General features: G+C 61.1%; 112 protein-coding genes, 2 tRNA genes, 2 pseudogenes and 1 riboswitch (1 of these 117 only partly in view). Of the genes and pseudogenes, 34 read left to right on the plus strand and 82 right to left on the minus strand.

Annotated features, from left to right (window positions below; genetic code table 11):
• Window positions 1-44 precede the first annotated feature (44 nt).
• The 8 genes from OSW16_RS23935 to OSW16_RS23970 all read left to right on the plus strand — a co-directional run bounded on the left by OSW16_RS23935 (window position 45) and on the right by OSW16_RS23970 (window position 9,313).
• Window positions 45-1,409 carry a PepSY-associated TM helix domain-containing protein gene (locus OSW16_RS23935; protein ID WP_267819042.1) on the plus strand — a complete coding sequence of 455 codons (1,365 nt, stop codon included), beginning with the start codon at window positions 45-47 and terminating at the stop codon, window positions 1,407-1,409.
• A gap of 129 nt (window positions 1,410-1,538) precedes the next feature.
• On the plus strand, window positions 1,539-2,945 hold the full coding sequence (gene cycA, locus OSW16_RS23940; protein ID WP_267819044.1) for a D-serine/D-alanine/glycine transporter: 1,407 nt from the start codon (window positions 1,539-1,541) through the stop codon (window positions 2,943-2,945).
• 188 nt (window positions 2,946-3,133) lie between these two features.
• Window positions 3,134-4,399 (plus strand): urea ABC transporter substrate-binding protein, encoded by a 1,266-nt coding sequence (gene urtA, locus OSW16_RS23945; protein ID WP_241806205.1) that lies wholly within the window; start codon window positions 3,134-3,136, stop codon window positions 4,397-4,399.
• Between the two features lie 127 nt (window positions 4,400-4,526).
• Window positions 4,527-6,014, plus strand: coding sequence for an urea ABC transporter permease subunit UrtB (urtB, locus tag OSW16_RS23950; protein WP_241806206.1), 1,488 nt, complete (start codon window positions 4,527-4,529; stop codon window positions 6,012-6,014).
• Window positions 6,014-7,093: an urea ABC transporter permease subunit UrtC gene (gene urtC / locus OSW16_RS23955; RefSeq protein WP_241806207.1), complete on the plus strand. Its 1,080-nt coding sequence runs from the start codon at window positions 6,014-6,016 to the stop codon at window positions 7,091-7,093. Before urtB ends, urtC begins: the two co-directional genes overlap by 1 nt.
• A complete protein-coding gene (urtD, locus tag OSW16_RS23960; RefSeq protein ID WP_241806208.1) occupies window positions 7,090-7,947 on the plus strand; it encodes an urea ABC transporter ATP-binding protein UrtD in 858 nt (285 codons plus the stop codon). Before urtC ends, urtD begins: the two co-directional genes overlap by 4 nt.
• Window positions 7,948-8,067: 120 nt before the next feature.
• Window positions 8,068-8,766: an urea ABC transporter ATP-binding subunit UrtE gene (gene urtE, locus OSW16_RS23965; RefSeq protein WP_267819047.1), complete on the plus strand. Its 699-nt coding sequence runs from the start codon at window positions 8,068-8,070 to the stop codon at window positions 8,764-8,766.
• 31 nt (window positions 8,767-8,797) lie between these two features.
• The gene (locus OSW16_RS23970; protein ID WP_267819049.1) at window positions 8,798-9,313 is read left to right on the plus strand and encodes a GNAT family N-acetyltransferase; all 516 of its coding nucleotides are present in this window, start codon (window positions 8,798-8,800) and stop codon (window positions 9,311-9,313) included.
• A gap of 174 nt (window positions 9,314-9,487) precedes the next feature.
• Here OSW16_RS23970 and OSW16_RS23975 read toward each other — a convergent pair whose 3' ends face one another.
• The gene (locus OSW16_RS23975; protein WP_012316438.1) at window positions 9,488-9,793 is read right to left on the minus strand and encodes a chaperone modulator CbpM; all 306 of its coding nucleotides are present in this window, start codon (window positions 9,791-9,793) and stop codon (window positions 9,488-9,490) included.
• A gap of 2 nt (window positions 9,794-9,795) precedes the next feature.
• Window positions 9,796-10,749 carry a curved DNA-binding protein gene (gene cbpA, locus OSW16_RS23980; protein ID WP_241806211.1) on the minus strand — a complete coding sequence of 318 codons (954 nt, stop codon included), beginning with the start codon at window positions 10,747-10,749 and terminating at the stop codon, window positions 9,796-9,798.
• Window positions 10,750-10,913: 164 nt separating this feature from the next.
• Here cbpA and OSW16_RS23985 point away from each other — a divergent pair, with 164 nt between their 5' ends.
• Window positions 10,914-12,179: an Hsp70 family protein gene (locus tag OSW16_RS23985; RefSeq protein ID WP_267819052.1), complete on the plus strand. Its 1,266-nt coding sequence runs from the start codon at window positions 10,914-10,916 to the stop codon at window positions 12,177-12,179.
• 146 nt (window positions 12,180-12,325) lie between these two features.
• On the opposite strand, the gene OSW16_RS23990 is transcribed toward OSW16_RS23985, so the two are convergent.
• The 3 genes from OSW16_RS23990 to OSW16_RS24000 all read right to left on the minus strand — a co-directional run bounded on the left by OSW16_RS23990 (window position 12,326) and on the right by OSW16_RS24000 (window position 14,542).
• Complete coding sequence (locus OSW16_RS23990) at window positions 12,326-13,333, minus strand: AI-2E family transporter (protein WP_241806213.1); 1,008 nt, start codon at window positions 13,331-13,333, stop codon at window positions 12,326-12,328.
• Between the two features lie 71 nt (window positions 13,334-13,404).
• On the minus strand, window positions 13,405-13,689 hold the full coding sequence (locus OSW16_RS23995) for a PsiF family protein (RefSeq protein WP_267819054.1): 285 nt from the start codon (window positions 13,687-13,689) through the stop codon (window positions 13,405-13,407).
• A gap of 64 nt (window positions 13,690-13,753) precedes the next feature.
• Window positions 13,754-14,542 carry an AraC family transcriptional regulator gene (locus OSW16_RS24000; protein ID WP_267819056.1) on the minus strand — a complete coding sequence of 263 codons (789 nt, stop codon included), beginning with the start codon at window positions 14,540-14,542 and terminating at the stop codon, window positions 13,754-13,756.
• A 143-nt stretch (window positions 14,543-14,685) separates the two neighbouring features.
• On the opposite strand from OSW16_RS24000, the gene OSW16_RS24005 reads away from it, so the two are divergent.
• Complete coding sequence (locus OSW16_RS24005; RefSeq protein ID WP_267819058.1) at window positions 14,686-15,579, plus strand: DMT family transporter; 894 nt, start codon at window positions 14,686-14,688, stop codon at window positions 15,577-15,579.
• On the opposite strand, the gene OSW16_RS24010 is transcribed toward OSW16_RS24005, so the two are convergent.
• A complete protein-coding gene (locus OSW16_RS24010) occupies window positions 15,560-16,450 on the minus strand; it encodes an esterase/lipase family protein (protein WP_267819060.1) in 891 nt (296 codons plus the stop codon). The two genes, OSW16_RS24005 and OSW16_RS24010, sit on opposite strands and share 20 nt — an antisense overlap.
• Before the next feature lie 125 nt (window positions 16,451-16,575).
• On the opposite strand from OSW16_RS24010, the gene osmE reads away from it, so the two are divergent.
• Entirely contained in the window at window positions 16,576-16,917 is a 342-nt protein-coding gene (gene osmE, locus OSW16_RS24015) for an osmotically-inducible lipoprotein OsmE (RefSeq protein ID WP_267819062.1), read from the plus strand.
• Window positions 16,918-16,965: 48 nt separating this feature from the next.
• Window positions 16,966-17,496 carry a ferritin-like domain-containing protein gene (locus OSW16_RS24020; protein ID WP_241806219.1) on the plus strand — a complete coding sequence of 177 codons (531 nt, stop codon included), beginning with the start codon at window positions 16,966-16,968 and terminating at the stop codon, window positions 17,494-17,496.
• Window positions 17,497-17,528: 32 nt separating this feature from the next.
• Here the strand turns inward: OSW16_RS24020 and OSW16_RS24025 are convergent, their stop codons facing one another.
• On the minus strand, window positions 17,529-19,595 hold the full coding sequence (locus OSW16_RS24025; RefSeq protein WP_267819065.1) for an AsmA family protein: 2,067 nt from the start codon (window positions 19,593-19,595) through the stop codon (window positions 17,529-17,531).
• A 342-nt stretch (window positions 19,596-19,937) separates the two neighbouring features.
• Here OSW16_RS24025 and OSW16_RS24030 point away from each other — a divergent pair, with 342 nt between their 5' ends.
• The 4 genes from OSW16_RS24030 (at window position 19,938) to OSW16_RS24045 (ending at window position 24,169) form a co-directional block, all read left to right on the plus strand.
• The gene (locus OSW16_RS24030; RefSeq protein ID WP_267819067.1) at window positions 19,938-20,435 is read left to right on the plus strand and encodes a phage infection protein; all 498 of its coding nucleotides are present in this window, start codon (window positions 19,938-19,940) and stop codon (window positions 20,433-20,435) included.
• A 188-nt stretch (window positions 20,436-20,623) separates the two neighbouring features.
• Entirely contained in the window at window positions 20,624-22,318 is a 1,695-nt protein-coding gene (locus OSW16_RS24035) for a hypothetical protein (RefSeq protein ID WP_267819069.1), read from the plus strand.
• A gap of 70 nt (window positions 22,319-22,388) precedes the next feature.
• A complete protein-coding gene (locus OSW16_RS24040; protein WP_241806223.1) occupies window positions 22,389-23,021 on the plus strand; it encodes a TetR family transcriptional regulator in 633 nt (210 codons plus the stop codon).
• Between the two features lie 50 nt (window positions 23,022-23,071).
• The gene (locus OSW16_RS24045) at window positions 23,072-24,169 is read left to right on the plus strand and encodes an AGE family epimerase/isomerase (RefSeq protein ID WP_267819072.1); all 1,098 of its coding nucleotides are present in this window, start codon (window positions 23,072-23,074) and stop codon (window positions 24,167-24,169) included.
• A gap of 100 nt (window positions 24,170-24,269) precedes the next feature.
• Here the strand turns inward: OSW16_RS24045 and OSW16_RS24050 are convergent, their stop codons facing one another.
• The 6 genes from OSW16_RS24050 to OSW16_RS24075 all read right to left on the minus strand — a co-directional run bounded on the left by OSW16_RS24050 (window position 24,270) and on the right by OSW16_RS24075 (window position 30,740).
• The gene (locus tag OSW16_RS24050) at window positions 24,270-25,037 is read right to left on the minus strand and encodes an SDR family oxidoreductase (RefSeq protein WP_267819074.1); all 768 of its coding nucleotides are present in this window, start codon (window positions 25,035-25,037) and stop codon (window positions 24,270-24,272) included.
• Between the two features lie 608 nt (window positions 25,038-25,645).
• Window positions 25,646-26,362, minus strand: a complete 717-nt coding sequence (locus tag OSW16_RS24055; RefSeq protein ID WP_012316454.1) for an ABC transporter ATP-binding protein — start codon at window positions 26,360-26,362, stop codon at window positions 25,646-25,648.
• Entirely contained in the window at window positions 26,359-27,234 is an 876-nt protein-coding gene (locus OSW16_RS24060; protein WP_241806227.1) for an ABC transporter ATP-binding protein, read from the minus strand. The genes OSW16_RS24055 and OSW16_RS24060 overlap by 4 nt, the downstream gene beginning before the upstream one ends.
• Window positions 27,231-28,532, minus strand: a complete 1,302-nt coding sequence (livM, locus tag OSW16_RS24065; protein ID WP_267819077.1) for a high-affinity branched-chain amino acid ABC transporter permease LivM — start codon at window positions 28,530-28,532, stop codon at window positions 27,231-27,233. The genes OSW16_RS24060 and livM overlap by 4 nt, the downstream gene beginning before the upstream one ends.
• Before the next feature lie 2 nt (window positions 28,533-28,534).
• Window positions 28,535-29,449: an ABC transporter permease subunit gene (locus OSW16_RS24070; protein WP_012316457.1), complete on the minus strand. Its 915-nt coding sequence runs from the start codon at window positions 29,447-29,449 to the stop codon at window positions 28,535-28,537.
• A gap of 154 nt (window positions 29,450-29,603) precedes the next feature.
• A complete protein-coding gene (locus OSW16_RS24075) occupies window positions 29,604-30,740 on the minus strand; it encodes a branched-chain amino acid ABC transporter substrate-binding protein (RefSeq protein WP_241806229.1) in 1,137 nt (378 codons plus the stop codon).
• 492 nt (window positions 30,741-31,232) lie between these two features.
• Here OSW16_RS24075 and pncB point away from each other — a divergent pair, with 492 nt between their 5' ends.
• Together pncB and nadE are read left to right on the plus strand one after the other, a co-directional pair.
• Window positions 31,233-32,438: a nicotinate phosphoribosyltransferase gene (gene pncB / locus OSW16_RS24080; RefSeq protein WP_241806230.1), complete on the plus strand. Its 1,206-nt coding sequence runs from the start codon at window positions 31,233-31,235 to the stop codon at window positions 32,436-32,438.
• A gap of 3 nt (window positions 32,439-32,441) precedes the next feature.
• Window positions 32,442-33,269: an ammonia-dependent NAD(+) synthetase gene (gene nadE, locus OSW16_RS24085; protein WP_267819080.1), complete on the plus strand. Its 828-nt coding sequence runs from the start codon at window positions 32,442-32,444 to the stop codon at window positions 33,267-33,269.
• A gap of 108 nt (window positions 33,270-33,377) precedes the next feature.
• On the opposite strand, the gene azu is transcribed toward nadE, so the two are convergent.
• Window positions 33,378-33,827 carry an azurin gene (gene azu / locus OSW16_RS24090; protein WP_267824107.1) on the minus strand — a complete coding sequence of 150 codons (450 nt, stop codon included), beginning with the start codon at window positions 33,825-33,827 and terminating at the stop codon, window positions 33,378-33,380.
• A gap of 348 nt (window positions 33,828-34,175) precedes the next feature.
• On the opposite strand from azu, the gene OSW16_RS24095 reads away from it, so the two are divergent.
• Window positions 34,176-34,763, plus strand: a complete 588-nt coding sequence (locus OSW16_RS24095) for a TIGR00730 family Rossman fold protein (protein WP_267819082.1) — start codon at window positions 34,176-34,178, stop codon at window positions 34,761-34,763.
• A gap of 131 nt (window positions 34,764-34,894) precedes the next feature.
• On the opposite strand, the gene OSW16_RS24100 is transcribed toward OSW16_RS24095, so the two are convergent.
• From OSW16_RS24100 to rnr, 8 genes are all read right to left on the minus strand, one after another.
• Complete coding sequence (locus OSW16_RS24100; RefSeq protein WP_267819084.1) at window positions 34,895-37,198, minus strand: YgiQ family radical SAM protein; 2,304 nt, start codon at window positions 37,196-37,198, stop codon at window positions 34,895-34,897.
• 122 nt (window positions 37,199-37,320) lie between these two features.
• Window positions 37,321-38,718 (minus strand): replicative DNA helicase, encoded by a 1,398-nt coding sequence (gene dnaB, locus OSW16_RS24105; RefSeq protein WP_241806235.1) that lies wholly within the window; start codon window positions 38,716-38,718, stop codon window positions 37,321-37,323.
• A 113-nt stretch (window positions 38,719-38,831) separates the two neighbouring features.
• Window positions 38,832-39,278: a 50S ribosomal protein L9 gene (gene rplI / locus OSW16_RS24110; protein WP_012316464.1), complete on the minus strand. Its 447-nt coding sequence runs from the start codon at window positions 39,276-39,278 to the stop codon at window positions 38,832-38,834.
• A gap of 20 nt (window positions 39,279-39,298) precedes the next feature.
• A complete protein-coding gene (locus OSW16_RS24115; protein WP_241806236.1) occupies window positions 39,299-40,162 on the minus strand; it encodes a hypothetical protein in 864 nt (287 codons plus the stop codon).
• 33 nt (window positions 40,163-40,195) lie between these two features.
• On the minus strand, window positions 40,196-40,426 hold the full coding sequence (gene rpsR, locus OSW16_RS24120; RefSeq protein ID WP_003249563.1) for a 30S ribosomal protein S18: 231 nt from the start codon (window positions 40,424-40,426) through the stop codon (window positions 40,196-40,198).
• Between the two features lie 28 nt (window positions 40,427-40,454).
• Window positions 40,455-40,880: a 30S ribosomal protein S6 gene (gene rpsF, locus OSW16_RS24125; protein WP_003249557.1), complete on the minus strand. Its 426-nt coding sequence runs from the start codon at window positions 40,878-40,880 to the stop codon at window positions 40,455-40,457.
• 354 nt (window positions 40,881-41,234) lie between these two features.
• On the minus strand, window positions 41,235-41,981 hold the full coding sequence (rlmB, locus tag OSW16_RS24130; protein ID WP_012316466.1) for a 23S rRNA (guanosine(2251)-2'-O)-methyltransferase RlmB: 747 nt from the start codon (window positions 41,979-41,981) through the stop codon (window positions 41,235-41,237).
• Window positions 41,978-44,566 (minus strand): ribonuclease R, encoded by a 2,589-nt coding sequence (gene rnr / locus OSW16_RS24135; RefSeq protein ID WP_267819088.1) that lies wholly within the window; start codon window positions 44,564-44,566, stop codon window positions 41,978-41,980. Before rnr ends, rlmB begins: the two co-directional genes overlap by 4 nt.
• A 271-nt stretch (window positions 44,567-44,837) precedes the next feature.
• Between rnr and OSW16_RS24140 the strand changes: the two genes are divergently transcribed.
• From OSW16_RS24140 to OSW16_RS24155, 4 genes are all read left to right on the plus strand, one after another.
• Window positions 44,838-44,924: transfer RNA gene (locus OSW16_RS24140), tRNA-Leu, on the plus strand.
• An 86-nt stretch (window positions 44,925-45,010) separates the two neighbouring features.
• Window positions 45,011-45,097: transfer RNA gene (locus tag OSW16_RS24145), tRNA-Leu, on the plus strand.
• Window positions 45,098-45,280: 183 nt separating this feature from the next.
• Window positions 45,281-46,294, plus strand: a complete 1,014-nt coding sequence (locus tag OSW16_RS24150; RefSeq protein WP_241806238.1) for an extracellular solute-binding protein — start codon at window positions 45,281-45,283, stop codon at window positions 46,292-46,294.
• Window positions 46,294-47,859 (plus strand): ABC transporter permease, encoded by a 1,566-nt coding sequence (locus tag OSW16_RS24155; RefSeq protein ID WP_267819091.1) that lies wholly within the window; start codon window positions 46,294-46,296, stop codon window positions 47,857-47,859. Before OSW16_RS24150 ends, OSW16_RS24155 begins: the two co-directional genes overlap by 1 nt.
• A gap of 699 nt (window positions 47,860-48,558) precedes the next feature.
• On the opposite strand, the gene OSW16_RS24160 is transcribed toward OSW16_RS24155, so the two are convergent.
• Entirely contained in the window at window positions 48,559-48,735 is a 177-nt protein-coding gene (locus OSW16_RS24160) for a hypothetical protein (protein ID WP_267824173.1), read from the minus strand.
• Between OSW16_RS24160 and OSW16_RS24165 the strand changes: the two are divergent.
• Window positions 48,715-49,138: pseudogene (locus OSW16_RS24165) on the plus strand (ABC transporter permease subunit); the annotation flags it as partial. The gene OSW16_RS24160 and the pseudogene OSW16_RS24165 sit on opposite strands and share 21 nt — an antisense overlap.
• Window positions 49,139-49,201: 63 nt before the next feature.
• Here OSW16_RS24165 and OSW16_RS24170 read toward each other — a convergent pair.
• From OSW16_RS24170 to OSW16_RS24230, 14 genes and pseudogenes are all read right to left on the minus strand, one after another.
• On the minus strand, window positions 49,202-49,576 hold the full coding sequence (locus tag OSW16_RS24170) for a hypothetical protein (protein WP_267819094.1): 375 nt from the start codon (window positions 49,574-49,576) through the stop codon (window positions 49,202-49,204).
• Between the two features lie 1,214 nt (window positions 49,577-50,790).
• Complete coding sequence (locus tag OSW16_RS27245) at window positions 50,791-51,675, minus strand: methyl-accepting chemotaxis protein (protein WP_372490513.1); 885 nt, start codon at window positions 51,673-51,675, stop codon at window positions 50,791-50,793.
• A 21-nt stretch (window positions 51,676-51,696) separates the two neighbouring features.
• Window positions 51,697-52,389 (minus strand): annotated as a pseudogene (locus OSW16_RS27250) (methyl-accepting chemotaxis protein); the annotation flags it as partial.
• Between the two features lie 524 nt (window positions 52,390-52,913).
• Window positions 52,914-54,206: an adenylosuccinate synthase gene (locus OSW16_RS24180; RefSeq protein ID WP_241806242.1), complete on the minus strand. Its 1,293-nt coding sequence runs from the start codon at window positions 54,204-54,206 to the stop codon at window positions 52,914-52,916.
• A gap of 56 nt (window positions 54,207-54,262) precedes the next feature.
• The gene (locus tag OSW16_RS24185; protein ID WP_241806243.1) at window positions 54,263-55,450 is read right to left on the minus strand and encodes an ATP phosphoribosyltransferase regulatory subunit; all 1,188 of its coding nucleotides are present in this window, start codon (window positions 55,448-55,450) and stop codon (window positions 54,263-54,265) included.
• A 290-nt stretch (window positions 55,451-55,740) separates the two neighbouring features.
• On the minus strand, window positions 55,741-56,610 hold the full coding sequence (gene hflC, locus OSW16_RS24190; protein WP_267819099.1) for a protease modulator HflC: 870 nt from the start codon (window positions 56,608-56,610) through the stop codon (window positions 55,741-55,743).
• Window positions 56,610-57,791, minus strand: coding sequence for an FtsH protease activity modulator HflK (hflK, locus tag OSW16_RS24195; RefSeq protein WP_267819101.1), 1,182 nt, complete (start codon window positions 57,789-57,791; stop codon window positions 56,610-56,612). The genes hflC and hflK overlap by 1 nt, the downstream gene beginning before the upstream one ends.
• Window positions 57,792-57,887: 96 nt before the next feature.
• Complete coding sequence (hflX, locus tag OSW16_RS24200) at window positions 57,888-59,189, minus strand: ribosome rescue GTPase HflX (protein ID WP_267819103.1); 1,302 nt, start codon at window positions 59,187-59,189, stop codon at window positions 57,888-57,890.
• 12 nt (window positions 59,190-59,201) lie between these two features.
• Window positions 59,202-59,462, minus strand: a complete 261-nt coding sequence (hfq, locus tag OSW16_RS24205; RefSeq protein WP_003258160.1) for an RNA chaperone Hfq — start codon at window positions 59,460-59,462, stop codon at window positions 59,202-59,204.
• A gap of 94 nt (window positions 59,463-59,556) precedes the next feature.
• Complete coding sequence (gene miaA / locus OSW16_RS24210) at window positions 59,557-60,528, minus strand: tRNA (adenosine(37)-N6)-dimethylallyltransferase MiaA (RefSeq protein ID WP_241806247.1); 972 nt, start codon at window positions 60,526-60,528, stop codon at window positions 59,557-59,559.
• Window position 60,529: 1 nt separating this feature from the next.
• On the minus strand, window positions 60,530-62,431 hold the full coding sequence (gene mutL, locus OSW16_RS24215) for a DNA mismatch repair endonuclease MutL (RefSeq protein WP_267819109.1): 1,902 nt from the start codon (window positions 62,429-62,431) through the stop codon (window positions 60,530-60,532).
• Window positions 62,428-63,861 (minus strand): N-acetylmuramoyl-L-alanine amidase, encoded by a 1,434-nt coding sequence (locus tag OSW16_RS24220; protein WP_267819111.1) that lies wholly within the window; start codon window positions 63,859-63,861, stop codon window positions 62,428-62,430. Before OSW16_RS24220 ends, mutL begins: the two co-directional genes overlap by 4 nt.
• Before the next feature lie 11 nt (window positions 63,862-63,872).
• A complete protein-coding gene (gene tsaE / locus OSW16_RS24225) occupies window positions 63,873-64,346 on the minus strand; it encodes a tRNA (adenosine(37)-N6)-threonylcarbamoyltransferase complex ATPase subunit type 1 TsaE (protein WP_267819113.1) in 474 nt (157 codons plus the stop codon).
• Window positions 64,334-65,194, minus strand: coding sequence for an NAD(P)H-hydrate dehydratase (locus OSW16_RS24230; protein WP_267819115.1), 861 nt, complete (start codon window positions 65,192-65,194; stop codon window positions 64,334-64,336). Before OSW16_RS24230 ends, tsaE begins: the two co-directional genes overlap by 13 nt.
• Window positions 65,195-65,259: 65 nt before the next feature.
• Here OSW16_RS24230 and queG point away from each other — a divergent pair, with 65 nt between their 5' ends.
• Window positions 65,260-66,324 carry a tRNA epoxyqueuosine(34) reductase QueG gene (queG, locus tag OSW16_RS24235; protein ID WP_241806252.1) on the plus strand — a complete coding sequence of 355 codons (1,065 nt, stop codon included), beginning with the start codon at window positions 65,260-65,262 and terminating at the stop codon, window positions 66,322-66,324.
• Between the two features lie 27 nt (window positions 66,325-66,351).
• Here queG and OSW16_RS24240 read toward each other — a convergent pair whose 3' ends face one another.
• Together OSW16_RS24240 and orn are read right to left on the minus strand one after the other, a co-directional pair.
• On the minus strand, window positions 66,352-66,963 hold the full coding sequence (locus OSW16_RS24240) for a trimeric intracellular cation channel family protein (RefSeq protein WP_003249516.1): 612 nt from the start codon (window positions 66,961-66,963) through the stop codon (window positions 66,352-66,354).
• Window positions 66,964-67,056: 93 nt separating this feature from the next.
• Window positions 67,057-67,599 carry an oligoribonuclease gene (orn, locus tag OSW16_RS24245; RefSeq protein ID WP_241806253.1) on the minus strand — a complete coding sequence of 181 codons (543 nt, stop codon included), beginning with the start codon at window positions 67,597-67,599 and terminating at the stop codon, window positions 67,057-67,059.
• 160 nt (window positions 67,600-67,759) lie between these two features.
• Here orn and rsgA point away from each other — a divergent pair, with 160 nt between their 5' ends.
• Both rsgA and OSW16_RS24255 read left to right on the plus strand, forming a co-directional pair.
• Window positions 67,760-68,791: a small ribosomal subunit biogenesis GTPase RsgA gene (gene rsgA, locus OSW16_RS24250; RefSeq protein ID WP_241806254.1), complete on the plus strand. Its 1,032-nt coding sequence runs from the start codon at window positions 67,760-67,762 to the stop codon at window positions 68,789-68,791.
• Between the two features lie 114 nt (window positions 68,792-68,905).
• Complete coding sequence (locus tag OSW16_RS24255; protein WP_267819118.1) at window positions 68,906-69,385, plus strand: molecular chaperone Tir; 480 nt, start codon at window positions 68,906-68,908, stop codon at window positions 69,383-69,385.
• A 29-nt stretch (window positions 69,386-69,414) separates the two neighbouring features.
• Here the strand turns inward: OSW16_RS24255 and motB are convergent, their stop codons facing one another.
• Both motB and motA read right to left on the minus strand, forming a co-directional pair.
• The gene (gene motB / locus OSW16_RS24260; protein ID WP_267819120.1) at window positions 69,415-70,434 is read right to left on the minus strand and encodes a flagellar motor protein MotB; all 1,020 of its coding nucleotides are present in this window, start codon (window positions 70,432-70,434) and stop codon (window positions 69,415-69,417) included.
• A gap of 3 nt (window positions 70,435-70,437) precedes the next feature.
• A complete protein-coding gene (gene motA / locus OSW16_RS24265; RefSeq protein WP_267819122.1) occupies window positions 70,438-71,289 on the minus strand; it encodes a flagellar motor stator protein MotA in 852 nt (283 codons plus the stop codon).
• A 130-nt stretch (window positions 71,290-71,419) separates the two neighbouring features.
• On the opposite strand from motA, the gene OSW16_RS24270 reads away from it, so the two are divergent.
• From OSW16_RS24270 to asd, 3 genes are read left to right on the plus strand one after another with little or no spacing between them, the layout of a single operon-like run.
• On the plus strand, window positions 71,420-72,955 hold the full coding sequence (locus OSW16_RS24270; protein ID WP_267819124.1) for an HDOD domain-containing protein: 1,536 nt from the start codon (window positions 71,420-71,422) through the stop codon (window positions 72,953-72,955).
• Window positions 72,956-72,999: 44 nt separating this feature from the next.
• Entirely contained in the window at window positions 73,000-73,809 is an 810-nt protein-coding gene (locus OSW16_RS24275) for a rhodanese-like domain-containing protein (RefSeq protein WP_267819126.1), read from the plus strand.
• A gap of 9 nt (window positions 73,810-73,818) precedes the next feature.
• On the plus strand, window positions 73,819-74,682 hold the full coding sequence (gene asd / locus OSW16_RS24280; RefSeq protein ID WP_267819128.1) for an archaetidylserine decarboxylase: 864 nt from the start codon (window positions 73,819-73,821) through the stop codon (window positions 74,680-74,682).
• A gap of 69 nt (window positions 74,683-74,751) precedes the next feature.
• Here asd and serB read toward each other — a convergent pair whose 3' ends face one another.
• On the minus strand, window positions 74,752-75,966 hold the full coding sequence (gene serB / locus OSW16_RS24285) for a phosphoserine phosphatase SerB (protein ID WP_241806261.1): 1,215 nt from the start codon (window positions 75,964-75,966) through the stop codon (window positions 74,752-74,754).
• Window positions 75,967-76,101: 135 nt separating this feature from the next.
• Between serB and OSW16_RS24290 the strand changes: the two genes are divergently transcribed.
• On the plus strand, window positions 76,102-77,568 hold the full coding sequence (locus OSW16_RS24290) for an AhpA/YtjB family protein (RefSeq protein WP_267819130.1): 1,467 nt from the start codon (window positions 76,102-76,104) through the stop codon (window positions 77,566-77,568).
• 73 nt (window positions 77,569-77,641) lie between these two features.
• Here the strand turns inward: OSW16_RS24290 and OSW16_RS24295 are convergent, their stop codons facing one another.
• The 9 genes from OSW16_RS24295 to OSW16_RS24335 all read right to left on the minus strand — a co-directional run bounded on the left by OSW16_RS24295 (window position 77,642) and on the right by OSW16_RS24335 (window position 86,922).
• Window positions 77,642-78,352 carry a PqiC family protein gene (locus OSW16_RS24295; RefSeq protein WP_241806263.1) on the minus strand — a complete coding sequence of 237 codons (711 nt, stop codon included), beginning with the start codon at window positions 78,350-78,352 and terminating at the stop codon, window positions 77,642-77,644.
• Between the two features lie 174 nt (window positions 78,353-78,526).
• The gene (parC, locus tag OSW16_RS24300) at window positions 78,527-80,785 is read right to left on the minus strand and encodes a DNA topoisomerase IV subunit A (protein WP_267819132.1); all 2,259 of its coding nucleotides are present in this window, start codon (window positions 80,783-80,785) and stop codon (window positions 78,527-78,529) included.
• 10 nt (window positions 80,786-80,795) lie between these two features.
• The gene (locus OSW16_RS24305) at window positions 80,796-81,314 is read right to left on the minus strand and encodes a retropepsin-like aspartic protease family protein (protein ID WP_046788114.1); all 519 of its coding nucleotides are present in this window, start codon (window positions 81,312-81,314) and stop codon (window positions 80,796-80,798) included.
• Window positions 81,311-82,297 (minus strand): esterase-like activity of phytase family protein, encoded by a 987-nt coding sequence (locus tag OSW16_RS24310; RefSeq protein WP_267819135.1) that lies wholly within the window; start codon window positions 82,295-82,297, stop codon window positions 81,311-81,313. Before OSW16_RS24310 ends, OSW16_RS24305 begins: the two co-directional genes overlap by 4 nt.
• The gene (parE, locus tag OSW16_RS24315) at window positions 82,294-84,198 is read right to left on the minus strand and encodes a DNA topoisomerase IV subunit B (RefSeq protein ID WP_012316499.1); all 1,905 of its coding nucleotides are present in this window, start codon (window positions 84,196-84,198) and stop codon (window positions 82,294-82,296) included. The genes OSW16_RS24310 and parE overlap by 4 nt, the downstream gene beginning before the upstream one ends.
• A 35-nt stretch (window positions 84,199-84,233) precedes the next feature.
• A complete protein-coding gene (locus tag OSW16_RS24320) occupies window positions 84,234-84,842 on the minus strand; it encodes a YqiA/YcfP family alpha/beta fold hydrolase (RefSeq protein ID WP_267819137.1) in 609 nt (202 codons plus the stop codon).
• Window positions 84,843-84,972: 130 nt separating this feature from the next.
• Window positions 84,973-85,776, minus strand: coding sequence for a 3',5'-cyclic-AMP phosphodiesterase (gene cpdA, locus OSW16_RS24325; RefSeq protein ID WP_267819139.1), 804 nt, complete (start codon window positions 85,774-85,776; stop codon window positions 84,973-84,975).
• 85 nt (window positions 85,777-85,861) lie between these two features.
• Window positions 85,862-86,314 carry a DUF1249 domain-containing protein gene (locus OSW16_RS24330; RefSeq protein ID WP_042111790.1) on the minus strand — a complete coding sequence of 151 codons (453 nt, stop codon included), beginning with the start codon at window positions 86,312-86,314 and terminating at the stop codon, window positions 85,862-85,864.
• Complete coding sequence (locus OSW16_RS24335; RefSeq protein WP_241806268.1) at window positions 86,305-86,922, minus strand: NUDIX domain-containing protein; 618 nt, start codon at window positions 86,920-86,922, stop codon at window positions 86,305-86,307. Before OSW16_RS24335 ends, OSW16_RS24330 begins: the two co-directional genes overlap by 10 nt.
• A gap of 185 nt (window positions 86,923-87,107) precedes the next feature.
• Between OSW16_RS24335 and OSW16_RS24340 the strand changes: the two genes are divergently transcribed.
• The gene (locus OSW16_RS24340; protein ID WP_241806269.1) at window positions 87,108-87,854 is read left to right on the plus strand and encodes an RsiV family protein; all 747 of its coding nucleotides are present in this window, start codon (window positions 87,108-87,110) and stop codon (window positions 87,852-87,854) included.
• On the opposite strand, the gene cytX is transcribed toward OSW16_RS24340, so the two are convergent.
• Together cytX and thiC are read right to left on the minus strand one after the other, a co-directional pair.
• The gene (gene cytX / locus OSW16_RS24345) at window positions 87,823-89,106 is read right to left on the minus strand and encodes a putative hydroxymethylpyrimidine transporter CytX (protein WP_267819144.1); all 1,284 of its coding nucleotides are present in this window, start codon (window positions 89,104-89,106) and stop codon (window positions 87,823-87,825) included. The two genes, OSW16_RS24340 and cytX, sit on opposite strands and share 32 nt — an antisense overlap.
• Window positions 89,107-89,192: 86 nt before the next feature.
• Complete coding sequence (gene thiC / locus OSW16_RS24350; RefSeq protein WP_267819146.1) at window positions 89,193-91,079, minus strand: phosphomethylpyrimidine synthase ThiC; 1,887 nt, start codon at window positions 91,077-91,079, stop codon at window positions 89,193-89,195.
• A 156-nt stretch (window positions 91,080-91,235) separates the two neighbouring features.
• A riboswitch (TPP riboswitch) is annotated at window positions 91,236-91,342 on the minus strand.
• 161 nt (window positions 91,343-91,503) lie between these two features.
• Here thiC and OSW16_RS24355 point away from each other — a divergent pair.
• Window positions 91,504-92,937 (plus strand): TolC family outer membrane protein, encoded by a 1,434-nt coding sequence (locus OSW16_RS24355; protein ID WP_241806272.1) that lies wholly within the window; start codon window positions 91,504-91,506, stop codon window positions 92,935-92,937.
• A gap of 142 nt (window positions 92,938-93,079) precedes the next feature.
• On the opposite strand, the gene OSW16_RS24360 is transcribed toward OSW16_RS24355, so the two are convergent.
• Both OSW16_RS24360 and OSW16_RS24365 read right to left on the minus strand, forming a co-directional pair.
• Complete coding sequence (locus tag OSW16_RS24360; RefSeq protein WP_012316509.1) at window positions 93,080-93,631, minus strand: single-stranded DNA-binding protein; 552 nt, start codon at window positions 93,629-93,631, stop codon at window positions 93,080-93,082.
• Window positions 93,632-93,640: 9 nt separating this feature from the next.
• A complete protein-coding gene (locus OSW16_RS24365) occupies window positions 93,641-95,035 on the minus strand; it encodes an MFS transporter (protein ID WP_241806273.1) in 1,395 nt (464 codons plus the stop codon).
• 129 nt (window positions 95,036-95,164) lie between these two features.
• Here OSW16_RS24365 and uvrA point away from each other — a divergent pair, with 129 nt between their 5' ends.
• Entirely contained in the window at window positions 95,165-97,999 is a 2,835-nt protein-coding gene (gene uvrA, locus OSW16_RS24370) for an excinuclease ABC subunit UvrA (protein ID WP_241806274.1), read from the plus strand.
• Between the two features lie 67 nt (window positions 98,000-98,066).
• On the opposite strand, the gene bfr is transcribed toward uvrA, so the two are convergent.
• The 27 genes from bfr to rplW form a co-directional block, all read right to left on the minus strand.
• Window positions 98,067-98,531: a bacterioferritin gene (gene bfr, locus OSW16_RS24375; protein WP_012316512.1), complete on the minus strand. Its 465-nt coding sequence runs from the start codon at window positions 98,529-98,531 to the stop codon at window positions 98,067-98,069.
• A gap of 164 nt (window positions 98,532-98,695) precedes the next feature.
• The gene (locus tag OSW16_RS24380; protein ID WP_267819150.1) at window positions 98,696-100,135 is read right to left on the minus strand and encodes a catalase; all 1,440 of its coding nucleotides are present in this window, start codon (window positions 100,133-100,135) and stop codon (window positions 98,696-98,698) included.
• 171 nt (window positions 100,136-100,306) lie between these two features.
• Window positions 100,307-100,693: a 50S ribosomal protein L17 gene (gene rplQ, locus OSW16_RS24385; protein ID WP_003255451.1), complete on the minus strand. Its 387-nt coding sequence runs from the start codon at window positions 100,691-100,693 to the stop codon at window positions 100,307-100,309.
• A gap of 42 nt (window positions 100,694-100,735) precedes the next feature.
• Window positions 100,736-101,737, minus strand: coding sequence for a DNA-directed RNA polymerase subunit alpha (locus OSW16_RS24390; protein ID WP_003255452.1), 1,002 nt, complete (start codon window positions 101,735-101,737; stop codon window positions 100,736-100,738).
• 22 nt (window positions 101,738-101,759) lie between these two features.
• Window positions 101,760-102,380 (minus strand): 30S ribosomal protein S4, encoded by a 621-nt coding sequence (gene rpsD / locus OSW16_RS24395; RefSeq protein ID WP_012316514.1) that lies wholly within the window; start codon window positions 102,378-102,380, stop codon window positions 101,760-101,762.
• Between the two features lie 15 nt (window positions 102,381-102,395).
• Window positions 102,396-102,785, minus strand: coding sequence for a 30S ribosomal protein S11 (gene rpsK, locus OSW16_RS24400; RefSeq protein ID WP_003255454.1), 390 nt, complete (start codon window positions 102,783-102,785; stop codon window positions 102,396-102,398).
• A gap of 18 nt (window positions 102,786-102,803) precedes the next feature.
• Window positions 102,804-103,160, minus strand: coding sequence for a 30S ribosomal protein S13 (rpsM, locus tag OSW16_RS24405; protein ID WP_012316515.1), 357 nt, complete (start codon window positions 103,158-103,160; stop codon window positions 102,804-102,806).
• Between the two features lie 131 nt (window positions 103,161-103,291).
• A complete protein-coding gene (rpmJ, locus tag OSW16_RS24410) occupies window positions 103,292-103,408 on the minus strand; it encodes a 50S ribosomal protein L36 (RefSeq protein ID WP_002555468.1) in 117 nt (38 codons plus the stop codon).
• A gap of 28 nt (window positions 103,409-103,436) precedes the next feature.
• Window positions 103,437-104,768: a preprotein translocase subunit SecY gene (secY, locus tag OSW16_RS24415; RefSeq protein WP_003255459.1), complete on the minus strand. Its 1,332-nt coding sequence runs from the start codon at window positions 104,766-104,768 to the stop codon at window positions 103,437-103,439.
• Entirely contained in the window at window positions 104,769-105,203 is a 435-nt protein-coding gene (gene rplO / locus OSW16_RS24420) for a 50S ribosomal protein L15 (protein WP_003255461.1), read from the minus strand.
• A 3-nt stretch (window positions 105,204-105,206) separates the two neighbouring features.
• Window positions 105,207-105,383, minus strand: coding sequence for a 50S ribosomal protein L30 (gene rpmD / locus OSW16_RS24425; RefSeq protein WP_008089798.1), 177 nt, complete (start codon window positions 105,381-105,383; stop codon window positions 105,207-105,209).
• Between the two features lie 2 nt (window positions 105,384-105,385).
• Window positions 105,386-105,886 carry a 30S ribosomal protein S5 gene (gene rpsE / locus OSW16_RS24430; RefSeq protein ID WP_003255465.1) on the minus strand — a complete coding sequence of 167 codons (501 nt, stop codon included), beginning with the start codon at window positions 105,884-105,886 and terminating at the stop codon, window positions 105,386-105,388.
• Between the two features lie 3 nt (window positions 105,887-105,889).
• Window positions 105,890-106,240, minus strand: a complete 351-nt coding sequence (rplR, locus tag OSW16_RS24435; RefSeq protein ID WP_008089801.1) for a 50S ribosomal protein L18 — start codon at window positions 106,238-106,240, stop codon at window positions 105,890-105,892.
• 10 nt (window positions 106,241-106,250) lie between these two features.
• Window positions 106,251-106,784 carry a 50S ribosomal protein L6 gene (gene rplF / locus OSW16_RS24440; RefSeq protein WP_009681972.1) on the minus strand — a complete coding sequence of 178 codons (534 nt, stop codon included), beginning with the start codon at window positions 106,782-106,784 and terminating at the stop codon, window positions 106,251-106,253.
• Between the two features lie 12 nt (window positions 106,785-106,796).
• Window positions 106,797-107,189 carry a 30S ribosomal protein S8 gene (rpsH, locus tag OSW16_RS24445; protein WP_008089805.1) on the minus strand — a complete coding sequence of 131 codons (393 nt, stop codon included), beginning with the start codon at window positions 107,187-107,189 and terminating at the stop codon, window positions 106,797-106,799.
• Between the two features lie 208 nt (window positions 107,190-107,397).
• Window positions 107,398-107,703 (minus strand): 30S ribosomal protein S14, encoded by a 306-nt coding sequence (gene rpsN / locus OSW16_RS24450; protein WP_012316516.1) that lies wholly within the window; start codon window positions 107,701-107,703, stop codon window positions 107,398-107,400.
• A 13-nt stretch (window positions 107,704-107,716) separates the two neighbouring features.
• Window positions 107,717-108,256: a 50S ribosomal protein L5 gene (rplE, locus tag OSW16_RS24455; protein ID WP_012316517.1), complete on the minus strand. Its 540-nt coding sequence runs from the start codon at window positions 108,254-108,256 to the stop codon at window positions 107,717-107,719.
• A gap of 20 nt (window positions 108,257-108,276) precedes the next feature.
• Entirely contained in the window at window positions 108,277-108,591 is a 315-nt protein-coding gene (gene rplX, locus OSW16_RS24460) for a 50S ribosomal protein L24 (protein ID WP_003255476.1), read from the minus strand.
• Between the two features lie 11 nt (window positions 108,592-108,602).
• Window positions 108,603-108,971, minus strand: a complete 369-nt coding sequence (gene rplN / locus OSW16_RS24465; RefSeq protein WP_008089810.1) for a 50S ribosomal protein L14 — start codon at window positions 108,969-108,971, stop codon at window positions 108,603-108,605.
• Between the two features lie 23 nt (window positions 108,972-108,994).
• Window positions 108,995-109,261, minus strand: a complete 267-nt coding sequence (gene rpsQ, locus OSW16_RS24470; protein ID WP_008089812.1) for a 30S ribosomal protein S17 — start codon at window positions 109,259-109,261, stop codon at window positions 108,995-108,997.
• 2 nt (window positions 109,262-109,263) lie between these two features.
• Window positions 109,264-109,455 (minus strand): 50S ribosomal protein L29, encoded by a 192-nt coding sequence (gene rpmC / locus OSW16_RS24475; RefSeq protein WP_002555481.1) that lies wholly within the window; start codon window positions 109,453-109,455, stop codon window positions 109,264-109,266.
• A complete protein-coding gene (rplP, locus tag OSW16_RS24480; protein WP_003255479.1) occupies window positions 109,455-109,868 on the minus strand; it encodes a 50S ribosomal protein L16 in 414 nt (137 codons plus the stop codon). The genes rpmC and rplP overlap by 1 nt, the downstream gene beginning before the upstream one ends.
• 12 nt (window positions 109,869-109,880) lie before the next feature.
• Window positions 109,881-110,567, minus strand: coding sequence for a 30S ribosomal protein S3 (gene rpsC / locus OSW16_RS24485; protein ID WP_003255481.1), 687 nt, complete (start codon window positions 110,565-110,567; stop codon window positions 109,881-109,883).
• A 13-nt stretch (window positions 110,568-110,580) separates the two neighbouring features.
• Window positions 110,581-110,913 (minus strand): 50S ribosomal protein L22, encoded by a 333-nt coding sequence (gene rplV / locus OSW16_RS24490; protein ID WP_003103908.1) that lies wholly within the window; start codon window positions 110,911-110,913, stop codon window positions 110,581-110,583.
• An 11-nt stretch (window positions 110,914-110,924) separates the two neighbouring features.
• Complete coding sequence (gene rpsS, locus OSW16_RS24495) at window positions 110,925-111,200, minus strand: 30S ribosomal protein S19 (protein ID WP_010486981.1); 276 nt, start codon at window positions 111,198-111,200, stop codon at window positions 110,925-110,927.
• Between the two features lie 16 nt (window positions 111,201-111,216).
• Complete coding sequence (gene rplB, locus OSW16_RS24500; RefSeq protein WP_012316518.1) at window positions 111,217-112,041, minus strand: 50S ribosomal protein L2; 825 nt, start codon at window positions 112,039-112,041, stop codon at window positions 111,217-111,219.
• Window positions 112,042-112,055: 14 nt separating this feature from the next.
• Window positions 112,056-112,287: the 3' portion of a 50S ribosomal protein L23 gene (rplW, locus tag OSW16_RS24505; RefSeq protein WP_003255484.1), read on the minus strand. The gene runs 68 nt beyond the window's last position; the window shows 232 of its 300 coding nt (coding positions 69-300); its start codon lies beyond the right edge, outside the window — the gene reads right to left on this strand; the stop codon is at window positions 112,056-112,058.

A 112,287-nucleotide genomic window follows, 5' to 3' on the forward strand; every position in this document is an offset into this window, starting at 1 on the left:
CGGCTGCTGGCTGCGCCCCTCAGCTGGTCAAACAGGAGGTTCCCATGAGCGGAACACGCGTTTCCTTCTACAACCTGGCCTGGCGTTGGCACTTCTACGCGGGGCTGTTCGTCGCCCCGTTCATGATCCTGCTGGCTATTACCGGGATCATCTACCTGTTCAAACCGCAACTGGACCCACTGCTGTACCGTGACCTGATGGTGGTCGAGGCCGGCCATCACCGCCAGGGCGCCGACCTGATGCTGGCCGAAGTGCGCCAGGCTTACCCCAAAGGCCATGTGGCCCAGTATCTGCCACCCATCGATGCCGAGCGCAGCGCGCAATTCGTGGTACATGACGGCGGGCGCGAACTGAATGTGTTCGTCAACCCGTATAGCGGCAAGATCCTCGGCGAGCAGGATGCCAAGCAGAACCTGCAGGCAGTCGCCCGAGCCCTGCATGGCGAGCTGATGGTCGGCACGCTCGGTGACCGCCTGGTGGAACTGGCAGCCGGCTGGGGCATTGTGCTGGTGGTGTCCGGCCTGTACCTGTGGTGGCCGCGCGGGCGCAGCGGCGGTGGCGTGCTGTGGCCACGGTTGTCAGCACGGGGGCGGCTGCTCTGGCGCGACCTGCACGCGGTCAGCGGCTTCTGGGGTTCGGCCCTGTTGCTGCTGATGCTGCTCAGCGGCATGACCTGGACCGGCCTGTGGGGCAAACAGTACGCCGACCTGTGGAACCGCTTCCCGGCAGCGATGTGGAATGACGTGCCCAAGTCCGATCAACAGGCCGGTGAACTGAACAGCGCCCACCGCCAGACGGTACCCTGGGCCATGGAAAACACGCCGATGCCGCAGTCTGGCGCACACGCCGAACATGCCGGGCACCACATGATGTCGAACAGGCCAGCGGCACCTCTGGTGAGCCTGCAGCAGGTTCAGGACCTCGCCACCGCGCGCCAGGTGGAACCCGGCTACAGCATCACCGTGCCGACCACTGCCGACGGCGTATTCACCATCGCCGTGTTCGCCGACGACCCGCGCAACGATGCCACCCTGCATGTTGACCAGTACACCGGCAAGGTACTGGCCGACGTGCGCTGGCAGGACTACAGCCCGGTGGCCCGCGCGACCGAGGTGGGCGTGATGCTGCACGAGGGCAAGATGTTCGGCCCGCTGAACCAGATCATCATTCTGCTGGTGTGCCTGATGATCCTGCTCGGTTCGGTGAGCGGGCTGGTGATGTGGTGGAAGCGCCGGCCGAGCGGCGGCCTGGGGGTGCCGGCGCTACGCCATGACCTGCCGCGCTGGAAGGCGGCGGTAGGGGTGATGGTGGTGCTAGGCGTGATCTTCCCGCTGGTTGGGGTGTCGATGGTGGTGATGTGGGTGGTGGACAGCCTGGTGGTACGGCGCAAGGTGCTGGCCAGCACCTGAGGCCATTGGGGCTGCACAGCAGCCCCTGCTACCGAAAAGTCGAGTCGATCTGTCGCGCCCCGTTTTGGGACGCGCGTGTTAGCCTACGCGGCTTTCACAAAAAGACTGACCCTCAATGGAATGCAGCCGATGACCCGGACCTCTTCCCCCCCTGCTCAAGCGCAGCACCTGCAGCGTAACCTGACCAACCGCCACATCCAGCTGATCGCCATCGGTGGCGCCATCGGCACCGGCCTGTTCATGGGCTCGGGCAAGACCATCAGCCTGGCGGGGCCGTCGATCATCTTCGTCTACATGATCATCGGCTTCATGCTGTTCTTCGTCATGCGCGCCATGGGCGAACTGCTGCTGTCGAACCTCAACTACAAGTCGTTCATCGATTTCTCGGCCGACCTGCTCGGCCCCTGGGCCGGCTACTTCACCGGCTGGACCTACTGGTTCTGCTGGGTGGTCACCGGTATTGCCGATGTGGTCGCGATTGCCGCCTACACACAGTTCTGGTTCCCGGACCTGCCGCAGTGGATACCCGCGCTGACCTGCGTTGCAGTGCTGCTGTCGCTTAACCTGGTTACCGTGAAGATGTTCGGTGAGATGGAGTTCTGGTTCGCCCTGATCAAGATCCTGGCCATCCTGGGCCTGGTCGCAACCGGGCTGTACATGGTCATCACCGGCTTCGAATCGCCGAGCGGGCGCACCGCGCAGCTGGCCAACCTGTGGAATGACGGCGGCATGTTCCCCAATGGCCTGATGGGCTTTTTCGCCGGCTTCCAGATCGCCGTATTCGCCTTCGTCGGCATCGAGCTGGTCGGCACCACCGCCGCCGAAGCGAAGAACCCTGAGCGCACCCTGCCAAGGGCGATCAACTCGATACCGATCCGCATCATCGTGTTCTACGTGCTGGCACTGATCGCGATCATGGCGGTAACCCCCTGGCGCGACGTGGTGCCGGGCAAGAGCCCGTTCGTCGAACTGTTCGTGCTGGCCGGCCTGCCGGCGGCGGCAAGCATCATCAACTTCGTGGTGCTGACCTCGGCGGCCTCGTCGGCCAACAGCGGCGTGTTTTCCACCAGCCGCATGCTCTTCGGCCTGGCCCAGGAAGGCGATGCACCGCGCGCATTCGAAAAGTTGTCGAGCCGCGCCGTCCCGGCCAACGGGCTGTACTTCTCGTGCACCTGCCTGCTGCTTGGCGCGGTGCTGATCTACATGGTGCCGAATGTGATCGAGGCATTCACCCTGGTGACCACGGTCTCCGCGGTGCTGTTCATGTTTGTCTGGACGCTGATCCTGCTGTCGTACCTGAAGTACCGCAAAACCCGGGCGGCGCTGCACCAGGCGTCGACCTACAAGATGCCGGGCGGGCGCTTCATGTGCTACGTGTGCCTGGCCTTCTTCGCCTTCATCCTGGTGCTGCTGAGCCTGGAAGCGGACACCCGCTCTGCGCTGATCGTTACGCCTATCTGGTTCATGTTGCTGGCAGTCACCTACCAAGGTGTGCGCAGCAAGCGCCATCCGCGAACGGCGGTGCGCGACAGCTGATGCACCAAGGGGCTGCTTTGCAGCCCCAATGCTGTGCAGGCAAAACATCCAGGCACCATCCTGGACCGGCCCCGCGCCCCAACACCTCGCACAGCCCTTCTATTACGCACTTTTTGCCGTTCGGCACACCCCTTGCAACGCCCCTCCCCGCTTGGCCAACACCAAAAAAAACTCAGCGGAGAGAGCACATGAAGCGTCGCAGTCTGATCAAGGCCTTTACCCTCAGCGCATCGATTGCGGCGATGGGTCTTAGCTGGAGCATCCAGGCCGCCGAGACCATCAAGGTCGGCATCCTGCATTCGCTGTCCGGGACCATGGCGATTTCCGAAACATCGCTCAAGGACATGGCCCTGATGACCATCGACGAGATCAACGCCAAGGGCGGGGTCAACGGCAAGATGCTCGAACCGGTGGTGGTCGACCCTGCATCCAACTGGCCGCTGTTCGCCGAAAAGAGCCGTCAGCTGCTGACCCAGGACAAGGTCGCGGTGGTGTTCGGCTGCTGGACCTCGGTGTCACGCAAGTCGGTGCTGCCAGTGTTTGAAGAGCTCAACGGCTTGCTGTTCTACCCGGTGCAGTACGAAGGCGAAGAGATGTCGCCGAACGTCTTCTACACCGGCGCCGCGCCCAACCAGCAAGCGATTCCCGCCGTGGAATACCTGATGAGCGAAGACGGCGGCAGCGCCAAGCGTTTCTTCCTGCTCGGCACCGACTACGTTTATCCGCGCACCACCAACAAGATCCTGCGCGCCTTCCTGCACAGCAAAGGCGTGGCCGACAAGGATATCGAAGAGGTCTACACCCCGTTCGGCCACGCCGATTACCAGACCATCGTCGCCAACATCAAGAAGTTCTCCGCGGGCGGTAAAACCGCGGTCATCTCCACCGTCAACGGCGACTCCAACGTACCGTTCTACAAGGAGCTGGCCAACCAGGGCCTGAAAGCCACCGACGTACCGGTGGTGGCGTTCTCGGTGGGTGAAGAGGAACTGCGCGGCATCGATACCAAGCCGCTGGTAGGCCACCTCGCCGCCTGGAACTACTTCGAATCGGTGGATAACCCGGTCAACCAGAAGTTCGTCGCTGACTGGAAGGCCTACGCCAAAGCCAAGAACTTGCCGGGTGCCGACAAGGCCGTGACCAACGACCCGATGGAAGCCACCTACGTGGGCATCCACATGTGGGCGCAAGCGGCGGAAAAAGCCAAGTCCACCGATGTAGACAAAGTCCGCGAAGCCCTCGGTGGGCAAACCTTCAAGGCGCCGTCCGGCTTCACCCTGACCATGGACAAGACCAACCACCACCTGCACAAGCCGGTGATGATCGGCGAAATCCAGGATGACGGGCAGTTCAGCGTGGTCTGGGAAACCGAGCAACCGCTGCGCGCGCAGCCGTGGAGCCCGTTCATTCCTGGCAACGAAAAGCGCCCTGACTATGCAGTGAAAGGCAACTGAGTGCACTGGGGCTGCGCTGCAGCCCATTCGCTGGCAAGCCAGCCCCAACAGGGTCATGAGAACAGCACCAACCTGTGGGGGGCGGCTTGCCGGCGATGAATCCACCGCCGATTTCAGGATTGCCCGCATGTTCAGAATCCTCCTTACCCTGCTGCTCCTGCTGCCCCTGGCAACCCAGGCCAGCGAGGGCGAATTCTTCCTCACCGCCAAGCCCGCCGAGCAGGCTCGCCTGCTCGAAGGCTGGGCGGCGCAACCCGAAGCCGCGCGCCTGCCGCTGCTGGAAAACCTGCGCCAGGGCCGCATCGCCGCTGATGACACCCGCAAGGTGCGTCTTAACAACCGCCTGCGCGGCCTGATCGATAACGCCCTGGCCAGCCATCAGTTGCTCAGCGACAACAGCGACACGCGCCTGGCCGCCGCCCAGCAACTGCAAAAAAGTGCGCGCCCGGCGCAAATGGCGTTCCTCGACCGGCGCTTTGCCAGCGAACCCGACACTGCGGTGCACGCTGCGCTTGGCCTGGCACTGGCCAACCTGCAACTGGGCGCCAGCGAGCCAGCCGTACGCCTGGCGGCGGTACGACTGCTTGGCCAAACTGGCGACCCCCTGGCCCGCACGCGCCTGGAGGCTTTGCTGCAGCCCGATGTGGAAACCGACGCAGCCGTGCGTACTGCCGCTGAAACAAGTCTGGCCCAAGTCAAACGCAAGCTGCTGTTCGGTGAACTGCTCGGTCAGGCGTTCAGCGGCCTGTCGCTGGGTTCGATCCTGCTGCTGGCGGCGCTCGGCCTGGCGATCACCTTCGGCCTGCTGGGCGTGATCAACATGGCCCACGGCGAGATGCTCATGCTCGGTGCCTACAGCACCTACATGGTCCAGGTGCTGCTGCAGCGCTACGCCCCCGGCGCCATCGAGTTCTACCCGTTGATTGCCCTGCCTGTGGCCTTCGCCGTCAGCGCCGGGGTGGGCATGGCGCTGGAGCGCACGGTGATCCGCCACCTCTACGGCCGCCCGCTGGAAACCCTGCTGGCGACCTGGGGCATCAGCCTGATACTGATCCAGGCCATCCGCCTGCTGTTCGGTGCGCAGAACGTCGAGGTCAGCAACCCGGCCTGGCTGTCGGGAGGCATCCAGCTGCTGCCCAACCTGGTGCTGCCCTACAACCGTCTGGTGATCATTGCGTTCGCGCTGGCCGTGGTGCTGCTGACATGGCTGCTGCTCAACCGCACGCGGCTGGGCCTGAACGTGCGTGCGGTGACCCAGAACCGCAACATGGCTGCCTGCTGTGGCGTGTCCACCGGGCGCGTGGACATGCTCGCCTTCGGCCTGGGCTCGGGCATTGCTGGGCTTGGTGGTGTAGCGCTGAGCCAGGTCGGCAACGTCGGCCCGGACCTTGGCCAGAGCTACATCATCGACTCGTTCCTGGTGGTGGTGCTCGGCGGTGTCGGGCAACTGGCCGGTAGCCTCTGGGCCGCCTTCGGCCTAGGGATAGCCAACAAGCTGCTGGAGCCGCAAATAGGCGCGGTGCTTGGCAAGATCCTCATCCTTGCGTTGATCATTCTGTTCATCCAGAAGCGCCCGCAAGGCCTGTTCGCCCTCAAGGGACGGGTTATCGACTGATGAACCAGCCACTGCTTGTCACCGCTTCGCAAAAAGCCGGGCCGCGCCTGTCGCTCGCCATTGGCACGGTCGTCGTCCTGCTGTTGCTGGCCATGCCGCTGCTGTCGTTGCTACCGCCCGACCACGCATTGCAGGTATCGGCCTACACACTCACGCTGGTCGGCAAGATTCTCTGCTACGCCATCGTCGCCCTGGCCCTGGACCTGGTCTGGGGCTACGCCGGGCTGCTGTCGCTCGGGCACGGGCTGTTCTTCGCCCTCGGCGGCTACGCCATGGGCATGTACCTGATGCGCCAGGCCGCCGGTGACGGCCTGCCAGGGTTCATGACGTTCCTGTCGTGGAACGAGCTGCCCTGGTACTGGGCCGGTACCCAGCACTTTGCCTGGGCCCTGTGCCTGGTGGTGCTGGCGCCGGGCCTGCTGGCGCTGGTGTTCGGCTTCTTCGCATTCCGCTCGCGGATCAAGGGCGTATATTTCTCGATCATGACCCAGGCCCTGACCTTCGCCGGCATGCTGCTGTTCTTCCGCAATGAGACAGGGTTTGGCGGCAACAATGGTTTCACCAGCTTCCGCACGATTCTGGGCTTCGACATTGCCGCGCAGGGCACCCGCGCGGTGCTGTTCCTGCTCACCGTCGGTTTGCTGCTGGCAAGCCTGTACCTGTGCTGGCGCCTGACCCAGAGCAAGTTCGGCCGCCTGCTCACCGCGGTACGCGATGCAGAAAACCGCATGATGTTCTGTGGCTATGACCCGCGGGGTTTCAAGCTGCTGGTGTGGGTGCTGAGCGCCGTGCTCTGCGGCCTGGCAGGCGCACTTTATGTGCCACAGGTGGGCATCATCAACCCCAGCGAAATGTCGCCGACCAACTCCATCGAGGCTGCTGTCTGGGTAGCCCTGGGCGGGCGCGGCACGCTGATCGGCCCGCTACTGGGCGCAGGCCTGGTCAACGGCATGAAGAGCTGGTTCACCGTTGCCTTCCCTGAATTCTGGCTGTTCTTCCTCGGCGCATTGTTCATCCTCGTCACCCTGTACCTGCCCAAGGGTGTGGTCGGCCTGCTGAAGAAAAGGAGCCAGCCATGAAAGGCGTGCCACCTGTGCATCCGGAATTCATGCTCGAACCGGTATTCGACAACCTTGGCAGTGGCCGTGATGCCATTGGCCTGGGCAGCCGCCGGGAGGCGGGGCTCGATACCCGTCACGGCACGGTGCTGAGCCTGGAAGGCATCAGCGTCAGCTTCGATGGTTTCAAGGCCCTCAATGACTTGAACCTGTACATCGGTGTGGGTGAATTACGCTGCATCATCGGCCCCAACGGTGCTGGCAAGACCACCATGATGGACGTGATTACCGGCAAGACGCGCCCCGACACCGGCAGTGCGTTCTTCGGCGATACCCTGGACCTGACCCGCATGAGCGAATACCAGATCGCCCAGGCCGGCATTGGCCGCAAGTTCCAGAAGCCCACGGTGTTCGAAGCGCTGACCGTGTTCGAAAACCTGGAACTGGCACTGAAAACCGAAAAATCGGTCTGGGCCTGCCTGGCAGCACGCTTGAACGGTGAGCAACAGCAACGCATCGAGGAGGTACTGACCACCCTGCGCCTGCTCCCCCTGGCCCAGCGCCAGGCAGGCCTGCTGTCGCATGGGCAGAAACAATTCCTCGAGATCGGCATGTTGCTGGTGCAGGAGCCACAACTGTTGCTGCTCGACGAGCCGGTGGCTGGCATGACCGATGCCGAGACCGAGTTCACCGCTGAGCTGTTCAAGGGCCTTGCCGGCAAGCATTCGCTGATGGTGGTGGAGCACGACATGGGGTTTGTCGGCAGCATTGCCGACCATGTGACCGTGCTGCACCAGGGCAGCGTACTGGCAGAAGGGTCGCTGGAGCAGGTGCAGGCGGATGAGCGGGTGGTCGAGGTTTATCTAGGGCGCTAGCGCGCCTCAAGTGGCAAGCCGCAAGCCGCAAGCCGCAAGCCGCAAGCCGCAAGCAGTAGCGGTGCTTTATCTTGCCCTTGCGGCTCGAGGCTTGTAGCTGACAAGAACGAGGAATTGAAAGTGCTTGAAGTCAGTGAATTGCACCAGTACTACGGCGGCAGCCACATCCTGCGCGGCCTGTCCTTCGAGGCCAAGGTCGGTGAAGTCACCTGCCTGCTGGGACGCAACGGCGTGGGCAAGACCACCCTCCTGCGCTGCCTGATGGGCCTGGTGCCGCCACGCGAAGGCAGCGTGGCGTGGGAAGGCAAGCCAATCACCGCGCTCAAGCCGCAGCAACGGGTGCATGCCGGTATTGCCTACGTGCCCCAGGGCCGCGAGATCTTCGCGCGGCTCAGCGTCGAGGAAAACCTGCTGATGGGCCTGTCGCGCTTCCCGGCACGCGAGGCGCGTGAGGTGCCTGCGTTCATCTACGAACTGTTCCCGGTGTTGGAGCAGATGAAGCAACGGCGCGGTGGTGACCTGTCTGGCGGCCAGCAGCAGCAGCTGGCTATCGGCCGCGCCCTGGCCAGCCGACCACGCCTGCTGATTCTCGACGAACCCACAGAAGGTATACAGCCATCAGTCATCAAGGAAATCGGTGCCGTCATCCGCCGCCTGGCTGAGCGTGGCGACATGGCCATCCTGCTGGTGGAGCAGTTCTATGACTTTGCCGAGGAGCTTGCCGACCAGTATCTGGTCATGGCCCGTGGCGAAATCATCCAGCGCGGGCGTGGCGAAAACATGCAGGCAGAGGGTGTGCGTGGGCTGGTAACCATTTAATCTGCAGCCCTGGACCTAGTGAGATGTAGCAATGAGCCACGAAATTCGCGATGCCCTGCCCGCTGACGTGCCGGGCATCCTGGACATCTATAACGACGCGGTGCGCAACACCACGGCGATCTGGAACGAAACGCCGGTGGACCTCGGCAACCGCCAGGCCTGGTTCGAGGCCCGGGCACAGCAGGGTTATCCGATTCTGGTGGCAGTGGATCACAGCGGTGTGCTGGGCTATGCGTCGTTTGGCGATTGGCGGCCGTTCGAGGGCTTTCGCCATACCGTGGAGCATTCGGTGTATATCCGGGGCGATCAGCGCGGCAAGGGCCTGGGGCCGCAGTTGATGGCAGCACTGATCGAGCGCGCGCGGGGGTGTGGCAAGCATGTGATGGTCGCAGCCATCGAGAGTGGCAATGCGGCGTCGGTGCGCCTGCATGAGCGCCTGGGCTTCGTGGTGACCGGGCAGATGCCCCAGGTGGGGGTGAAGTTCGGGCGCTGGCTGGATTTGACTTTCATGCAGCTGGTGCTCGACCCGGAGGCAGAGCCAGCCTGATTTTTGCTGATTGCACGGGCCCCATCGCCGGCAAGCCGGCTCCCACGCCGATCGCGCCGGCTTTAGAAATTGAGCAAGGCAGTTCTTCCCCCAGCTGGGGCCTCAGTTGTTGAGCAGGCCTGCACCGTCCCTGTGGGAGCCGGCTTGCCGGCGATGGGGCCGGTGCAGTCGACATCACATTTGGGTAAACCTGCCCAGACGCTGTTTGAGCATGCTGTTCTCACTGCGCAACTGCTGCACCTCTTGCAACAGTTCCAGCGCCAGTGCCACCCCTTCCCACTCCAGCTCCAGCTCCTGGTGCAGCTTCGCCGCACGCCTGGCCAGCAGCGGCGCCTGATCATCGAACAACCACTCCTCCGGCGTTCGCCCCGAAGGTTCAACGATGCCGTGCTCGACGATCTCGACCACGTAGTCGGCCGTGATATCGGCCTCCTGGCAAAGCGTGCGCATGTCCAGTTGAACGATCAGGGTGCTGCTCATGATCACTTACTCCACTGTGTCCTCGGGTTGAACGCCGCTTTCTCGGAAAGCTGGGTCCATAATTGGCGGGCAGAGGCGTCGGATGCCGGCGGCATGACCACCTTGAGCTGGGCGTAGAGGTTGCCGCGCTCGCCCTGCTTGTTCGCCAGGCCTTTGCCAGGCACACGCAGGCGCTGGCCGCTCTGGCTGTCGGGGCGGATGGTCAGGTTGATCTTGCCGTCCAGGGTCGGCACCGCCACCTTGGTGCCCAAAGCAGCCTCCCACGGTGCCAATGGCACGGTGATGATCAGGTCCTGGCCTTCGACATCGAACAGGGGGTGCGGTGCCATGCGGATGGTCAGGAACAGGTCGCCGTTGGCGCCGCCACCGCTGCCAGGTGCCCCCTGGCCTTTGAGGCGGATGCGCTCGCCGTCGCTCACGCCAGCCGGGATCTTCACGTTCAAGGTCTTGGTGGTGAACCCGGTTCGCTGGCCGGCAGCGTTGGTCTGCGGCACCTGGAAGCTGATCTGCTTGGATTCCTTGCTCAGGGTTTCCTCAAGGAAGATCGCCAGTTCCAGTTCCACGTCCTGCCCTCGCCTGCCGGCACTGCGTTGTTGCCGAGCGCCGCCAAACGGGTTGCCGCCCCGCGCACCGAAGATCGAGCTGAAGAAATCGGAGAAATCACCGCCCTCGAAACCACCGCCCGCACCGCCACGGTTCTCCCAGCCCGGCGGGGCCTGGAATGGCCGGCCGTGCTGGCCGCCGTACTTGCGGATCTCGTCGAACTCGGCGCGTTTCTGGGCGTCGCCAAGCACCTCGTAGGCCTCGTTGGCCTCTTTGAATTTCTCCTCGGCGTCGCGCTCCTTGCTGACGTCAGGGTGATACTTGCGCGCCAGCTTGCGGTACGCGGCCTTGATCGCCTTCTCGTCCGCCGTGGGCTCTACGCCGAGTATCTTGTAGTAGTCTTTGAAGTCCATCTATGGATCACCAATGTGAATTTTCATGTTGCATCTGAAGATAAGGGTCAAGCATAGCCTTTCAAGGTTCGCTTGGCTTTGCTTCAAGGCAGACGACCGGTCTTGATTCTCTGGCCAAGTGGCATAAACTGCGCGGCCGTTTTGCCTCCGGAAGCCCTTTTCCCATGTCTGACGTATCCCCGGCCCGTGCCCTGGGCATCGACTTCGGCACCTCCAACTCTACCGTCGGCTGGCACCGCCCCGGGGTCGAATCGCTGATAGCCCTGGAAGACGGCAAGATCACCCTGCCCTCGGTGGTTTTCTTCAATATCGAAGAGCGCCGCCCGGTGTATGGCCGGCTGGCACTGCACGAATACCTCGAAGGCTACGAAGGCCGCCTGATGCGCTCGCTCAAGAGCCTGCTGGGCTCCAAGCTGATCAAGCACGACACCAGCGTGCTGGGCAGCGCCTTGCCGTTCAAGGACCTGCTGGGCATGTTCATCGGCGAGCTGAAAACCCGCGCCGAAACCGCTGCCGGCCGCAGCTTCGATCAGGTGGTACTGGGCCGTCCGGTGTTCTTCGTAGACGAAGACCAGGCCGCCGATCAGGAGGCCGAGGACACCCTGGCCGACGTGGCCCGCAAGATTGGCTTCAAGGACGTGTCGTTCCAGTACGAACCGATCGCCGCCGCGTTCGACTACGAGTCAGGTATCAGCCGTGAAGAGCTGGTATTGATCGTGGATATCGGCGGGGGCACCTCGGACTTTACCCTGATCCGCCTGTCACCTGAACGTCACCAGGTAGCCGAGCGTCAGAGCGACATCCTCGCCACCGGCGGCGTGCACATCGGGGGTACCGACTTCGACAAGCAGTTGAGCCTGCAGGGCGTGATGCCGCTGTTCGGTTACGGCAGCCGGATGAAGAGCGGTGCGCTGATGCCGACCAGCTATCACCTCAACCTGGCCACCTGGCACACCATCAACGCCCTGTACTCGCAGAAGTCGCAACTGGCACTGGGCAGCATGCGCTATGACATCGAGGACACGCTGGGCATTGACCGTCTGTTCAAGCTGATCGAGCAGCGGGCCGGGCACTGGCTGGCGATGGAGGTGGAGGCCAGCAAGATCGAGCTGACCGACCACGAAAGCCGCCGTATCGACCTCGGCCGCGTCGAGCGCGAATTGGGCGTGGACCTGACCCGTACGGTGTTCGAAGGCGCGATCGAAGGGTTGTTGGAGCGGGTGCGTGGCAGCGTCACTGAGTTGCTGACCAAAGCCGGTGTAAGCGAAGGCCAGGTGGACACGGTGTTCTTCACCGGTGGTTCCAGCGGCATTCCGGCGCTGCGCAACAGCGTGGCGGCAATGCTGCCCAATGCGCGGCATGTGGAGGGCAACATCTTCGGCAGCATCGGCAGCGGCCTGGCGATCGAAGCACGCAAACGTTACGGCTGAGCCGCAAGCTACAAGCTACAAGCTACAAGCTACAAGCTACAAGCTACAAGCCGATTGGCGATAGACGGCCCACCGCGGTCGGCTTTAGCTTGCAGCTTGCAGCTTGCAGCTTGCAGCTTGAAGCTTGAAGCTTGCAGCTTGCCGCTTCAAACCAGCTCCGCCCGCTTCAGCTCACTCTTGAGGTACGCATAGTACACCGGCCCCGCTACCACGCCCGGCAGGCCGAACGCCGCCTCGAACACCAGCATCGCCAGCAACAGCTCCCAGGCCTTGGCACTGATCTGCCCGCCCACGATCCGCGCGTTGAGGAAGTACTCGACCTTGTGGATAACGATCAGATACCCCAGCGCGGCCGCCGCCACCCAGATCGACAGCGACATGCCAACGATGGTGATCAGCGTGTTGGACATCAGGTTGCCGATTACCGGCAACAGCCCAAGCAGGAAGGTCAGCACGATCAGCGTCTTGGTCAGCGGCAGGTGCACACCGAACAGCGGCAGCACCACAGCGAGGAAAATGCCGGTGAACACGGTATTGAGCAGCGAGATCTTGATCTGCGCGAAGACGATGTTGCGAAACGCCTGCACCAACAGGCTCAGGCGCTCGAACAAGGCGGCAGCCAGCGGCTTGCGCCGGGAAATGTCGGGGATGCGCTGCAAGGCAATGATCGCGCCGAGAATCATGCCGATCAGCAGCGTCACGAACATGTGCGCCATGCCCTTGCCTACCAGCTGCAGGTCGCTGAGGTGGCTCTTGATCCAGTCACCGATGGCCACCTTGAATTCCGCGGCGCTGGCCGGCAGGTAGCTCTCGATGAACGGTGGCAACTGGCCACGGGCACGCTCGAACAGGGCCATGAACTTGTCCAGCGAGGCGCCGGGGTTTTCTGCCTCGTGCAGCAGGAAGCTGAACGCGCCGGCGATCAGCAAGGTCAGGGTGCTGACCACCAGGGTACCCAGCAGCGCCACCGCTAGCCAGCGCGCGCGCTGCCCGGCAATGATCGGCTGCAGGCGTGGTGTGAGCATGTTCACCAGCTCGAACACCAGCAACCCGGCCAGCAAGCTAGGTAACAATTTCAGAGGGAGCGCCAGCAGCAGGCCGGCAAATACGATGATCCAACTGGCCAGGGTGACCTGGCGGGGGGTGAAGGTCATACAGCCTCAACGGCAGACAACGGAAAAGAACCGCAGTCTGCCAGCCTTCGTCCTAGAGGCATAGGCGCAGGTCATTTCTTCTTCAGGCAGTCACTCATGTAGGCCTTGCGCTCATCGCCCTTCAAGGCCTGGGCGCTGGCGTCAGCGTTGCAGAGCTTCATCTTTTCCTGCTGGGTGGGCGGTACGCTTTTCTTCAGGCAGTTGCTCATGAAGGCTTTGCGCTCATCGCCCTTGAGCGCCTTGGCAGAAGCGTCGGCATTGCACGAGGTCATCTTTTCCTGTTGAGCGGTGGCGGCGAATCCCTGCGCACTGAACATAACGGCCAACGCCAGCAATGGCATGTGCAGCATCTTCATGGAGTGGTCTCCTTCTCTCCCGCGCCCGATGCACGGTGTCGCAGATGAGTGTAGACAACAAATTTTACACACCCGTGCGCGCTTGCCGCCGGTACTGCTCCGGCGTGCAATGGGCCTGGCGCTGGAACATGGCGATGAATGCTGAGGCGCTGCTGTAGCCGAGGTCGAAGGCGATGGCCTGTATCGGCAAACCGGCCTCCAGCGCCTCGATAGCCCGCAAAAACCTCAGGCGCAGGCGCCACTCGCCAAAGCTGATGCCCAGCTCGCGCAGAAATTGCCGCGCCAGGGTGCGTTCGCTGACATGCACCTGCGCCGCCCAGTCCGCCAGCGGGCGGTTGTCACCAGGTTCGGCGACGAGGGCATCGAGCACCTGGCGCAGGCCCTCGCTATGAGCGAAGGGCAGGTAGCAGGTCTGGGTGGGTGCCTGCAGCAACTGGTCGAGCAGCACCTGCACCAGGCGCTGGTCGCGTTCGTCCTGAGCCACCTTGACATCACGACGGGCGAAGTCGCCGAGGATGGCCTTGAGGATATCGCTGATCACCAGGCTGCACGGCTGCTGCGGTAGCCCGCCGCACAGGCTGCGGTCCAGATAGACCGAGCGGTACACGATGGCCTGCGGGTTGTAGCAACCATGCTCGGTATCCGGCGGCACCCACACAGCGTAATGCGGGGGTGACAGAAAACGCTGGCCGTCGACGTCCAGGTGCATCACGCCATGGGCGGTGTAGTTGAGCTGGCCCCAGGTGTGGCGGTGCGGCGCGCTGTGCGTATCGGCGCCGAATTCGTCGTGGCGCAGGTACACCGGCGCAGGAAGCAGGTCGAACTGGGGGATGTCGAGGTATTTACGGCGCATGCTGTCTGCTTCAAGGGGCAGGTTGTCTGGATAAGAGTATAGGCTTGCTGACAGACATCCGATAATACCGGGCCACCCTACAACCTCTGTGCAAGCGGGCACGCTGCCACAGGGGCTAGTGAGCATCCGAGAGCCGCTGCGTCATGAATTACCTGTACCCCCTTACCGCCATCCTCATCTGGGCCGGCAACACCGTGGTCACCAAGCTGTCCGCAGGTGCCATTCACCCTGCCGAGATCGGCTTCTACCGCTGGCTGCTCGCAGGGCTGCTGTTCACCCCATTCCTGCTACCGGCCGTGTGGCGCAACCGCGCGGCCATCCGTCCGCACCTGGCCAGAATCTTCGCCCTTGGCGTGCTCGGCATGGCCCTCTACCAAAGCCTGGCCTATTTCGCGGCCAGCATCACCAGCGCCACCAACATGGGCATCATTCTCTCGCTGATGCCCTTGATGTCGCTGGCCCTGTCCATCGCGTGGCTCGGCCAGCGGCTGAGCTACGGTGCGCTGACCGGCGCTGTGGTGTCGTTCATCGGCGTGCTGGAAGTGGTCTCCGCCGGCCAGCCCGGCAGCTTGCTGGAGCAAGGCCTGAACCGCGGCGACCTGCTGATGCTGGTGGCCACCCTGGCCTACGCGCTGTACAGCTTCCTGCTGAAGAAATGGCAGCTGCGCCTGCCGCCCTTGCAGTTGCTGTATCTGCAGGTGCTGGTAGCAATCATGGTCTTGCTGCCGTTGTTCCTGGTTTCTGAAAAGACCGGCCTGAACGTGCATAACGTGGGCTTGGTGCTGTACGCCTGTGTGTTGGCCTCCATGATCGCGCCGCTGGTGTGGATGCAGGCCGTGCAACGCCTGGGGCCAAGCCGCACCACGTTGTTCTTCAACCTGCTGCCACTGGTGACCGCGCTGATCGCAGCCGCAGTGCTCGACGAGCAACTGGCCAGCTACCACCTGATCGGCGGCCTGCTGACCCTGGCCGGGGTGATCCTCGCCGAACGCTGGAGCACCCCCGTGCGCCGCCGGGCTACAGCCCCGCAGCCTTGAGGCGAGCGGCGTGCTCGGTGAACAGGCGCACCGGCTCGGCGCCCTTGCCCACGGCGCCGAGCGACTGGTTGACGATGTCCAGGTGATCCAGCGGGTAGTCATCACCGATCACCTGCCCCAGGTGCGAACTGAAGCGCCCGACCATGCCGTCACACTGGCCCTTTTCCTTGACGAAGCTGCGGGCGAACAGGCGGCAGAAGCGGTTGCTGCCGTCAAAGCGGTTACGCCCTTGGTCGGTGAACCCTGGTTGCAATGTGCCTGACCACGAATAGTAACGGACACCGTTGACCTCTGCCGCCCCCTCGCCGCCCCAGGTGTCGGGCAGGCCCTGTGGATAAGCCTGGTTGAACAGCGCTACGCCGGCACTGGTCAGCGACTGGTGCGAGGCATGCACGTCGATTGGCAATGGGGCGCGCCGCCATCCGGTTTCCAGCCACCCCAGCAGCACCGCCAGGCCGTGCAGAACCGCCCTGAGGATGCGCCCTTGAGCAGAATCGCCCGGCGCTGTACGCGCCAGGTGGTCGGCCAGTTCCGAGCCATGGTTGGGCCCGGCCACCGAGGTCACCGATGCCACACGTTCTGGCCGCTTGGCAGCGGCATATCGCGCGCTCAGGGCGCCTTGGCTATGGCCGATGAGGTTGACCTTGTCAGCGCCGGTGCGCCGGCAGATGTCTTCGATGATCGCCAGCAACTGCTCACCGCGCACTTCGCTGGAGTGCAAGGGCGATACCTGCACGGGAAACACCTGCGCCCCGCCCTTGCGCAAGGCCGGCACGATGCCGAACCAATAGGGATACAGCAACGCCCTGACAAAGCCGAGCATGCCCGGCACCAGCACCAACGGGTATCGCGTAGCCAATTCCTGCTGCATGGGCCCAGCCCCTTTGCGTGGACGACCCGCCAACACTACAGCGGCCTGAATGAGCATCGCAATCGAACTCCTGACGCGCCGCGCGGTTCCAAACCAGAACAGACCCTGGAGCAAGGAGCGGGACCATGTACAAACAGACCCTGGCAATCCTTCTGGCAAGCGCGACCCTGGCCGCCTGTGGCAGCCGCCCGGAAAACCCTGTGGACTACGTCACCTTCCGCGACGAGCCACTGGTCAAGCAAGTTGAAAACGGCATGACCATGCAGAAAGTCATCGCCATCGGTGGCAGCCCATCGAATGCCATCGACCTGCCGCATGGAGGCACCTGCAACGACTACATCCTCAACCGCGATGGCCATCAGCAGCCTTACTACGTGCGTTTCGATGCCACCGGCCATGTCGATGCCAAGGGCTTCAAGACCTGCAAACAACGAGAAGAGGACAGCGAAGCCGTAAACGGCGCCTGAGCCTGCGTAATACCTTGACCACTCTTCCTGATTTGTCTGGAGATAACCATGAGCAACGTTGAACTGACCGATGTGCAAACCCTGCGCAAGCGTGCCCGTGAGCACGTCGAGCAAGGTGCGGTGACCGAGGGTTACCACGCCGACCGCCAGGAAATCCTGCGCCTGCTCAATGAGTCGCTGGCCACCGAGCTTGTCTGCGTATTGCGCTACAAGCGCCATTACTTCATGGCCAGCGGGATCAAGGCGAGCGTGGCTGCCGAGGAGTTTCTCGAGCATGCCAACCAAGAGGCCGAGCACGCCGACAAACTGGCCGAGCGCATTGTGCAGCTGGGTGGCGAGCCGGACTTCAACCCGGACAACCTGACCAAGAACTCCCATGCTCAATACGTAGCGGGCAACACGTTGAAGGAGATGGTGCTGGAGGACCTGGTGGCCGAACGCATCGCGATCGACAGCTACCGCGAGATCATTCAGTACATTGGTGACAAGGACCCGACCACGCGTCGGATCTTCGAGGACATCCTGGCTCAGGAAGAGGAACACGCCGACGACATGTCGGATATTCTCGAAGGCTTGTAATCACCAGGGGCCGCTTTGCGGCCCCTGTTCATTCACCTCTTGCTCTTCACCTCAGCCGGCGCCTTGCCGGCTTTCATCTGCTGCAACAACGGCGTGCACTGGTTGGGCTCATCGCCACTGCTCGGTGCTACCAGCGCCAACAACCCCGCCGCCGGCCCTGCCACCACACCCAACGCCACCATGCCTGCCCCGCGCAAGGCCAGCGGCACCGCCTGCACGCCTGCACCGGGCTTGGCAAACGGCCCGCGAACATACAGCGGCGAGCGCAGGGAGAACAGCCGCAAGCCTTTCGACTCCGGAGTAATCTTCAAGTCCAGCTGCTCGCTGGCGAAGTTGGCGGTGCCATTGACATAGATGATCGCGTTTTCGGTATCGAATATGAACAGGCGCGTACTCGCCAGCCCGTCCTTGATACCCACATCGGCCGCTGCGCAATTGATCTGAACATCCTCATCGCCAAATAGCTTGCCGATCACATAGTTGCCCACGTTCAACCCGGCGATCTCCATCAGGCTGCGGCTGATCGCGCCATCGTTGATCAGCAAGCGCAGGTCGCCATTGGCCGTACCCAATAGCGCCGCCACCGAGTTGCCGCGGCCAGTGATATCGGCATCGCCGTTGAGTTCCCCGAAGCTGGTCTGCATCGGCGCAAAGGTGGGGAACAGCTGCTTGAGCTTGAAGCCGCGTGCGGTCAGCCGGGCGCGGCCATGCAGCGGCACGCTGCGGCCATCCAGGCGAATACTGGATGCCAGGTTGCCACCGGCCACGCCAAAGCGCAGGGGGTCCAGGCGCAGCAGACCGTCATCGAGGATCACATGGGCGGAGAGATCGTTGAATGGCAACTGTTCACTGTGAACGATGCGCTTGCCGGCAAACTCGACGTCGGCGTCCATGGTGCGCCAGCGGTCGGTACGGAATTCCTCCACCGGCAGCACCTTGCCAGCAGGCTGCTTGCTGGCGCCCCCACGGGCCTTCTGCTCGGCGTTGGAATCGGCACCGATCAGTGGTGCCAGGTCTTTGAACAACAGCTGATTGGACACCAGCTTGCCGGAGAGTTTCGGCCGTGGCTGGCTCGCGGTGAACGCCAGGTCGCCGTGGATATCACTGTCACCTATCTTGCCGTTGAACCCTTGGTAGTTGAAGGTCGCGCCTGTGGCCGCATGCAGGTTGGCCGTGAGGTGGCCATCGGTCGAGTAGGCCGGGGTATCTGGCAGGGTCACCCCCGTCAGCGGATAAAGGTTGCCCAGGCTCGCACCGGACAGGCGCAAGCGAAGGTCCAGCGCACCCAGGTTGCGCGGGTCGGTCAGGGTGCCAGCGAGAACGACATGGGTATCGGCAACCCGCACGTCGGCCTGCAGCGGGAACGGCTGGCTGGCGTCCTGCAGCGCCAGCAGGCCACCGATCTTGCCCGTGCCGGAAACCGGCTGACCTTTGTAGCGGCCTTGGACCTTGAGCCCGAAGGCGTAATCCTGTGCACCGCCGGCCTTTTGCGCGCTGGCTTGGCCAACGATCTCGCTGAACGGGATCGGTTTGCCCAGCGGATCGATTTGCACCTTCATGCTGGTTTTCAGGGTCTGGTCGTCCAGGCTTACATTGCCTTGGTCAAAACCGATGGCGCCGATGTCCAACTGCCACTTGGAGGGCTGCGCATTCTCATCCTTGGGGCCTAAGTCGAAGGTCCAGTTGGCGCGGCCATCGGCCAGCCGAGCAAGGCTGGCGGTGGGTTTGACCAGGTCGATACGCGGGATGACGATCTGCTGGAATATCAGTGGCAGCGGCGCCAGCCGAAACTCCACACGCTCCAGGCCGACCATCTCTGGCTCCTTCAGCCAATCGGGATTGCCTAGGGTCAGGTCCTCGGCAGTGAAGTGCGGCCACGGTACCCAGGCACGCCACCCGCCTTCTTCCGGCTCAGTGCGCCAATGCACCGCCAGGTTGCCATTGATCGCGAACGGCCGGTGCAACGCTTCAGAGACTTTCTCATTGAGCAGCGGCTTGACGCGGTTCCAGTCGAAGGTGGCGATCACCACCACCAGTATCGCCAGCAGGGTCAGCAGGCTGGTAAGGGTCCAGACGAGGATTCTGGCGGGACGCGTCATTGCGTGATTCTCCTGACGGCTTGGCGCATAACGGGCGCAACGATGGCACTCACTGTCTCGGACTGATGAAAGCCCGCAGGGTTTTATCGGTGAAGCTCATGATAGCGAAGTTTTTCTTGGCTCAATGTTCAGGTTTTGCCCACAGAGCAGGTGCGCCGCGGCGTCAAAACAACGGTGGCAATGAGCCATACATCGACTTGAAGGCCGCGTGCCAGAGCCCTCTTGGACGGCTATCAATGGCATCGATTGTTACCATTATCCGTATGAACTTCTCTCTGGCGTTACCGGGCGTAGCATTGGCTCCGTACCCACTTTCCAGCCCCTCTGAGGAGCACTCAAATCATGAAACGCCAACTGCTGACCCTGACCTTGTCCATTCTTGCTGCCAACGCTTTTGCCGTTCCAGCAGCCGACCAGCACCTGACCGCCGAATCGCGCTCCAGCGCTGTGGAAATCGCCCAGCCCTTGAAAACCGTTGCCGAAGGTGGCTCGGATCGCCTGATCGAACGCAGTGGCCAAGTTGCCGAAGGTGGTTCCGACCGTTTGATCGAACGCAATGATCGTGTTGCCGAGGGTGGTTCTGACCGCCTGATCGAGCGCAATGATCGTGTTGCCGAAGGTGGTTCTGACCGTCTGATCGAACGCAATGATCGTGTTGCCGAAGGTGGTTCTGACCGTCTGATCGAACGCAATGATCGTGTTGCCGAAGGTGGTTCTGACCGTCTGATCGAACGCAGTGGCCATGTTGCCGAAGGTGGTTCTGACCGTCTGATCGAACGCAGTGGCCATGTTGCCGAAGGTGGCTCGGACCGTCTGGTCGAAATCAGCCGCGTGAGCTGACGCCATGGCCGAAAAGAACAACTGGCATTACAGCGCTTGCGCCCCTCCCAGCCCGGTCACTTGACCGGGCTTCGTTTTACGGGGGTATTGCATGCCCGCCTGTTGCACCAAAACCTATCATTTCTGCCAGTTTCAGCCCCCCCATCGCCATTGTTAAGTTGAGACGAATGAGACGATGGAGCGTTGGCATGACAAATCCTGCAACTGATCTGATAGCACTCAGGCCCGACTGGCTGGACGAAGAACTTCTGGCCCGGATCGCCCGGCCCATCAAGAACGATGAAGATGCCAAGCAAGCCTTGATCGATGTGTTGGCGCACCCCAGCATGCGGGGTGATACCTTGCTGTGCGACCTGCCAAGATTACTCCAGCTTCACGCAGTCTGTGCCATCCATGATGGCGCCCTGGCGTCGATGATCTCCATCCATTACAACCTGTGCATGGGGACCATCAAATCCCTGGGCGATGACAGTGACTACGTGCGTGAACATTACAGCCGCTTGAACGATGGCACCGCAATCGGTGTGTATCTGGCAACTGAACTGGGGTACGGAAGCAATCTTTTTTCATTGGAAACCGAAGCGCACTACCACCCTGAACGACAGCGTTTCATGCTTAACTCTCCCAGCGCCCAGTCCTACAAGTTCATGCCGAACAGTACGCACAGTTCGCTACCCAAAATAGCGGTCGTCATGGCACGGCTGATGGTCAAGGATCAGTTCATCGGCATCCTGCCATTCCTGGTTCCACTGCAGGCAGATGGCGCCGCCTGCCCCGGTATTCGAATCACGGCGCTGGGCCACAAGCCGGGGTTGCACCTGGACAATGCCATGACCTCGTTCGATAACGTCGAACTCCCGTACGAGGCACTGCTGCAGCGAGGGATTATCGAACTCGACCGCGACGGCAGCCTGCGGCTGACGAACACGCGCAGCCAGCGCTTCCTCAGCTCGGTCGAACGCGTTCAGTCCGGCAAGCTGTGTATGGCCAGTTGCTCCCTTGCAGTTGCGATGGCGGGCCTGCAAATCAATTACGCTTACGCTCAGAAACGCCAGAGCTTCAGCCCAGCGGGGCCGGTCAATTTGCTCAGCTATCCCACCTATCGCCACCCCATGGCCATCGACGTTGCGACCACCCTGGTCCACGCAGCCTGGCTGGAACAGATCGTCGCGGGGCTGGGCAGTGATGCAATCACGCCTTTGCCGCCCGAAGTGCTTAACGAGGTGGCGATTCTCAAGGCGGTTTCGACTTGGGGCAGCCAGGACATCCTGACGCGGTGCCGTGAACGGTGCGGAGCCCAAGGGATGTTCTCGGCGAACAAGATCATCGGCTACTTGCTGACCAACAACGGCGCGATCACAGCCGAAGGCGAAAACATGGTCATCATGCTCAAGGCCGCCTCCTTCTCACTGAAACAGGCAGCCCCTGCCAGCACGCAGGCCAGCACTGGCAAGCAACGCCAGCGCCTGCTCAAACACCTGGATGCGTGCATCGAAGCCCTGCGTTCGGGCATTGCCAGAATACCGAACCGGCACATGCAGACCGAAGAGTTGCTGTTGCTGGCCAGGCTGCTGGGGGTGCGCATGCCCTGCTTGAGATACCTGGCCAATGCCCGAAACGACGCGTTGGATGAAGTGATCCTCGATGTCTACCTACTGAACCAATTAGAGCACCACGCAGTGGCCCTGCTGCGTACCCAGGCGGCCTCGGCCAGGCAAGTGCGGAGCTGGGCCAAACGCAAGCAGGCCTTGTTGGTGAAGTATGCGCCCTCCATTCTCAAGCGCCTGGCAAACATGGACATGAAGATGCTGGAGGTCCCCATCAGCGGCGATAACTACATTGAGCATTACGCTGCGCGCCACCTCAACGAGCAAGCGGCTTGAAACTGCTTTTTTTTGACTTTTGGCCATGAGCCAATAAAGTGCAGGTTTCTCATGTGATCAATGACCTGACATGCTGCCGCGCGCCGAACAGAAGCTACAGACTCGCCAGGCCCTGCTCGACGCGGCCTGCCAGCTCATGGAAAGTGGCCGTGGCTTCGGCAGCATCAGCCTGCGCGAAGTGGCCAAGGCCGCCGGCATCGTGCCCACCGGGTTCTATCGGCACTTCCCAGACATGGACGCCCTGGGCCTGGCGCTGGTGGCCGAGGTCGATGACACCTTCCGCCAGACCATCCGCCTGGTGCGGCACAATGAATTCGAACTGGGCGGCATCACCGACGCTTCGGTACGCATCTTCCTCGACGTGGTAGCCGCCAACCGGGCACAGTTCCTGTTCCTGGCCCGCGAGCAGTACGGCGGCTCGCAGGCGGTGCGCCAGGCCATCGGCCGCTTGCGCCAAGGTATCAGCAACGACCTGTCCACCGACCTTGCGCGCATGAAACGCTGGCAGCACCTGAACGAGGCAGCGTTGGCGGTGATCGCCGACCTGGTGGTGAAGACCGTGTTTGCCACCCTGCCGGAACTGATCGACAACCCGGAGCAAGGTTATCCACAGGCCCTGAGCGCACGGGACAAGATAACCCAGCAGTTACGCTTCATCTTCGTCGGTGCACGGCATTGGCAGGGTCTGGGTAATCCGGGCTGAAGCGCACTTCTGCTACCATGGCGCACTGCCCGATTGTGACGAGCGCATTCATGTCCGACCCCCGCCCCACTCCAGCCGAACTGGCCGGCTTCAAACAGCACTTCGCCGAAGGCATCGTACCGCTGTGGCTCGGCCCGGGCTGGAATGCCGAAATGGCCCTGCCCTACGAGGCCCTGGATGCCATGCACCACCCGCTGCCGGTGCAGCGGTACCGGGCAATGGCCTGCGCGCGTCAGTTGTACCTGTTCAGCAGCCGCATCGAACAACCGGGCGCGGCCGAGCGGGCTGCAGCGCTGTTCCGCTCCCTGCAGCGGCATTTCCACGACGCTGAACATGGCGGCTGGTTCTACAGCATCGATGCCCAAGGCAAGCCGCTGGACCGGCGCAAGGACCTCTACACCCATGCATTCATCGTGTTTGCCTGCGCTCATTACTGGGGCAAAGTCCGCGAAGGCCTGGTGGAGTCGGCCCTCAATGCTGCCCTTGAGATCGTCAGCGAGCAGTTTGCCCGCAATGACGGCCTCTACGAAGCGAGCCTGGGTGAAGACTGGAGCGACCTTGGCAGCGGCCCCCTGCAAAACCCACAGATGCACTTGGCCGAAGCCTTCCTGCAAGTGCTCTGCGTGCGTGAAGACCCGGGTGTTCAACAAGCACTGCTGCAACTGTGCCAAGCCCTGCAGACGCACTTCATCGAGCCGCACTCTGGCCTGATGCTGGAAAAACCCCGCGGTGCTGTGGATAACTGGTTCGAGCCGGGGCATCAGTTCGAGTGGTTCTACCTGCTGCATACCTCGGCACTGCTGCGCGGCACGCCGCTGCATGCATCGATCGACCGCGCATTCGGTTACGCCGAGCAGTGCGGAGTGAAGGATGCCGCAGTGCTGGCGATGCTCGCGGTGGATGGCAAGGTGATCGATGCGACCCAGCGGATCTGGGCACAGGCTGAATATCTGCGCGCGCTGGCATTACGGCCAGGCAGTGAAGCGAAGCTGGCCGAGCAGTTGCAGGCAATGCAGCAACGCTTCCTGCACGATGGCGGCTGGTATGAATGCCGCGATGGTGATGGTGCGGTCAGCCGGCATGACATGCCTTCGACTACGCCCTACCACCTGGCGACTTGCCTGGAAGGCCTGCAGCGCCTTGACTGACGCCACGTCCGGCAAGCCGGTTGCCACACAGCGAGCGGCGACCGCAACGCCTGTGGCAACCGGCTTGCCGGCTGTTGGGCGGCAAAGCGCCCCTAGGGCGTCAGCCTTTCACCGAACGATCGATCGATAACCCCGCCCAGTCCTGGCTCACCGGCATCAGCTCCAGGCTGTTGATGTTGATGTGCGCCGGCTGGTTGAGGATCCAGAAGATGGTTTCGGCGATATCCTGTGGCTGAATAGGCTCGGCACCGGCGTAGGTGGCATCGTACTTGGCCTGGTCACCGCCGTGGCGCACCAGCGAGAACTCGCTCTCGCACAACCCCGGCTCGATATTGCTGACACGCACGCCCGTGCCGCGCAGGTCGCAGCGCAGGCTCAGCGAAAACTGGCCAACGAACGCCTTGGTGCCGCCATACACGTTGCTGCCCGGGTACGGATAGTTACCCGCCACCGATCCGACGTTGAGAATCGACGCCCCACGGCCGTAGGCGATCAGACGCGGCAGCAGCAGGCGGGTGGTGAACATCAAGCCTTTGATGTTGGTGTCGACCATGGTCTCCCAGTCATCCAGGCTGCAGTTCTGCGCGGCATCGACGCCAAGCGCCAGGCCTGCGTTGTTGATCAGGCCGCGTAACTTGTCGAAGCCGGCCGGCAAATTGGCGATGGCCTGCTCCATGGCCTTGCGGTCACGTACATCGAGCACCAGGCCATGCACTTCGGTTTTGGCTGACAGCTCGGCGCACAGGGCGTCCAGGCGCTCCTTGCGCCGGCCGGTAAGGATCAGCTTCCAGCCGGCATCGGCGAAACGGCGCGCGCAGGCTTCGCCAAAACCGGAAGTCGCGCCAGTGATGAATACGGTGGACGTCATGCTCTGTTCCTCGCTGTGGATTATTTTTCGGCAAGCTTTGCAGCATGCCCGCGACGGGCGTCGTCAGCAAGCCATAGAGGCCCTTGGTCATTTTTTGTTCATTATCCGAAAACCCGCATGGTAGAGGGGCCTGCGCCATCTATGCGCATGTTATCCACAAGGCTTTCCCCACGGATTGGGGGCAACTTGACCCTCAGGCGGAACCCTTTCAGCCAACTACGGTCCTCCTTGCGCAGCCCTATGATGGCGCGACGCTTTCAAACATGCCGCTTGCAGCAGTCTGTCCAAGGGTTTCGCACAGAGTTATCCACAGGTCGTGCGTATTATTGAGGGATTGAATGACACCTGTGACAACGCGCCTGAAAGCGCTCAATGCGGCAGCTGGTCAAAATTTAACCAGCACCGTGCAAGCCTTGATTTCAATGGGTTGCAGCGAGATGCCACCATGTTTTCCACAGGCGGCTCCACATTATCCGTGGACAACAATGAGCCTGTGGAAACAATAGCTTGCGCAGGGATTGTGGCGTGGCTCAAGAAGGATATGCGACAAGTTGTCCACATTCTCTATTTGACGAATATCGGGGCTGCAAAGCAGCCCCAAGTCCAGCTTAGTGCCCGCCCAGATAGGCGCTACGAACCTCTTCGTTGACTAGCAACTCCTGGCCGGTGCCGGTCATGCGAATCTCGCCGTTGACCATGACATAGGCCCGGTCCGACAACTTCAATGCATGGTTGGCATTCTGCTCCACCAGGAAGATGGTCATCCCGGTCTTGGCCAGTTCGCGCAGGGTCGAAAAGATCTGCTTGACCACGATCGGCGCCAGCCCCAGCGAAGGCTCGTCGAGCAACAGCAGTTTGGGCCGGCTCATCAGCGCACGGGCAATGGCCAGCATCTGCTGCTCACCACCGGACATGGTCATCGCACGCTGGTTACGCCGCTCCTTCAACCGTGGGAACAGCTCGAACATGCGCTGCATGTCCTCACTGGCATATTTGTCACCGATAGGGATGGTACCCATCATCAGGTTTTCCTCGACGCTCATGTCGGGGAACACCCGGCGTCCTTCTGGCGACTGGGCGATGCCATTGGATGCGATGTAGTGCGACGACTTGCGGGTAATGTCGGTGCCGCGGTAGACAATCTGCCCGGAGGCCGCCCGCGGCTGGCCGAAGATGGACATCAGCAGGGTCGACTTCCCGGCACCATTGGCGCCGATCAGGCTCACGGTCTCACCTTCGTCGATGTGCATCGAGACCTTTTTCAATGCCTGGATAGGCCCGTAGAACACGTCCAGATCCTTCAATTCCAGAATGGGTGCACTCATACCAGCTCCTCTTCGTCGGCACCCAGGTAGGCGGCGATCACCGTCGGGTTGTGGCGGATATCCTGCGGCGCGCCTTCGGCGATCACGTTGCCGTGGTCTAGCACGACGATATGGTCGGAAATGCTCATGACCATGCCCATGTCGTGTTCGATCAGCACCACGGTGATGTCGTGCTCGTCTCGCAGCACGCGGATCATGCGGCTGAGTGCTTCGGTTTCCTGCGGGTTGAGGCCGGCTGCCGGTTCGTCCAGGCAGATGATCTTCGGCCGCGTGCACATGGCCCGGGCGATTTCCAGGCGGCGCTGCTGGCCGTACGACAGCTCCCCCGCCAGGCGGTTGGCACAGTCGACCAGATCGACCACCTCCAGCCAGTAGAAGGCGTGGTCCAGGGCATCGCTCTCGGCCTTGCGGTAGGCCTTGGTGTTGAGCACGCCGGCCAGCAGGTTGCGGTTGACCCACATGTGCTGGGCTACCAGCAGGTTTTCCACCACCGACATTTCCTTGAACAGACGAATGTTCTGGAAGGTCCGCGCCAGCCCCGCGCGGTTGACCAGGTGGGTGCCGCCGAACATCTTGTAGTACAGGCGCGAAACGAAACGCGCCGGCGAAACGAAGTCCGCCGCCTGGAAGCGCTCACCGAGCAACTGGATGACGTTGGTATGGCTGCCGCGTACGTTCAGCTCGATACGCCCGCCGCTGGCCTTGTAGAACCCGGTCAGGCAGTTGAACACCGTGGTCTTGCCGGCGCCGTTGGGGCCGATCAGGGCGAAGATCTGGTTACGCTTGACCTTCAGGCTGACATCGCTGAGCGCCTTGATGCCACCGAACTGCATCATCAGGTTGTCGACCGAGAGAATGATTTCGTCGCTCATGGCGCCACTCCTTTACGTGGGACCACGCCGGCCCGGCTGATGCGGATCAGCCCTCGCGGTCGCCAGATCATCATCAGCACCATCAGCACACCGAACAGCAACACCCGGTATTCGGAGAAGCTTCGCAGCAGTTCCGGCGCTACGGTCAGCACGAACGCAGCGATCACCACGCCCACCGTCGAACCCATGCCGCCCAGTACGACAATGGCCAGAATCAGCGCCGATTCGAAGAACGTGAACGAGGACGGGTTGACGAAACCTTGGTAGGTGGCGAAGAACACCCCGGCAAGGCCTGCAGTTGAGGCGCCCAGGGTGAAGGCCGAGAGCTTGACCAGCACGTGGTTCAAGCCCATCGAGCGGCAAGCGATTTCGTCTTCACGCAGCGCTTCCCAAGCGCGGCCAACTGGCATGCGGGTCAGCCGATGCTTGATGTACAGCACCGCCAGTACGACCAGGAACAGCACGGCATAGATGAACACGAACTTCAGGTTAGCGTTGTAATCGAAGCCGAAATACTCGTGGATCGGCACCCCGCCATCCTTGGCTCGGCGGCCGAACTCCAGGCCAAAGAAGGTCGGCGCCGGGGCTGGCATGCCGTTCGGGCCACCGGTGAACGACAGCCAGTTGTTCAACACCAGGCGGATGATCTCGCCAAAGCCCAGGGTCACGATCGCCAGGTAGTCACCGTGCATGCGCAAAACAGGGAAGCCCAATATGCAGCCCGCCAACGCTGCGGCGATGGCCGCCAGTGGCAGCACACTCCAGAACCCCAGCCCCAGGTACTGGTAGCCCAGCGCCAAGCCATAGGCGCCGATGGCGTAGAACGCCACGTAGCCCAGGTCGAGCAGGCCCGCCAGGCCCACCACGATGTTCAGGCCAAGGCCCAGCAGCACGTAGATCAGGCCGAGGATGACCACGGTCAGCAGGTACTTGTTGGCGAAGATGGGGAAGACGATGGCGATCACGATCAGCGCCGGAATGATGTAACGCAGACGCGATTTGTAGTTCGGTGCATTGACGTGCACCCCCGAGCCGCCGCTGTCGAAGCCTTGCAGCATGCGTTTGCCTGCGGCGGTCTGCAGGTACAGGCTGAGCAGGAAGCGCCCGAGCATCACGCCACCGACCAGCCAGGCCACACGACGGGGTTCGGCATTGAAGCTGTAGCCGTCGAGCACCACGCCGACGACCGGACCAAAGACAATGAGCGCGAGCAGGCCGGCGACGATGGTCTCCAGCAGGCTGCGTTTGAGATCGAAACCTTGGGTTTCGGCAACGGAGGCAGTTTTGGCAGTGGACATGTTCACACCTTAGCCACGAGCGGGCGACCCAACAGGCCTTGTGGGCGGAAGATAAGGATCAGCACCAGCAGCGAGAAGCTGAACACGTCCTTGTAGTCGGAGTTGATCAGGCCAGAAAACAACGACTCGGAGATCCCCAGGATGATGCCGCCCAACATGGCACCGGGCAGCGAGCCGATGCCGCCGAGCACCGCCGCGGTGAATGCCTTGATGCCGATGATGAAGCCGGCGTAGAAGTCGAAGGTGCCGTAGTTCATGGTGATCAGCACACCGGCAAGCGCAGCCATCACCGCGCCGATGACGAACACGTAGGAGATCACCCGGTCGGTGTTGATACCCAGGATCGAGGCCATCTTGCGGTCTTGCTGGGTGGCGCGGCACATGCGGCCGAGCTTGGTGTACTTGATCACATAGGTGAGCAGCCCCATGCCGACGAATGCGGCAATCAGGATGAAGATCTTGGTGTAGGTCAACTGCACGAAGCCGGTACCCACTTCGACGCGCCAGGCGCCTTCGAGCAGGGTGGGCACGCCTTGCTGGCGAGCGCCCTGGCTGATCTGCGCATAGTTCTGCAGGATCAGCGAGATGCCGATGGCACTGATCAGCGGTGCCAGGCGGGTGGAGTTGCGCAGGGGTTTGTAGGCGATGCGTTCAATGGTGAAGCCATACACACCCGTGACGACAATGGTGAACAACAAGGTGCCCAACATCAGCAGGGGGAACGACTCGATACCGAAATAAGCCAGCAATGCCAGGCTGATTGCCGCGAGGTACGCGGAAATCATATACACCTCGCCGTGCGCGAAGTTGATCATGCCGATGATGCCATAGACCATTGTGTAGCCGATGGCGATCAGGCCATAGACCGACCCTAGGGTCAGGCCGTTGACCAGTTGCTGCAGGAAAATACCATCCATAACGCAATCTCACCTGAGCGAGACTGCACGAGCGCCGGCCACGGCAAGCCACGGATGAAGCGGCCCTCGCAGCGCAGAACCGTGCAGATCTCCGAATAAAGACAGGTACCGCAGGGGCATCGGCCCGGGCGCAGGCCCGGGCTGGTTGCCGTTGTTATTTTTGTTTATCCAGCTGGTGGTACTTGCCGTCCTTGTCCCACTGGTAGACCACGTAGTCAGAGACAGTCAGGTCGCCCTTGCTGTCCCACTTCTTCTCGCCCATGACGGTCTGCACCGGGTTGGCCTTGAGCCACTTGGCAGCGTCTTCGCCCTTGTTCGACTTGGCACCGTTGAAGGCAGCGGCCAAGGCTTGCAGCGAAGCGTAGGCGTAGAGGGTGTAGCCTTCAGGCTCGGTACCCGCTTTGCGGAACTCTTCCACCACCGCCTTGCTGTCTGGCAGCAGGCGCGGGTCGGCCCCGAAGGTCATGTACACGCCGTCGACGTACTGGGCGCCGCCGGCCGTCGCGACCAGTTCGTCGGTGACGATGCCGTCATCGGACATGAACTTGACGTCCTTCAGGCCTTGTTCGCGCAGCTGACGCACCAGCGGACCGGCTTCGGGGTGCAAGCCACCGAAGTAGACCACGTCGGCACCGGTGGAACGGATCTTGGTCACCACGGCGCTGAAGTCTTTTTCGCCACGGGTCAGGCCTTCATACAGTACCGGCTTGACCCCGCGCTTCTCGAGCTGCGCCTTGGTTGCATCGGCCAGGCCCTGGCCGTAGGTGTCCTTGTCGTGCAGTACCGCCACTTTCTTGCCCTTGAGCACATCGACGATGTAGTCACCGGCAACGATGCCCTGCTGGTCATCACGGCCGCACATACGGAACATGGCGCTCAGCCCGCGCTCGGTGACCTGCGGGTTGGTGGAGCCAGGGGTGATGGCGATCACGCCTGCTTCGTCATACACCTCGGAAGCGGGAATGGTGTTGGAGGAGCAGAAGTGGCCCACCACACCGATTACCTTGTCCTGATCGACCAGGCGGTTGGCAACCGATACAGCCTGTTTCGGCTCACAGGCATCATCGCCTTTGACCAGGATGATTTTCTCGCCGTTGACGCCACCGGCAGCGTTGATCTTGTCAGCTGCCGCCTGGGCACCTTTCATGTACTGCTCGCCAAACGCTGCGTTAGCCCCGGTCATCGGCCCCGCGACACCGATCTTGACGTCGGCCTGAACATACGAAGAAACACCCAGTGCCGTAGCCACGGCCAGTGCCAGGAAACCTTTCTTGTAAAACGTCTGCGACATGAGGTGGTGCTCCTTGAGTTTTTTTTGGTTGGCACTACAACTTCTCAGCCCTGAGCTCCGAGCAAGGGCCGTGCCATTGGTTTTGTCCTGTGGGAAAACACACTGAGCAGGCTGCGTCGAGGCGACCGACGGCCTTTTCTTTATTGACTGTGCAACCGTCTACCACGCGACAAGCGCCACCGTTCGCGCGAACAAGGAGCAACCAGCGAGTGCCATCATTGCAACCCTGACAAGTGTTTACGTGCAACCGCCCTGTAACAGCAGACGTCACCGAAGTGCACACCGCTGGTGCGCGACTGCTACAGGCAGCACCGTTTCAAGGCTGGCGGGTGCACGAAAAAACACCCGTGTTGAGGGTGCTGGCCCCTCGCGGGCAAGTCGGCTGAAGCAGATCTTTGGCAGCTGGCTCGCCCGCATTAAGGCCGCACTGCCACAACAACCCTGAAAAGGCTGGCACAATGGCCGCCAGTCCTGCTTCCGGAGCCACCCTTGATGAGCGAGAGCGCATTCGCCGAGCGCATCGTGCACAACCTGCTCGATACCGACTTCTATAAGCTCACCATGATGCAGGCCGTGCTGCACAACTACCCCGACGCCGACGTGGAATGGGAGTTTCGCTGCCGCAATGGCGAGGACTTGCGCCCTTACCTGGGCGAGATCCGCAACCAGCTCGAACGGCTGAGCGAACTTACCCTCGATGATGGCCAGCTCGCCTTCCTGGAACGCATCAGCTTCCTCAAGCCCGATTTCCTGCGCTTCCTGCGCCTGTTCCGTTTCAACCTGCGCTATGTACAGGTCGGCATAGAGAGCGACCAGCTGTACCTGCGCCTCAAAGGCCCCTGGCTGCATGTGATTCTCTTCGAAGTCCCGCTGCTGGCCATCATCAGCGAAGTGCGCAACCGCCACCTTCATCCGCGCATGCGTCTGGCCGAGGCCCGTGACCAGCTTTACCGCAAGTTCGACTGGCTGCAGGCGCACGCCAGCGACGACGAACTGGCCGAGCTGCAAGTGGCTGACTTCGGCACCCGCCGGCGCTTTTCCGGCCGCGTGCAGGAGGAAGTGGTGCGGGTACTGCGCGATGACTTCCCGGCCCGCTTCGTCGGTACCAGCAACGTCGACCTGGCATGGAAACTGGATATCAAGCCGTTGGGCACCATGGCTCACGAATGGATCATGGCCCACCAGCAGCTCGGCCCGCGGCTGATCGACAGCCAGATCGCCGCTCTGGACTGCTGGGTCCGAGAGTACCGCGGCCTGCTCGGCATCGCCCTGACCGACTGCATCACCATGGACGCCTTCCTCGGCGATTTCGACTTGTACTTCGCCAAACTCTTCGACGGCCTGCGCCATGACTCAGGTGAGCCGGTGGCCTGGGCGGAAAAGGCGATCGCCCATTACCAAAGGCTGGGTATCGACCCGATGACCAAAACCCTGGTGTTCTCCGACGGCCTCAACCTGACCCGCGCGCTGCAGATTTTCCGTGCCCTGCGCGGGCGCATCAACGTCAGTTTCGGCATCGGCACCAACCTGACCTGCGACATCCCCGGCGTGGCGCCGATGAATATCGTGCTTAAAATGACTGACTGCAATGGCTCGCCGGTGGCGAAGATCTCTGACGAGGCCGCCAAGACCCAGTGCCGCGACGAGAACTTCGTCGCCTACATGCGTCACGTGTTCAAAATCCCCAGCAAGGAGTAACCCATGCAAGCCGTTCAGCAAGAGATTGCCCAGGCGCTAAACGTGCAGCCGCCGTTTGCAGACGCCGCTGCGCTCGAGGCCGAAGTCGCCCGGCGCGTGGCGTTCATCAAGGATTGCCTGGCCAACGCCCGTCTCAAGACCCTGGTACTGGGCATCAGCGGGGGCGTCGATTCGCTGACTGCCGCCCTGCTCGCCCAACGCGCCATCAGCGAGTTGCGCGCTGAAACCAGCGACCCGGCCTACCGCTTCATTGCCGTGCGCCTGCCCTACCAGGTACAGCATGACGAGCACGACGCCCAGGCGTGCCTGGAAGTGATCAACGCCGACGAAGTGCACACCGTTGATATCGCACCTGCCGTGCGTGCACTGGCTGCAGAAGTGCAGGCACTCAAAGACGGCTCGCCATCACTGGTGGACTTCGTCGTGGGCAACGTCAAGGCGCGCACGCGCATGGTTGCGCAATACACCATCGCAGGCGCCCGTGCAGGCCTTGTGATCGGCACCGACCACGCCGCCGAAGCGGTCATGGGCTTCTTTACCAAATTTGGTGACGGTGCATGCGACCTGGCCCCGTTGAGCGGCCTGGTGAAGAATCAGGTGCGGGCCATCGCGCGCAGCTTCGGGGCGCCGGAGTCTTTGGTTGAGAAGGTGCCGACGGCGGACTTGGAAGACCTGGAGCCAGGCAAGCCTGACGAGGCCTCGCATGGCGTGACCTACCAGCAGATCGATGCCTTCTTGCATGGCCAGCCGGTTGAGCAGGAAGCGTTCGACATCATCGTCGCCACCTACCGCAAGACCCAGCACAAGCGCGAACTGCCGTTCGCCCCTTGAGGCCAATGGGGCCTGCTGCGCAGCCGCCTCCCCAGGGATATGCGATCTTCTATGGAGGCGGCCTTGTGCCGCGAATGGAGGGCAAAGCCCTCCTTTGCTTTCGAGCTGTTACTTGACGACGACCTTGCCCTTCATCATCGAGATGTGGCCTGGGAAGGTGCAGAAGAAGCTGTAATCGCCACCCGCTTCCAGCTTGGAAGTGTCGAACTTCACTTCGGTTTCTTTCTCTGGCGCGCCGATCATCGCGGTGTGGGCGATGATGTTGGCGTTGTCTTCCTTCAGGTAGCCTTTGTCGATGCCTTGGCTCATGCCTTCGGTGGCAATGGCCTGCATGTCGGCAGTCTTGCTGATCACCAGATTGTGGCCCATGACGTTTTTCGGCAGGTTGCCGGAATGGGTCAGTTTCACGGTGAACGCTTTGCAGCTCTTGTCGACGGTGAATTCCTTGGTGGTGTAGGACATCTGGTCAGTCGAGTCGACAGTTACCGAACACTCGGCGGCGAAGACGGAGGCGCTGGCGAGGGTCAGCAAGGATACCGCTACAGCTTTCGCAAACATCATGAATCTCCTTGGCAGGGTTTTATCAATTGCGAGACTGCCTGAAACCGTTCAGCCCCTTGCTGACGTGCATCAAGGGGCCGTCAAGTGGCCAGCCAGTAGAATTGTTCAATGGATTGTATACAACCAATCTAAGAGCACATCATGCCCTTTTAATAGACGATGGGACAACCTCTCATTTAGGAGCTACTGCAATGTCCCTCTCAAGTTTCATGAACAGCCTGCTCGCCGCCTACGCCCACGGCGCCAGTGGTGCGATCTGCGAGTTCTCCCGCCCGGAATGAATGCTGCCTTGGAACCGCCATGCATTGGCCGTACCCTGTGCACGCCTGTGACTGGAGAAGAGCAATGCCTGTACGTTCCGTTTGTGTGTTCTGTGGCGCCAGCATCGGTGCCAACCCCGCTTACCGTGAAGCGGCGATCGCCCTCGGCCAGGCGATCGCACGCCGGGGCCTGACGTTGGTCTATGGCGGTGGCGCTGTAGGCCTTATGGGCACGGTCGCCGACGCGGCCATGGCGGCGGGTGGCCAAGTGATCGGCATCATCCCCCAGAGCCTGATGAATGCCGAAATCGGCCACAAGGGCCTGACCCGCTTGGAGGTCGTTGACGGCATGCACGCGCGCAAGGCGCGCATGGCCGAACTGAGCGATGCATTCATCGCCCTGCCAGGGGGCCTGGGTACGCTGGAAGAGCTGTTTGAAGTCTGGACCTGGGGCCAGCTTGGGTATCACGCAAAGCCGCTAGGTTTGCTTGATGTAAATGGCTTCTATGAGAAGTTGGGCGGGTTCCTCGACCATATCGTCGAAGAAGGATTCGTGCGGCCGCAGCATCGCGCGATGTTGCTGCTGGAGCAGCAGGCGGAGCGCCTGCTGGACGGGATGAATTCGTTTGTCTCACCGGTGCAGCCCAAATGGGTTGGCAAAAAACCGGATTGATCCGAAAAGGGCTGCGCTGCAGCCCATCGCCGGCAAGCCGGCTCCCACTTACAGTGCAGATCTTGAATACTGCGCCAAACCAGTGGGAGCCGGCTTGCCGGCGATGGGCCGCAAAGCGGCCCCTTTGAGCCTTAGCGCGGGATGACAGGCTGGCGCGGCTTCTTGTTGCCTTTGCCACCACCTTTTGCCGCTTCCTTACGCTCCTTGGCCGCCTGCTGATTACGGGCGAACGCTTCAGCCTTGGCCTTCTCACGCTTGTCCCACGGCTTGCTGCCATCACTGCCACGCGGCGGCAAACCTGTGTGCTGGGTGAGGATCTTCTGATCCTTGCCCACCTTGTGGCTGCCGGCCGGGGTCGAGTTCTTGCGCCGTGCACTCTGGTAAGTATCGGTCTGCGGCTGGTGCAGCGGGATCAACTGATGCTTGCCAGGGCCGATGAGATCGGCACGGCCCATACGCTCCAGCGCCTCACGCAGCATCGGCCAACCCTTCGGGTCGTGGTAACGCAGAAACGCCTTGTGCAACCGGCGCTGCTCGTCACTCTTGACGATCTCCACCCCTTCACTCTTGTAAGTGACCTTGCGCAGCGGATTCTTGCCCGAGTGGTACATGGCCGTGGCCGAAGCCATCGGCGAGGGGTAGAACGCCTGCACCTGGTCGGCACGGAAGCCGTTGCCCTTGAGCCACAGGGCCAGGTTCATCATGTCTTCGTCGGTGGTGCCAGGGTGGGCGGCGATGAAGTACGGGATCAGGTACTGCTCCTTGCCCGCCTCTTTCGAGTACTTCTCGAACATACGCTTGAAGCGGTCATAGGAACCGATGCCCGGCTTCATCATCTTGTCCAGCGGGCCACGCTCGGTGTGCTCCGGGGCAATCTTCAGGTAACCGCCCACGTGGTGGGTGACCAGCTCCTTGACGTACTCCGGCGACTCCACTGCCAGGTCATAGCGCAGGCCCGAGGCGATCAGGATCTTCTTCACACCTGGCAGGGCGCGTGCCTTGCGATACAGCTCGATCAGCGAGCTGTGGTCGGTGTTGAGGTTCTCGCAGATGCCGGGGAACACGCACGACGGCTTGCGACAGTGCTTCTCGATGTCCGGGCTTTTGCAGGCGATGCGGTACATGTTGGCCGTCGGCCCGCCGAGGTCAGAGACCACGCCGGTGAAGCCCGGCACCTTGTCACGCATTTCCTCGATTTCGTGCAGGATCGACTCGTGGGAGCGGTTCTGGATGATCCGGCCTTCGTGCTCGGTGATCGAGCAGAACGTGCAGCCGCCGAAGCAGCCACGCATGATGTTCACCGAGAAACGGATCATCTCGTAGGCCGGGATGCGCTCCTTGCCATAGGCCGGATGCGGAATACGGGCATAGGGCATGCCGAACACGTAGTCCATTTCCTCGGTGGTCATGGGAATGGGCGGCGGGTTGAACCACACATCCACTTCGCCGTGCTTCTGCACCAGGGCGCGAGCGTTGCCCGGGTTGGTTTCCAGATGCAGCACACGGTTGGCGTGGGCATAGAGCACCGGGTCGTTACGTACCTTCTCGAACGATGGCAGGCGGATCACCGACTTTTCCCGGGTCATGCGCGGGCTGTCGAGGATCTGCACGACTTTGGCTTCGTTCGGGTCTTCCTGGTCGCCCTTGGCCTGCTCGATGGCACAGGCCTGGGTGTCCTGGGTATTGACGTACGGGTTGATGATCTTGTCGACGCGGCCAGGGCGGTCGATGCGGGTCGAGTCGATCTCGTACCAGCCCTCGGGCGTGTCACGACGCACGAATGCGGTGCCGCGCACATCGGTGATGCTTTCGATGCTCTGGCCACTGGACAGGCGCTGGGCGACCTCGACGATCGCCCGCTCGGCGTTGCCGTACAGCAGGATGTCGGCGCTGGCGTCGATCAGGATCGAATGGCGGACCTTGTCCTGCCAGTAGTCATAGTGCGCAATGCGCCGCAGCGATGCCTCGATGCCCCCAAGCACGATCGGTACGTGCTTGTAGGCTTCCTTGCAGCGCTGGCTGTACACCAGGCTGGCGCGGTCAGGGCGCCTGCCCGCCATGCCGCCGGGGGTATAGGCATCGTCAGAGCGGATTTTCTTGTCTGCGGTGTACCGGTTGATCATCGAATCCATGTTGCCCGCCGCGACGCCGAAGAACAGGTTCGGCTCACCAAGCTTCATGAAGTCGTCTTTGGACTGCCAGTTCGGCTGGGCAATGATGCCCACGCGAAAGCCTTGTGCTTCCAGCAGGCGGCCGATGATGGCCATCCCGAATGACGGATGATCGACGTAGGCATCACCGGTCACGATGATGATGTCGCAGGAATCCCAGCCGAGCAGATCCATCTCCTCCCTGCTCATCGGCAGGAAAGGTGCTGGCCCGAAGCATTCGGCCCAGTACTTGGGATAGTCGTAGAGTGGTTTGGCTGCTTGCATGTCAGTGACCGGTTCTATTGAGCAGGAAAATCGCGGGCGCGAAATATAGCACAAATTTTGACCAAATCCGACGATAGCCGTCGGATTCATACGCTAGTGAGCTGTGATACCCGCGTAGACTTCTATTCGTCGTCGTCGAAGTTGTACATGCCCGGTGCGAGGTTCTCGAAGCGGGTGTACTTGCCGATGAACGCCAGGCGAACGAAGCCGATGGGGCCGTTACGCTGCTTGCCGATAATGATTTCGGCGACGCCCTTGTGCTCGGTCTCCGGGTGGTACACCTCATCCCGGTACACGAACATGATCACGTCGGCGTCCTGCTCGATTGCACCGGATTCACGCAAGTCGGAGTTGACCGGGCGCTTGTTCGGGCGTTGTTCCAAAGAGCGGTTGAGCTGCGAAAGGGCGATGACCGGGCAGTTGAATTCCTTGGCCAGGGCCTTTAGCGAGCGGGAGATCTCGGAGATTTCGTTGGTACGGTTGTCACCGGCCGAACCCGGGATCTGCATCAGCTGCAAGTAGTCGACCATGATCATGGCGATCTCACCGTGCTCACGCGCCAGGCGGCGGGTACGGGCCCGCATCTCCGAAGGGCTGATACCGGCGGTATCGTCGATGAACAGCTTGCGGTCGTTGAGCAGGTTGACCGCCGACGTCAGGCGCGGCCAGTCGTCATCGTCCAACTGACCAGAGCGCACCTTGGTCTGGTCGATGCGGCCCAGGGACGAGAGCATACGCATGATCAGCGATTCACCTGGCATCTCGAGGGAGAACACCAACACCGCCTTGTCGGTACGCAACACGGCGTTTTCAACCAGGTTCATGGCGAAGGTGGTCTTACCCATCGAAGGACGGCCGGCCACGATGACCAGGTCGGCAGGCTGCAGGCCGCTGGTTTTCTCGTCCAGATCGGTGAAACCTGTGGAAACACCGGTGATATCGCTGTCGGAGTTGAACAGCGTGTCGATCCGGTCGATAGCCAGGGTCAACAGTTCGTTTACACCTACCGGGCCGCCGGTTTTGGGCCGCGCCTCGGCGATCTGGAAGATCTGCCGTTCGGCATCGTCGAGGATTTCTGCGGCATTGCGCCCTTGCGGGTTGAAGGCGTTGTCGGCGATGTCGGTGCTGATGCTGATCAGCTGGCGCAACGTTGCCCGCTCGCGAATGATCGCGGCGTAGGCCTTGATGTTGGCAACCGACGGGGTGTTCTTGGCAAGCTCTGCCAGGTACGCCAGGCCGCCAACCTGGGTCGACAAACCTTCCTTGTCCAGTTGCTCGTGCAGGGTGACGACGTCGAACGGCTGGTTGGCGTCGGCCAGCTTGTGCACAGCACGGAAGATCAGGCGGTGGTCATGCCGATAGAAATCGCCATCCGACACCTGATCCAGCACCCGCTCCCAGGCGTTGTTGTCCAGCATCAGGCCACCGAGCACGGCCTGTTCGGCCTCGATGGAATGCGGCGGCACCTTGAGGGCAGCGGTTTGCAGGTCTAGCTGTTCGGGATTGGTGATCTCGTTCATGGCCACGAAAAAATTCTGGAGGATGAAAAAGACAAAGGGCACGGCCTGTTCAGAAACAGGACGTGCCCGATGTTAACCGGGCAGCCCGCAAGGAGCTACCCAGTCAGCGCAGCTTAGGCTGCTACGACGACCACACGTACAGTGGCTTCAACGTCGCTGTGCAGGTGCACGGCTACGTCGTATTCGCCAACCTGACGGATGGTGCCGTTCGGCAGACGAACTTCAGCTTTGGCCACTTCAACGCCGGAGGCGGTCAGAGCGTCAGCGATGTCGTGGGTGCCGATCGAACCGAACAGCTTGCCTTCGTCGCCAGCGGTGGCAGTGATGGTCACTTCCAGCTCGGCCAGTTGGGCAGCGCGGCTTTCAGCCGACGATTTACGGTCAGCAGCTGCTTTTTCCAGCTCGGCGCGACGCTCTTCGAACGCAGCCAGGTTGGCGGCGTTGGCAACGGTGGCCTTGCCGAATGGCAGCAGGAAGTTACGGCCGTAACCAGCCTTAACCTTAACTTTGTCGCCCAGGTTGCCCAGGTTAGCGACTTTTTCCAGCAGGATCAGTTCCATTTGGTAAAACCTCTTAACTTTTAACCTTCACCGTTCGCGGAGTCATTTCCCTCAGGGGACTTGCGACCGCGAAAATCAATCAGGCTGTCGACAATGGCCAAAACCACGAGCAACGGATAAATCAGCTGCATTATCAGCGGCAGCGTTACATACATGCCGACCAGCCAGAAACCGGCCAGTCGACCCTGTGCCACCAGCCCATGCATCAAGGCGATGCCGGCCAGGACGAGCACCAGGCTGGACGCGGAAGCCAAGACGATGAACTGCGGGCCGATGAACGGACCCAACACCATCGCGGCAACCAGAGCCAGCATGACTGCCCGCGGCAACTTCAGGGCGCGAAACTCGCGACCGAAGCCTCCAGGGTTGTACAACGCTGCTTGCCAATAACGCGCCAGCATCAAAGCCAGCACACTGAACAACTGCAACATCACCGCTGTGGAAGCGACCAGCACAGGGCCGATCAGCTCACCGGGAATGACTGGCTTGCCTTCGACTTGCGGCAGCGCTTCGGAAAGCGCCTTGGCCAACACCTCGAAGGTTTCGCGCAGTACCGCGTCCAGGATGAGGCTGTAGACCAACCCCAACACAACACTGGACAACAACACCCGGCTCCAGGAATGCCCGGCACGCAACAAGGCGGCCAGCCCCAGTGTTCCCACCAGCACCAGCAAGGTGCTTGGATCACCGAAGGCCCATATGGCCACCGCCGGCAAAAGGCCGAAAGCGATGACCGTTGAAGCGTCCTTGAACCCGCGCCGCAGCAGCACAAGGCTCCCGGCAGCGGCACTCAACCAGAACAGCAGCGGTAATACCGCACTCACGACCACCACCAAGGTGGCCTGCACACGACCGCGCATGATGAAATCAGCCAACGCTCGCATGCTTATCCCTTACTACTTGTCGACGACCCGGTCTCAGCGGCCGTGGCTGTCGGTGTAGGGCAGCAGGGCCAGGAAGCGGGCGCGCTTGATAGCGGTAGCCAGCTGACGCTGATAACGAGCTTTGGTACCGGTGATACGGCTTGGAACGATTTTGCCGGTTTCGGATACGTAAGCTTTCAGGGTGTTGAGATCTTTGAAGTCGATCTCTTTCACGTCTTCAGCAGTGAAGCGGCAGAATTTACGACGACGGAAGAAACGTGCCATGTAATAGGCTCCTCAAAAGGTCCGTGGATTACTCGTCAGCGTTATCGCTGGAGTCGCTGTCATTGCTGTCGTCGCCTTCGGCGGAGTCAGCATGCTCAGGACGCTCACGACGCTCACGGCGCTCGCTGCGGTTCTCTTCGGCCTTCAGCATCTCGGACTGACCGGTTACGGCTTCGTCGCGACGGATGACCAGGTTACGGATCACGGCATCGTTGTAGCGGAAGTTGTCTTCCAGCTCGGCCAGGGCCTTGCCGGTGCACTCAACGTTCAGCATCACGTAGTGAGCCTTGTGAACATTGTTGATTGCGTAGGCCAGTTGACGACGGCCCCAATCTTCCAGGCGGTGGATCTTGCCACCATCTTCTTCGATCAGCTTGGTGTAACGCTCAACCATGCCGCCGACTTGCTCGCTCTGGTCCGGGTGAACCAGGAAGATGATTTCGTAATGACGCATGAATGCTCCTTACGGGTTAGTAGTCTGCCAGCGTATCTGGTCAGACAAGGAGTGAATGACACTGTATGTCTTGCCATGGAGGGGAGGCACATGCGCACCTGCCAGCTCGGCAAGGGGCGCAATTGTAGAGAAGGCGGTGCGCACAAGCAAGGTGATTGGCGATTATTTGAACAGCCGGAAACACTTTATACCTGCACGCCCTTCATCGCCGGCCAGCCGGCTTCCACAGGGATCGCGTCAGCTATTAGACGTTGAGCACGACGGTTGCTTCCACCGGACCACCACAGGCATTGAACCTATGGCAGTACCCGTGGAGTGCCGGCTTGGCGGTGATGGCGCCTTACAGGCGCAAGATCAGCGTTTGGCCTGGCGCTGGCGCACTGCCTCGAACAGGCAAACGCCCGTAGCCACCGAGACGTTCAGGCTGCTGACGCTGCCCGACATTGGCAACTTGACCAGAAAATCGCAGTGCTCACGGGTCAGCCGGCGCATGCCCTTGCCTTCGGCGCCCATGATCATCACCAGCGGGCCGGTCAGGTCCTGCTGATAGATCTCTTGCTCGGCCTCACCGGCCGTACCCACCACCCACAGGCCACGCTGCTGAAGTTTCTCCAGGGTGCGCGCCAGGTTGGTCACGGCCACCAGCGGAATCACTTCCGCTGCGCCGCAGGCCACCTTGCGCACCACCGGCGTCAGCGTCGCGGATTTGTCCTTGGGCACTACCACTGCCGTAGCCCCGGCAGCATCGGCGGTGCGCAGGCAGGCGCCAAGGTTGTGCGGATCGGTGACACCGTCCAGCACCAGGATCAGCGGTGGCGTTTCGGTGCGCTCGAGCAACTCCTCGAGCATCAACTCGCCCCACACCTGGCTTGGGCTGACCTCGGCAACCACGCCCTGGTGGACACCCTCGACCCAGGCATCCAGCTCACGGCGCTCGGCCTGGCCGACTTGCACACGGTTTTCTGCGGCCAATGCCAGCAACGCCTGGATGCGTGGCTCACTGCGCCCTTCCGACAGCCAGATCTGCTTGACCCGCTTCGGGTGGTGCTGCAGCAGCGCTTGCACGGCATGCACGCCGTAGATTTTTTCCAGCTGACTCATGACTTGTTCTTGCTCTTGCGCGGCGCACCGGACTTCGGTGGGCCTTTACGGTGCTTGGTGGGCTTGCCGGAGGGCTTGCCGCCTTTGTCCGACTTGCTGCCAGCGTGGCCGCCAGTGCGCGCGTCGGTCATCAGCGCCTTCTTCATTTCGCGGCTTTTGCGCACTTCGGCGTTACGCTGCACGGCGTCTTTCGGGAAATAAGCCTCGGCGGCCTCGCTCTTGCGGCTGCGCGGTTTCGGGGTAGCCCTGGCCTCCACCGCCGGCTGCTGCTCGGCTTTTTCTGCAGCGCCTGCAACCGGTGCAGCACCACGGTTCTTGCGGCCAATCGGCGCGGCGAGTTGCTGTTCGGACACTTCGAAGTCGATCTTGCGCTCATCAAGATCAACGCGCATGACCTTGACCTCGATGGTGTCGCCCAGACGGAAGCTGCGCCCGGTTCGTTCACCCGACAAGCGGTGATGCACGGGGTCGAAGTGGTAGTAGTCACCCGGCAGCGCACTGACGTGCACCAGGCCTTCGACATAGATATCGGTCAGTTCGACAAACAGCCCGAAACCGGTGACCGCGGTGATCACGCCAGGGAAGGTCTCGCCCACGCGGTCCTTCATGAATTCGCACTTGAGCCAGTTGACCACGTCACGGGTGGCTTCGTCGGCACGGCGCTCGGTCATGGAGCACTGCTCGCCGAGCTGGTCGAGCGTGTTCACGTCGTACGGATAGATACGCGCCTTGGGAATGCTCATGGCGCCGGCACGCTTGACGTGCGGAGTATCGACCTTGGAACGGATGACGCTGCGGATGGCGCGGTGCACCAGCAGGTCCGGGTAGCGACGGATCGGCGAGGTAAAGTGCGTGTACGCCTCGTAGTTCAAACCGAAGTGGCCGTTGTTGTCGGTGCTGTACACCGCCTGGCTCAGCGAACGCAGCATCACCGTCTGGATCAGGTGGAAATCCGGGCGCCCGGCGATGCTTGCAAGCAGTGCCTGGTAGTCCTTGGGCGAAGGGTCTTTGCCTTTGTGCAGGCTAAGGCCCAGCTCGCCCAGGAAGGCACGCAGCTTTTCAAGGCGCTCCGGTGGCGGGCCATCGTGCACGCGGTACAGCGCCGGCACGCCATGCTTGTTGAGGAATTCGGCCGTGGCGACGTTGGCCGCCAGCATGCATTCTTCGATCAGCTTGTGAGCATCGTTGCGCACGGTCGGGCGGATTTCCGCAATCTTGCGATCCTCACCGAAGATGATGCGGGTTTCCTGAGTTTCGAAATCAATGGCGCCGCGGGCGTGACGGGCATCCAGCAGCACCTTGTACAGGTTGTACAGGTTCTTCAGGTCTGGCAGGACTTCCTTGTATTCCTCGCGCAGCGCCTTGCCCTCACGGGTGCGGGCATGCTCGAGCATGCTGCTGACCTTGTTGTAGGTCAGGCGGGCATGGGAGTGGATCACCCCTTCGTAGAACTGGTAGTCGACCATCTGGCCGGCCTTGTTCATGGTCATTTCGCAGACCATGGCCAGACGATCGACGTGCGGGTTCAGCGAGCACAGGCCGTTGGACAGCTCTTCCGGAAGCATCGGTACAACGCGCTCGGGGAAGTACACCGAGTTGCCGCGCTGCTGCGCCTCGACATCCAGGGCAGAACCCAGACGCACGTAGCTGGACACGTCAGCGATGGCCACATAGAGGCGCCAGCCACCGGAGAACAGCCGCAGCTTGCCAAGCGGCTCACAATAAACTGCGTCGTCGAAGTCGCGGGCATCCTCGCCGTCGATGGTGACGAAGGGCAAGTGGCGCAGGTCGATGCGCTTTTCCTTGTCCTTCTCTTCGACTTCGGAGCGGAACTTGCGCGCCTCTTTGATCACATCCTGGGGCCAGACGTGCGGGATGTCATAGCTGCGCAGGGCGACATCGATTTCCATGCCCGGCGCCATGTAGTTGCCGATCACTTCGACCACATCGCCTTGGGGCTGGAACCGCGGAGTTGGCCAGTGGGTGATCTTGATTTCGACGAACTGGCCGATCTTGGCACCACCGTTACGGCCCGCGGTCACCAGCACTTCCTGCTGGATCTTGGGGTTGTCCGGCGTCACATAGCCGATACCGCCCTCTTCGAAATAGCGGCCGACCACGCTTTCGTGGCCGCGGGAAATGACCTCTACCAGCACACCTTCACGCCGGCCACGACGGTCGAGCCCCGAGACACGCGCCAAGGCACGGTCGCCATCGAATACCAGGCGCATTTGCGACGGGCTGAGGAACAGGTCGTCGCTGCCATCGTCAGGGATGAGGAAACCGAAACCGTCGCGGTGGCCGGAGATCCGGCCGCAGATCAGGTCCAGTTTGTCGACCGGGGCGTAGGTGCCGCGCCGGGTATAGATAAGTTGGCCGTCACGCTCCATGGCGCGCAGGCGGCGGCGCAGGGCTTCGATCTGGTCTTCTTCGTAAAGACCGAACTCGGCCGCCAGCTCCTCGCGCGCGGCCGGTTCGCCACGGTCGGCAAGGCGCTGCAGGATCAGCTCACGGCTGGGGATAGGGTTGTCGTATTTTTCCGCTTCGCGAGCGGCCTCGGGATCGAGGGATTGCCAATCGGCCATCAGAAGGGGTTCACCTTGGGGTATATAGATATGAATTCTGGCATAGGCCTATTGAAACCGGAAATGTCGGGCTTGGACAGCCCCAGCAGCATGTCCGCAGTGCGGCAATAGGCGTGTGGAATCAACAGGTTGAATTTTTGAAATTTTTTTTGATCAGGGGCTTTACAGCCCTTGGGAGCGTCCGTATAGTGCGCACCACAACGACGGACAACCCCGAAGTTGTAGTAGAGATGAACGGCGCTGTAAAGCATCTTTTTTATCTCGAATGTGTGCCCAGGTGGCGGAATTGGTAGACGCGCTGGTTTCAGGTATCAGTGACCGCAAGGTCGTGGAAGTTCGAGTCTTCTCCTGGGCACCAAGTATTTCAAGTAACAGATGACCAAGGATCTGTTACTACTGTGTGAAGCGAACGATAGTCGCCTTCATCAGATGATGTAAAGCTTTGCCCAGGTGGCGGAATTGGTAGACGCGCTGGTTTCAGGTATCAGTGACTTAACGGTCGTGGAAGTTCGAGTCTTCTCCTGGGCACCATACAAAAACCCACTAGCTTGCTAGTGGGTTTTTTCTTGCCTGCGATTTTGTTTCAGCCCTCCCCTGCATGGCGAACCATCCGACGATGGGCTGACCATGAATTTCTCGTCACACGGCCACTTGAGAAACGATTTCGTTTACCATTGTTTCCAAATATGTAGCCGTAAGCGAGGAAGTACCCGCATGACGATCCGTCCGCAACCGCTGATGCGCACCCTGGCCGCCGCTGTTCTTAGCCTGGTGGTGGGCGCCCCGGCCGCCATGGCAGACGAGCCGGTCACACTGACCATGTACAACGGTCAGCACAAGGAAATCGGCGAAGCTATCGCCAAGGCCTATGAGGCCAAGACCGGCATCCATATCAATATTCGCAAAGGCAGCAGCAACCAGCTGGCCAGCCAGATCATCGAGGAAGGCGACCGCTCGCCGGCCGACATCATCTACACCGAAGAATCGCCGCCGCTGAACAACCTGGGCGAGCTGGGTTTGCTGGCCAAGATCGATGACGCCACGCTGAACATGCTGCCCAAAGAATACGTTGCCGCCAACGGTTCCTGGATGGGCGTGACCGCGCGCACCCGCGTGGTGGTGTTCAACCCGAAGAAGATCGACGAGAAAGACCTGCCGACCACGGTAATGGATTTCGCCAACCCCGAGTGGGACGGCAAGGTCGGTTTCGTACCGACCAGCGGTGCCTTCCAGGAACAGGCTGTTGCCATCCTCAAGATGCACGGCCGTGAAGCCACCGAAGAATGGCTTACCGGCCTGAAAGCCTTCGGCAAGACCTACACCAACAATATGGTCGCCCTGAAAGCCGTGGAAAAAGGCGAAGTCGCCGCCGTGCTGGTGAACAACTACTACTGGTACGCCCTGGAGCGTGAGCGCGGCAAACTGGACTCCAAGCTGTACTACCTGGCCGACGGTGACGCCGGCAACCTGGTGACTATCTCCGGCGCCGCTGCGGTCAAGGCCAGCAAGCACCCGAAGGAAGCCCAGGCGCTGCTCAACTGGATGGCCAGCGAAGAAGGTCAGCGCGTGATCACCCAGACCACTGCTGAATACCCACTGCACAAAGGCATGGTGTCCGACCGTGGACTGAAGCCGTTCGAAGACCTGCGCCCGCCGAAAATCTCGCCAGCCGACCTGGGCAATGCCGAGGAAGCGCTGGAGCTTGAACGTGAGGTCGGCCTGCTCTGATGACCGCCGCCCTGTCCGAGCCGGTGCCGGTACGCTTCGTACCGCGCCGCAAGCGCCCCTCCATCTGGGTGGTGCTGCCTGTACTGTTTCTGGTTGCAATGAGCTTGCTGCCATTGCTGTACGTCGCGATGAAAGCCTGGGAAGCCGGCTGGCGCGAAGCCTTGCACCTGCTCTGGCGCCCATTCGTCTGGGGCCTGATGCGCAACACCCTGATGCTGATGGTCGGGGTGACGGTGGCGTGCATGATGGTTGGCCTGGCGCTGGCGTGGCTACTCGAACGCAGCAATCTGCCAGGCCGTCGCCTGTGGGGCGTAGTGCTGTGCCTGCCATTCGCCGTACCATCGTTCGTCAGCAGCTTTACCTGGGTGTCGCTGAGCTCGGACTTCGAGGGGCTGGGCGGGGCCATTCTGGTCATGGCCCTTTCCAAGTACCCACTTATATTCCTGCCGGTGGCTGCCACTCTGCGCAACCTCGACACTTCGCTTGAAGAGTCGGCGCGCACGCTGGGCTGCAGCCGCTGGGGCGTGTTCACCAAGGTCACCCTGCCGCTGCTGTGGCCGTCGATGCTCGGCGGCGCATTGCTGATTGCCCTGCACATGCTGGTGGAGTTCGGCGCCTTGTCGATCCTGGGCCTGCAGACCTTCACCACGGCGATCTATCAACAGTTCGAACTGGAGTTCAGCAACGCAAACGCCGCCATGCTCTCGGCAGTGCTGCTGGCGCTGTGCCTGGCGATGCTCTGGCTGGAGCTGAAAGTGCGTGGCAAGGCGCGCCACGTGCGCATCGGCCAAGGTGTGGCACGCCGTGCGCAGCCGATGCGCCTGGGCCGATGGATGCCCCTGGCGCAGCTGTTCTGCGTGGCGCTGGCGATACTGGGTAGCGGGATTCCGCTGGCCATGCTCGGCTACTGGCTGAGCGTGGGTTCGTCGGCGGCGTTCCCGGTCGCGGCGATCAGCAAGGCGCTGCTCACCTCGCTGTCAGTATCGCTGGGGGGCGCAGGTTTCTGTGTGCTGCTGGCGCTGCCGGTGAGTTTCCTGGTGGTGCGCTACAAAGGCCGCCTGGCGATCTGGGCCGAGCGTCTGCCCTACCTGCTGCACGCCCTGCCCGGCCTGGTGATTGCACTGACGCTGGTGGTGTTCGCCCTGCACTACGTGCCGGCGCTGTACCAGACCACTGCGCTTTTGCTGCTGGCTTATGCGTTGCTGTTCCTGCCACTGGCCCAAGCGCCGGTGCGCACTGCCCTGAACAAAGCCTCACCGACACTCGAAGAGGCGGCCCGCACCTTGGGTGCCAGTAGCTTCGCGGCGTTTTGCCGGGTGACCTTGCCGATCATCTTCCCAGCCTTGGCGGCCGCCTTCGCACTGGTATTCCTCGATGCCATGAAGGAACTGACGGCCACCCTGCTGCTCAGCCCCACTGGCATGACCACCCTGGCCACCGAGGTCTGGGCGCATACTGCCAACGTCGAGTTCGCGGCGGCGGCGCCTTATGCAGCGTTGTTGATCTTGGTTTCAGGATTGCCGGTATATCTGCTCACGACGCGGATGTATTTGAACAAGGCGTGAGAACCTGTCCAGGCTGGCGAGCAGCCTGGACCGTGACTAGGCGCTGGACAAAAGAAGCTGTCATCAAGACAAGCGGCAAACGCTCACCGCGGCCTGCGCAAGTCACCTTCTGAACTCGCAGCGAACATGCTGGAAACGAAAGTATCAAAGGCCTAATCAGTACTCACTCATACAGACAAAAATTAAAAATGAGATGAGCATAAAATTCCATAGCACAACCAATATACACCGCATCGCCACCGGAAACCTAACTACCTCCCTTGAGTCAACCAGCCCTCTATTAATGAATATCTTTGGCATAGTCAGCACTATCGAGACCGTGCAGATCCGCATGACACGCCCGATCAAGCCCGCCCGCGAATACAGGTTTTTATTCCCCATCACAAAACTAGAGTTGGAAAGCATAGACTCTATAAACTCTAGATAACGATACGATAAATACACCAACACCAAGAGGGATAATACCGCTAAAACAAAACAGCTCAATACAACCAGATCCACCACAGTGATTGCCATGGATTTACACTACGCCAAAATATGTCAGCAAAATATTCCCCGCCTTGTCCACCTTTGTCTCCACCAATCCTGGCACCTACAGTCCCACCCAATACAGCAAAGCTTATGCATTGCTCCCTCCAGTAGAAATACCCAAGACCGGCGTACACACCACTATAGCAATAGCACCTCCAAAGGCTTCCCCTACGGTGCTGCCGCCAATGCCATGCGCGACAGGTCGCGCAGGCTGCCGGCCAGTTCGCCCCGCCTTAGCGCGGCGGCTGCGTCGGGGTCGGCACCGGCATCACGCAGGGCCATGGCGCCGATTTCGACACAGGTCCGCTGCGCCACTTCGCCCGCCTCATGGACATTGCCCTGCACTACGTGTCAGCGTTCTAAAAAACTACCGCGCTGCTAATGCAGGCCTCCGCTGCTGTTCTTACCACTGGCCCAGGCGCCTGTGCGTACCGCACTAAACAAGGCCTCCCCGACCCTCGAAGAAGCAACCCGTACCTTGGGCGCCAGCGGTTTCGCGACGTTCTGCCGAGTGACCTTGCCTACCATCGGCCAGACGCTAACGACGGCGTTCGCCACGGTGTTTCTTGATGCCATGAAGTAGCTTACCGCCACCCTGCTACTTAGCCCGACTGGCATGACCACTCTGGCCACCGAGCTCTGGGCGCATACCGCCAACGTCGAATTTGCGGCGGCGGCACCCTATGCGGCATTGCTGATTGTGGTTTCGGGCTTGCCAGTTTATCTGCTGACCACGCGATGTATTTGAATAAGGCGTCAGAACGACTCCAGGCTGGCGAGCAGCCTTGGTTTTCGAACGACACACAGGAGCCTACCTCCAGTACTCTATCCAAATAAAAAACAGAACAATCAGTGCAATCAGCAATATTTGCATATTCCACAAGAGCACTAACAGCCTGTGCAAATCGATGGGAACCTTACTAACGTCATCGCTATCTAGTAAACTCTTTCGGACGCTAAAATATTTCATAGATAGCATTGCAGAAATCGAACCTAACCGCATGACTTTCCCGAGCAACCCAGCATGAGAATAAATTTCTCTATTCACAGCCACCATTCGACTATTTGATAAGATTGATTCGATACGATCCAAATATCGATACACTAAAAAAACCCACACACCAAACATCAAAAATGGAGAAATAATCACAGCCACACCGAGCACCGCCAGGTGCAAGTTACTCATCGCACCGCCTCATACAAAACCTCCCCTCCTCTTCTCCAGCGACACTTGCAATATTACGCATGCGGAATTTGCCATTCCATCGGTGGGAATACCTACAGCAACAAATGCTATTGCCTCCATACGCCCCGACATATCCACCAATCGCCCACTCCCAAGCCCGCAACTAGCGAACTCCTCTCGACGCACTCAGCCTTTCTACCAAGCGATTTGGGAAAACAGCCTGAGCACTTGAGGCTACATCATTGGCTCACGTTAAAACCCTTATTATCCAATTGAAAGCAAAGAACAAGATCGTCGACAATACGAGCCCCAGCCACGATGGTAGTAGGATTTTTTTAATAGGCTTTGGGAAGCTCTCTACATCCGAAACGTCTGCCACACCTTTTCGAATGAACAACCCCGGAATCATAAGCATGTTTGCCGCCAGGCAGGTCCGCATCACCTTCCCAACAAGTCCGGCCGATGAAAAATTATCCTTATTACTCTGAATATAACTGCATTTAGACAGGGCCGCTTCAATATCCTTTACATAACGACAAGCCAAATAAACCATCATGCACACGCTGCCCCCCATACAAGCTATTAGGATAGACGCGATTACTGTCATTGCTACGGAACTCACTCTCGTACACTCTCATAAATCACCTCCCCCAGACCGCCCATCCACTCACCACCGTAATCCCCTCCATACTTCCCACCCACGGCCGCGCCAATTACGACGCATGTTACCCCTCCAAATCCGGCTGAGGGAATTCCAACCGCCACACACACAGAGCTTAGCAACGCGCCTCCCACGATCCCTCCACCGGCAGTACCAGAAATCCTACCGACCAGGTCGCTGGTCTCGACAGATCTAGCTTAACGAGCCACCACCCAAGTGGGACTTCATGCAGTTCATCAACCTCCCCTAGCGTCTTTTTGACGGGCTCCAGATGTTTGCTCCGCAGGCTTGGGGAACTGCGCGGTCGCGGTGGGAGCCGGCTTGCCGGCGATGGGCTGCGCAGCAGCCCCCATAGCGGAGCTGTGATAGCCCGAGCGCGCTCGACGGAGCCAGCGAGCATCTGGGGGCCGCTTTGCGGCCCATCGCCGGCAAGCCGGCTCCCACTTGGATTACGGCAACTTTTAGAAGTTGAGCCAGACAGTTGCTCCCAGGGGGCGCACAGCCTTTCGAATTTTGAGCAAGACAGCTTCTCCTCAAGCCTTGATTCGCATGATCAGGCGCGGAATTGTCCCAGGCTCGCCCGTAGCTGCGCCGCCAAGTCATCCAGCACCTTGCTGCTCGCTGTGGTTTGCATCACCACTTCTGCCGAACGCTCTGCCTGAGCATGGATATTCTCAACTCGCCCACGCACCGCCTGCGCCCCATGCGCTTGCTGCTCAGCGGCCCGCGTGGCCAGCCCGATTGCGGCATGCACCTGCTCCACTGCCGCCTGCACCGACTGCTGCCGGCGCTCGTTCTCGCGTAGCACCGACAGGCCTTCACTGGCCTTCAGACCCGCCTGGCCGATGGTTGCCACCGCCTCCTTGGCGCCCTTCTGCAGCGCTGCGATATGGGCCTGAATATCACCGGTCGAGCTTTGCGTCTTGCTCGCCAGTGCCCGCACCTCGTCGGCCACCACGGCGAAGCCGCGCCCGGTTTCGCCGGCACGCGCGGCCTCGATGGCGGCGTTGAGCGCCAAAAGGTTGGTTTGCTCGGCGATGCCGTGAATCACGGTCAGCACCACCTCGATTTGCTCGCTCTGCCTGGCCAGCCGTTCGATCACCTGCGAGCCGGTTTCGACTTGGCCTGCCAGGTTCTCGATCATGCCGGCCAATTGGGTTGACGCGCGGCTGTTCTCATCGGTCGCTTGCCGGATGTCGACCACCTGCTGCAGCGCCGCCTGCATGGCGTGGCTTTCAGCCTGGGCCTCATCGGCCATGCTCGACAGGTCGCGCAGGCTGGCGGCCACTTCGTCGCGTTGCAGTGCTGCGGCAGCATCGGCGCCAGCATTGCGCTGGGTCATGCTGCCGATCTCGACCCCCGTACGCTGTGCCACCTCGCCGGCCTCGCGGACAATCGGCTGCAACTTGTCGACGAAGCGGTTGACCGCTGAGGCCATGTCACCAATCTCGTCGCGACTGTCGAGGTTGACGCGCTTGGTCAGGTCACCTTCACCTGCAGCCAAATCGTTGAGTGCGGTGATCAGCAGGCGCAGCTTGCTGAGCACTCGCCGGCCTAGCACCAGGGCCACTACCAGCAAAACACCCACCCCTACCACCACAAGACCCAGCCCGATGCGCCAACGCAGCTCTGCGGCAGCGTGGCGCACGGTTTGTGCGGTATTGGCCTGCATCGCCGTAGCACTGCCCTGTGCGGTTTCCAGGCGCTCGCGCAGGGCCTTGCCGCTGTCCGCTGCGGCGGCACCAAGGCTGTCGCCCACCAACTGCTCTGCACTGGTGATCAAGGCAGCGAAGCGCTGGTCCAGGGCTTTGAGCTCCTGATCGACACCGGCAGTGGATACCCCCATCAGCACCTTGCCGATTTCCGCGCCGTTGGGGCTGATCGAGGCTTCGACGAAGTACACCGAAGGGTCGCGGCGAGCGGCATCCAGTACCTTGTCCAAGGCCCGCTCACCCTGGCCCTTTTCCATCAAGGCCTGGTTGATCGGGTTCTGTCGATTCAGGTAGCGGGTCAGGTGCTGACCCTGGGCGTCGTCATAAATCACGAACAGGACGTTGGGGTTGCGCTGGGCCCGGCGTGCGAAGTCTGAAAGCACCGGCACATCGTTGTCCCAGATAGCCCGCGGGGCGACCGATGCCAGCAGTTGGGCCATGTCGTTGGCCGAGTCCTTAAGGTTTTTTTCCAGTGTTGCGCGCAGTTGCTGCTGCTCAGTTTGCAGCCGCTCGGACAGCCCGGCACTCAGGCGCTGTCGCGTACTGCTGGAAAGGCTGTCGAGGCCGGCGCGTACGTCCTGCCCAGCTTGCTCAAGCTCGCTGGCAAGCTTACGGCTATCGCTGCCCAGGCGCTCGCCCAAGTCGGCCTCAAGGGCAGTGACAGTGCTTCGGGTCAGCGCAACGGCGACCAGCACCTGCACCAAAAGGGCGATACCAAGGGCAACAAACACAGGCCGCAAGAGGCGGCTTCGTAACAGTGAGAGGATGGCAGACACGGTAAAACCCTCGTGCTTTCTGGCGCCACTATTTTGATGGCATCTACAGCAACTTCTTACAGCAAGGGTTGTGCCGGGCAGAGCAGGGAGAAACGCCAAGGTTGAGCAGCGGTGCTATTAGCGCCAAGCCGATGCAAAAACGCCGCGCTCCCTTTCAGGAGCGCGGCGTCAGATCAGCCTGTGGCAGATCAGGCGAACGGATGACGCAGCACGATGGTCTCGTTGCGGTCCGGGCCGGTGGAGATGATATCGATCGGCGCGCCAACCAGCTCCTCGATGCGCTTGATGTAAGCGCGAGCAGCTTCTGGCAGGGCTTCCAGGGACTTGGCGCCCACGGTCGACTCGCTCCAGCCTGGCATCGTTTCATACACCGGCTCCAGGCCGATGTAGCTGTCGGCGTCGGACGGGGCATCGTTAACGGCGCCGTTTGCGTCCTTGTAGCCAACACAGATGTTGATGGTTTCCATGCCGTCCAGTACGTCCAGCTTGGTCAGGCAGATGCCCGAGATGCTGTTGACGTCGATGGCGCGACGCAGGATGACGGCATCGAACCAGCCGCAACGACGGGCACGGCCAGTGGTCGAGCCAAACTCGTGACCACGCTTGGCCAGGCCGGCACCGGTTTCGTCGAACAGTTCGGTCGGGAACGGGCCGGAACCCACGCGCGTGGTGTAGGCCTTGGTGATACCCAGGATATAGTCCAGGTACATCGGGCCAACGCCGGAACCGGTGGAGATACCGCCAGCAGTGGTGTTGGAGCTGGTGACGTACGGGTAGGTACCGTGGTCGATGTCCAGCAGCGAACCCTGGGCGCCTTCGAACATGATGTCCTTGCCGGCACGACGCAGGTTGTGCAGCTCGGCGGTCACGTCGAGCATCATTGGCTTGAGCAGCTCGGCGTATTCCATGCACTCGTCCAGCGTCTGCTGGAAGTCGATGGCCGGCTCTTTGTAGTAATTGACCAGCTGGAAGTTGTGGTAGTCCAGCAGCTCACCGAGCTTTGCAGCAAAACGCTCACGGTGGAACAGGTCGCCGACGCGCAGGCCGCGACGGGCGACCTTGTCTTCATAGGCTGGGCCGATACCGCGGCCGGTGGTGCCGATCTTGGCTTCGCCACGGGCTTTCTCGCGGGCCTGGTCCAAGGCTACGTGGTACGACAGGATCAGCGGAGCAGCCGGGCTGATGCGCAGGCGCTCACGAACCGGTACGCCCTTCTCTTCCAGCTTGGTGATTTCACGCATCAGGGCATCGGGCGCGACGACCACGCCGTTGCCGATCAGGCACTGCACGCCTTCGCGCAGGATGCCGGACGGGATCAGGTGCAGAACGGTTTTTTCACCGTTGATCACCAGCGTGTGGCCAGCGTTGTGGCCACCCTGGTAGCGCACTACGGCGGCAGCATGTTCGGTCAGCAGATCGACGATCTTGCCTTTGCCCTCATCACCCCACTGGGTGCCCAGGACGACGACATTCTTACCCATTACATTGGTCCTCATTCACGCAAACTTGGTTGCCGGCCTACTGCCGACGCAGAAACTCAATGGGTCAGCGGCAGAACCTGCCAGCGCCCGTCTTGCTGAATCAATTGCCGATCACAATCCGCCTCGAGAGCAGCACTCAACGGCTGGCCAGGCAGAGCCTGAACCACACGCTGGCCCTCGTTGCGCAACTGGCAGACCTGCTGCCAGAGGGCCGCGTCACCACTGTCGGGCATCCAGATGCCGCCAGTTGGCAATACGACCTCCGCTCGCCCCAGTGTGACCAGGGTCTTCAAATCCGTGGAGAAACCAGTGGCCGGGCGGGCCCGGCCGAAATCTGCGCCGATGTCGTCGTAGCGCCCGCCCTGGGCGATCGATTGACCTTCGCCAGGCACGAACACGGCGAACACCACACCGGTGTGGTAGTTGTAGCCACGCAGCTCGCCAAGATCGAAATACAGCGGCAGGTCCGGGTAGCGCGCGGCCAGGCGATCAGCTATCGCCAGCAGGTCATCCAGCGCCGCCAGCACGCTGGCTGGGGCGCGGCCCAGGCGCACACGGGCTTCGGCCAGCACTTCGCGGCCACCGCACAGCTCGACCAGCGCGCGCAGCATGTTGCTCAGGTCTTTCGGCAAGTCGGCAGTCAGTGCCTGCACTTCATCGACCGACTTGCGCTGCAGGGCATCGAACAGCTGCTGTTCGACTGCGCCGGACAACCCGGCGGCGCGCGCCAGGCCACGGTAGATGCCGACATGGCCGAGGTCCATGTGCACATCCGCGACGTCGGTCAGTTGCAGCGTGGCGAGCATCAGGCTGATGACTTCGACATCACTGGTAGGGCTGGCGTCGCCGTACAGCTCGGCACCCAGCTGAATCGGGCTGCGCGAGGTGGACAGGGCACGCGGCTGGGCGTGCAGCACACTGCCGGCATAGCACAGGCGGCTCGGGCCTTCGCGGCGCAGGGTGTGGGCGTCGATGCGCGCCACCTGCGGGGTAAAGTCGGCACGGAAGCCCATCAGGCGACCGGACTGCGGGTCGACCACCTTGAAGGTGCGCTGATCCAGGTCCTGGCCGGCGCCGGTAAGCAGCGACTCCAGGTACTCGATATGCGGGGTGACGACCAGTTCGTAGCCCCAACTCTGGAACAGGTCCAACACCTGACGACGCGCGATCTCGATACGCGCAGCCTCAGGTGGCAGTACTTCCTCGATGCCATCTGGCAGTAGCCAGCGGTCTACCGTTGCCATTACGCCATTTCCCCTCTGGTCCGGGCGGCTTGCCTGCAGGCGAGCCGTCAGTAAAGCAGGCATTGGCGCACAGCAGCAGGCAGCACTGATCCCAGCGCCGCCACCGTACCCAATACCCTCGAATTGCCTTGCGAACTGACCAAACCGTCAACTGGCGCTTTGCCAATCAACCTTGCAGACGCAAAAAAGCCGGGAAATTTCCCGGCTGCCTCATCATACACCCCTTTTTAATCAGGATGCACCCCGCCTGGTATTTTAGCTGCCAGGCGGGGCACTTCCCGATCAGAGCATCAGGGCTTGCTCTTGTCCAGGAAGCGGAAGAACTCGTTCTTCGGATCCAGGACCAGCACATCGCTCTTGCTGGTGAAGCTGTCGCGGTATGCCTGAAGGCTACGGTAGAACGCATAGAAATCGGCGTCCTGGGTGTAGGCCTTGGCATAGATGGCGGCCGACTGAGCATCACCATCACCACGGGTTTCTTCCGCTTCACGATAGGCTTCGGCCAGCAGCACGCGGCGCTGACGGTCGGCATCGGCACGGATACCCTCTGCCAGCTCGTTACCCTTGGCACGATGCTCGCGGGCTTCCCGCTCACGCTCGGTGCTCATACGGTCGAACACGCTGCGGTTGACTTCCTTCGGCAGGTCGATGGCCTTGACGCGCACATCGACCACCTCGATACCCAGTTCCTTGTTGGCCATGCGGTTCAGCGATGCGGTGATATCAGCCATCAGCGCATCGCGCTCACCGGACACCACTTCGTGCAGGGTGCGTTTACCGAACTGGTCACGCAGGCCGCTTTCCAGACGACGCGACAGACGTTCATCGGCGATCTGCTTGAGACCGGAAGTCGCGGTATAGAAACGCTCGGCATCCTGAACACGCCACTTGGCGTAGGCGTCGACCATCACCGCTTTCTTCTCCAGGGTCAGGAACCGCTGGGTCGGGGCGTCGAGGGTCATCAGGCGGGCGTCGAACCTGCGCACCTGGTTCACATAAGGAATCTTCACATGCAGGCCAGGCTGGACATCCGCCTGGACCACACGGCCGAATTGCAGCAGTACCGCACGTTCGGTCTGGGCCACGATGTAGAAGCTGTTCCAGGCCACGACGGCCAGCACCACAGCTGCGATCAGGGCGATCAGCGATTTATTGCTCATCAGCGGCTCTCCCTAGTGCGCATCTGCTGCTGTTGCTGTTGCAGGTCCTGCGCCGCACGTGCGGCCGCATCATTGGCCGATGGCGACACACTGGTAGCCGGCGCGGACTTGTTGCGACCGCTTTCGACCATCTTGTCCAGCGGCAGGTAGAGCAGGTTGTTCTGCCCGTCCTTGGTTGCCACCATGACTTTGCTCGTGTTGCTGTAGACCTCTTGCATGGTCTCCAGATACAGACGCTGACGGGTTACGTCAGGTGCCTTGCGGTACTCGGCGAGCAGCTTGGTAAAGCGGTCAGCCTCACCCTTGGCACGGGCGATGACTTCGTCGCGGTAACCGTTGGCGTCCTCGATGATGCGTTGCGCCTGACCACGGGCTTCCGGCACCACGCCATTGGCGTAGGACTCGGCCTGGTTACGGGCACGCTGTTCGTCTTCACGGGCACGGATCACGTCGTCGAAGGCTTCCTGCACTTCACGCGGGGCTGCCGCGCTCTGGACGTTGACCTGGGTGACGGTGATACCGGTACGGTAGTTGTCGAGGAAGCGCTGCAGGCGTTCGCGGATATCCACGGCCATCTGCTCACGACCCTCGGTCAACACCTGGTCCATCGAGGTGGAACCCACCACGTGGCGCAGGGCGCTTTCGGTGGCATGCTGCAGGCTCACCTCGGGCTGGTCGACGTTGAGCACGAAGTCCTGCAGGTTGGTGATCTTGTACTGGACGGTCAGTGGCACCTCGACGATGTTCTCGTCTTCGGTGAGCATCTGGCCCTGCTTGGTGTAGGCACGCTCACGCGTGACGTTTTCCATGTACTTGCGATCGATCGGCGGGAAGTAGATGTTCAGGCCGGGACCGACCGTTTCATAGTACTTGCCGAAGCGCAGCACGACGGCCTGCTCCTGCTCGTCGACCACGTACACGGCGCTGTACAGCCAGATGGCAGCCAGCACCGCCAGGCCGATGCCCAGCAGGCCGTAGCCGCCACCCTTGCCGACATTGCGGTCACCGCCGCCACGTTTCTTGCCGCTGCCGAACATGCCGTTAAGGCTGTCCTGCAGTTTGCGGAAGGCCTCGTCCAGATCCGGCGGGCCTTTTTTATCGCCACCGCCGCCACCACCACCGCGGCGACCGCCCCAGGGATCCTGATTGTTCGAGTTGCCACCCGGCTCGTTCCAAGCCATAGCGCTCTCCATCTGATAAAGCAAAGACGCGCCCACGGCGCGCCGTCCAATGCTACAGAATGCCTGCCACTGCTGCCCGACGACCTCGGCGGGCATTTATTGCAAAGTGTGTTGCTCGACAAACACTTGCGGCTCCATGCCTTCGCGGCTGACCAGGCGATTCAACTCGACCCTGGGCAATCGCACACTCAGCAGGCTGCGCCCTTCTTCGTCATGCTCTTCACTCTGCACCGCACCCAAGGCAAAGAATTGCGCGCGCAAGCGGGCAAAACGCTGCTCCAGGCACAGGGTACCGACAAAAAGATCATCCCCCAGCAATTCGGCAATGGCCTGACCTACAAGGTCCAGGCCACGACCATCTCGCGCCGATACCCAGACCCGCTCCGGCTTGCCATCGGCATTGCGCTGGATCTGCGGCTCGACATCTTCAAGCAGGTCGAGTTTGTTATAGACCTCGAGTATCGGCAAGCCTTCGGCACCGATCTCGCCCAATACTGCCAGCACCTGCTCGATCTGCTCCATGCGCTCTGGCTCATGGGCATCGATCACATGCAGCAGCAGGTCGGAGTTGCTCGACTCTTCGAGCGTAGCCCGAAATGCCTCGACCAGCTTGTGCGGAAGGTGACGAATGAAGCCTACGGTGTCAGCCAGCACGATTGGCCCAAGGTCGTCGAGCTGGAGCCGGCGCAGGGTCGGGTCGAGGGTGGCGAACAATTGGTCGGCAGCGTACACATCGGATTCGGTCAGGGCGTTGAACAGCGTGGACTTGCCAGCGTTGGTGTAGCCCACCAGCGATACCGACGGAATATCCGCGCGTCGACGGCCCCGACGGGCCTGCTCACGCTGGCTGCGAACCTTCTCCAGGCGTGACTTGATCTGGCGCAGGCGCACCCGCAGCAGACGCCGGTCGGTTTCCAGCTGGGTTTCACCCGGGCCGCGCATACCGATACCACCCTTCTGACGCTCAAGGTGGGTCCAGCCGCGCACCAGCCGCGTGCTCATGTGCTCGAGCTGGGCCAGTTCGACCTGCAGCTTGCCTTCATGGGTACGCGCCCGTTGGGCGAAGATGTCGAGAATAAGCCCGGTACGGTCAAGCACGCGACACTCGAAGACGCGTTCGAGGTTACGTTCCTGGCTGGGCGTGAGGGTGTGATTGAAAATCACCAGATCTACCTGCTCGGCTTTGACCAGGTCGCGCAATTCCTCGACCTTGCCGCTGCCAATCAGGTATTTGGCGGTAGGCTGATGCCTTGCCACTGTGACCAGCGAGACGATGTCGGCTCCGGCCGACAATGCCAGTTCCTGAAACTCCTGCGGGTCTTCGCGCGCCTCAGGGTTCTGACCTTCCAAGTGAACGAGCAGCGCCCGCTCACCACCACCGTGGCGCTCAAAGAACAATGCAGGCTCCTATCAGGCGTTGCCTGGTTCGCTGTCGCCGTGTTCGGAATCGGACGGGCTTGGCAGGCGAACCGGACGGGCTGGAACCACGGTCGAAATCGCGTGCTTGTAGACCATCTGGCTGACAGTGTTTTTCAGCAACACCACGAACTGGTCGAACGATTCGATCGAGCCCTGCAGCTTGATCCCATTGACCAGATAGATCGAAACCGGGACCTTCTCTTTTCTCAAGGTGTTCAAGTAAGGGTCTTGTAGCGAATGCCCTTTTGACATATGCCGCACTCCTGTAAGGATAAATAGTAGAAAATCAGAAAAATCGATAAGTTAGGCCGCCCCTTCGCAAGAATAGACGGCAATCAGCAGGGACTCAGCTCAATATGGAGATGGCCCCAAGGTATTTCAAGGTGCGGGACAGATTGTCGCAGGCCAGGCTGTCGAGCCAGTGCACGTCGGACCAACCGCGCAACCAGGTGAACTGCCGCTTGGCCAGCTGGCGAGTAGCAATGATACCGCGTTCTCGCATCTCATTCTCAGTCAGCTTGCCGTCGAGGTAGTCCCAGACCTGCCGATACCCCACTGCCCGTATAGACGGCAGCCCGGCGTGCAAGTCACTTCTGGCTCGCAGCGATCGGACCTCGTCGACGAAGCCCTGTTCCAGCATCTGCGAAAATCGTAACGCAATTCGCTGATGCAAAATGTGACGATCTGTGGGAGCAATCGCCAAACTCGCGACAGTATAGGGCAAATGCCCACCAGCGCATGCGTCTGCGCCGCTACTTTCCGCGAATTGACGCTGGCGATGGGCTGTCATGCTCTCGCCACTCACCTGATAGACCTCCAGCGCACGGATCAGCCGCTGGGGGTCGTTGGGGTGGATGCGTGCGGCAGACTCCGGGTCCACTTCGGCGAGCTGGCGATGCAGCTCGGCCGAACCCAGCGCCTGCGCCTGGGCCTCGAGCGCGGCTCGCACCCCGGCATCGGCGGGCGGCATGTCCGCCAGGCCATCGATCAATGCCTTGTAATAGAGCATGGTGCCGCCTACCAGCAGCGGGACTTTGCCTCGCGCGGTGATCTCGGCCATGGCCTGAAGGGCATCGGTGCGAAACTGCGCAGCCGAGTAACTCTCGGCAGGGTCGCGAATATCGATAAGACGATGTGGATGAGCAGCCAAAACCTCTTTTGAGGGTTTGGCGCTGCCGATGTCCATGCCGCGATAGACCAGCGCCGAGTCGACGCTGATCAGCTCGCAGGGCAAGACCTTGGTCAGCTCGATGGCAAGGTCGGTCTTGCCGGCCGCCGTCGGGCCCATGAGGAATATTGCTGGGGGCTTGCCGCTCATGTCATCGACCGCGCAGGAAAAGTTTGTCCAGGTCGTCCAGGCCCATTTGGGTCCAGGTCGGTCGGCCATGGTTGCACTGGCCGCTACGCTCGGTGTTTTCCATGTCACGCAGTAGGGCGTTCATCTCAGCAATCGCCAAGCGCCGGTTGGCACGCACGGCACCGTGGCAGGCCATGGTACCGAGCAGTTCGTTCAGGTGCGCCTGAATGCGGTCGCTGGTGCCGTACTCCATAAGGTCGGCAAGCACATCCTGCACCAGGCGGTTGGCCTCGGCCTGCTTGAGCAGCGCAGGAATCTGGCGGATCGCCAGTGTCTCGGGGCCCAGGCGCTGCAACTCGAAGCCCAGACGCTGGAACCACTGGGCATGCTCCTCGGCGCAATCGGCCTCGCGCTGGCTAAGCGCCAGCGACTCGGGCACCAGCAGCGGCTGCCCACTCAATCCCTCGCTGGCCATCGCCACCTTGAGCCGCTCGTACATGATCCGCTCGTGGGCTGCGTGCATGTCCACCAGGACCAGGCCGGCAGCGTTCTCGGCGAGGATGTAGATGCCTTTGAGCTGAGCCAGGGCATAGCCTAATGGCGGGATGTCGCCCTGGCTCTGCGGCAACGACGCAGGCGCAGCGGCGTCATCGTTCAGTGGCTTGTAGAACTCGCGGTAGACCGCCTGGGCCTCGGCAGCGGGCAACGGCTGCGATGGGCGGGGGCTGTACTGATACTGGTAACCGGCGCCACTGCCGCCGTTGGAAATCGAATGCTGGGGCACCTGGGGCTGCTCGAGCACAGGCGAGGCCAGGCGCATCTCGCCTTGCGGGCCGAACTCGCCCGCCTGTAGCCCCGACGGGCGGACGACCTCGGCAGCGGCGGCCGGCGCCGAGGCCAGATGGTCTTCCGGGCGCACGTCGGCCAAGGCACGGTGCAGCGTGCCATAGAGAAAGTCGTGAACCGAACGCCCCTCACGGAAACGCACTTCGTGCTTGGTTGGGTGCACGTTGACGTCGACGCCGTTGGGCTCAAGCTCAAGGAACAGCACGAACGTCGGGTGACGGCCATTGAACAGGACGTCACGGTAAGCCTGACGCACCGCATGGGCTACCAGCTTGTCGCGCACCGCACGGCCGTTGACGAAAAAATACTGGAGGTCTGCCTGGCTGCGGGAGAACGTCGGCAGGCCGACCCAGCCCCACAGGCGCAGGCCGTTACGCTCGACATCGATCGGCAGCGCCTGCTCCATGAAGCCCCCGCCACAAATGGCGCCGACCCGCCGCGCACGGGCCGTTTCATCATGCGCTTCATGCAGGCTGAGGATGCTCTTGCCGTTGTGCCGCAGGTGGAAGGCCACATCGAAGCGGGCCAGGGCCAGGCGCCGGATGACTTCCTGCAGGTGGTCGAATTCGGTCTTCTCGGCCTTGAGAAACTTGCGACGGGCCGGGGTATTGAAGAACAGGTCTCGTACTTCCACCGAGGTGCCGACAGGATGCGCAGCAGGCTGCACTCGCGGGGTCATGTCGCGACCTTCGGTCTCGACCTGCCAGGCTTCGCTCGCATTGGCGGTGCGCGAGGTGAGCGTCAGGCGCGCCACCGAGCTGATCGAGGCCAGAGCCTCACCACGGAAGCCCAGGCTCAGCACCCCTTCAAGGTCTTCCAGCTCGCGGATCTTGCTGGTGGCATGCCGGGCCAGGGCCAATGGCAGGTCGTCGGCGGAAATACCGCTGCCGTCGTCACGTACCCGCAACAGTTTGACGCCGCCCTGCTCCACCTCGACATCGATGCGTCGGGCGCCGGAATCGAGACTGTTCTCCAACAACTCCTTGGCCACAGAAGCCGGGCGCTCGACCACCTCACCCGCGGCAATCTGGTTGGCCAGCCGCGGGCTTAGCAGCTGGATGCGTGAACCGCCGCTCATTGCTGCGAAGCCAGGGTCGTTGAGGGAATATTGAGGTGCTGGCCGACCTTCAGCTCATCACTCTTGAGGCTATTGGTATTGCGCAGGCTAGCCACGCTGACCTGGTAGCGCACGGCGAGCATCGCCAGGGTCTCACCTGGGCGCACCGTGTGTTCACGCGGCCCTTGGGCGATCTTGCCGCTGTCGCGCATCCAGGCGATGTAAGTGCCAGGCGGCGGGTTCTGCTGGAAGTACTGGCGCACACCGGTGTGGATCGACCGGGCCAATGCCTGCTGATGGCTGCGCGTGGCCAGCTTGGCAGCTTCATTGTTGTTGGAGATGAACCCGGTTTCGACCAGGATCGATGGAATGTCAGGCGACTTCAGCACCATGAAGCCCGCTTGCTCCACACGCTGTTTGTGCAGCGAGGTGATGCGGCCCATGTTGCCCAGCACTTTTTGCCCGACGTTGAGGCTGGAACTGAGCGTTGCAGTCATCGACAAGTCGAGCAGCACGCCTGCGAGCATGCGGTCTTTGTCGTCCAGGCTAACGTTACCCGCGCCACCGATCAGGTCGGAGCGGTTTTCCGCGTCGGCCAGCCAGCGGGCGGTCTCTGACGTAGCGCCACGGTCGGACAGGGCGAATACCGAGGCGCCGAAGGCAGCCCGCGAAGGTGCGGCGTCGGCGTGGATCGAAATGAACAGGTCGGCGCCTTTTTTGCGGGCAATCTCGGTGCGTTTGCGCAGCGGAATGAAGTAGTCACCAGTACGGGTCAGCTCGGCACGGTAGCCCTTCTCGGTATTGATCTGACGCTGCAGTTCCTTGGCGATCTGCAGCACGATGTCTTTCTCATGCTGGCCACGCGACCCCGAAGCCCCCGGGTCCTCACCGCCATGACCCGCGTCGATGGCGATTACGATGTCACGCTTGCCGCTGGGTACAGGTGGCAGTTTGATCGCGGGCTGGGCCGGGCTTACCGGTACCGCTGGCGTGGTCGCCGGGGTTTGCACAGGCGCAGGCGGTGCAGCAGGCGCCGAGGCGGCGATGGCATCGGCTTCCTGGTCGTACAGGTCGACGACCAGGCGGTTGCCGTACTGGGCGTTGGGTGCCAGGGTGAAGCTTTTGGGCGTGACCGACTTTTTCAGGTCGACCACCACGCGCAGATCGTTAGGCGTACGCTGGGCGGAGCGCACGTTGCTGATGGGTGTATTGGAGGTGGACACGTTCAACGGCGCCGCCAGTGTCGCGCCATTGATATCGATGACCAGGCGATCGGGTGCGCTGAGGGTGAAGACGCTATGCTGCACGGGGCCAGACAGGTCGAAGACCAGCCGCGTGTTGTCCGGTGCGCGCCACAGGCGCATGCTCTTGACTTGAGTGACGGCCATAGCGTCGACGGTCACCGCTGTCAGCAGCAGCCCAACTACAGCGACCAGTGCGCGTATGCGCATACCTACCCCACTTACTGTTTATAGTGTTTGGCCAGCGCAGTGCACCAGGCCTCGCCGCGAGCCCCCTGCGGCGAAAGGATCAGCGAGCGTCCGCCCGCTTGGGGGCTTATGGTAATGGTCAGGTCAGGCTTTGGCAAAACGCCCGCACCCTTTTCTGGCCATTCGAACAGGCACAGCGGATCTCCCTCGAAGTAGTCGCGAATGCCCATGAACTCCAGCTCTTCCGGATCGGCCAGGCGATACAGGTCGAAATGGAAGGCCCGTACGTCACCAATCTCGTAGGGCTCGACCACGGTGAAGGTCGGGCTTTTCACTGCACCAGTATGGCCCAAGCCACGAATAAGGCCACGGGACAGCGTCGTCTTGCCCGCACCCAGGTTCCCCTCGAGAAAGATGATGCCGCGACCACCGGTCACCTCGGCCAGTGATGCGCCGAATGTGACGGTGGCCTGTTCATCGGCCAGAAACAGGGTTATGCCAGACACGCAGAATGCTCCTCCAACAACTCACGAATGACCGGCGCCAGATCACTGGCCGCCAGGCCTCTACCTTTCACACCCAAACGCTCGCCGGCACAGGCGTGCAGCCACACCCCAAGACCTGCGGCGCACCAGGCATCCAGCCCTTGAGCCAACAACGCCGCCAGCACACCGGTGAGCACGTCACCCAAGCCGGCCCCCGCCATCGCCGGATGCCCGCGCTGGCACAGCGCCAACTGCCCCGATGGGTCCGCCACCAGGGTACCGGCGCCCTTGAGCACGCAAACACTGGCATAGCGGCGCGCCAGCTTGCGCGCCGCGCCCGCCCGGTCGGCCTGCACCGCCTCGGTTGAAATGCCCAGCAGACGCGCAGCCTCCCCCGGGTGCGGGGTGAGGATACTGCCACTGGGTAATGCCAGGGGCGTGCGCGCCAGCAAGTTGAGTGCATCGGCGTCCCACACTTGCGGCCGCTCGGCATTGGCGACAGCCGACAGCAGGCTGCGCCCCCAGGCGGCCTGGCCCAGCCCCGGGCCGACCACCAGCACCGAAGCGCGCTCCAGCACGCCCATCAGCTGGTTGGCCGAGCTCACGCCCAGGCACATCGCTTCGGGTACACGGGCAAGGGCTGGCGCAACGTGCTCGGGCCGCGTTGCCACACTTACCAGCCCAGCGCCGCAGCGCAGTGAGGCTTCGGCGCTCAGCAGCACTGCGCCACCGGTACCGAGGTCGCCGCCCACCACCAGCACATGGCCGAAGTCACCTTTATGGGCGTGCGGATGCCTGGTGGGCAGACGCGTGACGGTCACGCTGCTGAGCAGGAGCGGGGCATGGCTTGGGTGTTTGGTCTGCGGCATGGGGTCAAAGGCTCCAATGTCTGGCAGAATTATACGCACCTGAGCCCGTATTGCCTTGCCCATCCATGTCCGCTTGCACACTTGACCTCGCCGCCCTGGCCCAATCGATCAAAAATTGGGGCCGAGAACTCGGTTTTGCCCACGTCGGCATCGCCGGTGTGGACCTTGGCGAGCACGAACAGCACCTGCAGCGCTGGCTCGACGCAGGTTACCAGGGCGAGATGGAATACCTGGCCGCCCACGATGGCAAACGCGCCCACCCCGACCAGCTGATCCCTGGCACCGTGCGGGTGGTTTCGCTGCGCATGGACTACCTGCCCGGCGATACACAGATGGCGCAACGTTTGGCCCAGCCGGAAAAGGCCTACGTCTCGCGCTATGCCCTTGGCCGCGATTACCACAAGCTGGTGCGCAAACGCGTGCAGCACCTGGCCGATCGCATCCAGGAAGACATCGGCCCGTTCGGCTACCGGGCATTTGTCGACAGTGCCCCGGTGCTGGAGAAGGCCATTGCCGAACAGGCGGGGCTGGGCTGGATCGGCAAGAACACCCTGCTGCTCAACCGCAAGGCCGGTAGCTATTTCTTCTTGGCCGAACTTTTCGTCGACCTGCCGCTGCCGGTAGACGAGGCGCATGCCAGCGAGCATTGCGGGCGCTGCCAGGCGTGCCTGGACATCTGCCCGACCAAGGCCTTTGTCGGGCCCTATGTGCTGGATGCCAGGCGCTGCATTTCCTACCTGACCATCGAATTGAAAGGCGCCATTCCCGTGGAACTGCGCGCGATGATGGGCAATCGGGTGTTCGGTTGCGATGACTGCCAGATCGTCTGCCCGTGGAATCGTTTTGCACGACCCACCCAGGAAAACGACTTCCAGCCCAGGCATGGCCTGGAGAATGCCGAGCTGGCCGAGATGTTCATGTGGGATGAAAAGACATTTTTACGCAAGACCGAGGGCGGGCCGCTGCGGCGCGCCGGGTATGAGCGCTGGCTACGCAACCTGGCAGTGGGGCTGGGCAATGCGCCTTCGACGATTCCGGTACTGGAAGCCTTGAAGGCCCGCCGGGAAGACCCTTCGCAACTGGTGCGTGAACATGTGGAGTGGGCGCTGGCGCGGCATGGCATAACGTAGCCGGGGGCGCGAAGCAGCCTCAGGCGTTCACTGCTGGTCGTTGTAGTGAAACTTGGGCATTTCCCAATGGAAGCGGATCGCCAATAGCCGCACCAGGAACCCACCAAACAAGGTCAGCAGCATGGCCTGCTCTGCCGGCACCTTGAAATACACACAGCCCAGGTAGAACCACGCTGCGGCAAACGATACGCTGGCATACAGCTCGCGCCGGAACACCAGTGGGATGTCGTTGCAGAAAATATCCCTGAGGATCCCGCCGAACACCCCTGTAATGACGCCACTGATCGACGCCACCAACATGCCCTGCCCCATCTCGAGCGCAGTCATGCAGCCAATCAGGGTGAAAGCCACCAACCCCAAGGCATCCAGCACCAGGAACAGTGACCGCAGGCGGCGCATCATCGGTGCGATGAAAATCGTCAGCAGCGCGGCGAAGCTGGTCAGCACCAGGTATTCCGGATGCTTCACCCAAGTCAGTGGATAGTGCCCGAGCAGCACATCACGCACCGAGCCACCACCCAGTGCAGTCACGCAGGCGATCAGCACCACGCCAAACCAGTCCATACCGCGCCGCCCGGCGGACAGAGCGCCAGTCATGGCTTCGGCAGTGATGGCGATAAGGTAGAGCATCAACAACATGGCGCGGGTCCGTGCGGGAAAGGCGCGCAGTCTAACCAGTTGCCCAAGGCACCAAAAGAGGGCGCACGCACATTCTATGCGCCCACTTCCAACTCACACCTTGATGAAGTGCGTGCGGTAGTGGCGCAGTTCGGCGATCGACTCGCGGATATCGTCCAGCGCCAGGTGGGTGCTGCCCTTCTTGAAGCTGTCCCGCACGTCCGGTGCCCAGCGCGCAGCCAGCTCCTTGACTGTGGAGACATCGAGGTTGCGATAGTGGAAGTAGTTTTCCAGGCTGCGCATATGGCGATAGAGGAAGCGGCGGTCCTGGCAGATGCTGTTGCCACAGATCGGCGACTTGCCTTTGGGAACCCATTGCTCCAGGAAGGCGATGGTCTGCGCTTCGGCCTCGGCCATGCTGACCTTGCTTTCGCGTACACGCTGGGTCAACCCCGAGCCGCCGTGGGTGCGGGTATTCCACTCATCCATGCGCGCCAGCACTTCGTCACTGTGGTGGATGGCGATCACCGGCCCTTCGGCCAGCGTGTTCAGCTCGCTGTCAGTGACGATGGTGGCCATCTCGATGATGACGTCGGTGTCCGGGTCCAGGCCGGTCATTTCCAGATCGATCCAGATCAGGTTCTGTGGGTTCTGCATGAAGGGCTCCTCGTATAGGCCGTCATAGTAGCCTAGCGGCATGGGCCAGCGCATTCCCGGCGCAAAGGTAACCAGAATGGTCCGCCGCCCGTCGTGCTAAACTGCATGCCGCTTTCAATGCCCCACCACGGCTCTCTCACGCAACTCGCACGGAACACTAATGGCCAAACGCCAGCTCAATCGCCGCCAGAACTGGCGTATCGAAAAGATCCAGAACGAACGCGCCGCTCGCGCTGCCAAACGCGAGCAGCATGCGCTGCAGGAGCTGGAAGGGGGTGACCTGGGGCCGGAGCAACTGGGCCTGGTGATCGCTCACTTTGGCGTGCAGGTCGAGGTGGAGGCTCAGGACGGCGAGGCCGCAGGCCAGGTCGTGCGCTGCCACCTGCGCGCAAACCTGCCGGCGCTGGTCACCGGTGACCGCGTGGTCTGGCGTGCCGGCAACCAGGGCATTGGCGTAATCGTCGCGCAGATGCCGCGCAGCACCGAGCTGTGCCGGCCGAACAACCACGGTCAGCTCAAGCCGGTTGCCGCCAACGTCGACCTCATCGTCATCGTCTTTGCGCCAGCGCCCGAGCCGCATCCGAACCTGATCGACCGTTATCTGGTCGCCGCCGAGCACGCGGGCATCCGCCCACTGTTGCTGCTGAACAAAGCCGACCTGATCAATGACGAGAACGGCCCCGCACTCCATGCCTTGCTCGAGGTGTACCGCGACCTGGGCTACCCGTTGCTGGAGGTCTCTGCCCACCACGGCGACGGCATGCAGCGCCTGCAGCAGATGCTGGACGGCCATATCAGCGTGTTCGTCGGCCAGTCGGGTGTGGGCAAGTCTTCTCTGGTCAACAGCCTGCTGCCTGCTGCTGACACCCGGGTCGGCGACCTGTCCGAATGGTCGGGCCAAGGCACCCACACCACCACCACTGCGCGCCTTTACCACTTTCCCAATGGCGGCGACCTGATCGACTCGCCAGGCATCCGAGAGTTCGGCCTTGGCCATGTCAGCCGTGATGATGTGGAAGACGGCTTCATCGAGTTCCGCGACCTGTTCGGCACCTGCCGCTTTCGCGACTGCAAGCATGATCGCGAGCCAGGCTGTGCCCTGCTCAGGGCACTCGAAGATGGCCGTATCAAGCAGCAGCGCATGAACAGCTACCGCTCGATCATTGCCAGCCTGCCGGATGACAACTACTGATTCGTAGGAAATATTACCCGCCCTCGTAGGGCTCTTCCGGTTTCGCCGTCATCTATTGCCCCGCCTGCTGCTTTCCCTGATGGTCATGACTTCCTATCAGGGAGGGCAACCGCGATGCCGGTTTTAATCACTTACCGCCACGAAGAGCGGCTTGACGCCTTTATCCTCAATGAACGCCTGCTGCTCGAAAGCATTCCGACGCAGCTGGTCCTGTTCGACTGCCAAGGGCAGACCCGCGAAGATCTGTATGGCAACTTCTGCCGATCCATGGGCGATGCAACCCACTGGATTGGCCTTTTGTCCGAATGGGCCGCCGCCGACTGGTGGACACCCTGGCTGCTGGGGGCTGCAGTCATGAGCAGCCGCCGTGTCAGCCTTTATCAAAGCAACGGCGGCGCGCTACCGGAGTGTTTTGGCAGATGGCCGGTAATGCGCGAGCGCAAGCACATCGACCTGTTTGTGCGGGCCTATCACGATGAGTGCACGTTCACCCGTGCCATGACGTTACCCCCGGGACGCGGAAGCTGTGCCGACCGGGACAATGCAGATTTCTTTCATGCGGATCTGAAGGCCAAGATCCGGCGGGGGTTCTGATGCATTGGGGCCGCTGGGCGGCCCCTCCGTCACGGGTCCTTGGGCTCGTCCATCTTCAAGGTCCCTTCCTCGAAGATGTTCAGCTTCTGGCGCAGTTCACGCGGTTGCATGGGTGCATCCTGCGCAGCAGGTGCCGCCGGCGCATCTGGCGCAGCGCCGGCAGGCGGCGCTGGCTGGCTAGGCTGTGCAGGCGCCGTACCCTGCTCGCCCTCAATGTTGCGCTGGGCCTTCTTGGTCAGGACGATGATGTCGATACGGCGGTTTACCGGGTTGAAAGGGTCTTTGCGATCGAACAGCGAAGACGACGCATAACCCACTACCCGCGCGACCTGGTCATCCGGATAGCCACCGGCAACCAGCGCCCGCCGTGCGGCATTGGCGCGATTGGCCGACAGCTCCCAGTTGCCGAACTCTCCGCTGCCAGAATAAGGCTTGGCATCGGTGTGGCCACTGACGCTGATCTTGTTCGGCACGGCCTTGATGGTGTCGGCCATGGCCAGCAGAATGTCCTCGAAATACGGCTGCAGTCGGGCACTGCCGATATCGAACATCGGCCGGTTCTCGGCATCCATGATCTGGATGCGCAAGCCGTCCTGAGTGATCTCGAAGAGAATCTGGTCCTTGAATTTCTGCAGCTGCGGATTTTCCTCGACCTTGTTCTGCAGCTCCTGCAACAGCAGTTCGAGGCGTTCTCGCTCAACTTGATCAGCCATGGTCTCGACCTGATCCTGGTCCAACTGGATGCTGGTATCGGGCGTAGGCTCGGATTTTTCTTCCGGGTTGATGGTCTTTTCCGGCGCAAGCTGGGGCGAACCGCCAAGATCGATCACATAGGGCGTTCCGCTCTCGGAGAAACCGATCGGGTCCTTGAAGTAACCGGCAATGGCGATCTTCTGCTCGGGCGTGGCGGTGGACAGCAGCCACAGCACCAGGAAGAACGCCATCATCGCCGTGGCGAAGTCAGCGAAAGCGATCTTCCAGGCGCCGCCATGGTGGCCACCACCGTAGCGCTTGACGCGCTTGATGATTATCGGCTGATTGTTTTCCATGACTCAGCGACCGCGAACGGCTTGTTCCAGCTCGGCAAAGCTCGGGCGATGCTTCGGATACAGCACCTTGCGCCCGAATTCAACGGCCAGCGAAGGTGGCATGCCAGAAGCAGACGCGACCAGCGAAGCCTTGATCGACTCATAGAGGTTGAGCTCTTCCTTGGCATCGTGCTCCAGGCACTTGGCCAGCGGCCCAAAGAAACCATAGGCTGCAAGGATACCGAAGAAGGTACCGACCAGCGCCGCGCCGACGTGCAGGCCGATCGAGGCCTGGTCGCCCTCGCCCAGAGACGCCATGGTCACCACGATGCCCAGTACCGCTGCGACGATACCGAAACCGGGCATGCCGTCGGCAATGCCGTTGACCGCATGCGACGGGTGCTCGAGCTCTTCCTTCATGCTCAGCAGCTCCATGTCGAACAAGCCTTCGAGTTCGTGGGGTGCCATGTTGCCGGTGGACATGATGCGCAGGTAGTCGCAGATGAAGGCGGTCATGCGTTCATCACCCAGCACCGCTGGGTATTTGGCAAAGATCGGGCTGGCTGCGGCGTCTTCGATGTCGCTCTCGATCGCCATCATGCCTTCGCGACGGCTCTTGTTGAGGATTTCGTACACCAGGCCCAGCACTTCCAGGTAGAAGGTGTGGGTGAAGCGCGTGCCGAACATCTTCAGCGACTTCTTGACTACATGCATGGTCATGTAACCAGGGTTGGCCTGCATGAAGGCGCCAAAGGCTGCACCGCCGATGATCAGCACTTCGAACGGCTGGATCAGTGCCGCGATCTTGCCGTGGGAGAGTACATATCCGCCGAGCACGCTCGCGAATACGACGATGATGCCGATAATTTTAGCCATAGGTTCAAAGCACTTGCTGTCGTGGTCAGGATGAGGGACGGGAGCTTTAAAACTCTTCTTCTACTTATCGGCAGAACTGCGCCAGACTATAGCCACTCAAAGCGAAAAGCCAGTTCGGACTGATGTCAAAATGCCAATGGAATCCAAGGTGCCCACTCAGAATCCGCGTACGCTAGAGGCCTGGGTAAAGCTGCTGGACGGTATTCGTGTACCGGTGCCGAAGCAGAGTTATGACCGGGTCATGAGCGCTATCAACGATAGCCGCCGTTCGCTTCGCGATATCGCCGAACTGATGCAGGACAGCCCGGCCCTGGTGCTATCGGTGATGCGCGAGGCCAATCATCCCGCCAATGCCAGCCAGGCAGAGCCCGCCGAAAGCCTGGAAATCGCCCTGAACAGGCTGGGCCTGGCACGCAGCAGGGAATTGCTTACCCGCCTGCCGGCGCTGCCGGACGAGGACATCCCGCCGGTGCTGCGCCAGTTCCTGCTGATCAGCCAACATGCTTCGCAGCAGGCCAGCGGCCTGTTCGCCAGCCGCCTTGCACGGCTGTGGCAGGAAATTCACTGGGGTAGCCTGCTGTTCCTCTCGCCGCTATGGCCGTTGGCCTTGGCCTACCCCAAGCTGCTGGACGCGTGGGAACTGCGGGTTATCCACAAGGGCGAAGAGGCGCAAGAGGTCGAGCTCGAACTGTTTGGCGTGCGCATCCTGGCGCTATGCCAAGCCATGGCCGAACACTGGCGCCTGTCGCAATGGGTCACCCAGGGTTACCGCATGCTTCTTGAAGAGCGTGAGCAACTGGGGCAGATACTGAGCATCGCCCGCGACCAAGACCTGCTTAGCCAGCAGCACCGCCTGGATGAGGCGCCGGCACTGAGCCGCTGGTTCAACCAGCCGGCCAATACCGTGCTGCTGGCCAACAACCTGGCGCTGGCGGCACAGGTAGGCTGGGACAACCCGCACCTGCTGCGCTGGCAATTGCTTACCGCGCTGTACCTGCAGACCACACTGGAGGACGTGCAACAGCAAGTTCACCAACAGGCCGCCGCCAGTGCCCGCCGGCACGCCAGGCATGCCCTGTTCCACCCTGCCGAGGCCTTGATCTGGCCCTGGCACCAGCGTCGCCCGCACCCAGACATGCTGACACCGCCACCGCCTTCCAGCGAGGCGCTCGGCCATTGGCGCACGCTGTGCCAAGCGCTGTTGGCACAGCCCAGCCCCTTCACCAATGCCGTGCACCTGGCTACCCACGCCCGCGAAGCACTGTTGGCCTGCGGCATGCAGCGCATCATGCTGCTGACCCTGGACAAGGCCAGTGACTACCTGCGCGTACAGCAAACGGCCGGTTTGCCCAAGGAGGCGGCAACCATCGCCCTGCCCGTCACGCAGAGCAAGCTGTTGCAGAAACTGGTCGGCCAGGCCGCCCAGCTGCGCCTGTCGCCAGACAACCATGCGCAGTTCGCGGCCCTGCTGCCCGCCCCATTGCGGGCATTCTTCCGTGGCGAACACTTGTTGCTGCGTTCGCTGGCCGTGAACAACCAGGTGCTGATGCTGGCAGTGGCCGACCAAGGCGGTAAACCGATGGCAGATGTCAGCGTTCAAGCATTCGGTAAAACCGCGCAATGTATCGAGCGCGCCCTTGCGGCGTTTGCCAACCGCAATGCCTGACCCTTGCGCTACAATCGCCCCTCTTTCCACACTGGAGACCGTGGATGACTGATTTTGCCGGACTACCGCTGGTGATCGAGCCTGCGGACCTGCTTGCGCGCCTGGCGTCCCCCCAGCTGATCCTGGTCGACCTGAGTAGCGCCAACCGCTACGTCAGCGGTCATATCCCCGGCGCCCGCTTCGTCGAAGGCAAGCGCACCCAGCTGGGGCTGCCGCCCGCGCCGGGGCTTTTGCCGGCCATTGGCGAGCTGGAAAAACTGTTCAGCGAACTCGGCCACCGGGACGATGCGGTGTACGTGGTGTACGACGATGAGGGCGGCGGCTGGGCCGGGCGCTTCATCTGGCTGCTCGACGTCATCGGCCACAAGGCCTGCCATTACCTCAATGGCGGCATCCAGGCCTGGCCGGCGGACAAGCTCTCGACCGAGGTGCCGCCGCCCGCCTCCGTACCGGTACGCCTGCAGCTGCATGGCGAACCGACTGCTACCCGCGAATACCTGCAAAGCCGCCTGGGCGCCGATGACCTGGTGATCTGGGATGCCCGCGGCCCGCAAGAATTCTCCGGTGAAAAGGTCCTGGCAGCCAAAGGCGGCCATATACCCGGCGCGATCAACTTCGAATGGACGGCAGGCATGGACCTCAACGACCACCTGCGCATCCGCAAGGACATTGCCCAAGTCCTCCAGCAACTGGGCATCACCCCTGACAAGGAGGTGATCACCCATTGCCAGTCCCACCGCCGCTCCGGCTTTACCTACCTGGTGGCCAAAGCCCTCGGCTACCCACGCGTCAAGGCCTATGCCGGCTCGTGGAGCGAATGGGGCAACCATCCGGACACGCCTGTAGAAGTTTAAGGAACCTGCATGAAATCCCGTCTGTTCATCATCAGCCAGTACCTGCTGCCGCACCATCTGCTGTCGCGGCTGGCCGGCTGCGTCGCCGAGTGCCGCGCACGCTGGTTCAAGAATGCCTTCACCGCCTGGTTCGCCAAGCGCTACCAGGTGAACATGAGCGAGGCACTGGTCGAAGACCTCACCGCCTACGAGCACTTCAATGCCTTCTTCACCCGGGCCCTCAAGCCGGGTGCACGTCCGCTGGACGAAACGCCGGGGGCCATTCTCTGCCCGGCCGATGGTGCTGTTAGCCAGCTGGGCCCGATCGAACACGGTCGCATCTTCCAGGCAAAGGGCCACAGCTTCAGCGCCCTGGAGCTGCTCGGCGGCGACCCGGCCCTGGCCGCCCCGTTCATGGGTGGCGAATTCGCAACCATCTACCTGTCGCCGAAGGACTACCACCGCGTGCACATGCCGCTGGCCGGTACCCTGCGCGAAATGGTCTATGTGCCAGGTCGCCTGTTCTCGGTGAACCAGACCACTGCAGAAAACGTCCCTGAGTTGTTTGCCCGCAATGAGCGTGTGGTGTGCCTGTTCGACACCGAGCGCGGGCCGATGGCCGTGGTGCTGGTGGGAGCGATGATCGTTGCCTCGATCGAAACCGTGTGGGCCGGCCTGGTCACCCCGCCTAAGCGCGAACTTAAAACCTTCCGTTATGACGAAGGCAGCCGTGCGCCGATCCATCTGGAGAAGGGTGCGGAACTGGGCCGCTTCAAGCTGGGCTCCACGGCTATCGTGCTGTTCGGGCCGGAGCAGGTGAAGTGGGCTGAAACCCTGGGTGCCGGTTCGGCAACGCGCATGGGTGAGCTGTTGGCGGTTCCCGCGCAGGCTTGATTCTGCCCAAAACCAAAAGGCCCTGCATGGCTGTAGCCATGCAGGGCCTTTTTGTCAGCGAGGTTTGTGTCAGCCCCGCGCGTCGCGGTCGCGCAGCCCCAGCAGGTAGAGCACGCCGTCCAACCCAAGGGTCGAGATGGCCTGTTTGGCCGATTGACGTACCAGCGGCTTGGCGCGGAAGGCGACGCCCAGACCGGCCAGCGACAGCATCGGCAGGTCGTTGGCACCGTCGCCTACGGCAATGGTCTGCTCCAGTTGCAGGCCCTCTTCGCTCGCCAACTGCTGCAGCAGCTCTGCCTTGCGCTGGGCATCGACGATGGGCTCGACCGCCACGCCGGTCACCTTGCCATCAACCACTTCCAGTTCGTTGGCGAACACATAATCGATGCCCAGGCGCGCCTGCACCTGCTTGGCAAAGTAGGTGAATCCACCCGAGAGGATCGCAGTCTTGTAGCCCATGCGCTTGAGCTCGGCGAACAGGTTCTCGGCACCTTCGGTGAGGCGCAGTGAAGCACCGATCTGGTCCAGCACACCAACGTCCAGGCCCTTGAGCAGCGCCATGCGCTCCTTGAAGCTGGCACGAAAGTCCAGTTCGCCGCGCATTGCCCGCTCGGTGATCGCCGCCACCTGCTCGCCGACGCCGGCAGCCTTGGCCAGTTCATCGATGACTTCGGCTTCGATCAGGGTCGAATCCATGTCGAACACCGCCAGGCGGCGGTTGCGACGGAACAGGTCGTCCTTCTGGAAGGCGATATCGATGTTCAACGCTTCGGACAAGGCAAAGAAGTCGGCACGCAGGGCCTGGGCATCGCTTGGCTCTCCGCGCACGGAAATTTCCAGGGCAGCTTTGCCATGCTCACTCTGCACGCCCAGCGCAACACGCGCAGACAACCGCTCGATACGCTCGATGGTCAGGCCGTACTGGCTGATGACTGCACTGACACGCTGCAGTTGCTGCGGGGTGATCTTGCGGCTGAGAACGGTAGCGATATAGCGGGCTTCGCCCTGGCCATCGGCCCAGTGCTGGTAATCAGACTCGGAAATCGGCGTGTAGCGGGCCTGCAGGTTCAGCTCATGGGCCTTGGACTGCACGCTCTGCAACAGGCTGGTGGCCACTTCGTTGTCCGGAATATCGACCAGAATGCCGAACGACAGGGTGCCATGCATGACAGCCAGGCCGATGTCGAGAATGTTCACACCGCCCTGGAGGAGGACGCCGGTGATGGCGGCAGTGAGACCCGGGCGGTCCTCACCGGTGATGTTGATCAGAACGATTTCGCGCACAACCTGGCTCCGACTTCGATGAAAAATGCGCATTCTACCGATTTTCCGTGACCATCGGGCGCCAACGATACTTTGCCGACAAAACTCGGGTCGCTATACTGCGCAGCACTTTCATGCCATTAAGAGCCGCGCTCTGTGAACCGGCCCACGCCCGTCAAACCAGACAACTTCTTCCTCATGATCTTCCGTGCCCTGCGCCAACGTCGCGTTCCCCTGGCACTGCGCATCGCCAGCACCAACATTTTCTTGGTGGCGCTGGCGCTGGTGATCTATGCCTGCGTGATGGGTCTGCAGTTCAAGCAGGCCATGCACGAGCAGGCGGACGCCCTTGGCCAGAGCCTGACCACCCAGACAGCCACATCGGCGACCGAGCTGCTGGTGTCCAACGACATCCTCAGCCTCAACGTGCTGTTGGGCAACCTGGTGAAGAACCCGCTGGTGGCCCACGCGGCGATATACAGCGTGGACAACCGCATCCTGGCAGAAGCCGGGCAGCGCCCACGCAACAGCCTGCTGGGTGAGGCCGAAGGCCTGTACCAGACCAAGATCACCTTCCAGGACGTGACGGCCGGGCAACTGCGCATCAGCCTGGACATGAGCCAGTTCCAGCAGCCGATGCTGATCAGCCTGCAGAGCATGGGCATCCTGGCCGCGATCCTGCTGGCCCTGGCACTGAGCCTGAGCCTGCGCCAAGGCCGCCACATCACCCTGCCGCTGCTGCAACTGCGCGTATGGCTGCGTGACCCGCACCCCTACACCCCGGCGATCGATCGTCAGGATGAGATCGGCGATATCGCCCGTCAGCTGCATGCGCGCCTGGCCCCGCCGCCGCCTCCAGAGCCTGAACCGGAGGAATATGAAGATGAAGACGACTTCGACGATCTGCACGATGCCCCTGCGCCGGTCAAAGCTGCGCCACGGGCCAAGGCTGCTGCTCAGGTAGACGACGAAGACGACGATGAAGCCTTTGCCGGCCTGCTGGACCACGAAGAAAGCGCGCCGAAGGCCGCAGCAGTCGAGTCCGACGAGCCGCAGAGCACTGCGGTGCTGGCCGTTCAGCTAGGATCGCAGGAGCAACTGCGCCGGCTGCCGCGCACCCGCCTGACCGAGTTGCTGGAGCGCTACCGCGACTGCCTGGAGCAGGCCGCATCGCTGTACGATGGCGAAACCCACACGCTCAACGACGGCAGCACGCTGGTGCTGTTCCACAGCCGCGACTGCGGCGAGGATTACCTGACCAATGCAATCTGCTGCGGCGAGCTGCTGCGCGCACTCGGCCACGCCCTGCAGATCGAGGTCGCCGACAGCGGCATCACCCTGCAACTGCAACTGGGCCTGGCCTTGGGCGATGACTTGCAGGGGCTGGAGCAGGTCGACCTGCTGATGACCGAAAAAGCCCAGGACGCCCTGGCGCTCTCCCAGCACAGCCGCAACCTACTGCTGGTGGAGCGGCAGATCAGTGACGACTCGCTGATTCGCCAGCGTGCGCGCATCCGGCCAATTGCCAGCCCTGAAGGGGCCTGCTGTGTCGAACGCTTGATGGAGCCCTACCCCTCAATGCTGGAGCGGCAGTTGGCGCGGATGCACGAACGCAGGGCGTGATACCGAGTGCCCTGATCTCACACCCATGAAAAAGCCCGCACATGTGCGGGCTTTTGTGTATCCGGGGTAAGCATCAGAACCGATAGACTTCCATATCGGTCCGAATAGGCGAAGCCATAGGGATCTTTGACTTCTCCGGTGCTTTCTTGACCTGAACCGGCGCTGCAGGTTTTTTGCGCGACTCTTCAGCGATCGCTGGCTGGTTGGCCAAAGGTTTGACTGCAGCGCTCAACTGTTCTGCCAGCTTCTGCAACAACTGCCCCTGGGCCTGTACCTGCGAAGACTCGCTGCCTTCGTGCGGCTGCTCGAGGTGCACGATCCGGTTGTCACGCACATTCCCGCGACGGTCCAGCAAACGCCATTGGGCGTCGAGGATAGCCGGCTGGTTCTTGCCCGAGTCCAGACGAGTGATCGACAGCAATACCTGTACGTCAGGCGAGAAGCCACTGCTGGCCGGTGCCAGGACCACCCGCTGGCTGTCCAGGCGCCAGGCTAGCTGACGCACCAACAGTTGGTCGATGTCTGCCGACAGGCTACCGGCCCAACGACCGTCCGTCGCCGAACTCAGGCTGCCATCCGGCTGGCGCTGCAAAAAGGTTTCACGCTGCAGGTAATCGGCGACCGACACCGGGCCGAGCACCACGGCCATGCCCGCACTCTGCGAAGGCTGGCCAGGGTCACCGCTGTCGAGCTGATACAGGGCAACCGGCTGATGCATGCTGCATCCGCTCAGCCCCAGCAGGCCCGTCATCAACAGCGCAAATGGAAGGCGCAGAAATTTCATTCATCCCATCCAGGCGGTCGCCACAAGCTAACCGCATTGATACTCATATAGATTCAATCGGGCACACGGCCACGCCGGCACCACAGGGGCACTATCATCCGCGAAATGTCGGCCCGACTCCAGCATTTCTGCCTGGAACGGCGCTGAAATTGCCGCCCCAGACATTTCTGCGGGTTACGCCGGACTTTCCACCTGCAAACCGTCAACGCGCTGGAACCCGCGTGGCAGCTTGCTACCCCGCCGCCCGCGCTCGCCCTTGTAATGCTCGAGGTCGTCCGGCTTCAAAGACAGGGTACGCTTGCCAGCTTGCAATACAAGGGTGGCGCCCTCGGGGATCACCGCCAGATCTGTAACATATTCTTCACGGCTGGCGACCCGATCACCGGGCACACCGATAATCTTGTTGCCCTTGCCTTTGCCCAGTTGCGGCAGGTCGGCGACCTTGAATACCAGCAAGCGACCTTCGGTGGTCACGGCCGCCAGCCAATCCTGTTCACGGTTCGCCACAGGGCGCGGGCCGATGACCTTGGCCCCGTTAGGCAGGCTGAGCAACCCTTTGCCGGCCTTGTTCTTGGCCTGCAGATCCTCACCTTTGACCACAAAGCCGTAACCGGCATCCGATGCCACAACGTACAGCGCATCATCGTCCGGCAGCAGCACGCATTCGAAGGTAGCCCCCGGCGGCGGCGTCAGGCGACCGGTCAGCGGCTCACCCTGGCCACGCGCCGATGGCAAGGTATGCGCAGCCACCGAGTAGCTGCGCCCGGTGGAATCGATGAGCACGGCAAACTGGTTGGAGCGCCCCGCTGCTGCAGCCTTGAAGCCATCGCCCGCTTTGTACGAGAGGCCGGTTGCATCGATGTCGTGGCCTTTGGCGCAACGCACCCAGCCTTTTTCCGACAGCACGACGGTGACAGGCTCCGTCGGCATCAGCTCGTTTTCCGACAGTGCCTTGGCTTCGGCGCGCGCGACGATGGGCGACCGGCGGTCGTCGCCGTAAGTCTCCGCATCCTTGATCAGTTCGCTGCGTACCAGCTTGCGTAGCTTGGCATCGCTGCCGAGCAGGGCCAGCAGCTTGGCCTGCTCCTTGAGCAATTCGTCCTGCTCACCGCGGATTTTCATCTCCTCCAGACGCGCCAGCTGGCGCAGGCGGGTCTCGAGGATGTAGTCGGCCTGGATTTCGGTGAGGTCGAAACGAGCGATCAATGCCTGCTTGGGATGCTCCTCGGTACGGATGATGTGGATGACTTCATCGAGATTGAGGAACGCAGTGAGCAAGCCTTCCAACAGGTGAAGGCGCCGCTCGACCTTCTCCAGGCGGTGCTGCAGGCGACGACGAACGGTACCGATGCGGTACTGCAGCCACTCCAGAAGCAAGGCACGCAGGTTCTTGAGCTGCGGCCGCCCGTCCAGGCCGATGATATTGACGTTGACCCGATAGCTGCTTTCCAGCTCGGTAGTGGCGAACAGGTGCTGCATCAGTTCGTCGGCATCCACGCGGTTGGAGCGTGGGATGATCACGATACGGCAGGGGTTTTCATGGTCCGATTCGTCACGCAGGTCAGCGACCATGGGCAGCTTCTTCGCCTGCATCTGCGCGGCGATCTGCTCCAGCACCTTGGCCCCGGAGACCTGGTGCGGCAACGCAGTGACGACAATGTCGCCGTCCTCGACCCGGTATACGGCGCGCATGCGGATCGAACCGCGGCCGCTTTCGTAGATCTTGAGGATCTCGGCACGCGGCGTGATGATTTCAGCTTCGGTCGGGTAGTCCGGCCCCTGGATGTGTTCACACAGCTGCTCGAGGGTGGCCTTGGGCTCGTCGAGCAGGCGCACACAGGCACTGGCCACTTCGCGCAGGTTGTGTGGCGGCACGTCGGTGGCCATGCCGACGGCAATGCCGGTGGTGCCGTTGAGCAGGATGTTCGGTAACCGTGCCGGCAGTACCGCAGGCTCCTGCAGGGTACCGTCGAAGTTGGGCACCCAGTCCACGGTGCCCTGGCCCAGTTCGCTGAGCAGCACCTCGGAATAGCGCGACAGGCGCGCTTCGGTGTAACGCATCGCCGCGAACGACTTCGGATCGTCCGGCGCACCCCAGTTACCCTGGCCATCGACCAGCGTGTAGCGGTAGCTGAACGGCTGCGCCATCAGCACCATGGCTTCGTAGCAGGCCGAATCGCCGTGGGGGTGGAATTTACCGAGCACGTCGCCGACGGTACGCGCCGACTTCTTGTGCTTGGCATCAGCATCGAGCCCCAACTCGCTCATGGCATAGACGATGCGTCGTTGCACAGGCTTGAGGCCGTCGCCGATGTGCGGCAAGGCCCGGTCCATGATCACGTACATGGAATAGTTGAGGTAGGCCTGTTCGGTGAAGTCAGCCAGCGAACGGCGTTCGACGCCGTCAAGGCTGAGTTCCAGTGAGTCGCTCATGCGGGCCTCGTCATTTCAGGTTCTGGCGCAGCAGCATGGTGCCGCCGCGCTGGGTAAATTCAAGTTGTTTCAGAGCGCTCATGCCGAGCAGCACCGTTTGCCCATCCAGCCCCGGCACCACCAGGGCGCGCACGCCCTGCAGGCGGATATCCCCAAGCTGCAGGCTGTCCAGTCGCGTGCGGTAACCTTCGGTGCGACCGTTGGCGGTGCTGAGGATGACCGGGCTGCCACGTTGCAGGCTCAGGTCACGGGCCAGCGCTTCGGGGATCGCCACGTCGGTGGCGCCGGTATCGAGCATGAAATGCACAGCTTTGCCGTTGATCGCGCCATCTGCCACGAAATGGCCCTGGCCATTGCCCAGCAGACGCACCTCGATGAAGCCTTCGCCGTGCTCGGACTGCACCTGGGTATTGGGGTTACGCTCGCGCGCCTCCCACTCACCGAAAAACCGCGTCGCGAGGAACATCGCCGCCGCCCAGGCGACGATCATCAGTACCCTGCCCGCACGCTTGCCCGGTGGCTGGCTCATGGTGTGGCGCTCCACCCGCCCTGCGGTGCGGCGAAGCGCCAGACGACCGGGCGGTTTTCACCATCGGCGCGATCCGCGTTGTTGTTGTCCAGACCGATCCAGGCGCCCTTGGCATCGATCACCAACGCTTCGGCCAGGCCGAACGGCTGATCGTAGCGGCGCTCGGGCACCAGAGCATCGGCGGCGAATGACCAGCAGCGCTCGACCTCGCCGTTGTCGGCATGGCGCCGGCACACGCGGTATGCATTGCGTTCTAGGGTGAACAGCTTGCCCTCGAACCAGGCCAGGTCAGCAAAATCACGCGAACGCGCACGGGCCTCCGGCATTTGTGGCGGTTGCATCTCGACCCCGGCTTCACTGAGCAGTACGCAACTGCGTCCGCACGTCCATACCGACTGCTGCCGTTCTATCTTGACCAAGCCCCGGCGCTCACGCTCGGCCGCAAGCCACAGGCGATCACCGGCCGGGTTGATCGCCAGGCCTTCGAACAGGGCATTGAAGTTCAGCAGCATGCCACTGGCCCGTGCCTGGCGAATCATCGCTGGGTCAACCCTGAGCCAGGCAGGTGCGCCTACGACCGGCAATTGCAGCACGGCCACATGCGCTTCGCTGACCAGGTAGATGTTACCAGCCTGATCGCAAGTGATGCCTTCGTAATCAAACTGCCCGCCACGAATGAACGACACCGCCCAGTTGCGCGACTTCAGCCCCCAAGGCAAACCGCTGTCCGGCACCGGGGGTGGGGAGAACGTCAAAGGCTGGGCGCGCCATACCTGATTGTGCGGGTCGAAGCGGTAGATACGGTCATCATCGCGATCCGAAACGCCCCACAACGCACCCCGACAAAAAGCCAGCCCGGAGAGATTGCCGCCGCGCATGCCGTCGATCGGATGCTCGGATGTCAGCTTCAGCTCCGGCCAGTCGCCAGCCAGGCTTTGCAGCGCGACCAGCGTAAGGAAAACCGCGACAAACGAACGAATCAAACCAGAACCTCGGCCAGATTGCCTTTGGTCTCCAGCCAGTTCTTGCGATCGCCCGCACGTTTCTTGGCCAACAGCATATCCATGATTTCGGTCGTGCCCTGCAGGTCATCCAGGGTCAGCTGGACCAGGCGCCGGGTGTTAGGGTCCATGGTTGTTTCGCGCAACTGCGGTGGGTTCATTTCGCCCAGCCCTTTGAATCGGGTGACCTGCGGCTTGCCACGCTTTTTCTCGGCCACCAGGCGGTCGAGAATGCCGTCGCGCTCAGCCTCATCGAGGGCGTAGTAGATTTCCTTGCCCAGGTCGATACGGTACAGCGGCGGCATGGCAACGTAGACGTGGCCTGCTTCGACCAACGGACGGAAGTGCTGAACGAACAGCGCGCACAGCAGGGTAGCGATGTGCAGGCCGTCGGAGTCGGCGTCGGCAAGGATGCAGATCTTGCCATAGCGCAGCTGCGACAGGTCGGCGGCGCCCGGGTCGACACCGATGGCCACGGCAATGTTGTGCACTTCCTGGCTGGCCAGCACCTCACCACCGTCCACTTCCCAGGTGTTGAGGATCTTGCCGCGCAGCGGCAGGATCGCCTGGAACTCCTTGTCACGCGCCTGTTTGGCAGAACCACCGGCCGAATCACCCTCGACCAGGAACAGCTCGGCCCGCATTGGGTCCTGGCCTGCGCAATCGGCCAGCTTGCCCGGCAGCGCAGGGCCCTGAGTGACGCGCTTGCGCTCGACTTTCTTGCTGGCCTTGAGGCGGCGGCCGGCGTTGCTGATGGCCAGTTCCGCCAGTTGCATGCCCAGTTCGGGGTGTGCATTGAGCCACAGGCTGAAGGCGTCCTTGACCACGCCCGAGACGAATGCTGCAGCCTCGCGGGACGACAGACGCTCTTTGGTCTGCCCGGAGAACTGTGGCTCTTGCATCTTCATCGAGAGCACGAACGTGATGCGTTCCCAAACGTCTTCTGGCGCCAGCTTGACCCCGCGCGGCAACAGGTTGCGGAACTCGCAGAACTCGCGCATGGCATCGAGCAGGCCCTGCCGCAAGCCGTTCACGTGGGTACCGCCCTGGGCGGTGGGGATCAGGTTGACGTAGCTTTCCTGAACACTGTCACCGCCTTCGGGCAGCCACAGCAAGGCCCAGTCCACGGCTTCCTTGTTGCCAGCCAGGCTGCCGCAAAAGGGCTCGTCCGGCAGGCGCTGGAACTCACTGACCGAGTCGACCAGGTAGGAACGCAGGCCATCCTCGTAGTGCCATTCGACCTTCTCGCCGCTGGCCTTGTCCTCGAAGCTTACCAACAGCCCTGGGCACAGTACGGCCTTGGCCTTGAGCACGTGCTTGAGGCGGCTGATGGAAAACTTGGGTGAATCGAAGTACTTCGGGTCGGGGCTGAAGTACACACTGGTGCCGGTATTGCGCTTGCCGACAGTACCGACCACTTCCAGCTCGCTGGCTTTGAAGCCATCGGCAAAGGTCATCTGGTATTCGTTGCCGTCCCGCTTGACGCGCACGCGCACCTGGGTCGACAAGGCATTGACCACCGAGATGCCGACGCCGTGCAAGCCCCCGGAGAATTGGTAGTTCTTGTTGGAGAACTTGCCGCCGGCATGCAGCTTGGTGAGGATCAACTCGACCCCCGATACACCCTCTTCGGGGTGGATATCCACCGGCATGCCGCGGCCGTCATCGCTGACTTCCAGCGAGTGGTCGGCATGAAGGATGACCTGCACCGAACGGGCGTGGCCAGCCAGGGCTTCGTCGACACTGTTGTCGATGACTTCCTGGGCCAGGTGGTTGGGCCGGCTGGTATCGGTGTACATGCCCGGCCGTTTACGGACCGGGTCAAGGCCCGAGAGGACTTCGATGGCGTCTGCGTTATAGGCGCTAGCGCTGGGGTTGGCCATGGGTTCTCGTCGTCAGTCTGGTGAATGCGAAAAAATCAAAATACAGAAAAATCGAGCGCCGCATACTGCCCCCGGGCAATTCCGGCGAAGGCCAGCAGGGCTGGTATCTGCTCGGCAAAGCCCTGGTAGCTGTGATCACCACCGGCCTGGATACGCAACGCGCACGCCCGGTAATAATGCTGGGCGTGGCGATAGTCCAGGGTTTCATCGGCGGTCTGCAACCACACTTGATAGCGGCTGGCGTCCGCGGGGGCCGGCACTTCCAGTTCAGCCAGGGCCTGGACATGATCGTGGGTCAGCTCCCAGGTTTCGCCGCTGTAGTGGTTGCGCTGGGTGCCCAGGTAGCCGTCGAACAGCTTGTGCGGGGTAACCGCGGGGTTGATCAGCAGGGCTTTGAGGCCCAAGCGCTCGGCCAGATGGGTGGCATAGTAGCCGCCGAGCGAACTGCCGACCAGCAGGGGCGCGCCCAGTTCGGCGATGGCCGCTTCGAGCTGTGCGATGGCCTGGCGCGGGTGATGGTGCAAGGCGGGTACGCGCAGCTGGCCGGACAGGCCTAGCTGCTGCATCACAGCGTCGAGCTGACGCGCCTTGGTGGAGAGCGGTGAGCTGTTCAAGCCATGGATATAGAGGATGGAACCCGACATGCTGCCCCCGGAATCTTTGGCTTCGCGCCCCATGGTGGAGGCGCAGGGATGCGCAGTGTAGCGTGTTCGCCGTGTTTTGGCGCAGCGGCGGGTTTTTCGCAACAATTTTTGCGACGCTGCTACCCTGGTTTCAATAGCCCGGGCTATCGAAATCGAGCTTCACCTCGAAGTCCGTGGCCCGCTGCACCCCGGTCTCCAGCTGCCCGTCGGCATGCAGGCGCAACCAGCGGTAACCTGGCTGCTCCTCACTCACCTTGAAGTCTTCGCTACCCGCGGCGAACTGTATGCACGTCGATGGCGTGGCCAGCAGGCGCAGCCCGCCACGCAGCTCATCCCACTCCTGATGGATATGCCCCCAAAGCAGCGCCCTCACCTGTGGATAACCCTCAAGCCGGCGCAGCAATTGATCCGCATTGCGTAACCCGATCGGTGCGATCCAGGCGCAGCCGATATCCACCGGCTGATGATGGCAGCAGACCAGGCAATGGCGCCCACCGGCCGACACCAGCGCATCATCGAGCAGCGCCAGCTGTGCCGGCTCAAGCAGCCCATGGGTCGCGCCCTGCACCGCAGAATTGAGCATGATGACACGCCAGGCGCCAATATCGGTCACTGCCTGCACCAGCTCCGGCGCCACCTCGGCCATGACCCTGGCTTCATCATGATTACCCGGCAACCAGCGCGCCGGCACGCCGATCTCGCCCGTAAGATCACGAAACGCCTGATACGAGGCAACACTGCCATCCTGCGAAAGGTCACCCGTGCACAACAGCAGATCGATACGCGGCTGTTCACGACGCACTTGGGCGATCACATGACGCAGGCTGTCGCGCGTGCGCAGCCCCAACAGCGTGCCCGCAGGGTCAGCGAACAGGTGAGCGTCAGTCAATTGCACCACGCATACGGGTGCCTGAGAGGGGTCTGGGTGCGGCACCGGCCGTCTCCTCGGGGGAATTCAGCACGAATTATGGCGGGGGATCGGTTACGAGAAAACAGCCGAAACCGACCTGGGTCACATTTCAGCGCACACTTGCCAGCTCGTGACCACACGCCAGGCAGTGGCTCAGCCATTCGCCGAGAAACAGGTTGAGCTGGGCCTTTTCATCCGGCTGGTGCATGGACTGGTTGGGATACGGGTAGATGCTGCGCAGGCGCCTGGTGTGTTCGGCGCTGACCACTTCGGCCATACGCGCATCGTGGTACACCTGCACCTCAAGGTGGGGCACCGGCAGCCAAGGCAGGCTGTGCTCCTGGCGCACCCGCAGGGTAGTGGTATACGGGCAGGCCAGCACTACATCGAGCACCAGCACGCCGAGCATCTGGTCGCCCTGGGTCATGCCGATGCGGCGCGAACTCTGGGTGGTACGCATGTCGGGCAGCAGGCGCATGAGCCGGGCGTAGTTGGCCTCACAGGCTGCCTGCAGCCCGGCCAGATCGACCCGATAACGCTCACGCAGCAGGTTCACTTCCACATACCTCGTACTTCATCTCTGTTGAGCGCCAGCCATTGCAGGCCGATGATCGTCGCCGCATTGCAGATACGCCCATCGCGCACAGCCTGCAAAGCATCTTCGAACGACCAGACCCGCACACGGATATCCTCGCCCTCTTCTTCCAGGCCGTGCAGCCCCCCGGCGCCTTCGCTGCTGCAGCGGCCAAGGAACAGGTGCACGTATTCATCACTGCCGCCCGGCGACGGGAAATACCGCGTCATCGGCCATAGGGCGCTGAAGGTCAGGCCGGCTTCCTCTTCGGCTTCACGATGAGCGACCTCTTCAGGCTGTTCGTCCTTGTCGATCAGGCCGGCGACCATCTCGATCAGCCAAGGGTTGTCGACTTTATCCAGCGCACCGACGCGAAACTGCTCGATCAATACCACTTCATCACGCAGCGGATCGTAAGGCAGCACGCAAACGGCATCATGGCGCACGAACAGTTCGCGGCTGATCTCACGGCCCATGCCCCCGGCGAACAGCTCATGGCGCAGGCGAAGCTTGTCGAGCCTGTAGAAGCCCTGGAAGCAATTGGCCCGTTCGATGATGTCGAAGCCCTTGGGCACTGAATTCAACGCGTCTGACATGGAAATCCTCATTACCTCAAATACCGCTTCGCGCCATCCTACTCTGCACGCCTGCCTGTTTCACCCCTTTCCGTTAACCATTCGCGCAGTCGGGACAGGGGCTGTTCTCTCTGTTAGCTTAGTGGCGAACTGAAGGCCGCGCAGGCGGTCAAAGGCCGACTTTTCCCTGTATTGCAAGGATCATCATGACACTTGTCAAACTGACTGCCGTGGCGGTGCTGGCCTTGGCCCTCGGTGCCTGCCAGAGCCTGTTCGCGCCGAATTACCGTGCCCCGCTGGAGGTGAAGCGCGACGCCTGGGAGCACGTAAAGCCAGGTTGCAGCGAGAGTGACTGCCCACTGGTGAATATTGACACCATTCACTTCCCGGACCTGCCCAAGCTCGACGCAATCGTCGAAAAGCGCCTGCTGCAACTGACCGAAGACAACCAGCATGGCACCGCACCAAGCACTTTGCAGGCGTATGAGCAGCAATACCTGGCAACTGCCGACAAACGCAACAGCAGCTACCTGCAGGCCAAGGTACGTGAACAGCATGACGGGCTGGTGATCATCGAGCTGTCCAGCTACCTCGATAGCGGCGGCGCTCATGGCATGCCAGGCCGGGGCTTCATCAACTATTCGCGCAAGCTGGACAAGGTACTGACCCTGCAGGACATGCTGGTCCCGGGCCAGGAAGACACCTTCTGGAAAACGGTAGAAGAATCGCACCGCGCCTGGCTGATCAGCGTGGGGATGGACAAGGATGCCGAGTTCGTCAAAACCTGGCCGTTCAAGAAGTCGCCGCACATCGCGCTGACGTACGGCGCAGTGGTTGTCAAATACGAGGTCTATACCATCGCGCCCTACTCCATGGGCCACGTGGAACTGAAGCTTCCCTACCCTCGCCTGAATGGCGTGCTCAAGCCCGAACTGTTCCCCGGCCGCGGCTGAGGCTTAGTAGCGCATGCAGCCCACCCGCCAGCAGTAATGCTGGCAGGGTAGCGCCGACCTCTGGCGCTTGCGCAGCGATGCTGTGATAGGCCACCACGCCCACCGCCCAAGCCAGCAGCGCCTGCCAGTGCATACCATCGATTTGTGCTGGAAGGCGGCGGCGGCGGATCACGAAGTGGTCCATCAGCACCACACCGAACAGCGGCGCGAACACCGAGCCAATCAGCAGCAGGAAGTTCTCGTACTGGGCCAGCGGCGCCAGCAGAGCAATCAGCGTACATAGCACACCGATGGCCAACGCCAGGTGCTCGACCTTCAGGCGTACCAGCAGGCCAGTCGATACCGCCGCCGAGTGGATATCGGCAAAGGCCTTCTCCGACTCGTCCAGCAAAATCAGCAGCAACGGAATACCCAGCCCGGCACCGGCCAGGGCCAGCAACAGCGCGTTGACCTCACCGCTCGGCGCAAAGGCAAGGGTGTAGGCCACGCCCAGGCTCATCAGCCAGGTATTGCCGATGAAGTAACCGAGCACGGTCCCGCCGAACACGCGCCTGGCGCTGCGGGCGAAACGCGAGTAGTCGGCAATCAACGGCAACCAGGAAAGCGGCATGGCGATGACGATGTCGAAGCCCGTGGCCAGCGACATCGACCCATCTCCGCTGCGCTGCCACAGCTCGCTCAGGTCAGCCTTGGCGAAGAGGTTCCAGGTCAGCCACAGGCAAGCGCCCAACAACAGCCAGATCCCCCATTTACGCAGCACCTTGCGCACGAATGCCAGCGGCCCGCTGACCGCGAGCAGCGTGGCCAGGCCACCGAAGCAGAGGGTCCAGAACATTGGGCTGTTCCACAGGCTGCCTTCACCGAAGGTGCGCGCGCCCAGCAGGCTGGCGGCGTCCCGCATGACAATGATCTCGAACGCCCCCCAACCGATCAGTTGCAGCAGGTTGAGCAACGCCGGCAAGCGCGCGCCGTGGCTGCCCAGGCTCAGGCGCAGGGTGGCCATGGCGCACAGGCCCGTGTCGCTGCCAATCACGCCTGCCGCCCCAAGCAGCAGTACGCCCACGCCGGTACCCAAGATGATGGCCAGCACCGCGCCGGCCAGGCCCAGGCCGGGGGCGAGCATCGCGCCCACCTGCAGGACCATCAGGCCGATGCCCAGGGAAAACCAGAGCGAGAACAGGTCCCGGCCACCGAACGGGCGTTGGCTGGCGGGGACGGGGTGGTCGGGGGAAAAATGGCTGGTAGTTGTCATTGTTGTCACTCGACAAAGAAATCCAATCGACGCAGTGGTTGCAGGAGCGGCGTTGCCGGGGCGCTCCTGCAAACGATCACAGCGGCTTACACCTTGTGGTACAGCTGGCTGCCTTCCTGGCGGAACCGTTCGGCCTGCTCGCGCATACCCTCCTCAACCGACACATCCACGGCATCGATGCGCAGGTTGGCGGCGTACTCCCGGACCTCCTGGGTGATTTTCATCGAGCAGAACTTCGGCCCGCACATCGAGCAGAAGTGCGCGACCTTGGCCGACTCCTTCGGCAGGGTTTCGTCGTGGAAGGCACGCGCGGTGTCAGGGTCCAGGCCCAGGTTGAACTGGTCCTCCCAGCGGAACTCGAAACGCGCCTTGGACAGGGCATTGTCACGGATCTGTGCGCCTGGGTGCCCCTTGGCAAGGTCGGCAGCATGCGCGGCGATCTTGTAAGTGATGATGCCGGTCTTGACGTCATCCTTGTTCGGCAGGCCCAGGTGCTCCTTGGGCGTGACGTAGCACAGCATGGCGCAGCCGAACCAGCCGATCATGGCCGCGCCGATGCCCGAGGTGATGTGGTCGTAACCTGGCGCAATGTCAGTGGTCAGAGGGCCGAGGGTGTAGAACGGCGCCTCGTCGCAGCACTCCAGCTGCTTGTCCATGTTTTCCTTGATCAACTGCATCGGCACATGGCCAGGGCCTTCGATCATGCACTGCACGTCGTGCTTCCAGGCGATCTTGGTCAGCTCGCCAAGGGTTTCCAGCTCACCGAACTGCGCCGCGTCGTTGGCATCGGCAATCGAGCCTGGGCGTAGTCCGTCACCGAGCGAGAAGCTCACGTCGTAAGCCTTCATGATTTCGCAGATCTCATCGAAATGCGTGTACAGGAAGTTCTCCTGGTGATGCGCCAGGCACCACTTGGCCATGATCGACCCGCCGCGGCTGACGATACCGGTGACTCGCTTGGCGGTCAGTGGCACGTAGCGCAGCAGCACGCCAGCATGGATGGTGAAGTAGTCAACGCCCTGCTCTGCCTGCTCGATCAGCGTGTCGCGGAACAGCTCCCAGGTCAGGTCTTCGGCAACTCCGCCGACCTTTTCCAGGGCCTGGTAGATCGGTACGGTACCGATGGGTACCGGCGAGTTGCGGATGATCCACTCGCGGGTTTCGTGGATGTGTTTGCCGGTCGACAGGTCCATGACCGTGTCCGAGCCCCAGCGAATACCCCAGGTCAGCTTGGCCACTTCTTCTTCGATCGAGGAGCCCAAGGCGCTGTTGCCGATGTTGCCGTTGATCTTCACCAGGAAGTTGCGGCCGATGATCATCGGCTCCAGCTCCGTGTGGTTGATATTGGCCGGGATGATCGCGCGGCCGCGGGCGATCTCCTCGCGCACGAACTCGGCAGTGATCTCTTTGGGGATGTTGGCGCCGAAGCTGTGGCCGGCGTGCTGCTGCGTGAGCAGCCCAGCAGCGCGTGCCTCCTGCAGCTTCATGTTCTCGCGGATGGCGACGTACTCCATCTCGGCGGTGATGATGCCCTGGCGGGCGTAATGCATCTGCGAGACGTTGGCGCCAGCCTTGGCGCGGCGCGGGTTGCGCACATGGTTGAAGCGCAGCTTGGCCAGTTCGGCGTCGTTCAGGCGTTGCTGGCCGAAATTCGAGCTCAGCCCACCCAGGCGCTCGGTATCCCCACGGGCGTCGATCCAGGCCGAACGGACATCGGCCAGGCCTTTGCGTACATCGATGATGACGTCGGGATCGGTATAGGGGCCGGAAGTGTCGTAGACCAGTACCGGGGCGTTGGCTTCGCCGCCGAAGTCGGTTGGGGTATCGTGCAGACTGATTTCGCGCATCGGCACGCGGATGTCCGGGCGCGAGCCCTCGACATAGACCTTGCGCGAACGCGGGAAGGGTTGCACGGACTGCTGATCGACTTGCGCCGATTCGCTGAGGTTGATCGTTTTTTCTTGTTTGCTCATCACAGGCTCCAGACAGCTTCCTAGCGGTGGAATGTCGGGGAGAACCTGAAAGACGCGGACGCACCCCTTGGCGGGTATGCAGTGCCGGATACATGGAGTGCCTTGAGCTGCTTGCAGCTGCGACATTCCCGGACCTGGCACAAGAGGCTCCCCGGGAAGGCGAGCAATCTTGTTCCCTACGCAGGCGCTAACCTGATCAGGTTCAACGGGATCCGCACCTATGCGATCTCAGCCTTTGCTTCAAGGCACCCCGACAAGAACGTGCGCAGTCTAGACTGGAGTGGCCGGCAAAGCCAAGCGTGTAAAACGGGGGGATGATGAAAGGCACCGCCAACGATTGTTGCCAATTGCGCATGGCACTACACTGCCCCATCGCTCGATACTCAACAGTTCAGTAATTAAATTTCGTACAAGGATTGCCTCTATGCTGCGCAAACTCTCACTGGCGATTGCCGTGTCTTGTGCGTCCAACGGAGTGGCCTGGGCAGCGGATGTGCCCATGACGGTGAAGACTGATTTGGTCAGTGTCTACCAGGAAGCGGTCGACAACAACGCCGATCTTGCCGCCGCTCGCGCCGATTATGGCGCGCGCCGCGAAGTGGTGCCCCAGGCCCGCGCCGGCCTGCTGCCCAACCTGTCGGCAGGTGCCGAAATGATGAACACCCGCACCAAACTCGACGAACCCTCGATCACCTCGAACCGCAGCGGCAACTCCTGGAGCGCCACACTGGCGCAACCTGTCTTCCGCGCCGATCGCTGGTTCCAGTTGCAGGCCGCCGAGGCCGTCAACGAGCAGGCGGCGCTGGAGTTGTCTGCCACTGAGCAAAACCTGATCCTGCAGACCGCGCAAAGCTACTTTGCCGTGCTGCGGGCCCAGGACAACCTGGCAGCCACGAAAGCCGAAGAATCGGCCTTCAAGCGCCAGCTGGACCAGTCCAACGAACGTTTCGATGTCGGCCTGTCCGACAAGACCGACGTGCTGCAGTCCCAGGCCAGCTATGACACCGCTCGGGCCAACCGGATCATTGCCGAACGCCAGGTGCAGGATGCTTTCGAGGCCTTGGTGACCCTCACCAACCGCGAATACACCTCGATCCAGGGCGTTGTTCACACCTTGCCGATACAGGTGCCCACCCCCAACGACGCCAAGGCCTGGGTCGAGACTGCGGGGCGGCAGAACCTCAACCTGCTGGCAACCAACTACGCAGTCGATGCCGCCGAAGAAACCCTACGCCAGCGCAAGGCCGGCCACGCCCCGACCCTTGATGCGGTAGCCAAATACCAGAAAGGCGACAATGACAGCCTGGGCTTCTCCAACCCTTCGCAACTGGGCGTGCGCTACAGCGGTGACGTGGAGCAGACCAGCATCGGCCTGCAGCTGAACATCCCGATCTACAGTGGCGGCCTGACCAGCTCGCAAGTACGCGAGGCATACCAGCGCCTGAGCCAGAGCGAACAACAACGCGAGAGCCTGCGCCGCCAGGTGGTGGAGAACACACGCAACCTGCACCGTGCCGTGAATACCGATGTGGAGCAGGTGCAAGCGCGCAAGCAGTCGATCATTTCCAACCAGAGCGCGCTGGAAGCCACCGAGATCGGTTACCAGGTCGGCACCCGCAATATCGTCGACGTGCTCGATGCCCAGCGCCAGCTGTACACCTCGGTTCGCGACTACAACAACAGCCGGTACGACTACATTCTTGACAACCTCAGCCTGAAGCAAGCGGCTGGCACTTTGAGCCCACAGGACCTGGTGGACCTCAAGCGGTACCTGAAGGCGGACTACAATCCGGACAAGGACTTCCTGCCACCGGACCTGGCGGCGGCAGCGGCGAAGAACTTCGAACGCAGGCCTTGAGGCAAGCGGTCACGGCAATCGTCGAAACAAAGCGTTCGAGGATGCATTTCCCGATCCCCGGCAATCCGCAAGACACAAAAAACCCAGGGCAAATGCCCTGGGTTTTTCGATAAAGCTGGACGTCTTACCGACCTGAGGTTGCTCAGAACGGAATATCGTCATCAAAGCTGTCAAAGTCAGCAGCCGGCTGCGGCGCGGGCTGTTGCGGCGCAGGGCGCTGCTGGGCCTGTTGCGGGCGTGGGGCCTGCTGACGTGGCGGCGCCTGGTTGTACTGTTGCTGCTGGCCACCCTGGTTGTAGTTGTTACCACCACCTTGGTTGTACTGGTCGCCGCCACCTTGCTGGTTCTGCGGACGGCCGCCGAGCAACTGCATGGTGCCCTGCATGTCGACGATGATTTCGGTGGTGTAACGCTTGATGCCGTCTTTTTCCCACTCGCGGGTCTGCAGCTTGCCCTCGATGTACACCTGCGAACCCTTGCGCAGGTATTCGCCAGCGATTTCGGCAACCTTGCCGAACATCGACACACGGTGCCACTCGGTACGCTCGACCTTCTGGCCCGACTGCTTGTCGGTCCACTGCTCGCTGGTAGCCAGGCTCAGGTTGGTCACGGCGTTACCGTTGGGCAGGTAGCGGACTTCGGGATCCTGGCCACAGGTGCCGACCAGAATGACTTTGTTAACCCCACGGGCCATAACGTTCTCCTAGGCTTCGCACGCCGAAGAGGCTGGGTTCACCAGACGCTCGAGGGTCGCACGGTCCAAAATTTTCGTATCCAGTTTGATATAGATGGCAGCTTCTTCTGCCACCACAACGGCGTCGGTCACACCCGGCACGGCCATCAGGCGCTCGGTCAGGCCGGCTTCCCGGACTGCCTCAGGCGTCAGCGGCATGCGCAGGCTGGTCACATACGGCGGCTCGTTCATGCGTAACGCAACCACCAGCCATACGGCACACAGCACCGCGCAACCGAGGAACACCGTGTTCAGCCCACCGTGCTGGAACAGCCAGCCGCCAAGAATCCCACCCAGCGCAGCACCAAGGAACTGGCTGGTGGAATACACCCCCATCGCCGTCCCCTTGCCGCCAGCAGGCGACACCTTGCTAACCAGCGACGGCAGCGATGCCTCCAGCAGGTTGAATGCAGTAAAGAATACCACGGTGCCAATCACCAGTCCGCGCAAGTTGTCAGCCCACTGCCAGAAGAACACCTCCACCAGCAGCAACACACTGACCGCTCCGGCCAATACGCGTTTCATCTTGCGCTTTTTTTCGCCGTAGATGATGAAAGGGACCATTGCAAAAAATGAGATGAACAGCGCAGTCAGGTACACCCACCAGTGCTCTTCCTTGGGCAAGCCACCGCGCTCGACGAAGGCCAGAGGCAGCGCAACGAAGCTCGCCATGAGGATCGCGTGGAGGATGAAGATGCCGGCGTCCAGGCGCAGAAGGTCCGGATGGCGCAGGGTTGGACCGAGTGCCTGGCGCGCCACACCCGATTCGCGGTGCTGCAAGGTGCTGTGGGTGTTGGGCACGATGAAGGCGATCAGCAAAATGCCTACCAGGGCAAGTCCTGCCGTGGCCAGGAACAATCCTGACAGGCCGAAGGCGCTGGTGAGAAGTGGGCCAACGACCATCGCCACAGCGAACGACAGGCCGATGCTCATGCCGATCATGGCCATGGCCTTGGTACGGTGCTGCTCACGGGTCAGGTCGGACAGCAGCGCCATGACTGCGGCGGAAATCGCCCCGGCGCCCTGCAGAATTCGCCCGGCAATCACACCCCAGATGGAGTCGGCCTGAGCCGCCAGTACACTGCCCAAAGCGAAGATCACCAGGCCCAGATAGATCACCGGACGGCGGCCGATGCGATCGGAAATCATCCCGAAAGGGATTTGAAAAAACGCCTGGGTCAGGCCATAGGCACCGATGGCCAGGCCGATCAGCGCGGGCGTGGCACCGGCCAGGTCCATGCCGTAGGTGGCCAGCACCGGCAAGACCATGAACATGCCCAGCATACGAAAGGCAAAGACCAGGGCCAGGCCGCCAGCGGCGCGCGTTTCGCTGCCACTCATGCGCTCGTTGTGGGTGTCGTGCATGGATTAACCTCGTGTGAACCGGCGGCGATTCTATCAGTCCGACAGCTTGACAGCATCTACGTGACGCTTTGCCGCGTACTGGCAGCGCCCCGTATACTTCCTTGTTTATGCCCGCCAAGCGAGGCCGCAGTGGACAAGATCCTTATTCGTGGGGCACGTACCCACAACCTGAAGAACATCGACCTGACCCTGCCGCGGGACAAGCTGATCGTGATCACCGGCTTGTCCGGGTCCGGGAAGTCTTCCCTGGCATTCGATACCTTGTATGCCGAGGGTCAGCGCCGCTATGTGGAATCGCTGTCGGCCTACGCCCGGCAATTCCTGTCGATGATGGAAAAACCTGACGTCGACACGATCGAAGGCCTGTCGCCTGCCATCTCCATCGAGCAGAAGTCGACTTCGCACAACCCGCGCTCGACGGTAGGCACCATCACCGAAATCTACGACTACCTGCGCCTGCTTTATGCCCGCGTGGGTACTCCGCGCTGCCCGGACCACGACATTCCGCTGGAGGCGCAGACCGTCAGCCAGATGGTCGACCTGGTGCTGGAGCGCCCGGAAGGCAGCAAGCTGATGCTGCTGGCTCCGGTAGTGCGCGAGCGCAAGGGTGAGCACCTGGCCGTGTTCGACGAACTGCGTGCCCAAGGCTTCGTTCGGGCACGCGTCAACGGCAAGCTCTACGAACTCGACGAACTGCCCAAGCTGGACAAGCAGAAGAAACACAGCATCGATGTGGTGGTGGACCGTTTCAAGGTCCGCGCCGACCTGCAACAACGCCTTGCCGAGTCATTCGAGACCGCCCTCAAGCTGGCCGACGGCATCGCCCTGGTTGCCCCGATGGACGATGAAGAAGGCGAAGAGACGATCTTCTCCGCTCGTTTCGCCTGCCCGGTCTGCGGCCATGCGATCAGCGAACTGGAGCCCAAGCTGTTTTCGTTCAACAACCCGGCCGGCGCCTGCCCGACCTGCGATGGCCTGGGGGTAAAGCAATTTTTCGATATCAAGCGCCTGGTCAACAGCGAGTTGACATTGGCCGAGGGCGCTATCCGCGGCTGGGATCGGCGTAACGTCTACTACTTCCAGATGCTGGGTTCGCTGGCAGCGCATTATGGGTTCAGCCTGGAGGAACCGTTCGGCGAGCTGTCGGCCGAGCACCAGAAGGTAATCCTGCAAGGCAGTGGCAAACAGAGCGTTGACTTCAAGTACCTGAACGACCGTGGCGACATCGTCAAGCGTTCGCACCCGTTCGAAGGGATCGTGCCCAATCTGGAGCGGCGCTACCGCGAAACCGAGTCGGCCACGGTGCGTGAGGAGCTGGCCAAGTTCCTCGGCACCCAGCCCTGCCCCGACTGCCGCGGCACCCGCCTGCGCCGGGAAGCACGGCATGTCTGGGTTGGCGAAAAAACCCTGCCGGCGGTGACCAACCTGCCTATCGGTGAAGCCAGCAGCTACTTCGGTGAGCTGACCCTGACCGGGCGTCGCGGTGAAATTGCGGCAAAGATCCTCAAGGAAATCTGCGAACGCCTACAGTTTCTGGTCAACGTTGGCCTGGATTACCTTACCCTGGATCGCAGTGCCGACACCTTGTCCGGCGGCGAAGCGCAACGGATCCGCCTGGCCAGCCAGATTGGTGCGGGGCTGGTCGGGGTGATGTATATCCTTGATGAACCGTCCATCGGTCTTCATCAACGCGACAACGACCGCCTGCTCGCCACCCTCAACCACCTGCGCGACCTGGGTAACACCGTGATCGTGGTCGAGCACGACGAAGACGCCATTCGCCTGGCGGACTACGTGGTGGACATCGGCCCAGGGGCCGGCGTCCACGGTGGCCAGATCGTTGCCGAGGGTACGCCGCAAGAAGTCATGGCACATCCCGACTCGCTGACCGGGAAGTACCTGTCCGGCCGCAAGAAAATCGCTGTCCCTGCCAAACGCACGCCCCGCGACAAAAAGCTGTCCCTCAAGCTCAAAGGCGCGCGAGGCAACAACCTGCAGAACGTTGACCTGGAAATCCCGATCGGCCTGCTGACCTGCGTGACTGGCGTATCCGGCTCGGGCAAGTCGACGTTGATCAACAACACGCTGTATCCCCTGGCCGCTACTGCCCTCAACGGTGCCAGCAGCCTGGAAGCCGCACCGCACAGCAACATGGATGGCCTGCAGCACCTGGACAAAGTCGTCGATATCGACCAGAGCCCGATCGGCCGCACACCGCGTTCGAACCCGGCGACCTATACCGGCATCTTCACGCCGATTCGTGAGCTGTTTTCCGGCGTGCCGGAATCGCGCTCACGCGGCTACGGCCCGGGGCGTTTCTCGTTCAACGTCAAGGGCGGCCGTTGCGAGGCGTGCCAGGGCGATGGGCTGATCAAGGTGGAAATGCACTTCCTGCCGGACATCTACGTGCCGTGCGACGTGTGCAAGAGCAAGCGCTACAACCGCGAAACCCTGGAGATCAAATACAAAGGCAAGAACATCCACGAGGTCCTGGAAATGACCATCGAGGATGCGCGCGAATTCTTCGATGCGGTGCCGGCGCTGGCGCGCAAGCTGCAAACCTTGATGGATGTAGGCCTGTCTTACATCAAGCTGGGCCAGTCGGCGACGACGCTGTCGGGGGGTGAAGCGCAAAGGGTCAAGCTCTCACGCGAGCTGTCCAAACGCGATACTGGCAAGACCCTGTACATCCTTGACGAGCCGACCACGGGCCTGCACTTCGCCGATATTCAGCAGTTGCTGGACGTCTTGCACCGCCTGCGCGACCACGGCAACACGGTGGTGGTCATCGAGCACAACCTCGATGTGATCAAGACCGCGGACTGGTTGGTCGACTTGGGCCCAGAGGGTGGTTCGAAGGGTGGGCAAATTATTGCCAGCGGTACCCCGGAGGAACTGGCCAAGATGAAGCAGTCGTACACAGGGCACTACCTGAAACCGCTTCTGGAGCGTGACCGGGCCTGATCTGGCAGCCCATGAAAAAGCCCCAGGCACGGATGGTGCCTGGGGCTCTTTTTTTTCTGTGGATAACTTACATCTGCGACTGCAGGTAGTTTTCCAGGCCGATGGCCTTGATCAGGCCCTGCTGCTTCTCAAGCCAGTAGGTGTGATCTTCTTCGGTATCGGCTAGCTGCGCACGCAGGATATCGCGACTGATGTAGTCCTTGTGCAGCTCGCACAGCTCAATGCCTTTGCACAAGGCGGCACGAACCTTGTACTCGAGCTTGAGGTCGGCTTCGATCATTTCCGGGACAGTGCTACCCACTTCCAGGTCATCCGCGCGCATGTCGGGGGTGCCTTCGAGCATGAGGATACGCCGCATCAGCGCATCGGCGTGCTGGGTTTCCTCTTCCATCTCATGGTTGATGCGTTCGTAGAGCTTGGACAGGCCCCAGTCTTCGTACATGCGCGAGTGAATGAAGTACTGATCGCGTGCGGCCAGTTCGCCCTTCAGCAACGTGACGAGATAATTGATTACGTCCGGGTGACCTTGCATCGCCCTGATTCTCCGTGTGGATACGTCTAATGAGACATAGTTTGAACCAGGAATTGCCCACGGTCACTGAAAAATGCGCAATCAGGAGCAAAAAATCAGGTAAACAGTAGTGATATTCATTGAAAAACCGCCCAAATGAGGGCGGTTCTTCTTATCACTTCGAGTTAGGCGAGATTCACGCCCAATACCTTGGCAATGCCTTCACCATAGGCCGGATCAGCCCTGAAGAAGTACTGCAGTTGACGTTGAATGACATCTTGACTGACACCTGCCATGGTTGCGGCGATATTGCTGATCAGCATTGCCTTTTGTTCACCGCTCATCAAGCGGAACAATGCACCGGCGTGGCTGTAGTAGTCATTGTCTTCACGGTGATCGTAGCGGTCTGCAGCGCCTTTGAGGGCCAATGCAGGTTCGCCATGGCCAGGCGACTGCTTAGGCGCATCGCCATAGCTATTGGGCTCGTAATTGGGTGCACTGCCATAGTTGCCAAACGCCATCGATCCATCACGCTGGTAGCTATTGACCGGGCAACGTGGCGCGTTGACCGGCAACTGCTGGTGGTTGGTGCCCACACGGTACCGGTGCGCATCGGCATAGGCGAAAACGCGGCCCTGCAGCATGCGGTCTGGGGACAGCCCAACGCCCGGCACCATGTTGCTCGGGCCAAACGCAGCCTGCTCGACTTCAGCGAAATAGTTGAGCGGGTTGCGGTTGAGCTCCAGGACACCCACCTCGATCAACGGATAGTCCTTCTGCGACCAGGTCTTGGTCACATCGAACGGATTTTCTTCGCGGCTGGCTGCCTCCTCCTCAGTCATGACCTGAATGCACACGGTCCAACGGGGGTAGTCTGCGCGCTCGATGGCCTCGAACAGGTCACGCTGGGCGTAGTCAGGGTCTGTACCCGCCAGGCGCGCAGCGTCGGCTGGCGTAAGGTTCTTGATACCTTGCTGGGTCTTGAAGTGCCATTTGACCCATGTGCGCTCGCCAGCAGCGCTGATCAAGCTATAGGTGTGGCTGCCGAAGCCATGCATGTGCCGGTAGCCGTCCGGAATGCCGCGATCGGAGAACAGGATGGTGACCTGGTGCAGCGCCTCAGGCGAGTGCGACCAGAAATCCCACATCATCTGAGCGTTCTTCAGGTTTGATTGCGGATGGCGCTTCTGGGTGTGGATAAAATCCGGGAACTTGAGCGGATCGCGGATGAAGAAAACCGGCGTGTTGTTGCCGACGATGTCCCAATTGCCTTCCTCGGTGTAAAACTTTACCGCAAAGCCGCGAGGATCACGCTCGGTGTCAGCCGAACCACGCTCGCCGCCGACGGTGGAAAAGCGCAGGAAGGTTTCCGTCTGCTTACCAATCGTGTCGAACAGCTTGGCCTTGGTGTACCGAGTGATGTCGTGGGTGACGGTAAACGTGCCATAGGCTCCCGAGCCTTTGGCATGTACACGCCGCTCAGGAATGTTCTCGCGGTTGAAGTGAGCGAGCTTCTCGATCAGGTGGAAATCGTCGAGCAACAACGGGCCGCGCGGGCCAGCAGAGCGGGAATTCTGATTGTCAGCTACGGGGGCACCGCTGGCGGTGGTGAGAATCTTGCTCATGGGCTCTCCATATCGGTTTGAACTGCCGGCGAATCGGCTTGGATAGGAGTATCGACGAGCGGTCGATTCAGAACAAATTCATTGCACGTGTCGTATCGATAGAAAAAAACAATTCCTATGAAAACAAAAAACCGGGCACTAGGCCCGGTTTTTTGTAGCAGACAGAACGTCTTACTCGGCAGCTTCTACAGCACCACCGACTGGACGATCAACCAGCTCGACGTACGCCATAGGCGCGTTGTCGCCAGCGCGGAAACCGCACTTCAGGATGCGCAGGTAGCCGCCCTGACGGGTGGCGTAACGCTTGCCCAGATCGTTGAACAGTTTGCCAACAGCGGACTTCGAACGGGTACGGTCGAAGGCCAGACGGCGGTTAGCAACGCTGTCTTCCTTGGCCAGGGTGATCAGCGGCTCGGCAACGCGGCGCAGTTCCTTGGCTTTCGGCAGGGTGGTTTTGATCAGCTCGTGCTCGATCAGCGACACAGCCATGTTCTGGAACATAGCTTTGCGGTGAGAGCTGGTACGGCTCAGGTGACGTCCACTTTTACGATGACGCATGATTCATTCCTTACCAAACACTACGTTCGGTGATTACGACGATCAGGCGGTCGCCTTGTCGTCTTTCTTAAGACTTGCAGGCGGCCAGTTGTCGAGGCGCATGCCGAGAGACAGACCACGAGAGGCCAGCACGTCCTTGATTTCAGTCAGGGACTTCTTGCCCAGGTTAGGAGTCTTCAACAGCTCTACTTCGGTACGCTGAATCAGGTCGCCGATGTAGTAGATGTTCTCCGCCTTGAGGCAGTTGGCCGAACGTACAGTCAGTTCCAGGTCGTCAACCGGACGTAGCAGGATCGGATCGATCTCGTCTTCCTGCTCGACTACGACAGGCTCGCTGTCACCTTTGAGGTCGACGAACGCGGCCAACTGCTGTTGCAGGATGGTCGCAGCGCGGCGGATAGCCTCTTCAGGATCCAGGGTGCCGTTGGTTTCCAGATCAATGACCAGCTTGTCCAGGTTGGTACGCTGTTCAACACGGGCGTTCTCGACCACATAGGCGATACGACGCACCGGGCTGAACGAAGCGTCCAGCTGCAGACGGCCAATGCTACGGCTTTCGTCTTCGTCGGTTTGACGGGAGTCAGCCGGCTCGTAACCGCGACCACGAGCTACAGTGAGCTTCATGTTCAGGGCGCCGTTGGACGCCAGGTTCGCGATTACGTGATCGGGGTTGACGATCTCGACATCGTGATCCAGCTGAATATCGGCAGCGGTAACCACCCCCGAACCCTTTTTCGACAAGGTCAGCGTAACTTCGTCACGACCGTGCAGTTTGATAGCCAGACCTTTAAGGTTCAACAGGATTTCAATTACGTCTTCCTGTACACCTTCGATCGCGGAGTACTCATGGAGTACGCCATCGATCTCGGCCTCGACTACTGCACAGCCAGGCATGGAGGACAACAGGATGCGGCGCAGCGCGTTGCCCAGGGTATGGCCGAAGCCACGCTCGAGAGGCTCGAGCGTGATCTTGGCGCGGGTCGGACTGACTACCTGCACATCAATATGGCGGGGAGTCAGGAACTCATTTACCGAAATCTGCATGGATGCACCTATTTTCTAGCCCTTACTTGGAGTAGAGCTCGACAATCAGGTTTTCGTTGATGTCGGCAGAGAGGTCGCCGCGAGCAGGAACGTTCTTGAAAACGCCCGACTTCTTAGCGGAATCTACGTCTACCCACTCAACGCGGCCACGCTGGGCGCACAGTTCAAGGGCTTGAACAATGCGCAGCTGGTTCGACGACTTCTCGCGAACCGCGACCACGTCACCCGGACGAACTTGGTAGGATGGAATGTTTACAGTCTTACCGTTGACGCTGATCGCTTTGTGCGAAACCAGCTGACGGGACTCGGAACGAGTCGAGCCGAAGCCCATACGGTAGACGACGTTATCCAGACGGCACTCGAGCAGTTGCAGCAGGTTCTCACCGGTTGCGCCTTTTTTCGAGGCAGCAGCTTGGTAGTAACCGCGGAACTGACGCTCCAGAACACCGTAGATACGACGGACTTTTTGTTTCTCGCGCAGCTGGGTACCGTAGTCGGACTGACGGCCACGGCGCTGGCCGTGGATACCTGGGGCTGCTTCGATGTTGCACTTCGATTCCAGAGCGCGAACGCCGCTCTTCAGGAACAGGTCGGTGCCTTCACGACGAGACAGTTTGCATTTTGGACCAATGTAACGTGCCATTCTTCTGTCTCCTGATTACACGCGGCGCTTCTTCGGCGGACGGCACCCGTTGTGCGGGATTGGCGTCACGTCGGTGATGCTGGCGATCTTGTAGCCGCAGCTGTTCAATGCACGAACGGCGGACTCACGACCTGGACCTGGACCCTTGACGTTAACGTCGAGGTTCTTAAGACCGTATTCCAGCGCAGCTTGACCAGCACGCTCAGCAGCGATCTGAGCTGCGAACGGCGTGGATTTGCGCGAACCACGGAAACCCGAGCCACCGGAGGTCGCCCAGGACAAAGCATTGCCCTGACGGTCGGTGATGGTCACGATGGTGTTGTTGAAAGACGCATGGATGTGGGCGATGCCATCAACCACTGTCTTTTTGACTTTCTTACGAGGACGAGCAGCAGGTTTTGCCATGTCTATATTCCTGGGCGATTACTTGCGGATCGGCTTACGCGGGCCCTTACGGGTGCGTGCGTTGGTCTTGGTGCGCTGACCGCGAACCGGCAGACCTTTACGATGACGCAGGCCGCGGTAGCAACCCAGGTCCATCAAGCGCTTGATCTTCATGTTGACGTCACGACGCAGGTCACCTTCGGTGGTGAACTTCGCAACTTCGCCACGCAGGGTTTCGATTTGCTCGTCGCTCAGATCCTTGATCTTAGCGGCTGGATTTACACCAGCATCTGCACAGATCTTCTGTGCAGTTGTGCGACCGACACCATAGATGTAGGTCAGCGAGATAACAGTATGCTTGTTATCTGGAATGTTGACGCCTGCAATACGGGCCATTCAGTGGGACTCCAATTGACAGCTACCTACGCCCCGGAAGCCAAGAAATAGGGCGCGAGATAATATCGCTGTAGAAACGAATAATCAACCCAGCAGCACACTAGCTGCTGGGTTTGAAACGCAGATCACACTCAGCCTTGGCGCTGTTTGTGACGCGGTTCCGCGCTGCAGATCACTCGTACGACGCCTTCGCGACGGATGATCTTGCAGTTGCGGCACAGCTTTTTCACCGATGCACGAACTTTCATTACCGACTCCTCGAACCTTAGGGGCGTATCAGCGCAGCAAACCGCTGCCACCGTAGCCTTTCAGGTTGGCTTTCTTCATCAGGGATTCGTACTGGTGCGAAACGAGGTGCGATTGTACTTGGGACATGAAGTCCATCACAACCACTACCACAATCAGCAACGAGGTCCCGCCAAGGTAGAACGGCACATTTGCTGCCACCACCAGGAACTGGGGCAGAAGGCAGACGGCCATCATGTAAAGAGCACCGAACATGGTCAAACGAGTCAGAACGCCATCAATGTAGCGCGCCGACTGCTCACCAGGACGGATACCCGGAATAAAGGCACCGGACTTCTTCAGGTTTTCCGCTACGTCTTTCGGGTTGAACATCAACGCTGTGTAGAAGAAGCAGAAGAAAATGATCCCTGCACTAAACAGCAGAATGTTCAACGGCTGACCAGGAGCGATCGACTGCGAGATGTCCTGCAGCCAGCCCATACCTTCGGACTGACCGAACCAGGCACCCAGCGAAGCCGGGAACAGCAGAATGCTGCTCGCGAAAATGGCCGGGATAACCCCCGCCATGTTCACTTTCAGCGGCAAGTGGCTGGTCTGCGCTGCAAAGACCTTACGGCCCTGCTGACGCTTGGCGTAGTGAACGGCGATACGACGCTGACCACGCTCAATGAACACCACAAAGCCGATAATCGCTACTGCCAGCAAACCGATAGCGACCAGGGCGAAAATGTTGATATCGCCTGTGCGCGCAGACTCGAAAGACTGCCCGATTGCTCTCGGAAGACCGGCAACGATACCTGCGAAGATCAACATCGAGATACCGTTGCCCACACCGCGCTCGGTGATCTGCTCACCCAGCCACATCATGAACATCGCGCCTGCCACAAACGTGGAAACCGCGACGACATGGAAGCCAAGGCCCGCAGAAAACGCCACGCCCTGGTTGGCTAGGCCAATGGACATGCCAATGGCTTGAACCAGCGCCAGAATAACGGTGCCGTAGCGGGTGTACTGGCTGATCTTGCGACGGCCAGCTTCACCTTCCTTCTTCAACTGCTCCAGTTGCGGGCTGACCGCCGTCATCAGCTGCATGATGATCGATGCCGAGATGTACGGCATGATCCCCAATGCAAAGATGCTCATGCGCTCGAGCGCGCCACCGGAAAACATGTTGAACAAGCTAAGAATGGTCCCCTCATTCTGCCGAAACAGATCCGCCAGACGGTCCGGATTGATGCCTGGAACCGGGATATGCGCACCTATCCGATAGACGATGATCGCCATGAACAGAAAGCGCAGACGAGCCCAGAGTTCCGACATCCCGCCCTTACCGAGCGAAGAGAGAGCACCTTGCTTAGCCATTTATTCCTCGAATTTGCCGCCAGCTGCTTCGATAGCCGCACGCGCACCCTTGGTGGCTGCGATACCCTTGATGGTGACTGCGCGAGTAACTTCGCCAGACAGCATGATTTTCACACGCTGAATGTGCTGGTTGATCACGTTGGCATCCTTCAGGGATTGCACGGAGATCACGTCGCCTTCCACTTTAGCCAGTTCGGACAGACGCACTTCTGCGCGATCCATGGCTTTCAGGGAAACGAAGCCGAACTTCGGCAGGCGACGGTGCAGCGGCTGTTGACCGCCTTCGAAGCCCGGAGCGATCGAACCACCCGAACGGGAGGTCTGACCTTTGTGGCCACGGCCGCCGGTCTTACCCAGACCGCTACCGATACCACGACCCGGACGATGCTTTTCGCGACGGGAACCCGGCGCTGGACTCAGATCATTGAGTTTCATCGATTAACCCTCGACGCGCAGCATGTAGTAAGCCTTGTTGATCATCCCGCGGTTCTCGGGAGTATCCTGGACTTCTACAGTGTGACCGATGCGACGCAGACCCAGACCTTTAACGCACAGTTTGTGGTTAGGGATACGGCCCGAGACGCTCTTGATCAGCGTTACTTTTACGGTTGCCATGATCAGAAGATCTCCTCAACGCTCTTGCCGCGCTTGGCAGCAATGGACTCAGGAGATTGCATGGCTTTCAGACCCTTGAAGGTGGCGTAAACCACGTTCACTGGGTTGGTCGAACCGTAGCACTTGGCCAGGACGTTCTGAACACCAGCAACTTCCAGGACAGCACGCATGGCGCCGCCGGCGATGATACCGGTACCTTCCGAAGCAGGCTGCATGTAAACCTTCGAGGCGCCGTGGGCGGCCTTGGTGGCGTACTGCAGGGTAGTGCCCTTCAGGTCAACCTGGATCATGTTGCGACGAGCAGCTTCCATGGCTTTCTGGATCGCGGCAGGTACTTCGCGCGATTTGCCACGGCCGAAGCCGACGCGACCTTTACCGTCACCCACCACGGTCAGCGCGGTGAAGGTGAAGATACGGCCGCCTTTAACGGTTTTAGCTACGCGGTTAACTTGAACCAGCTTCTCGATGTAGCCTTCGTCGCGCTTTTGATCGTTATTTGCCATAACTTAGAACTCCAGCCCGCCTTCACGAGCAGCATCAGCCAGCGCTTTGACGCGGCCATGGTACTTGAAGCCGGAACGGTCAAAGGCAACTTGAGATACACCGGCGGCTTTCGCACGCTCAGCTACCAGCTTGCCAACCTTAGTGGCCGCGTCGATGTTGCCAGTGGCGCCATCACGCAGGTCTTTGTCCAAGGTCGAGGCGCTTGCCAAAACCTTGCTGCCGTCGGCCGAAATGACCTGGGCGTAGATGTGCTGCGAGGAGCGGAACACGCACAGGCGCACGACTTCGAGTTCGTGCATCTTGAGACGTGCTTTGCGAGCGCGACGCAGTCGAGTAACTTTTTTGTCGGTCATTTGCTAGGCCCTACTTCTTCTTGGCTTCTTTACGACGGACTACTTCGTCCGCGTAACGCACACCCTTGCCTTTGTAAGGCTCTGGTGGACGGAAGTCGCGGATTTCAGCGGCCACCTGACCTACCAGCTGCTTGTCGATACCCTTGATCAGGATGTCGGTTTGGCTGGGAGTTTCAGCAGTGATACCGGCTGGCAGTTCGTAGTCCACTGGATGCGAGAAGCCCAGAGCCAGGTTCAGGACGGTGCCTTTGGCCTGTGCCTTGTAACCAACACCGACCAGCTGGAGCTTGCGCTCAAAGCCTTGGCTTACGCCCTGGACCATGTTGTTGACCAGAGCACGGGTAGTACCGGCCATGGCGCGAGCTTGCTGATCACCGTTGCGGGCGACGAAACGCAGTTCGCCGGACTCTTCGGTAACTTCAACAGACGAGTGAACGTTCAGTTCGAGAGTGCCTTTGGCACCCTTCACCGAAAGCTGCTGACCGGCGAATTTGACTTCGACACCAGCTGGCAGCTTAACGGGGTTCTTAGCGACGCGAGACATGCCTATCTCCCCTTAGAACACTGTGCACAGAACTTCGCCGCCGACACCGGCAGCGCGCGCAGCGCGGTCAGTCATCACACCTTTGTTGGTGGAGACGATAGACACGCCCAGGCCGCCACGAACTTTCGGCAGGTCTGTGACGGACTTGTACTGGCGCAGGCCAGGACGGCTGGAACGCTTCAGTTCCTCGATGACCGGACGGCCTTCGAAGTACTTGAGTTCGATCGACAGGGACGGCTTGGCCTCACCAGTAACCTGGTAGCCAGCGATGTAACCTTCGTCTTTCAGAACTTTGGCAACCGCGACCTTCAGAGTGGAGGAAGGCATGCTTACGACGGACTTTTCAGCCATCTGGGCATTACGGATGCGAGTTAGCATGTCCGCTAACGGGTCCTGCATACTCATGGGCTAGATGCTCCTGATACAAGAATTATTAGCCTTGCGGCTATCACAACCACCCAAGCAGGCAGGGTAAAACCCCAGGCTCAGGTGAGCCGGTCATTCTAGACACAAGACAGAAACGAAACAAGCCCCATGAAGGGGCTTGTTTGTTGGCGAGAACACCGGCGGTCGGAAGATCACTCCCCTTCCGCCAGCGTCACGCCTACAGCGATTACCAGGAGGCCTTGACCAGACCTGGTACGTCACCGCGCATTGCCGCTTGACGCAGCATGTTACGGCCCAGGCCGAACTTACGGTAAACACCGTGAGGACGACCGGTCAGGCGGCAACGGTTGCGCAGACGCGCAGCGCTGGCATCACGTGGCTGCTTCTGCAGAGCGACAACGGCAGCGAAACGCTCTTCAGGAGAGGCGTTCAGATTGACGATGGTCGCTTTCAGCTCAGCACGCTTTTTAGCGAACTTGGCTACCGTGAGCTGACGCTTCAGCTCGCGGTTTTTCATGCTCTTCTTGGCCATTTTCCTACTCCAATCAGTTGCGGAACGGGAATTTGAATGCACGCAGCAGAGCGCGGCCTTCGTCATCCGAACGAGCAGTGGTGGTCAGGGTGATGTCCAAACCGCGCAGAGCATCGATCTTGTCGTAATCGATTTCCGGGAAGATGATCTGCTCTTTCACGCCCATGCTGTAGTTGCCACGACCATCGAAGGACTTGGCATTCAGGCCGCGGAAGTCGCGGACCCGAGGCAGGGAGATCGCCAGCAGGCGGTCCAGGAATTCGTACATCTTTTCGCGACGCAGGGTCACCTTGACACCGATCGGCCATCCTTCACGGACTTTGAAGCCCGCGATGGATTTACGAGCGAAAGTCACAACCGGCTTTTGACCGGTGATCTTTTCCAGGTCGGCAACAGCATGCTCGATGACCTTCTTGTCGCCGATCGCTTCGCCCAGACCCATGTTCAGGGTGATCTTGGTAACGCGCGGAACTTCCATCACGTTCGACAGCTTAAGTTCTTCCTTAAGCTTAGGAGCGATTTCGTTCCGGTAAATCTCTTTCAGTCGTGCCATGGTCTTCTACCTAGCAGTGTTCAAGCATCAACCGCTTTTTGGGTCGACTTGAAGACACGAATTTTCTTACCGTCTTCTACTTTGAAACCAACGCGGTCAGCCTTGTTGGTTTCGCCATTGAAGATGGCAACGTTGGAAGCGTGCAGAGGCGCTTCTTTTTCGACGATACCGCCCTGAACGCCCGCCATCGGGTTAGGCTTGGTATGACGCTTGACCAGGTTCACACCACCGATGACCAGACGGTCGTCAGCGAGAACCTTCAGCACCTTACCGCGCTTACCTTTGTCTTTGCCGGCGATCACGATGATCTCGTCGTCACGACGAATCTTTTGCATGTCGGATCTCCTTACAGCACTTCAGGGGCGAGCGAGACGATCTTCATGAACTTCTCAGTACGAAGTTCACGGGTCACTGGCCCGAAGATGCGAGTGCCGATCGGCTCTTGCTTGGTGTTCAGCAGAACAGCAGCGTTGCCGTCGAAACGAATGATGGAACCGTCAGCGCGACGTACACCGTGACGGGTACGGACGACAACAGCGGTCATCACTTGGCCTTTTTTGACCTTACCGCGCGGAATTGCTTCCTTGACGGTTACTTTGATGATGTCACCGATGCCGGCGTAACGGCGGTGCGAACCGCCGAGCACCTTGATGCACATGACGCGACGAGCGCCGCTGTTATCGGCCACATCGAGCATGGATTGAGTCTGAATCATAAAATTTCTCCGACCCCTAGCCCTTAGACTTCAACAGCGCGTTCGAGGACTTCAACCAGTGCCCAGGACTTGGTCTTGGCCAGCGGACGGGTTTCACGGATGGAAACCTTGTCGCCGATTTTGCACTGGTTGGATTCGTCGTGCGCGTGCAGCTTAGTCGAACGCTTAACGTATTTACCGTAGATCGGGTGCTTGACGCGACGCTCGATCAGAACGGTGATGGTCTTGTCCATTTTGTCGCTGACGACACGGCCAGTCAGCGTACGGACGGTTTTTTCAGCTTCAGCCATGATCACTTACCTGCCTGCTGGTTAAGCACAGTTTTCACGCGAGCGATGTCACGCTTAACTTGCGAGAGCAGGTGCGACTGCCCCAACTGGCCAGTTGCCTTCTGCATACGCAGATTGAACTGGTCGCGCAGCAAGCCGAGCAGTTGCTCATTCAGTTGCTGTGCAGATTTTTCACGAAGTTCATTCGCTTTCATCACATCACCGTCCGCTTAACAAAGGAGGTGGCGAGAGGCAGCTTTGCAGCAGCCAGGGCGAAAGCTTCGCGCGCCAGCTCTTCAGAAACACCCTCGATCTCGTACAGGACTTTGCCTGGCTGGATCTGGGCAACCCAGTATTCCACGGAACCCTTACCTTTACCCATACGAACCTCGAGAGGCTTCTTGGAGATCGGCTTGTCCGGGAAGACACGGATCCAGATCTTACCGCCACGCTTAACGTGACGGGTCAGAGCACGACGTGCCGACTCGATCTGGCGGGCGGTGAGGCGACCGCGAGCAACAGCTTTCAAGGCGAACTCGCCGAAGCTGACTTTGCTACCGCGCAGTGCCAGACCACGGTTGTGGCCGGTCATCTGCTTGCGGAATTTTGTACGCTTTGGTTGCAACATTTGGCGTACCCCTTACTTAGCAGCTTTTTTACGAGGCGCTGGTGCTTGTGGTTTCAGTTCTTCTTGGCGACCACCAATAACTTCGCCTTTGAAGATCCAAACCTTCACACCGATCACACCGTAAGTGGTGTGAGCTTCGTAGGTGTTGTAGTCGATATCGGCACGCAGGGTGTGCAGAGGCACACGCCCTTCGCGATACCACTCGGTACGAGCAATCTCAGCACCGCCGAGACGACCGCTCACCTGGATCTTGATGCCCTTGGCACCAATACGCATGGCGTTCTGTACGGCGCGCTTCATGGCGCGACGGAACATTACGCGGCGTTCCAGCTGCTGAGCTACGCTCTGCGCAACCAGCATAGCGTCGAGTTCCGGCTTGCGGATCTCTTCGATGTTGATGTGCACAGGCACACCCATCTGCTTGGTCAGGTCCTGACGCAGCTTCTCGACATCTTCACCTTTCTTACCGATAACGATACCGGGACGAGCGGTGTGGATGGTGATGCGTGCAGTTTGAGCCGGACGATGAATATCGATACGGCTTACGGACGCGCTTTTTAGTTTGTCTTGGAGGTACTCACGCGTTTTCAGATCCTTCAAGAGGTAATCTGCGTAAGTAGCACCGTCTGCGTACCAGACGGAGGTGTGCTCCTTGACGATTCCCAGGCGAATGCCAGTGGGATGTACTTTCTGACCCATCTGATCGACTCCGTTACTTGTCCGCAACCTTGACAGTGATATGGCAAGACCGCTTGACGATGCGATCAGCACGGCCTTTGGCACGTGGCATGATGCGCTTCAGCGAACGCCCTTCGTTGACGAAGACGGTGGAGACCTTCAGGTCATCAACGTCTGCGCCTTCGTTGTGTTCGGCGTTGGCAACGGCCGACTCGAGGACTTTCTTCATGATTTCAGCGGCTTTTTTGCTGCTGAAGGCCAACAGGTTGAGCGCTTCGCCCACCTTCTTCCCGCGGATCTGGTCGGCGACCAAGCGGGCTTTCTGGGCGGAGATGCGAGCGCCCGACAACTTAGCGGCTACTTCCATTTCCTTACCCCTTAACGCTTGGCTTTCTTGTCAGCCACGTGCCCGCGATAGGTGCGGGTACCGGCGAACTCGCCCAGTTTGTGGCCGACCATGTCTTCGTTCACGAGAACTGGGACATGTTGGCGACCGTTGTGAACCGCGATGGTCAGACCGACCATTTGTGGCAGGATCATCGAACGACGCGACCAGGTTTTAACTGGCTTGCGATCATTCTTCTCCACCGCCACTTCGATCTTCTTCAGCAGGTGAAGATCGATAAAAGGACCTTTTTTCAGAGAACGTGGCACTGTCGTATCCCTCTAGTTACTTGCGACGACGGACGATCATGTTGTCGGTACGCTTATTACCACGGGTTTTAGCACCCTTGGTTGGGAAGCCCCATGGCGATACCGGATGACGACCACCGGAGGTACGACCTTCACCACCACCATGTGGGTGGTCAACCGGGTTCATGGCAACACCACGAACGGTTGGGCGAACGCCGCGCCAGCGTTTGGCACCAGCTTTACCCAGCGAGCGCAGGCTGTGCTCGGAGTTCGAGACTTCGCCCAGGGTCGCACGGCACTCAGCCAGTACTTTACGCATCTCACCGGAACGCAGACGCAGAGTCACGTAGACGCCTTCACGAGCGATCAGCTGAGCCGAAGCACCAGCGGAACGAGCGATCTGAGCACCTTTACCCGGCTTCAGTTCGATGCCGTGAATGGTGCTACCTACTGGGATATTGCGCAGCTGCAGGGAGTTACCGGCCTTGATTGGGGCCAGAGCACCTGCGATCAGCTGGTCGCCAGCACTCACGCCTTTAGGGGCGATGATGTAGCGACGCTCACCGTCTGCGTAGCACAGCAGGGCGATGTGAGCAGTACGGTTTGGATCGTATTCGATACGCTCGACAGTGGCTGGGATGCCATCTTTGTCGTTGCGACGGAAGTCGACCAGACGGTAATGCTGCTTATGACCACCACCAACGTGACGAGTGGTGATGCGGCCATTGTTGTTACGACCACCAGACTTCGATTTCTTCTCGAGCAGCGGTGCGTGAGGAGCGCCTTTGTGCAGCTCCTGGTTGACCACCTTGACCACGAAACGGCGGCCAGGGGAAGTCGGTTTGCATTTAACGATTGCCATGATGCACCCCTTCCTTACTCAGCACTGCTGCTGAAATCGAGATCTTGGCCTGGCTGAAGGGAGACGATCGCCTTCTTCCAGTCATTGCGCTTGCCCAGACCACGTGCGGTACGCTTGGTTTTACCCAGAACGTTAACAGTCGACACGTTTTCAACTTTTACGTTGAACAGGCCTTCGACAGCTTTCTTGATTTCCAGCTTGGTTGCGTCAGTAGCAACCTTGAATACGAACTGGCCTTTTTTCTCA

Source organism: Pseudomonas putida, from assembly GCF_026625125.1.
In the GTDB taxonomy this organism is placed as follows: domain Bacteria; phylum Pseudomonadota; class Gammaproteobacteria; order Pseudomonadales; family Pseudomonadaceae; genus Aquipseudomonas; species Aquipseudomonas putida_X.

Bases quoted from the DNA above. Each gene is read 5' to 3' on its own strand.
- OSW16_RS23935 (WP_267819042.1), top strand. From the start codon at position 45: ATGAGCGGAACACGCGTTTCCTTCTACAACCTGGCCTGGCGTTGGCAC.
- cycA (WP_267819044.1), top strand. From the start codon at position 1,539: ATGACCCGGACCTCTTCCCCCCCTGCTCAAGCGCAGCACCTGCAGCGT.
- urtA (WP_241806205.1), top strand. From the start codon at position 3,134: ATGAAGCGTCGCAGTCTGATCAAGGCCTTTACCCTCAGCGCATCGATT.
- urtB (WP_241806206.1), top strand. From the start codon at position 4,527: ATGTTCAGAATCCTCCTTACCCTGCTGCTCCTGCTGCCCCTGGCAACC.
- urtC (WP_241806207.1), top strand. From the start codon at position 6,014: ATGAACCAGCCACTGCTTGTCACCGCTTCGCAAAAAGCCGGGCCGCGC.
- urtD (WP_241806208.1), top strand. From the start codon at position 7,090: ATGAAAGGCGTGCCACCTGTGCATCCGGAATTCATGCTCGAACCGGTA.
- OSW16_RS23970 (WP_267819049.1), top strand. From the start codon at position 8,798: ATGAGCCACGAAATTCGCGATGCCCTGCCCGCTGACGTGCCGGGCATC.
- OSW16_RS23975 (WP_012316438.1), bottom strand. From the start codon at position 9,793: ATGAGCAGCACCCTGATCGTTCAACTGGACATGCGCACGCTTTGCCAG.
- cbpA (WP_241806211.1), bottom strand. From the start codon at position 10,749: ATGGACTTCAAAGACTACTACAAGATACTCGGCGTAGAGCCCACGGCG.
- OSW16_RS23985 (WP_267819052.1), top strand. From the start codon at position 10,914: ATGTCTGACGTATCCCCGGCCCGTGCCCTGGGCATCGACTTCGGCACC.
- OSW16_RS23990 (WP_241806213.1), bottom strand. From the start codon at position 13,333: ATGACCTTCACCCCCCGCCAGGTCACCCTGGCCAGTTGGATCATCGTA.
- OSW16_RS23995 (WP_267819054.1), bottom strand. From the start codon at position 13,689: ATGAAGATGCTGCACATGCCATTGCTGGCGTTGGCCGTTATGTTCAGT.
- OSW16_RS24000 (WP_267819056.1), bottom strand. From the start codon at position 14,542: ATGCGCCGTAAATACCTCGACATCCCCCAGTTCGACCTGCTTCCTGCG.
- OSW16_RS24005 (WP_267819058.1), top strand. From the start codon at position 14,686: ATGAATTACCTGTACCCCCTTACCGCCATCCTCATCTGGGCCGGCAAC.
- OSW16_RS24010 (WP_267819060.1), bottom strand. From the start codon at position 16,450: ATGCAGCAGGAATTGGCTACGCGATACCCGTTGGTGCTGGTGCCGGGC.
- osmE (WP_267819062.1), top strand. From the start codon at position 16,576: ATGTACAAACAGACCCTGGCAATCCTTCTGGCAAGCGCGACCCTGGCC.
- OSW16_RS24020 (WP_241806219.1), top strand. From the start codon at position 16,966: ATGAGCAACGTTGAACTGACCGATGTGCAAACCCTGCGCAAGCGTGCC.
- OSW16_RS24025 (WP_267819065.1), bottom strand. From the start codon at position 19,595: ATGACGCGTCCCGCCAGAATCCTCGTCTGGACCCTTACCAGCCTGCTG.
- OSW16_RS24030 (WP_267819067.1), top strand. From the start codon at position 19,938: ATGAAACGCCAACTGCTGACCCTGACCTTGTCCATTCTTGCTGCCAAC.
- OSW16_RS24035 (WP_267819069.1), top strand. From the start codon at position 20,624: ATGACAAATCCTGCAACTGATCTGATAGCACTCAGGCCCGACTGGCTG.
- OSW16_RS24040 (WP_241806223.1), top strand. From the start codon at position 22,389: ATGCTGCCGCGCGCCGAACAGAAGCTACAGACTCGCCAGGCCCTGCTC.
- OSW16_RS24045 (WP_267819072.1), top strand. From the start codon at position 23,072: ATGTCCGACCCCCGCCCCACTCCAGCCGAACTGGCCGGCTTCAAACAG.
- OSW16_RS24050 (WP_267819074.1), bottom strand. From the start codon at position 25,037: ATGACGTCCACCGTATTCATCACTGGCGCGACTTCCGGTTTTGGCGAA.
- OSW16_RS24055 (WP_012316454.1), bottom strand. From the start codon at position 26,362: ATGAGTGCACCCATTCTGGAATTGAAGGATCTGGACGTGTTCTACGGG.
- OSW16_RS24060 (WP_241806227.1), bottom strand. From the start codon at position 27,234: ATGAGCGACGAAATCATTCTCTCGGTCGACAACCTGATGATGCAGTTC.
- livM (WP_267819077.1), bottom strand. From the start codon at position 28,532: ATGTCCACTGCCAAAACTGCCTCCGTTGCCGAAACCCAAGGTTTCGAT.
- OSW16_RS24070 (WP_012316457.1), bottom strand. From the start codon at position 29,449: ATGGATGGTATTTTCCTGCAGCAACTGGTCAACGGCCTGACCCTAGGG.
- OSW16_RS24075 (WP_241806229.1), bottom strand. From the start codon at position 30,740: ATGTCGCAGACGTTTTACAAGAAAGGTTTCCTGGCACTGGCCGTGGCT.
- pncB (WP_241806230.1), top strand. From the start codon at position 31,233: ATGAGCGAGAGCGCATTCGCCGAGCGCATCGTGCACAACCTGCTCGAT.
- nadE (WP_267819080.1), top strand. From the start codon at position 32,442: ATGCAAGCCGTTCAGCAAGAGATTGCCCAGGCGCTAAACGTGCAGCCG.
- azu (WP_267824107.1), bottom strand. From the start codon at position 33,827: ATGTTTGCGAAAGCTGTAGCGGTATCCTTGCTGACCCTCGCCAGCGCC.
- OSW16_RS24095 (WP_267819082.1), top strand. From the start codon at position 34,176: ATGCCTGTACGTTCCGTTTGTGTGTTCTGTGGCGCCAGCATCGGTGCC.
- OSW16_RS24100 (WP_267819084.1), bottom strand. From the start codon at position 37,198: ATGCAAGCAGCCAAACCACTCTACGACTATCCCAAGTACTGGGCCGAA.
- dnaB (WP_241806235.1), bottom strand. From the start codon at position 38,718: ATGAACGAGATCACCAATCCCGAACAGCTAGACCTGCAAACCGCTGCC.
- rplI (WP_012316464.1), bottom strand. From the start codon at position 39,278: ATGGAACTGATCCTGCTGGAAAAAGTCGCTAACCTGGGCAACCTGGGC.
- OSW16_RS24115 (WP_241806236.1), bottom strand. From the start codon at position 40,162: ATGCGAGCGTTGGCTGATTTCATCATGCGCGGTCGTGTGCAGGCCACC.
- rpsR (WP_003249563.1), bottom strand. From the start codon at position 40,426: ATGGCACGTTTCTTCCGTCGTCGTAAATTCTGCCGCTTCACTGCTGAA.
- rpsF (WP_003249557.1), bottom strand. From the start codon at position 40,880: ATGCGTCATTACGAAATCATCTTCCTGGTTCACCCGGACCAGAGCGAG.
- rlmB (WP_012316466.1), bottom strand. From the start codon at position 41,981: ATGAGTCAGCTGGAAAAAATCTACGGCGTGCATGCCGTGCAAGCGCTG.
- rnr (WP_267819088.1), bottom strand. From the start codon at position 44,566: ATGGCCGATTGGCAATCCCTCGATCCCGAGGCCGCTCGCGAAGCGGAA.
- OSW16_RS24150 (WP_241806238.1), top strand. From the start codon at position 45,281: ATGACGATCCGTCCGCAACCGCTGATGCGCACCCTGGCCGCCGCTGTT.
- OSW16_RS24155 (WP_267819091.1), top strand. From the start codon at position 46,294: ATGACCGCCGCCCTGTCCGAGCCGGTGCCGGTACGCTTCGTACCGCGC.
- OSW16_RS24170 (WP_267819094.1), bottom strand. From the start codon at position 49,576: ATGAGTAACTTGCACCTGGCGGTGCTCGGTGTGGCTGTGATTATTTCT.
- OSW16_RS27245 (WP_372490513.1), bottom strand. From the start codon at position 51,675: ATGGCCTCAGCGGTCAACCGCTTCGTCGACAAGTTGCAGCCGATTGTC.
- OSW16_RS24180 (WP_241806242.1), bottom strand. From the start codon at position 54,206: ATGGGTAAGAATGTCGTCGTCCTGGGCACCCAGTGGGGTGATGAGGGC.
- OSW16_RS24185 (WP_241806243.1), bottom strand. From the start codon at position 55,450: ATGGCAACGGTAGACCGCTGGCTACTGCCAGATGGCATCGAGGAAGTA.
- hflC (WP_267819099.1), bottom strand. From the start codon at position 56,610: ATGAGCAATAAATCGCTGATCGCCCTGATCGCAGCTGTGGTGCTGGCC.
- hflK (WP_267819101.1), bottom strand. From the start codon at position 57,791: ATGGCTTGGAACGAGCCGGGTGGCAACTCGAACAATCAGGATCCCTGG.
- hfq (WP_003258160.1), bottom strand. From the start codon at position 59,462: ATGTCAAAAGGGCATTCGCTACAAGACCCTTACTTGAACACCTTGAGA.
- miaA (WP_241806247.1), bottom strand. From the start codon at position 60,528: ATGAGCGGCAAGCCCCCAGCAATATTCCTCATGGGCCCGACGGCGGCC.
- mutL (WP_267819109.1), bottom strand. From the start codon at position 62,431: ATGAGCGGCGGTTCACGCATCCAGCTGCTAAGCCCGCGGCTGGCCAAC.
- OSW16_RS24220 (WP_267819111.1), bottom strand. From the start codon at position 63,861: ATGCGCATACGCGCACTGGTCGCTGTAGTTGGGCTGCTGCTGACAGCG.
- OSW16_RS24230 (WP_267819115.1), bottom strand. From the start codon at position 65,194: ATGCCGCAGACCAAACACCCAAGCCATGCCCCGCTCCTGCTCAGCAGC.
- queG (WP_241806252.1), top strand. From the start codon at position 65,260: ATGTCCGCTTGCACACTTGACCTCGCCGCCCTGGCCCAATCGATCAAA.
- OSW16_RS24240 (WP_003249516.1), bottom strand. From the start codon at position 66,963: ATGTTGTTGATGCTCTACCTTATCGCCATCACTGCCGAAGCCATGACT.
- orn (WP_241806253.1), bottom strand. From the start codon at position 67,599: ATGCAGAACCCACAGAACCTGATCTGGATCGATCTGGAAATGACCGGC.
- rsgA (WP_241806254.1), top strand. From the start codon at position 67,760: ATGGCCAAACGCCAGCTCAATCGCCGCCAGAACTGGCGTATCGAAAAG.
- OSW16_RS24255 (WP_267819118.1), top strand. From the start codon at position 68,906: ATGCCGGTTTTAATCACTTACCGCCACGAAGAGCGGCTTGACGCCTTT.
- motB (WP_267819120.1), bottom strand. From the start codon at position 70,434: ATGGAAAACAATCAGCCGATAATCATCAAGCGCGTCAAGCGCTACGGT.
- motA (WP_267819122.1), bottom strand. From the start codon at position 71,289: ATGGCTAAAATTATCGGCATCATCGTCGTATTCGCGAGCGTGCTCGGC.
- OSW16_RS24270 (WP_267819124.1), top strand. From the start codon at position 71,420: ATGCCAATGGAATCCAAGGTGCCCACTCAGAATCCGCGTACGCTAGAG.
- OSW16_RS24275 (WP_267819126.1), top strand. From the start codon at position 73,000: ATGACTGATTTTGCCGGACTACCGCTGGTGATCGAGCCTGCGGACCTG.
- asd (WP_267819128.1), top strand. From the start codon at position 73,819: ATGAAATCCCGTCTGTTCATCATCAGCCAGTACCTGCTGCCGCACCAT.
- OSW16_RS24295 (WP_241806263.1), bottom strand. From the start codon at position 78,352: ATGAAATTTCTGCGCCTTCCATTTGCGCTGTTGATGACGGGCCTGCTG.
- parC (WP_267819132.1), bottom strand. From the start codon at position 80,785: ATGAGCGACTCACTGGAACTCAGCCTTGACGGCGTCGAACGCCGTTCG.
- OSW16_RS24305 (WP_046788114.1), bottom strand. From the start codon at position 81,314: ATGAGCCAGCCACCGGGCAAGCGTGCGGGCAGGGTACTGATGATCGTC.
- parE (WP_012316499.1), bottom strand. From the start codon at position 84,198: ATGGCCAACCCCAGCGCTAGCGCCTATAACGCAGACGCCATCGAAGTC.
- OSW16_RS24320 (WP_267819137.1), bottom strand. From the start codon at position 84,842: ATGTCGGGTTCCATCCTCTATATCCATGGCTTGAACAGCTCACCGCTC.
- OSW16_RS24335 (WP_241806268.1), bottom strand. From the start codon at position 86,922: ATGTCAGACGCGTTGAATTCAGTGCCCAAGGGCTTCGACATCATCGAA.
- OSW16_RS24340 (WP_241806269.1), top strand. From the start codon at position 87,108: ATGACACTTGTCAAACTGACTGCCGTGGCGGTGCTGGCCTTGGCCCTC.
- cytX (WP_267819144.1), bottom strand. From the start codon at position 89,106: ATGACAACTACCAGCCATTTTTCCCCCGACCACCCCGTCCCCGCCAGC.
- thiC (WP_267819146.1), bottom strand. From the start codon at position 91,079: ATGAGCAAACAAGAAAAAACGATCAACCTCAGCGAATCGGCGCAAGTC.
- OSW16_RS24355 (WP_241806272.1), top strand. From the start codon at position 91,504: ATGCTGCGCAAACTCTCACTGGCGATTGCCGTGTCTTGTGCGTCCAAC.
- OSW16_RS24360 (WP_012316509.1), bottom strand. From the start codon at position 93,631: ATGGCCCGTGGGGTTAACAAAGTCATTCTGGTCGGCACCTGTGGCCAG.
- OSW16_RS24365 (WP_241806273.1), bottom strand. From the start codon at position 95,035: ATGCACGACACCCACAACGAGCGCATGAGTGGCAGCGAAACGCGCGCC.
- bfr (WP_012316512.1), bottom strand. From the start codon at position 98,531: ATGCAAGGTCACCCGGACGTAATCAATTATCTCGTCACGTTGCTGAAG.
- OSW16_RS24380 (WP_267819150.1), bottom strand. From the start codon at position 100,135: ATGAGCAAGATTCTCACCACCGCCAGCGGTGCCCCCGTAGCTGACAAT.
- rplQ (WP_003255451.1), bottom strand. From the start codon at position 100,693: ATGCGTCATCGTAAAAGTGGACGTCACCTGAGCCGTACCAGCTCTCAC.
- OSW16_RS24390 (WP_003255452.1), bottom strand. From the start codon at position 101,737: ATGCAGATTTCGGTAAATGAGTTCCTGACTCCCCGCCATATTGATGTG.
- rpsD (WP_012316514.1), bottom strand. From the start codon at position 102,380: ATGGCACGTTACATTGGTCCAAAATGCAAACTGTCTCGTCGTGAAGGC.
- rpsK (WP_003255454.1), bottom strand. From the start codon at position 102,785: ATGGCAAAACCTGCTGCTCGTCCTCGTAAGAAAGTCAAAAAGACAGTG.
- rpsM (WP_012316515.1), bottom strand. From the start codon at position 103,160: ATGGCCCGTATTGCAGGCGTCAACATTCCAGATAACAAGCATACTGTT.
- rpmJ (WP_002555468.1), bottom strand. From the start codon at position 103,408: ATGAAAGTTCGTGCATCGGTGAAAAAGCTGTGCCGCAACTGCAAGATC.
- secY (WP_003255459.1), bottom strand. From the start codon at position 104,768: ATGGCTAAGCAAGGTGCTCTCTCTTCGCTCGGTAAGGGCGGGATGTCG.
- rplO (WP_003255461.1), bottom strand. From the start codon at position 105,203: ATGAAACTCAATGATCTGAGTCCAGCGCCGGGTTCCCGTCGCGAAAAG.
- rpmD (WP_008089798.1), bottom strand. From the start codon at position 105,383: ATGGCAACCGTAAAAGTAACGCTGATCAAGAGCGTCTCGGGCCGTATC.
- rpsE (WP_003255465.1), bottom strand. From the start codon at position 105,886: ATGGCAAATAACGATCAAAAGCGCGACGAAGGCTACATCGAGAAGCTG.
- rplR (WP_008089801.1), bottom strand. From the start codon at position 106,240: ATGACCGACAAAAAAGTTACTCGACTGCGTCGCGCTCGCAAAGCACGT.
- rplF (WP_009681972.1), bottom strand. From the start codon at position 106,784: ATGTCTCGCGTCGCTAAGAACCCCGTTAAGCTGCCAGCTGGTGTCGAA.
- rpsH (WP_008089805.1), bottom strand. From the start codon at position 107,189: ATGAGTATGCAGGACCCGTTAGCGGACATGCTAACTCGCATCCGTAAT.
- rpsN (WP_012316516.1), bottom strand. From the start codon at position 107,703: ATGGCCAAGAAGAGCATGAAAAACCGCGAGCTGAAGCGTCAGCTCACG.
- rplE (WP_012316517.1), bottom strand. From the start codon at position 108,256: ATGGCACGACTGAAAGAGATTTACCGGAACGAAATCGCTCCTAAGCTT.
- rplX (WP_003255476.1), bottom strand. From the start codon at position 108,591: ATGCAAAAGATTCGTCGTGACGACGAGATCATCGTGATCGCCGGCAAA.
- rplN (WP_008089810.1), bottom strand. From the start codon at position 108,971: ATGATTCAGACTCAATCCATGCTCGATGTGGCCGATAACAGCGGCGCT.
- rpsQ (WP_008089812.1), bottom strand. From the start codon at position 109,261: ATGGCTGAAGCTGAAAAAACCGTCCGTACGCTGACTGGCCGTGTCGTC.
- rpmC (WP_002555481.1), bottom strand. From the start codon at position 109,455: ATGAAAGCGAATGAACTTCGTGAAAAATCTGCACAGCAACTGAATGAG.
- rplP (WP_003255479.1), bottom strand. From the start codon at position 109,868: ATGTTGCAACCAAAGCGTACAAAATTCCGCAAGCAGATGACCGGCCAC.
- rpsC (WP_003255481.1), bottom strand. From the start codon at position 110,567: ATGGGTCAGAAAGTACATCCCACTGGCATTCGCCTGGGAATCGTCAAG.
- rplV (WP_003103908.1), bottom strand. From the start codon at position 110,913: ATGGAAGTAGCCGCTAAGTTGTCGGGCGCTCGCATCTCCGCCCAGAAA.
- rplB (WP_012316518.1), bottom strand. From the start codon at position 112,041: ATGGCAATCGTTAAATGCAAACCGACTTCCCCTGGCCGCCGTTTCGTG.